The organism is Citrobacter sp. Cpo074 (assembly GCF_030332745.1).
In the GTDB taxonomy this organism is placed as follows: Bacteria; Pseudomonadota; Gammaproteobacteria; order Enterobacterales; family Enterobacteriaceae; genus Citrobacter; species Citrobacter portucalensis.
On record NZ_JAOWHG010000038.1, the window covers coordinates 1 to 115,343 of the forward strand.

A 115,343-nucleotide genomic window follows, 5' to 3' on the forward strand; every position below is an offset into this window, starting at 1 on the left:
TCATACACGCGGCATGGCTGCATCAGGCTTGCGCCCATTGTGCAATATTCCCCACTGCTGCCTCCCGTAGGAGTCTGGACCGTGTCTCAGTTCCAGTGTGGCTGGTCATCCTCTCAGACCAGCTAGGGATCGTCGCCTAGGTGAGCCGTTACCCCACCTACTAGCTAATCCCATCTGGGCACATCCGATGGCAAGAGGCCCGAAGGTCCCCCTCTTTGGTCTTGCGACGTTATGCGGTATTAGCTACCGTTTCCAGTAGTTATCCCCCTCCATCGGGCAGTTTCCCAGACATTACTCACCCGTCCGCCACTCGTCACCCAAGGAGCAAGCTCCTCTGTGCTACCGTTCGACTTGCATGTGTTAGGCCTGCCGCCAGCGTTCAATCTGAGCCATGATCAAACTCTTCAATTTAAAAGTTTGATGCTCAATGAATTAAACTTCGTAATGAATTACGTGTTCACTCGTTGAGACTTGGTATTCATTTTTCGTCTTGCGACGTTAAGAATCCGTATCTTCGAGTGCCCACACAGATTGTCTGATAAATTGTTAAAGAGCAGTGCCGCTTCGCTTTTTCTCAGCGGCGCGGGGTGTGCATATTACGCCATCCCGCTACGAAGTCAAGCATTTAATTTCGCTTTCTTCGCCGGAGCTCTCAGTGGAACCCCGCTGACCCGGCGGCTTGTAATCCGTTGTTCCGTGTCAGTGGAGGCGCATTATAGGGAGTTATTTCAGGCTGACAAGTTAAAAATATAAAAAACTTATCAAGCGATTACTTTTCAATCAACACATCCATTTCTGCCTGGATTTTAAACAAAAACGAGCCCCGCAGGGCCCGTTTATTGTTGTTTTGTGACTTACTGCACTGCCACTATGCGATCGTCATTCACTTCCAGACGAATCGTTTTGCCTGGAATCAGTTCACCAGACAGAATTTGCTGCGCCAGCGGGTTTTCGATCTGCTGCTGGATAGCACGTTTCAATGGACGCGCGCCATACACTGGATCGTAACCATTCGCGCTCAGCAGTTTAAGCGCCTCGTCAGAAATATGGATTTCATAGCCACGCTCTTCCAGACGTTTGTACAGACGCTGCAACTGGATCTGAGCAATAGAAGCAATGTGCTGCTCACCCAGCGGATGGAATACAACAACCTCATCTATACGGTTGATGAATTCCGGGCGGAAGTTGTGGCTCACGACGCCCAGCACCATATCTTTCATGTGACCGTAATCCAACTCGCCGAAGCGTTCCTGGATCAGATCGGACCCCAGGTTCGAGGTCATGATGACAACCGTATTACGGAAGTCGACCGTTCTCCCCTGTCCGTCAGTCAAACGACCATCGTCAAGCACCTGCAGCAGAATGTTGAACACATCCGGGTGTGCTTTCTCCACTTCATCCAACAAGATGACAGAGTAAGGACGACGACGTACTGCTTCCGTCAGGTAACCCCCCTCTTCATAACCGACATATCCCGGAGGTGCCCCAACCAGACGAGACACCGAGTGTTTCTCCATAAACTCGGACATATCGATACGCACCATTGCATCGTCACTGTCGAACATAAAGTTTGCCAGCGCTTTGCACAGTTCGGTTTTACCGACACCGGTTGGACCAAGGAACAGGAATGAACCAATCGGACGATTCGGATCGGACAAGCCCGCACGGCTACGACGGATGGCGTTAGAAACGGCTTCCACCGCTTCGTTCTGACCAATCACGCGGCTGTGCAGCTCCTGCTCCATACGCAACAGTTTTTCTCGTTCGCCTTCCAGCATGCGAGCAACTGGGATCCCGGTCCAGCGCGCCAGCACCTCAGCAATTTCTGCATCCGTAACTTTATTACGCAGCAGACGCATGGTTTTGCCTTCAGACTGGGTGGCTGCTTCCAGTTGTTTTTCCAGTTCAGGAATTTTGCCGTACTGCAGTTCAGACATCCGCGCCAGGTCGCCAACGCGGCGCGCCTGTTCGATGGCGATTTTTGCCTGCTCCAGCTCAGCCTTGATAGTTTGCGTTCCCGAGAGGGAAGCTTTTTCAGCTTTCCACTCTTCCTCTAACTCAGAATACTGGCGTTCTTTGTCGTCCAGCTCTTCGTTGAGCATATCGAGACGTTTTTTACTTGCCTCATCAGACTCTTTCATTAATGCCTGCTGTTCCAGTTTGAGCTGGATAATACGGCGGTCGAGTCTGTCGAGTTCCTCCGGCTTGGAGTCAATCTGCATACGAATGCTGGATGCCGCTTCGTCAATAAGGTCGATAGCTTTATCCGGCAACTGACGATCGGCAATATATCGATGAGACAGCGTAGCAGCCGCAACAATCGCCGGGTCAGTAATCTGCACATGATGGTGCAGTTCATAACGTTCTTTCAGGCCACGCAAGATTGCGATGGTGTCTTCCACTGAAGGTTCAGCCACAAACACTTTCTGGAAACGACGTTCCAGCGCCGCATCTTTTTCGATGTACTGGCGATATTCATCAAGCGTTGTTGCGCCTACGCAGTGCAGTTCCCCGCGAGCCAGTGCTGGTTTCAGCATGTTCCCGGCGTCCATTGCGCCATCGGCTTTACCCGCCCCAACCATGGTATGCAATTCGTCGATAAACAGAATGACGTTGCCTTCCTGTTTCGAGAGATCGTTCAGCACACCTTTTAAACGTTCTTCGAACTCACCACGATATTTGGCCCCAGCAACCAGCGCGCCCATATCCAGCGCCAATACACGACGGCCTTTTAAGCCTTCCGGCACTTCACCATTGATGATGCGTTGGGCCAGCCCTTCAACGATGGCGGTTTTACCGACACCGGGTTCACCGATTAACACCGGGTTATTTTTAGTACGACGTTGCAGCACCTGAATGGTACGGCGAATTTCTTCATCACGGCCGATGACCGGATCGAGTTTGCCCTGTTCGGCACGTTCGGTCAGATCGACGGTATATTTTTTCAAGGCCTGACGTTGGTCTTCAGCCCCCTGGTCATTCACGCTTTCACCTCCACGCATTTGTTCAATTGCCTGAGTGATATTGGCGGTCGTCGCGCCTGCTGATTTTAATAAGTCGGTCAGCGTACCGCGTGACTCAAGCGCCGCCAGAACGAACAGTTCTGACGAAATAAAGTTGTCCCCACGTTTTTGCGCCAGCTTGTCGCAAAGATTCAGTACACGCACCAGTTCCTGAGAAGGCTGCACATCGCCACCGGTACCTTCTACCTGTGGCAAACGGCTCAACGCCTGGTCAATGGCTGTACGTAACTGGCCAGCATTAATGCCAGCAGACGTTAATAAAGGACGTACCGATCCCCCTTCCTGATTCAGCAAGGCGCTCATTAGATGAAGTGGTTCGATGAATTGATTGTCGTGCCCCAATGCGAGTGACTGGGCATCGGCAAGAGCAAGCTGGAATTTATTAGTAAGACGATCCAGACGCATAACTCCTCCCATAACAGGTCAAAATTGCTACTGGAGATTAAATGAGGTCATCCCTCAATTATTCAAGGTGAATGACCTGAATTATGTGAAAAGAAAATTACACGTACCGGATCGTCTTGATTCTTTAGGTTATATCAGCCAAATAAAACTTGCCATACGACCCGTGGTATTGTCGCGACGATAAGAGAAGAACGTCTCACTTTCGCTGAAGGTGCAACGGTCGCCGCCGTGGATGTTCTCTACCCCGACACTGGACAGACGCTGGCGCGCAAGCTGGTAGATATCCGCCAGATACTTGTCGCCACGCGGTACAAATGCGAGGTCCGCTTGCGGATCTTTCGTCATGAACGCCTCGCGGACTTCTGGTCCAACTTCAAACGCGTTTGGACCTATCGCCGGGCCTAGCCAGGCAATAATGTTTTCAGGTTTGTCGGCAAAACACGCCACCGTCTCTTCCAGCACGCCGGCGCATAATCCGCGCCAACCCGCATGGGCCGCAGCAACTTCGGTTCCGGCACGGTTGCAAAACAACACCGGCAAACAATCAGCGGTCATCACCGCACACACGGTACCCGGCGTGTTGCTGTACGACGCATCTGCGCGTTTGCAGGCGTAAGGCTCGCCGGTCAGTTTCAGGACATCCTTACCGTGGACCTGCTCCAGCCAGACTGGCTTTGACGGCAGATTGCCCGCAGCAAACAGTCGTTTGCGGTTCTCTTCAACATGTTCCGGGTTATCGCCGCAATGGGCGCCCAGATTCAGCGAATCGTAAGGCGGCATACTAACTCCGCCAATACGGGTAGAACTACACGCCGCGACACCTTGCGGTATCGGCCACTGCGGGACAATTAGCTTACTCATAGCCAGGCAATATCATCCTTATGTTCTTCGAAATCAGCGCGCATCACTTCAATCAACTGCACCATATCTTGTGGGATCGGCGCATGCCATTCCATTTCGATACCGGAAATCGGGTGATACAAACGCAGCATGGTCGCGTGCAGCGCTTGACGGTCGAACTTACGCAGTACGGAGATAAATTCGTCAGAAGCGCCTTTCGGTGGACGTGGACGACCGCCGTAAACCTGATCGCCCACCAGCGGATGAGTGATATGTGCCATGTGCACGCGGATCTGGTGCGTACGTCCGGTTTCCAGACGCAACCGCAGACGCGTGTGCACACGGAAGTGTTCCATAATGCGATAGTGCGTTACCGCCGGTTTCCCCATTGGGTGTACCGCCATGTGCGTACGCTTGGTCGGGTGACGGCTAATCGGTTCCTCAACGGTTCCGCCAGCAGTCATGTGACCAATTGCCACGGCTTCGTACTCACGGGTAATTTCGCGCAGCTGCAACGACTCCACCAAACGTGTTTGCGCCGGAACCGTTTTTGCCACCACCATTAATCCGGTCGTGTCTTTATCCAGACGGTGCACGATACCTGCACGAGGAACATCCGCGATTGGCGGGTAGTAATGCAGTAACGCATTCAATACCGTACCATCAGGATTCCCGGCGCCCGGATGCACTACAAGGTCACGGGGTTTGTTAATGACAAGAATATCGTCATCTTCATAAACGATATCCAGTGGGATATCCTGAGGTTCAAAACGAACCTCTTCATCAATTTCTGCATTGATGGAGACACGCTCTCCACCCAACACTTTTTCTTTCGGTTTATCGCAAAGTTGGTCATTTACCAGTACGCGCTGGTCGAGGATCCATTCTTTTATGCGCGATCGCGAATAATCAGGGAACAATTCGGCCAAAGCCTGATCTAAGCGTTGACCGAGCTGATTTTCGGAGACTGTTGCGGTGAGTTCTACTCGTTGTGCCATAAACTGCTTCTTCGTTTAACGTTGGGTTTTACGGCTTTGCCGTTTAATATAGTGTGCTATTGTAGCTGGTCTTAACCGGGAGCAGGAACAGAGAATCTCCCGTATTACATTTTGAGGAAAGTCAAAACGTCATGACGCGCATGAAATATCTGGTGGCAGCAGCCACGTTGAGCCTGTTTTTGGCGGGTTGCTCTGGTTCAAAGGAAGAGGTGCCCGATAATCCGCCAAATGAAATCTACGCGACTGCTCAGCAAAAGCTGCAGGACGGTAACTGGAAACAGGCAATAACGCAATTGGAAGCGTTGGATAACCGTTATCCATTTGGACCGTATTCTCAGCAGGTGCAATTAGATCTCATCTACGCCTACTACAAAAACGCCGATCTGCCACTTGCTCAGGCTGCCATCGATCGTTTTATCCGTCTTAACCCGACACACCCTAACATTGATTATGTCATGTATATGCGTGGCCTGACCAATATGGCGTTGGATGATAGCGCACTGCAAGGATTCTTTGGTGTTGATCGTAGCGATCGCGATCCGCAACATGCCCGAGCTGCGTTTAATGACTTTTCCAAACTGGTGCGTGGGTATCCGAATAGCCAGTACACCACTGACGCCACCAAACGTCTGGTGTTCCTGAAAGACCGCCTGGCGAAGTATGAATACTCCGTTGCAGAATACTACACTGCCCGCGGCGCATGGGTTGCCGTGGTAAACCGTGTGGAAGGCATGCTGCGCGACTACCCGGATACCCAGGCAACACGTAATGCCCTGCCGTTGATGGAAAACGCTTATCGCCAGATGCAGATGAATGCGCAGGCAGAAAAAGTCGCGAAAATCATTGCTGCCAACAGCAGCAATACCTGATTTGCCTCAGAATGCAAAACGGCAGCCCAAGGGCTGCCGTTTTTTTATCCGTTAACGCCACAACTGAAGCGGTTTAGCTCCGACGCATCCCATCAAATATGGCCTGCTTTCAGGTATTCCTCAAGTAAAAAATCGCCTGTTCCTGCGGTGCCTCACAAAAAGGTTTTCTTGACAAAAAGCGACAAAATAATGTGATTCAGATCACACATTTTGACATTAGGAACGGTATGCTGGAATCACCAAGACGGGAAAGACAAGAGGTAAAATTTATGACAATGAACATTACCAGTAAACAAATGGAAATTACTCCGGCAATTCGCCAGCATGTCGCAGACCGTCTCGCCAAACTTGAAAAATGGCAAACTCATCTGATTAATCCACATATCATTCTGTCTAAGGAGCCACAGGGTTTCATTGCTGATGCCACCATCAATACACCGAACGGACATCTGGTCGCCAGCGCAAAACACGAGGATATGTACACCGCAATTAACGATTTGATCAACAAGCTGGAACGGCAGCTCAATAAAGTGCAGCACAAAGGCGAAGCCCGTCGTGCAACAACTTCAGTCAAAGACGCCAACTTCGTCGAAGCAGAAGAAGAGTAGTCCCTTACATTGAGTGTATCGCCAACGCGCCTTCGGGCGCGTTTTTTGTTGACAGGGTGAAAACAGTACGGGTACTTTACTGACGTAGCCAAAGGAAAATTACATGAAACTTGTCCCGTTCTTCTTCGCATTCTTTTTTACCTTCCCCTGAATGGGAGGCGTTTCGTCGTGTGATAAAGAATGCGAAGACGAACAATAAGGCCTCCCACAACGGGAGGCCTTTTTTATTGATAACAAGAAAGGCAACACTATGACATCGGAAAACCCATTGCTGGCGCTGCGCGATAAGATCAGCACGCTGGATGAAAAATTACTGGCCCTGCTGGCTGAGCGACGTGGACTGGCCGTAGAAGTTGGTAAAGCCAAACTGCTTTCGCATCGTCCGGTTCGTGATATCGACCGTGAACGTGACCTTTTGGACCGACTCATTCAGCTTGGCAAAGCACATCATCTTGATGCTCACTACATTACTCGCCTGTTCCAGCTCATAATCGAAGATTCCGTCCTGACTCAACAGGCTCTGCTCCAGCAGCACCTGAACAAAATTAACCCACACTCCGCGCGCGTGGCCTTCCTTGGGCCAAAAGGGTCATATTCTCACCTCGCAGCACGTCAATACGCTGCCCGCCATTTTGAACAATTTATTGAAAGCGGGTGCGCAAAATTTGCCGATATCTTTAATCAGGTCGAAACCGGACAGGCTGACTATGCTGTGGTACCGATTGAAAACACCAGCTCCGGTGGGATTAACGACGTTTACGACCTGCTGCAGCACACCAGCCTGTCTATCGTTGGCGAGATGACCATTACGATAGACCACTGTGTACTGGTGTCTGGCACGACGGATCTTGAGACCATTGAAACGGTATATAGCCATCCGCAGCCGTTCCAGCAGTGCAGCAAGTTCCTGAATCGCTACCCGCACTGGAAGATTGAGTACACTGAAAGCACCTCTGCGGCGATGGAAAAAGTTGCGCAGGCTAACTCACCGCGCGTGGCGGCCCTGGGGAGCGAAGCCGGAGGCGTACTGTATGGATTGCAGGTTCTCGAGCATATTGAGGCTAACCAGTCGCAAAACATCACCCGCTTCGTGGTGCTGGCACGTAAAGCAATCAATGTTTCCGATCAGGTTCCGGCAAAAACAACCCTGTTGATGGCAACAGGACAACAGGCCGGTGCGCTGGTTGAGGCGCTGCTGGTACTGCGTAACCATAATCTGATTATGACTAAACTGGAGTCACGCCCGATTCACGGCAATCCGTGGGAAGAGATGTTTTATCTTGATATCCAGGCCAACCTGGAATCGCCCCAGATGCAAAAAGCATTGAAAGAGCTGGGTGAGATTACGCGTTCGATGAAAGTACTGGGATGCTATCCAAGTGAGAACGTGGTGCCAGTCGATCCGAGCTAACGTTTGACAATGCCGGATGGCGCTACGCTTATCCGGCCTACGATTCATACGATTTTTGAAGGCCGGATAAGGCAAACCCGCCATCCGGCATCTTAATTAAGGACGGCTGTCATTCGCCTGGCGTAACAAAGTACGGCTTTCACTCTGGAAGCGTTTCGCATAATCGCCAAACCAGTGCTCCACCTTACGGAAGCTGTCGATAAACGCTTGCTTATCGCCCTGCTCCAGCAAACCTATTGCCTCGCCAAAACGTTGGTAGTAGCGTTTAATCAGCGCAAGGTTGCTCTCAGACGACATAATAATATCAGCATAGAGCTGCGGATCCTGGGCAAACAGACGGCCAACCATCGCCAGTTCAAGGCGGTAAATCGGCGAAGAGAGCGCCAGCAGCTGCTCCAGTTGAACGTTCTCTTCCGCTAAATGCAGACCGTAAGCAAAGGTCGCAAAGTGACGCAGTGCCTGAATAAACGCCATGTTCTGGTCATGTTCAACGGCGCTGATCCGATGCAGTCGCGCACCCCATACCTGAATCTGTTCCAGAAACCACTGATAAGCTTCCGGCTGACGTCCGTCACACCAAACGACGACCTGCTTGGCCAGACTGCCGCTGTCCGGACCAAACATTGGGTGTAACCCCACCACCGGGCCATCATGTGCAGCCAGCATCGCCTGTAAAGGACCATTTTTCACCGAAGCCAGATCCACCAGGATGCAGTCAGACGGCAGACGCGGTAGTTTGGCGATCACCTGCTCGGTGACGTGGATCGGCACGCTGACGATCACCATGCCGGCATCAGAGACGATCTCCGGCGCGCGATCCCAGTCCTGCTGTTCCAGGATCCGCACCTGGTAACCTGACAGGGTGAGCATTTTCTCGAACAGACGCCCCATCTGACCGCCGCCGCCGACAATCACCACCGGCCGCAGAGAAGGACAAAGCGTTTTAAACCCTTTGTCGTTCTCACTGGAGTAGGACTCACGCATAACGCGGCGTAGCACATCTTCAATCAGGTCCGGCGGCACGCCAAGGGCTTCCGCTTCCGCGCGACGAGAGGCCAGCATAGAGGCTTCCCGTTCCGGCACGTAGATCGGCAGCCCAAAGCGGCTTTTTACTTCACCAACTTCGGCAACCAGCTCCAGGCGGCGTGCCAGTAAATCCAGCAGCGCCTTGTCGACTTCATCAATTTGATCGCGTAATGCGGTCAATTCAGCAACCATAACCAACCTCTTATGCTACACGCGCCGACAGCTGGCCGTTTAAATCCTGGCTAATTTCACGCAGCAGCGCATCCGTCATTTCCCAGCTAATGCAGGCGTCAGTTACGGATACGCCGTATTTCATTTCGCTGCGCGGCTGTTCGGAAGACTGGTTGCCTTCGTGAATATTACTTTCAATCATCAAGCCAATGATCGAGCGATTGCCATCTTTGATTTGTGCAATCACGGATTCAGCCACGGCAGGCTGACGGCGGTAATCTTTATTGGAGTTACCATGACTGCAATCTACCATCAGAGAAGGTCGTAGTCCCGCCTGCTCCATCTCTTTTTCGCACTGGGCGACATCTGCCGGGCTGTAGTTCGGCGCTTTACCCCCGCGCAAAATCACGTGACCGTCCGGATTCCCCTGTGTTTGCAGCAGTGCAACCTGCCCGGCCTGGTTAATACCGACAAAGCGGTGCGACTGCGCAGCCGCACGCATGGCGTTAATGGCGGTCGCCAGGCTACCGTCGGTACCATTCTTAAAGCCAACCGGCATCGAAAGACCGGAAGCCATTTCACGGTGAGTCTGCGATTCCGTAGTACGGGCACCGATTGCGGACCAGCTAAACAGATCACCCAGGTATTGCGGGCTATTTGGATCCAGCGCTTCAGTTGCCAGCGGCAGTCCCATATTTACCAGTTCAAGCAGCAGCTGACGCGCAATTTTCAGACCTGCTTCAACATCAAAAGAGCCATCCATATGAGGATCGTTAATTAACCCTTTCCAGCCGACAGTGGTACGGGGTTTTTCAAAATAGACGCGCATCACCAGGTAGAGGCTATCGCTGACCTCTGCGGCAAGGGCTTTAAATCGACGAGCATACTCAATCGCCATTTCAGGATCGTGAATGGAGCATGGGCCACATACGACCAGCAGGCGCGGATCGCGACCGGAGATAATATCTGAGATGGTTTTACGCGACTGGGCGATTTGCGCCTCTTGCTCCTGGCTCAGCGGAAATTCAGCTTTCAGCTGCTCCGGAGTCATCAGAACCTGTTCGTCGGTAATATGTACGTTGTTCAGCGCGTCTTTTTGCATGATGGTGATCCTGTTTAGCTCGTTTGCGATAGTTGATCCTCAGCGAGGAGGAAATAACGATATCACAACAGGTAAAGATTTCAATCCACAATCCGTAAATTTTAATTTACATAGTGTTATTTTAAGGCAAAAACAGCCCTTATGAATGTACATTTAAATTTACACCACCGAGTTTTCAGATCCACTATGCTTAAAAAAACGAAGGAGCACAGGCAATGAAGCAACTCATCAGCATCTTGTTTCTATTACTTCTTAGCGGATGTCAGATAGACCCCTACACCCATGCCCCTACCTGGACTGGTACCGACTGGTACGACGCCGGGATACAAGATGCCATTTCGGGTTATGCCGTTAAAGATAATGAAACGCTTGCCGACAACTACAATGACCCCGACGTCGATCGTACGGAATACCTTAAGGGTTACGCCGAGGGGCAACGTAAAACCTGCCAGCAGGATTTTGTTTATGCCAGAGGCCTGACCGGGAAAACTTTTCCGCCCAGTTGCGATACTGTCGAAAATGTTGACCAGTTACACAGCGCCTGGCAGCAAGGGGCAAACGAGGGCGCTGCCTCGATAAGGTTAAATTAAACAATGGTTTATATTTTATAAACCATTAAGATTTAACTTAAATCACCAATAGCATTATTCCAGGAATAATGACGGCTTAGGAAAATAATGTTATTTTGTTGCAAACAATCTTGAATGTATTTCGACGTTTTACAGCAAACGCTGGTAGGTAACTATTCATGAGCTATTCTTACCGACTCATACTTCTACTGGCACTGCTCCTGACCGGATTACCGCTGTATGCCCAAAGCGTTACGGAAGAAGCAAAATCGGTACGCGCTATGGTTTCCGGCATCGTCAGTTATACACGCTGGCCTGCACTTTCCGGGCCCCCAAAACTGTGTATTTTCTCTTCATCGCGTTTTTCCAGTGTCCTGAAAGATACCAGTGCAGGCGCATTACCCTATCTTCCCGTCATCATCCGTACGGAACAAGAAATATTAGTTTCGCAGTGTGACGGTTTTTATTTTGGAAAAGAATCCCCTACTTATCAGGTGGAATTAAAGAATAAATATCCGACTAAGGCATTGTTATTAATTGCTGAACAGAACCCCGAATGCGTTATTGGCAGCGCCTTTTGCCTCATAATTAAAGACGAAGATGTGAGATTTTCCGTAAATATGGATTCCCTTTCACGCAGCGGCGTAAGGGTCAGTCCAGACGTATTGATGCTTGCACGGAATAATAAGCATGGATAAGGGCCATTCTCCCATAGCACGCCCGACGTTTAAGCGAACATTACGGCGTATCAGCATAATCAGCGTTCTGGTAACCATGATGCTGATCTGGCTGCTGCTCAGCATTTCTTCCGTGCTGGCATTAAGACAGTATGCGCAAAAGAATCTGGATCTGACTGCCGCTACCATGACCCGTACGCTCGAAGCGGCATTAGTCTTTTCTGATAGTGTTGCAGCAACTGAAACGCTGGCGGCACTGGGTCAGCAGGGGCAATTTTCCGTTGCAGAAGTTCGTAATAAAAACCAGAAGGTGATCGCCACCTGGCGCTATAACGCGCAGGATACCACTGAAAAGATCAGCGGGATGATCAGCCACTGGCTGTTCCCACAACCGGTCACTCAGCCGATTTTGCACAATGGCAACGTCATCGGTGAAGTACGATTGACTGCGCGCGATAGCGTTATCAGTCATTTCATCTATTTGTCGCTGGCCGTTCTTACCGGGTGCATTCTGTTGGCATCCGGAATTGCATTAATGCTCACTCGCTATTTACACAATGGCGTTGTGGATGCACTGCAAAACATTACCGAGGTGGTACATGATGTTCGTACCAACCGTAACTTTTCACGGCGTGTATCAGAGGAACGCATTGAAGAGTTTCATCTCTTTGCCCTGGACTTTAATAGTCTGCTGGACGAGATGGAGGAGTGGCAACTTAAACTGCAGGCAAAAAACGCTCAGCTGTTGCGTACTGCACTACATGATCCTCTGACGGGTCTGGCAAATCGCGCCGCATTTCGCAGCAGCATAAATGCCCTAATGAATGATGATGCCGCCCACAGCAGCTCGGCATTGTTATTCCTTGATGGCGACAATTTTAAATTTATTAATGATACCTGGGGCCACGCAGCGGGGGATCGGGTCCTGATTGAAGTCGCAAAAAGGTTATCCGAGTTTGGGGGGAGTCGCCATTACCCATACAGACTTGGCGGCGATGAGTTCGCCATGGTGCTGTATAGCGTTCATTCTGAATATGAGGTTCAGCGGATCTGCGCGGCACTGTCACAAGAGTTTAACCGACCTTTTGACCTGCATAATGGTCATCTGGCAAGCATGACGCTCAGCATTGGGTTTGCGCTGACGTGGGAACATGCCTCTGCCGAAAAATTACAAGAACTTGCCGATCAAAATATGTATCAGGCTAAACATTTGCGTTCTGAACGCATTATTAAAAAATAAGGAATTACACACATGCTAAAACGTTTATTATCCCCGTTTCTTCTGCTTTTACTGATTCTGGCTGGCTGTCAGGCACCTCAGGGAAAATTTACCCCAGAGCAAATTGCAGCCATGAAATCATACGGATTTACTGAAGCATCAGGAGACTGGTCTCTCGGCCTGTCTGACACCATCCTGTTTGACAAAAATGACTATAAACTCCGTCCTGAAAGTGAAAAACAGATCAAGGAAATGGCATCCAAACTGGCAGCTACCGGGCTAAATCATGCTCGCCTGGATGGTCATACTGATAACTACGGTGAAGACAGCTATAACGAAGCTCTGTCACTCAAACGCGCTAATGTCGTTGCCGATGCCTGGGCGCAGGGCGCTAATATTCCCCGCACCAACCTGACTACTCAGGGACTCGGGAAGAAATATCCCATTGCCAGCAACCAGACATCAAAAGGTCGCGCTGAAAACCGCCGCGTGGCGGTCGTGATCACGACACCATAATCGTCCCCCAAATGGCTGCGCACCGCGCAGTCCTTCCATTGCCATAAAGAACAAAAGAGTAAACGTCGGGATAAAAAAAGGGCCAGCCTTTCGGCCAGCCCTTTTCTAACAGGATGTCGCTTGCGCGAATCTTAGTTAAGACGCTCTTTGATACGAGCAGACTTACCAGTGCGCTCACGCAGGTAGTACAGTTTAGCTTTACGAACAGCACCACGACGTTTAACAGCAATGCTGTCAACTACCGGAGAGTGAGTCTGGAAGACACGCTCAACGCCTTCGCCGTTGGAAATTTTACGAACAGTGAATGCAGAGTGCAGACCGCGGTTACGAATAGCGATAACCACGCCCTCGAATGCCTGCAGACGTTTTTTGGAACCTTCAACAACCCATACTTTCACTTCCACGGTATCACCCGGACGGAAGGAAGGTACGTCCTGCTTCATCTGTTCTTGTTCAAGTTGCTTAATAATGTTGCTCATAATTTAATCTCTTATCCTGGGTAAACTGATATTGGGGGCTTACGCCTGCCCATCATGTTTATGTTGCTGTTGTGCGTGTTCCTTTTTGAACTCCGCCAGCAACCTTGCTTGCTCTTCAGTCAGAGCCAGGTTTTCCAGAAGTTCAGGTCTTCTAAGCCAGGTCCGGCCCAGCGACTGCTTCAAACGCCAGCGACGTATCTCAGCGTGGTTCCCCGACAGTAACACTGCCGGTACTTCCATCTGCTCTAACACTTCAGGTCGGGTATAGTGCGGGCAATCCAGCAACCCATCAGCAAAAGAATCTTCGATTGCCGAAGCTTCATGACCCAGAACTCCCGGAATAAACCGGGAAACGGAGTCGATCAGCGTCATTGCCGGTAACTCACCACCGCTGAGTACGTAATCGCCGATTGACCATTCTTCGTCAATTTCGGTTTGAATCACGCGCTCATCTATTCCTTCATAGCGACCACATACCAGAATCAGCTTTTGATTCGTGGCCAGTTCGCTAACGCCCGCTTGATCAAGCTTGCGTCCCTGAGGTGACAGATAAATCACCTTTGCGCCTTCACCAGCCGCAGCTTTTGCTGCATGAATGGCGTCCCGTAAAGGTTGCACCATCATTAACATCCCCGGTCCGCCGCCGTAAGGACGATCGTCCACGGTACGGTGCCGGTCATGAGTAAAGTCACGAGGACTCCAACTCTGGATGTTCAGCAGGCCATTTTTTACTGCCCGGCCAGTTACCCCGTAATCGGTAATTGCGCGGAACATTTCTGGAAACAGGCTAACGATACCTATAAACACAAGCCAATCCCCATAACGCCGACTTTTACCGTTTATCCGGTGGTTTAAAAACCAGGATCCCAATCTACTTCGATAGTACGAGTAGCGAGATCGACTTTCTTGATAACCTGCCCATCGAGGAACGGCACAAGACGTTCCTTGATACCAAACGCATCTTTCAGGTTTGCTTTGATGACGATGACGTCATTCGAACCGGTTTCCATCATATCGACGACTTTACCGAGATCGTAGCCTTCAGTAGTCACTACCTGGCAGCCCATAAGGTCTTTCCAGTAGTAGGAACCATCTTCCAGCGCTGGCAACTGCGAGGAATCCACGACAATTTCGCAATTAGTCAGTAGATTCGCCGAATCACGATCGTCAACGCCTTTCAGCTTGATGATCAGATCCTGATTGTGGTGCTTCCAGCTTTCCAGCTGTACTTGCTGCCACTGACCCGCCTTCTGGATAAACCAGGGCTGATAGTCAAAAATGCTTTCGGCGTCTTCAGTGGAAGAAAACACTCTGAGCCAACCACGGATACCGTAAGAAGACCCCATTTTCCCCAAAACGATGGGTTCCACAGGAGCCTGTGCGGCGAGTTGCTTGCTCATCATGACCACCGTGACAGATTAAGCTGCTTTGTTTGCTGCTTTGATCAGCGTAGCTACGCGATCAGAAATAGTCGCGCCCTGGCCAACCCAGTGAGCGATGCGATCCAGATCCAGGCGAGTGCCTTCTTCTTTTTCGCTAGCGATTGGGTTAAAGAAGCCAACGCGCTCGATGAAGCGACCGTTGCGTGCATTACGGCTGTCGGTAACAACAACCTGGTAGAACGGACGCTTTTTAGCGCCGTGACGAGCTAAACGAATAGTAACCATAACATCCTCTTGTGTGAATAAAACACCCAGGCCCCATCGAGGAACGGAGCCCGGGTGTCATATTAAAAGCCCGAAAATTTTACTGATTTCTGGGGAAAATGCAATCAGCAGTTGATAACTCTGCTATAAAAGGCCGTTGGCGGTGCCGTCAGTTCGGTGCCGGCGTGTGCGCAGCCACCGGAGCGTACACGCAGTACGTGAGGATGGCGAGCACACCCCCGGTGCCGAAATGGCAAACAAGCCAGGCCGATTAGCGGCCTGGGAATCCTGGGGGCATCATCCCCTTCATACCACGCATCATCTTCGCCATTCCGCCCTTCTTCATTTTCTTCATCATGCGCTGCATGTCGTCGAACTGTTTCAGAAGGCGGTTTACGTCTTGTACCTGCATACCGCAACCGGCAGCGATACGGCGTTTGCGGGAACCTTTGATAATTTCCGGCTTAGCGCGTTCTTTCATCGTCATCGAGTTGATGATGGCTTCCATACGCACCAGCACTTTATCGTCCATCTGCGATTTCACATTGTCAGGGATCTGACCCATGCCCGGCAGCTTGCCCATCAGGCTTGCCATACCGCCCATGTTTTTCATCTGGTTGAGCTGTTCAAGGAAATCGTTGAGATCGAAGCCATCGCCTTTTTTCAGCTTGCTGGCTAATTTTTCTGCCTGCGCACGGTCAACCTTGCTTTCGATATCTTCGATCAGCGACAGCACGTCACCCATGCCGAGAATGCGCGAAGCAATCCTGTCCGGATGGAACGGCTCCAGTGCTTCGGTTTTCTCGCCGACGCCGAGGAATTTAATCGGCTTACCGGTAATATGACGAATAGAGAGCGCCGCACCGCCACGGGCATCACCATCAACTTTTGTCAGCACTACGCCGGTTAACGGCAGCGCTTCGTTAAAGGCTTTTGCGGTATTTGCGGCATCCTGACCGGTCATGGCATCGACCACAAACAGCGTTTCTACCGGCTTGATAGAAGCGTGGACCTGTTTGATTTCGTCCATCATGGCTTCGTCAACGTGCAGACGACCGGCGGTATCCACCAGCAGCACGTCGTAGAATTTGAGTTTGGCTTCTTTCAGCGCGGCGTTAACGATATCGACCGGCTTCTGGCCGACATCCGACGGGAAGAAGTCAACACCGACCTGCTCGGCCAGCGTTTCCAGCTGTTTGATCGCCGCCGGGCGATAAACGTCCGCAGAGACTACCAGCACTTTCTTCTTGTGCTTCTCGCGCAGGAATTTACCCAACTTACCGACGCTGGTCGTTTTACCCGCACCCTGCAGGCCCGCCATCAGCACCACGGCTGGCGGCTGTGCAGCCAGATTCAGGGTCTGGTTTTCTTCGCCCATTGCCGCAACCAGTTCGTTACGGACAATCTTGACGAACTCCTGACCCGGCGTCAGGCTTTTGTTAACTTCATGACCAACCGCTTTCTCTTTTACGCGATTGATAAACTCACGCACTACCGGCAGCGCTACGTCAGCCTCCAGCAGCGCCATGCGCACTTCGCGCAGCGTCTCTTTAACGTTGTCTTCAGTAAGGCGTCCACGGCCACTGATATTGCGCAGCGTGCGCGACAAACGATCGGTTAAATTATCAAACATTGTCTCTCGCCTGGGGTGGAAACGGTCGGTCGCGACAGCGACACATCAACAGAAATTTGTCGCAGTATAACATGAAGCCGCCTTTGTTGTTATGCAACGGTTGGAGCAGCGGTCACGTAACGCTATACTGCTTTTCTTTATCACTGGCCAACTGTCGACACCTATATGCCCGTTTTTGCTCTGCTCGCCCTTGTCGCCTACTCAGTCAGCCTCGCGCTGATTATTCCCGCTCTGCTGCAAAAAAACAGCGGCTGGCGGCGTATGGCTATTCTCTCTGCGGTCGTTGCGCTGGTAAGCCATGCTATCGCCCTGGAAGCGCGTATCCTACCCGGCGGTGAAAGCGGACAAAACCTGAGTCTGTTGAACGTCGGCTCGCTGGTAAGCCTGATGATCTGTACGGTAATGACCATCGTCGCGTCCCGCAATCGTGGCTGGCTATTGCTGCCCATTGTCTACGCCTTTGCGCTGATAAACCTGGCCTTCGCCACGTTTATGCCTAACGAGTTCATCACTCATCTCGAAGCTACGCCAGGCATGATGATCCATATCGGGCTTTCGCTTTTCGCTTACGCCACGCTGATTATCGCCGCACTCTATGCGCTACAACTTGCGTGGATTGACTACCAGCTGAAAAACAAGAAACTGGCCTTCAGCAATGAGATGCCGCCACTGATGAGTATTGAGCGGAAAATGTTTCATATCACCCAAATTGGCGTGGTTCTGCTGACACTCACCCTGTGCACTGGCCTGTTTTACATGCATAACCTGTTCAGTACCGAGAACATTGATAAAGCCGTTCTCTCTATCGTGGCATGGTTTGTCTATATCGTTCTGTTGTGGGGGCATTACCATGAAGGTTGGCGCGGACGTCGCGTCGTATGGTTTAACGTCGCAGGCGCTGGCATTCTGACGCTGGCCTATTTCGGCAGCCGTATCCTGCAGCAGTTCGTGAGTTAAATCTTTAAGGAACCCTACGTGGAACACATCTCCACCACCACGCTCATTATCACGCTCCTCATCATGGTGGTCATTTCCGCCTATTTTTCCGGTTCTGAAACCGGAATGATGACCCTGAATCGCTACCGCCTACGCCATCGGGCCAAACAGGGAAATCGCCAGGCAAAACGCGTTGAAAAGTTACTTCGCAAGCCGGATCGCCTGATAAGCCTGGTGCTCATCGGTAATAATCTGGTGAATATCCTGGCCTCAGCACTCGGCACCATTGTCGGTATGCGCCTGTATGGCGATGCTGGCGTCGCCATTGCCACCGGGGTACTGACGTTTGTGGTGCTGGTTTTTGCCGAAGTACTGCCAAAGACGATTGCCGCGCTATATCCGGAAAAAGTTGCCTATCCGAGCAGCGTCCTGCTGGCTCCGCTACAGATTCTGATGATGCCGTTAGTATGGCTACTCAACACCATTACGCGGCTTCTGATGCGCATGATGGGCATCAAAACGGATATCGTAGTGAGCGGTTCGCTGAGTAAAGATGAACTGCGAACGCTGGTGAATGAATCGCGCTCGCAAATCTCACGCCGTAACCAGGATATGCTGTTGTCAGTGCTGGACCTGGAAAAAGTCAGCGTCGATGACATCATGATCCCGCGTAATGAAATCATCGGCATTGATATTAACGATGACTGGAAATCAATCGTGCGTCAGCTTTCGCACTCCCCGCACGGTCGTATTGTGCTGTATCGCGACTCGCTCGACGATGCCATCAGTATGCTGCGCGTACGTGAAGCCTGGCGATTGATGGCCGAGAAAAAAGAGTTCACCAAAGAGACCATGCTACGCGCCGCCGACGAAATTTATTACGTTCCGGAAGGCACACCACTCAGCACCCAGCTCATTAAATTTCAGCGCAATAAGAAGAAAGTGGGCCTGGTCGTTAATGAATATGGCGATATTCAAGGACTGGTTACGGTCGAGGATATTCTGGAAGAGATTGTTGGTGACTTCACGACCTCAATGTCACCGACGCTTGCCGAAGAAGTCACGCCGCAGAATGACGGTTCGGTGATCATTGACGGTAGCGCCAACGTTCGTGAAATCAATAAGGCGTTTAACTGGCACCTGCCGGAAGATGACGCTCGTACCGTGAACGGTATTATTCTTGAAGCGCTGGAAGAGATCCCGGTTGCTGGCACACGTGTGCGTATTGGGCAGTACGATATCGATATTCTCGACGTGCAGGATAATATGATTAAACAGGTGCAGGTGTTGCCCGTCAAACCGCTGCGGGAAAGCGTATCGGACCAGTGAGAGTAATCCAGACCGGGTAGCGCATCAGCATTACCCGGTCTGAGGCTGATTAGCCTTTGGCTTTCGCCACAGAGACCATCGCCGCACGGATGGTACGTCCGTTCAGGGTATAGCCTTTCTGCATAACCATCAGCACATTACCGGCAGCAACGTCGTCAGACTCTACCATTGCAATCGCCTGGTGCACGTTCGGGTCCATCGGCACGTCGATATCTGCAACCACCTGTACGCCAAACTTCGCCACAACATCCAGCATTGACTTACGAGTCAGCTCAATACCTTCGACCATAGCCGCCATAGCGTCATTGTCTTTGTCCGCAACTTCCAGCGCACGGTCCAGGCTATCCAGCACCGGCAGCAGTTCGTTGACGAATTTTTCCAGTGCAAACTTATGCGCTTTTTCTACGTCCAGTTCGGTACGACGACGCAGGTTTTCCATTTCCGCTTTGATACGCAACACGCTGTCGCGCTCGCGCGTTTCGGCTTCAGCAAGCTGAGCTTCCAGATTCGCAATTTTTTCATCGCGCGGATCCACCTGCTCAGCAGAAGCGTCTGGTTCAACCGCCTCAACTTCTTCGTGCTGATCCATGATAATTTCTTCCGGGGCTTGCCCCTCAGGCGTTTTCTGTTCTTTACTACTCATGAATTTCTCCGCGTTTTTTTCGCATTCATCTCGCTAACTTGGCTTATTATGGGGATCAGATTCAGGGATTCAAGGGAAGTACTCACATTGTCACTAATCTTCGTTACAAGGACCTCGAGAAAATGAACAAACATTTCAAGTGTATTGGCATTGTGGGGCATCCACGTCACCCCACTGCATTGACCACACATGAAATGCTCTACCGTTGGCTGTGCGCCAAAGGTTATGAGGTTATCGTTGAGCAACAAATCGCCCACGAGCTGCAGCTGAAAAATGTGAAAACCGGTACGCTCGCAGAGATTGGCCAGCAGGCAGACCTCGCCGTGGTAGTCGGCGGCGACGGCAATATGCTGGGCGCCGCACGCACCCTGGCACGTTATGACATCAAGGTTATTGGCATTAACCGCGGTAATCTCGGTTTTCTGACCGACCTTGACCCAGACAATGCTCAACAACAGTTAGCTGACGTGCTGGAAGGCCACTACATCAGCGAAAAGCGCTTTTTACTTGAAGCCCAGGTGTGCCAACAGGATTGCCAGAAGCGTATTAGCACTGCGATCAATGAAGTTGTGTTGCACCCCGGAAAAGTGGCGCACATGATTGAATTTGAAGTCTATATCGATGAAATTTTTGCCTTCTCCCAGCGTTCGGACGGCTTGATTATTTCCACACCGACCGGCTCTACCGCCTATTCGCTCTCTGCCGGAGGTCCGATCCTGACGCCTTCGCTGGATGCTATTACGCTGGTCCCGATGTTCCCGCATACACTTTCCGCACGACCGCTGGTGATCAACAGTAGCAGCACCATTCGCCTGCGCTTCTCTCATCGCCGTAACGATCTGGAAATCAGTTGCGACAGCCAGATCGCCCTGCCTATACAGGAAGGTGAAGACGTATTAATTCGCCGCTGTGATTATCATCTGAACCTGATACACCCAAAAGATTACAGCTATTTCAACACATTAAGCACTAAACTAGGCTGGTCAAAAAAATTATTCTAATTTAACGCCAACCTCTTTACTGTATAAAAAACCAGTTTATACTGTATGTAATTACAGTTATGGTTTTTCATACAGGAAAACAGCTATGTTGGCACAACTGACCATCAGCAATTTTGCTATCGTTCGTGAACTTGAGATCGATTTCCAGAACGGAATGACCGTTATTACCGGTGAAACCGGTGCGGGTAAGTCCATTGCCATTGATGCTCTCGGTTTGTGCCTGGGCGGACGCGCAGACGCCGACATGGTACGTGCAGGCGCTACGCGAGCCGACCTCTGCGCGCGATTCGCCTTAAAAGACACCCCCGCGGCTCTGCGCTGGCTGGAAGAAAACCAGCTTGAGGAAGGCCGTGAATGTTTGCTGCGTCGTGTTATCAGCAGCGATGGACGTTCACGCGGCTTCATTAACGGCACTGCCGTACCGTTGTCACAGCTGCGCGAGCTGGGCCAGTTGCTTATTCAAATCCACGGTCAGCATGCGCATCAGCTCCTGACAAAATCAGAACACCAAAAGTCTCTGCTGGATGGTTACGCCAATGAAGCGTCCCTGACTCAGGAAATGGCTGCGCGCTACCAGCTGTGGCACCAAAGCTGCCGTGACCTGGCGCATCATCAACAACAGAGTCAGGAACGCGCAGCCCGGGCGGAACTGTTACAATACCAGTTAAAAGAACTGAACGAATTCAACCCGCAGCCGGGTGAATTTGAGCAAATTGATGAAGAGTACAAGCGTCTGGCTAACAGCGGGCAATTGCTCACCACCAGCCAACAGGCGCTGGCTATCCTGGCGGATGGCGAAGACATCAACCTGCAAAGCCAGCTGTACACTGCAAAGCAACTGGTCACTGAACTGGCAGGCATGGACGGCAAACTTTCCGGTATCCTGGATATGCTGGAAGAGGCCACGATCCAACTCAGCGAAGCCAGCGACGAGCTGCGCCACTATTGCGATCGTCTGGATTTGGACCCTAACCGTTTGTTCGAACTTGAACAGCGTATTTCCAAACAAATCTCATTGGCCCGCAAGCATCATGTTGCCCCTGAAGCGCTGCCACAGTTCTATCAGTCATTGCTGGATGAACAACAGCAGTTAGACGATCAGGCCGACTCGCTCGAAACCTTAACCCTGGCGGTGAACAATCACCACCAGCAGGCTCTGGAAACGGCAAAAATGCTGCACAAACAGCGCCAGCATTATGCTCAGGAGCTGGGACAACTGATTACAGAGAGCATGCATACTCTCTCAATGCCGCACGGTGTCTTTTGCATTGATGTGAAATTTGAGGAACATCATTTGAGCGCAGACGGTGCCGATCGCGTAGAGTTTAAAGTGACCACTAACCCAGGCCAGCCGTTGCAGCCGATTGCGAAAGTGGCTTCAGGTGGGGAACTGTCGCGCATTGCGCTGGCTATTCAGGTTATTACCGCACGCAAAATGGAAACACCGGCGCTGATTTTCGATGAAGTGGATGTCGGTATCAGCGGCCCGACTGCTGCGGTAGTGGGAAAAATGCTGCGTCAGTTGGGCGAGTCAACTCAGGTAATGTGCGTTACTCACTTGCCGCAGGTTGCTGGCTGTGGTCATCAACACTTCTACGTCAGCAAAGAAACGGATGGCGCGATGACCGAGACACACATGCAGCCGCTTGATAAACGCGCTCGCCTGCAGGAATTAGCCCGCCTGCTTGGCGGTAGCGAAGTGACGCGCAATACCCTCGCAAATGCAAAAGAACTGCTGGCGGCATAAACTTTTTTACCTTGTTAAGGTCTGAGTTCAACATAAAATCGCCGATCGACCCGACAGCAAAAGGTTTTAAAGTGGTGAAAGGTCTATTATCATCGGCATATTACATATGAGCCGCGTACTGCTCGGGCCCGAAAAGGAATCAAATCACTATGCGCTGTAAAACGCTGACTGCTGCTGCAGCAGTACTACTGATGTTGACTGCAGGCTGTTCCACTCTGGAGCGAGTGGTTTACCGCCCTGACATCAACCAGGGAAATTATCTGACACCTACCGATGTCGCCAAAGTGCGCACGGGTATGACGCAACAGCAGGTTGCTTATGCTCTGGGTACACCAATGATGTCCGATCCTTTTGGCACTAACACCTGGTTTTATGTGTTCCGTCAGCAACCTGGTCATGAAGGCGTAACCCAGCAAACACTGACGCTGACCTTTAACAGCAGCGGCATTTTGACGAACATTGATAACAAACCTGCTTTGACCGACAACAAGTAGGATTAACAGATCAAAAAAAGGTGCTCAATGAGCACCTTTTTTATTGTCTGCTATTTTTTAGCAGATTTCTCTGCTCGCTGTCTGCGCAGCTCTTTCGGATCGGCAATCAGTGGCCGGTAAATTTCCACCCTATCACCGTCCTGGAGAACATCAGCAAGCTTTACCGGACGGCTGTAAATGCCCACTTTATTTTTGCTGAGATCGATATCGGTACGTAATTCCAGCAGCCCGGAAGCGCGGATAGCCTCTTCCACCGTAGCGCCCTGTTGCAGCGTCACACGCTGTAGATACTGTTTCTCGGGTAGCGCATACGCCACTTCAACGACAATCTTAGCTGACGCTGACACTGTAAACCTCTTTCGCGCGGACCGTGAAGGCCTGCACCATGTTCGAAGCCAGCTCTTTAAAGATACGACCAAATGCCAGCTCGATTAACTTATTGGTAAACTCAAAATCGAGATGAAATTCAATGCGGCACGCTTCATGACTCAGTGGCGTAAACTTCCATCCGCCAATGAGTTTCTTGAACGGTCCGTCGACCAGATGCATCAGGATGCTCTGGTTACTGGTCAATTGATTGCGCGTGGTGAACGTTTTGCTAATCCCTGCTTTCGAGACATCCACCGCCGCGGTCATCTGTCCCGGAGTCGACTCCAGCACACGGCTACCGGTGCATCCCGGTAAAAACTGGGGATAGGATTTAACATCATTCACTAGCTGATACATCTGTTCCGCACTGTAAGGTACTAAAGCGGTCCGGCTAATCTGAGGCATAACAATTTCCATCAATATCAATCACACAAATAATACCATTTATCCCCCGCTAAAAAAAACGCTATAGCCTAACTCGTGCTAAGATAGCGCCTTGCGCCCCGCTGGATGAAATGGGGTGTTTTTCGATTCCAGATTACCTATACTGAGCGGCATTATGACGAAGAAAAAAGCACACAAACCTGGCTCAGCCACAATCGCGCTTAACAAGCGCGCACGACACGAATACTTTATTGAAGAAGAGTTCGAAGCAGGACTCGCTCTGCAAGGTTGGGAAGTCAAATCCCTGCGGGCGGGTAAAGCTAACATCGGCGACAGCTACGTCATCCTTAAAGACGGCGAAGCGTTCCTGTTTGGCGCCAACTTCACGCCAATGGCTGTTGCCTCAACGCATGTGGTATGTGATCCCACCCGTACCCGTAAGCTGTTGTTAAACCAACGTGAGCTCGACTCCCTGTATGGTCGAATGAATCGTGACGGTTATACCGTTGTTGCGCTTTCACTGTACTGGAAAAATGCCTGGTGCAAAGTGAAAATTGGCGTCGCGAAAGGTAAGAAACAGCACGACAAGCGCTCCGATGTGAAAGAACGCGAATGGCAGTTAGATAAAGCGCGTATTATGAAAAATGCTGGTCGCTAAACGCTATTCTCCTGTGACCAGTCTCTCATCCTGAGACTGGTTCTTATTTTTTAGTTATTGAAACCCACTCAATACATTCATCAGGTTTATGGTTTATTTGTGCTGAATCGTTCAGGTATGAAATAAACTCCCCTGGCATTACCGTAGCGCCCCATAGTCTAATAAAATAAAACTTCAAGACCATGTCACCTATATTCAAACTTATTCAATAACACTATTATTACTGTTGTTTATTATATCACCTCTCATTTCAATTAAAATACAAAACCTTTAAATACAATAAGTTAACTAAAAATAAATCATTAAATACACACCGGAAAGTATACTTTTCAATTAGCCAAATATATTTTTAATATGGATAAGTTGCAGAATACATTCTTTCTGACTATATCATCTAATACGAAAGAACTATTCAGCTAACAGGGCCCGAACGTATTTGATAAGTAAATGAACCTCTGCATGACCTAATCAATGTAATTACATGTGTAAATTCATCTTTATGGTGAACGGGGCCCCTGTCTGCTCATTTTCCCAGCGCGCTGTTGCGGATTAATACTCCCGACATGCCATCAGGAGTGAACATATGCGTCTACTCGCCGTTGTATCAAAATTAACTGGCGTTTCCACAAATGTTGAATCCTCTGAAGTTACGCTCAGTTCGCCTTCTATCGTGAAACTGTCGGTGTCACGTGAGGAGGTAAGTCAACTGACTCGCGTGAATCAGGATCTGGTTGTCACTCTCCGCTCAGGTGAAACCATCACCATTAAGAACTTCTATGTCGGAAAAGGTGATGCACAAAACCAGCTTGTTCTGGAAGACAGTAATGGCGCGCTGTGGTGGGTTCAGGATACTGATGGGGCATTCCATTTCCAGCATCTGGACGATCTCACTCCGCTAATGACTGCCGAGGGAAGCCATGAAGGCGGCGCCGTCTGGCCGTGGGTTCTTGGTGGGATCGCGGTCGCAGGCGGAATTGGCCTCGCGGCGGGTGGTGGAGGTGGCGGCGGTGGTGGCGGCGGGAGTGATAATAACGCCGGCAACGGAAATGGCGGAAATGGCGGAAATGGCAACGGTAATGGCAACGGTGGTAATGGGGATGGTGGTTCACCGCCAACAACAACCCCTAACATGCCTGACGTACCCGTTATCACCAGCGTAATCGATAACCAGGAGCTGATTACTGGCCCTGTTAATCAGCAGGAATCCACCAACGATAATACGCCTACTCTCCAGGGCACCGGTCCCGCAAATGCCACATTGCATATTTTTGATAACGGCGTCGAAATAGGCCAGGTCACTATCGATGCCAACGGCAACTGGTCGTTTACGCCATCCTCTCCACTCGCAGACGGTACCCACAAGTTTACCGTCAGTGCATCAGACGGTACGGGCAGCAGCGACATGTCGGACAGTTGGGTGATTATTGTCGATACGCTTGCCCCCGACGCCCCTGTGGTCACAGAAGTAACTGACGATTCAGGCTCCATTAAAGGCTTGATAGGTAATAACGGTGTAACCGACGATGCCACGCCAACCCTCACAGGCACTGGTGAAGCGGGCTCTTACATCAGCATTTCTGATAATGGCATTCTGATTGGCATGGTTCAGGTGGATGACAATGGTAACTGGACGTTTACACCTGACACGCCGCTTAGCGACGGTGTTCATAATCTGACGCTGACGCAAACTGACGATGCGGGTAACGTGAGCGCGGAAACGAGTGTACCGACATTCACCGTCGATACTACCCCGCCTGAAGGCGCGGTCATTTCCTCCGTAAACTTGCAAGGCACCGAGGTAACCGGTAGTGCTGAGGTAGGAAGCCAGGTCATTATCATCGGTAGTAATAATCAGGTTTTGGGGTCAACTACCGTTGATCAAACCGGCAATTTCGTCATCGCGATTTCACCTTCACAGACGCACGGTGAAGCGCTGATCGCGAAGATTCAGGACCAGGCAGGCAACGTCGGGCCAGACACGTCCTTCAATGCCACCAACTCTGGCTACCCGGGCGTGCCTGTTATCATCAGCATTGTGGATGATGTTACCCCCTCAACTGGGCCATTGAACAATAATCAGGCCACCAACGACCCAACGCCTACGATCTCGGGTACCGCAGACGCCAACAGCACGGTTAACATTTATAACAACGGCGCGCTTGTTGTAAGCGTGCTTGCCGATTCCAGCGGCAACTGGACCTGGACCTCCAACACCAACTTGCAGGACGACTCATACTCCTTCACCACCACAGCAACCAACCACCTGGGCACGGGAGGAACGTCAGCGGCATTCAATATCACTATCGATACTCAGCCACCGTCAGCTCCGGACGATCTGAACGTATCTGCCGACGGCTCTGTCGTCACCGGTACAGCCGAACCAGGAAGTACCGTGACCATCAATAATAATAACGGTCTTCAGATCGGCAGCGGCGTCGCCGGAACGGATGGCTCATTTACCATCACCATTAACCCGCCTCAGACCAATGGTGAAACCATTACCGCTATCGCCACCGATCCTGCCGGGAACCCAAGCCTACCGGAAACCGCGCTCGCGCCAGACATCACGGCCCCGCTGCCGCCAGCTAATCTGGTGATTAATCCTACAGGCGATCAGGTTACCGGCATGGCGGAACCCAACAGTACGGTACATATTCTGGATCCTGGTGGCGCGATAATTGGAACAGTAACCGCCGGCTCGAACGGAGAATTCACCGCCACGCTGGTTCCGCCGCAGACCAACGGAGAACATCTTGTCGCCAACGCGACGGATGCTGCTGGCAATACCAGCGGCAACAGCGCGATTACCGCCCCGGATACCACGGCGCCTGACGCGCCAACCGGCGTCACCGTCGCCGGGGACGGTGGTTCTGTAAGCGGACATGCTGAAGCGGGAAGCACCGTCACTGTAAAAGACAGCAATGGTATTCAGATCGGCACAGGCCAGGCCGACAGCGGCGGCAACTTCACGGTGTCGATTACGCCGTCGAAAATGAACGGCGAAACGGTAAAAGTTACCGCAACGGACAGTAGCAATAACGAGAGTCAGCCAACTTCCGCGGTGGCTCCGGATATTACCGCCCCCGGAACACCCATCATCACCGCCGTGACGGATGACCAGCCCATGTACCAGGGCCCTCTCAATAACGGCGATGTCACCAACGATAGCAAACCTAAGCTGGAAGGCACCGCCGAAGCAGGTTCTCAGGTCAAAATTTACGATAACGGCACCCTGCTGACGACCGTTGTCGCTGATATCAACGGTAACTGGAACTATACGCCAGTCTCGGCGCTAAGCGAGGGCGCTCACATCTTCACGGTGACCTCCACAGACGCCGCGAATAACACCAGCAGCGCGGCAAGCTGGAAAATAATTGTCGATACAATTGCGCCAACTGTTCCAGTGATAACGTTGGTTAACGATGACGTTGGCAGCATTACGGGCAGCGTTGCAAATAACGGTTGGGTCACCAACGACAATACGCCAACCATCTCGGGTACCGGTGAGCCAGGTTCACTGGTAAACCTGTACGATGGCATTCAGTTATTGACGGTTATTCTTGTCGACAGCTCGGGTACCTGGAGTTATACCGTTCCGGGGAATCAGGTGCTCAGCGATCGCACCCATCAGTTTACGGTATCGGCAACTGATGCCGCCGGTAATGTCATCACCTCACCCACAGTGGTCAGCGTTACCGTAGATACCCAACCGCCAGGCGCTCCTGTCATTTTGGCTGCTACCGACGACGTTGGGAATGCACCGATCGATCTGCCTACCGGAAGCCGTTCAAACGATACCTTGCCAGAGCTGAAAGGAACCGGAACAGACGGTTCTAAGATCACTCTTTATGATGGAGCTACGCCAATTGGAAGCACGACTGTTTTGCCCGGAGGCACCTGGAGTATTCAACTCGACCAACCGCTCAGTGAAGGCACACACAATTTATCCGCTATTGCCACGGACGTTGCAGGCAACGCCAGCAATGCCGGGACCTTTACGCTAACGATTGATACCACCCCACCAGCAGCCCCGGTTATCAGCTCCGCAGAAGGTCTGATTGGCACAAATCTACAAACGCTGAGTAACGGCAGCAGTACCAAGAGCTTGAATCCCGAACTCTCCGGAACCGGCGAGCCCGGCGCGAAGATTACGATTTATGATAATGGCGGTTCCATTGGTACCGTCACCGTACAGCCAGACGGCACCTGGACATTTACCCCAACCTCACTCGCCGACGGGCCGCATAAGTTCACCGCTACAGCGACTGACGTTGCAGGCAACACGGGGATCCCATCGGCCAGCTTTACCTTGACGGTAGACAACACACCTCCCGCACAACCAGCCGCGCCAATCATTACCGACGATGTGGCTCCAGTAACGGGTGTGGTCACTAACGGCAACACCAACGATACCACGCCAACCTTTAGCGGCACGGGGAACGTCGGAGATTTGATTACCGTTTATCTGAACGGCACTCCCCCTTTGCAGGGAACGACAACAGTAGGTGCAGACGGAACCTGGAGCTTTACTCCGCCAGCACCGGTTACTCCAGGTACTTACCAGGTAACCCTCACCGCAACCGATCCTGCAGGCAACGTCAGCCAGCCATCAACAGCTATAACACTGAACATCGACACGACGCCGTCTGCGCCGCCGGTGATTATCGCCGCCAATGATAACGTCGGCGATATCATGGGTGACCTTGCACCCAACGCCGTGACCGATGACACCACGCCAACCATTCGTGGTACAGGTGTCAATGGAGACATCATCACTCTGTATAACGGCGGTACGGTGATCGGTACTGCAACGGTGGCAGGCGGTACCTGGAGTATTACCCCCGGGACTGCGCTGGCAAACGGGAGCTACACATTAAGCGCTACCGCAACAGACCCCGCAGGTAACGTCAGCGACAATTCAAACAGCATTTCGTTTACGGTTAACAACACGAAGTTAACGTTGCCGCAGGTCACGGATATCCAGGATAACGTTGGCGTCTTTACCGGTTCGCTAACCAGCGGCAGCGTCACGGACGATACAACGCCAACCATTAGCGGTACCGGCACACCGGGCAGTACGGTTTTGATTTTCGATGGTAACAATCCCATCGCCATTGCGACAGCTACCGTTGCTGCTAACGGCAGTTGGAGTGTGGATGTCCCCCTCACGCCCAATATCACTCACAAACTGACTTTCGGCGCCGTGGATGACGCAGGTAACTCACTGGCAGCAGATAACCCGCTGACGTTGATTGTCGATACCCTGCCGCCTGCAACGCCTACGGTTACCAGCGTAGACCCGAACGGTACGCTGGTTAGCGGCTCTGCCGATCCAGGCAGTACCGTCATCATTCGCAGCGGTACTTCGATCCTCGGCCAAGGGATCGCTGACGATTCAGGTAACTTCGCTGTCACAATTTCGCCAGCGCAAACAACCGGTCAGGCGCTCAACGCCATCGCTCAGGATCCCGCCGGAAATCAAAGCGACCCGACAACGTTTAGCGCTGCTACCTCCAGCGTTCCTCATCCACCAACGCTTGAGATCGTTGATGACATCGCGCCCATCATGGGGGTGATTGGCAACGGTAAAACCACCAATGACACCTTACCACTGCTGCAAGGGACTGCCACTGCAGGAGCGACTGTTAATATTTATGTAAATGGTGTTTTGCAAGTTCCATCGGTAATAGCCGACGTTGTTTCTGGCGCATGGAGTTATCAGTTACCCGCCCCACTAACTAACGGTGCAACCTATAACTTCACTGTGTCGCAAACCGTCGGTGGCATACCCAGCGGTCAGTCCCCCAACTACGCTATCACCATCGACACGACGGCACCGCAAGCGCCAACGATCACCAGCATTATCGACGATGTTGCCCCCGGCACTGGATCGTTGGATAAAGGGCAAATTACAAATGATTCACGTCCGACGCTCAACGGAACTGGCGAACCCGGGGCAACCATTACCCTCTACGATAACGGTGTCGCTTATGCCACAACGACCGTAAACAGTAACGGATTCTGGAGCTTTACCCCGACAGCACCGCTGGGAGAAGGCGATCATCTCTTTACCGCCCGCGCGTCGGACGCCGCTGGCAACCTGGGAGATCCATCCAGTGATTTCCGGATCATTGTCGATACCCTGGTACCGAATGCGCCATCTATTGTGACGGTCACGGACAACCTTGGTACGATCCAGCCCCTGACCTCAGGGCAGTTGACCAATGATAATACCCCAACGCTTGCTGGCGTTACCGAGGCGGATTCGGTTGTTACCATCCGCGATAATGGCACGGTAATCGGCACAACCACCAGCGACGAAAATGGCAACTGGAGCTTTACGCCTGCCCCTGCTCTCGGAGAAGGAAGCCACTCGCTGACTGCCAGCGTTACAGATAACGCGGGTAACATTAGCCCGACAACGCCACCATTTGTGGTCGTCGTCGACACGCTGGCGCCAGTTGCACCGAGCATTACCTCAGTAATTGACAATCAGCCCGGCAATACCGCGCTGACCAACGGACAGCTTACAAACGATGCGCAGCCTACCCTGAACGGCAAAGGCGAGATTGGCGCCATCATCACGATCCGTGATAACGGCGCTGAAATAGGTACAACTCAGGTGGACGAGTCAGGTAACTGGAGCTTCACTCCGGATGCTCCGCTGGGACAGGGGCAACATAATTTCACCGTCGTTGCCACAGATCAGGCGGGAAACACAGGCGGAGTATCATCATCGTTTACTATTGAGCTGGACTCTATTGCCCCGTCAATACCGGTCATCAGTTCGGTGCAGGACAATACTGCGCCGACAACCGGGCCTATCTCCAACGGGCAAATCAGCAACGAAAGTCGCCCGGCGCTCAGCGGTACCGGTGAAATTGGCGCGACCATTACCGTGCTGAGCGATGGTCAGCCGATTGGCACCACCATCGTCGGCGCAGGCGGAAGCTGGAGTTTTACACCCTCCGCGGCATTGGGTAACGGCCAGCATACTCTGACCGTCACGGCTACAGATAGCGCAGGCAATACCAGTCTGCCTTCTGGTGGCTTTACCTACACCGTCGATACTATGGCACCGACAGCACCAGTGATTACTCAGGTTGCGGATGATGTCGGCCCGCTGATCGGTAATCTGAACAACGGTCAGGCCACGAACGATCCACTCCCGACGCTTAGCGGTACGGCTGAAGCCAATTCCACGGTGAGAATTTACGATAACGGATCGTTTATCGGCTTTACCACAGCGGATGGTACGGGCGCCTGGACCTTCACACCGGGAACCCAACTTGGCAATGGTAACCACGCGCTGACGGTAACAGCCACCGACGCGGCCGGAAACATCAGCCCGACATCTGCAGGATTTAACATCGTTGTTGATACCGTCGCCCCGCTTGCGCCAACGATTATCCAGGCGTTTGATGACGTGCAGCCGGGAACCGGAACGCTATCGAACGGAGCCTCTACCAACGACACCCGTCCCGTACTCAGCGGTTCAGCGGAAGCCGGTGCCCGGGTAGCTATCTACGATAATGGCGCGCTGCTGGCAACGGTGACTGCGACGATAGACGGCACCTGGGAATATCTGACCACCACACTTGGCAACGGTCAGCATGTGTTTACCGCCATCGCCACCGACGCCGCAGGGAACGTGAGTCCTGTCTCAGGTGGGTTTACGATTAATGTCGACACCATTGCACCATCCGTCCCGCTGCTGGTCTCTGTGGTGGATGATATCGCAGGCGGCGTATTCAATGCAGCGCTCAGCAACGGACAGCTGACCAACGATGCGCGCCCGACGCTGAACGGCACCGCCGAGGCAGGCAGTACCGTCAGCATCTATGACGGAAGCACCCTGTTGGGTACCGCGCTGGTACAAAGCAATAACAGTTGGTCGTTTACCCCAACCACACCGCTGGCGAATGGATCGCACACCTTCACTGTCACCGCCACTGATGCGGCGGGCAACACCAGCGGCGCGACGGCAGGCTTTAGCGTGGTAGTTGACACCACGGCACCGACGCAGCCTTCAATCAGCAGCATTATTGATGATATTGGGCCAAATACCGGGCCGATTGGCAGCAATCAGCCGACCAACGACGCGCGCCCAACGTTAAACGGCAGCACGGAAGCCAACGCGCGAGTTGATATTTATGATAACGGCAGCTTTGTCACCAGCGTAACGGCGGATGGCAGCGGCAACTGGAGCTACACCCCGACTACCGCGCTGGCACAAGGTACCCACTCGTTTACCATCACCGCAACGGACAGCGCGGGTAATACCAGTGGTATATCGTCTGCGGCAGCGATCGTGGTCGATACCGTTGCCCCAGGTATCCCAACCGGGCTGGCGGTAAACGCCAACGGCACCGCGCTCACCGGCGTTGCCGAGCCAAACAGCACGGTCATTATTACCTCCAGCGGCGGAACGGTGCTCGGCACGGCAACCGCCAACGCCTCCGGTAATTTCACCTTCACTCTGAACCCACCGCAAATCAGTGGGCAAACTCTGATGGTCAGCGCACAGGATGCCGCAGGCAACATCGGTACGGCGGGTAACGTGCTGGCACCGTTTACCGGCGTACCACCTGCGCCTGTTATTGCCAGCGTGCTCGATGACGTCGGCACTATCATGGGACCCGTCGCTCCCGGTAAAACCACCAATGACACCCTGCCAACGCTCAGCGGAACGGCGCAAGCTAACGCCGTCATCAATCTGTACAACAACGGCGTGCTAATGGGCTTCACGACCGCAGACGGTAACGGGATCTGGAGCTTTACCCCATCCGGTGCACTCAGCGAAGGTAACCATGCGTTTACCGCCACGGCAACCAACGCCAACGGCGCAAGTGGGTTGTCCGGTTCGTTCAGCGTGATCGTGGACACCACGCCACCGACCGCGCCAACGATCCTGATCAGCGCCGATGGCGGTACCGTCAGCGGCGTCGCCGAAGCGGGAAGCACAGTCACCATTTCTCTGCCCGGCGGCACCAGCGTGACGGCAATCGCCAACAGCAGCGGTGTCTACAGCGTCAACCTGCCGGTTCGCCAGATTGAAGGGCAGTCGCTGTCCGCCACGGCGACCGATGCGGCGGGAAATACCTCATCGCCGACAAACGCTCTCGCACCAGTATTGCCGCTGCTGGCTGAAGACAATGTCACCAGCCTGCCACTACAAACCGATGTCACCGTCAGCACCGAGCATCAAAGCGATTATGGTTTCCTGTTGGTCAATGCGCTGGGAAATGTCGCCAACGTGCTGGGGAACGATACGGCAAGCGTGAATTTCAGCATCGCTTCTGGCGGCAGCGGATCCATTACAATCAATGCCGCAGCGACCGGCGTGGTGCTGTCGCTGTTAAACACACTTGAAGTCGTCATCCAGCGCTTTGACACCGCGCTGAATGCCTGGGTGACGGTGGTGGATACCGGAAAACCAGACTTTGCCAGCCTCCTCACTCTGGGCGCCTCAGGCGTAACGCTCAATTACAGCGGACTGACTGGCGGTGATTACCGCGTGGTCAGCTACAACACCAACCTGCTGGCGACCGGGGCATACACCAGCCTTGATGTCTCAGTGGTAAAAGCCAGCGCAGGAACCATCACCGGCGGTACTACCGAGTCTGGCAATATCATCACCGATACCGATCCCGCCAACGGGCAGGATAATGCACCTTCCGGCACGCTGGTCACCGCCATCACCGACGGTAACGGCAACGTCGTGAACATCCCGGTGGGCGGCATTGATGTGCAGGGGAAATACGGCATCCTGCATATCAATCAGAACGGTAGTTACACCTATACCCTGACCAATACGTCAATCTCGGTGTATGGCCGTTCCGAAAGTTTCACCTACACGCTGACGCATGGCAGCGATCACTCCTCGGCAAAACTGGTGGTAACGCTCGGTCAGGCGCCCACCACCAGTACGGTAACCGCGGCAGACGATGTGGCTGCGCTGACTTACGGGACGCAGGTCATCGCGGTTGATCATGGCACATCACAGCAAACCGGCTTCACCCTCGCCAACGTCGGACTGGGCAATGTGCTGGATGTCAGTCTGGTTAACGGTTTAACCAATCCGATCAAATTTAATGTGGATGATGGCGCAACCCGCACGCTGACCGTCAAGGCCAGCGTTCTCGGCGTCACGGTTGGCGGTTTTGATCTCTATGTTTATCGCTTCAACGAGTCCATTCAGCAGTATGAGCAGTTCCGCGTGAAGCCCAACTGGGTCACGGCGCTGCTAGGAGGTAGCTCAACGGATTACACCATCACCCTGCCTGGCGGTGACTATCTGTTCCTGCTTAACGCCTCCGGCGGTCTGACGCTGCTGACCAGCTATACCCTGAATATCCAGGCCGATCACACCTACGCCGTCGACAGCCTGAGTGCGACAACCAATGGAAACCTGCTGGTCAACGACTCGGCTCCGGCCAATACCGTTATCACCGAAGTTAACGGTGTCACCGTAAACGGAACGGGTACAACCACCATTAACGGGCAGTACGGCACGCTGACTATTGATGCGAAAGGGAACTACACCTACACGCTGAGAAGCGGACTGGGCGCAGACGGTATCAATACGCCGGACAGTTTCGTGTATAAGGTCAAAGCGCCAAACGGCGATACCGGCAGTGCATCGCTGAATATCAAACCAACCCCACAGGCGCTGGATGCAGTAAATGACGTCAGCAGCACGATGGCGGTTAGTACCCAGGCGGATACTTCCCGGTCGTTTACCGACGACAGCGTCGGGAACGCCAGCTGGAGTGCCCAACTCCTTTCACCCACCTCAAAAAGTGGTACTGGCGTCATTGAAATCGCTACGGGAACGGCGGTGCAAAACGCCATACTGCATTTTAACGTCGCGTCAGGTCTGACGCTGGGCGGGCTGACCGTCACCTGGGCGCTGTATGACAGCAACAACATCAAGATTGCCGGTAACTCTTTCAATGGCGGATTGCTGGTTGGTGGCAATATCGATATAGCCTTGAGCGGGATCGTACTGCACCCCGGCAACTATCGCCTCGACTATACCGGAAGCGTCGGGGGGCTGGGGCTGGGGAATATCACCATCACCCCCAGCGTGAAAGGTACGATAATCGACCTGCAAAACTTCGAGACTTCCATAGCGAACAGCGTCACCGGCAATATTTATGACGGAGACCATATTGCCAGCGTGCATACCTTGCTGACGGTGAACGGCACGGGCGGCAGTACCGCCACGCTTGATCCGCTGAGTAGCACGACCAGCGCCATCATTAACGGGTTGTACGGCAAACTGACCATTGGCATTGATGGTCATTACACCTATGCCCTCAACAGCGATGTCTCGCTCTCCACCATCGTCACCAAAGAGACATTTACCTACACCCTTAACGACCAGAATGGCCATACCGATACCGCTACGCTGACCATCAATATGAATCCGCAAGTGGTGAGTACCGTCGATGCCGATCGCCTGACTGGCAGCGCCTACGGCGATACGCTGATTTATCACCTGCTCAACGCCAACGACGCTACCGGCGGCAACATTAGCAATGGTGCTACCGACACCTGGACCAACTTCTCACTGGCCCAGGGTGACAAAATCGATATCGGCGACCTGCTGGTGGGCTGGAACGGGCAGAACGCTACGCTCGGCAACTACCTCACCGTAACCACCAGCGGTAACAACACGGTGATTGCCATCGACCGCGACGGTACGGGCAACACATATCACTCAACCAATCTCATAACGCTGGAGAACGTACACACCACGCTCGATGAGCTGGTGCAACAAAATCACATCGTGCCCTGACGTTAACGCAATGCGTTAAAGCGCCATAACTACAGCCCCGGATGCCATGACGTCCGGGGCAATAACAGTCGTCGCTGCCGTATTTTGTAAGGGATAAACTATGAGAAATGTCGCGCCTGTTGCATTACTTCTGGCATTAACGCTCTGTACCCTGCGGGTGAATGCCGAAGATGAACCGCAAATTATTACGCCGGAAGGACTGGCCACCAGCCAGATGCTTCCCTCGCTGGACGGCGCGGTTGCCGATCTGCCGCTGAGCGCTGCCGCCCCCGGCAACCTGATGCTCAACGACGCGGTAAGTCGTGCCGTGAGCTGGCATCCTTCTATTCGTGAATCGATCGGCAAACTGCTTTCGCAAAACGAACAGATCGACGTGGCGAAATCGAAATATTACCCGCAGGTTTCTGCCGGAATGAATAACGGTTACAGCAATACCTATACCGACCACGGCTTTAGCCCGGCGCTGGTTATTTCGGTGTCACAAATGCTGTACGACTTCGGCAAAGTGGCAAGCCAGGTCCGCGCCGAGACCGCCGGAGCCGCACAACAGCAGGCGAATGTGTTACTCAGTATTGATACCATCGCCCACGCAACCGCCAACGCGATAGTCCAGGTGCAGACGTGGCAGCAAATGGTGGATGCCGCCGAAGAACAGCTCACCGCCTTAAACGACATTGGTCGACTGACCCGACAACGCAATGATGAAGGGGCAACCTCGCTGTCCGACGTGGTGCAAACCGATGCGCGTATCGAGTCTGCGCGTTCTCAGCTGGCGCAGTATCAGGCCAATCTCGACAGTAGTAAGGCCACATTGATGAGTTACCTCGGCTGGAACTCACTTAACGGCATCAGCAACGAATTCCCGGCCAAACTGGACAGCAGCTGCGATGTGGTCAAACCGGAAGATAAACTGGTTCCCGCGGTTCTGGCGGCCTGGGCACAAGCGAATGTGGCACAGGCAAATCTCGATTACGCCAACGCGCAGATGACGCCCACCATCTCTTTGGAACCGTCGGTGCAGCATTATCTCAACGACAAATACCCCAGCCATGAGGTGCTCGACAAAACCCAGTACTCCACGTGGGTAAAAGTTGAGATGCCGCTGTATCAGGGGGGCGGACTCACCGCCAGGCGCAACGCCGCCAGCCATGCGGTAGAGTCTGCACAATACTCCATCCAGCGCACCCGACTCGAAGTACGACAAAAATTACTGGAGTCCCGCAGCCAGGCAATGAGCCTCGCCACCGCCCTGCAGATTCTGCGCCGCCAGCAGCGACTGAGTGAACAAACACGCGAGCTTTATCAACAGCAGTATCTGGACCTCGGTTCGCGCCCGCTGCTCGACGTGCTTAACGCCGAGCAAGAGGTGTATCAGGCCCGTTTTGCGGAACTCCAGACTCAAAACCAGCTGCGCCAGCTCCAGCTGAACTGCCTCTATAACACTGGCTCGCTTCGCCAGGCGTTCGCCTTAAATAATCGCAGCATTCAATCGGTGGAGATCAAGCTATGAGCGACCTCGATTCACATGCAAAAGATGCGATTAGCGAACACGCTCTTAGCCAGTGGGCGCAGGCGATGACGCATATTGCCAATCACTATCGCGTGGCCTGTTCTCCCGGCGCAATCCAGGCCAACGCCCCGTGGTTTGCGGGAAAAAGCCGGGCCACAGCCCTGTCGCAACTGGCGCGTCAGGCGGGACTGTCATTTCATGCGCTGGATACCGCCACGCAGGCGTTCGGTCAGTGGCGTCTGCCGGTGGTGGTGGAACTGCGCGACGGCCAGCTAATGGTGATAGAACATTTCAACGGCGAAGATGCACTGGATGTATTTATCATCGCCGAAGAGGGCCAGCGTAACCGGCTCACGGTCGCAGAGCTTCTGCCGGAGATCGTGAGTATTACCGCGATGCGCCCGCTGTCGGCGCTGAAGGACAGTCGGGTAGACCGCTATATTTCGCGCTTCAAGCCCGACTGGATGCGCGAACTGGTGTTAAAAGACATTAGTCCTTATCTGCCGGTCATGATTGCCGCCTTTCTGATTAACGTTCTGTCGCTCGCCGGGATTATCTTTTCCATGCAGGTTTATGACCGGGTGATCCCCGCCCAGTCTTATCCAACGCTGTATGTTCTCTCCACTGGCGTTCTGGTGGCGGTGCTGTTTGGCTTTTTGCTGCGCGAAGCGCGTACCCACATAATGGACCTGCTCGGCAAACGCGCCGATATGCGCATTTCCGATCGCGTGTTCAGCCATGCATTGCGCCTGCGCAACAGCGCCGTCCCCCGCTCGACGGGGAGCTTCATTTCTCAACTGCGCGAGCTGGAACAGGTTCGCGAGATGATCACCTCCTCGACCATGTCGACCATTGTCGATCTGCCGTTTTTCTTTTTGTTTATCGTAGTGCTGGCTTTTATCGCCCCGCCGCTGGCATGGATAGCGCCCGTCGCGGCCCTGCTGATGATCCTGCCCGGTTTGCTGTTACAGAAGAAGCTGGCGGTGCTCGCCAACCAGGCTGCCCATGAATCCACCCTGCGCAACGCGGTGCTGGTCGAGAGCGTTCAGGGGCTGGAAGACATCAAGCTGATGCAGGCGGAAAACCGCTTTTTACAGCAGTGGAACAGCTACATCCGCATTACCGGAGAGTCCGGGCTGCGCACGCGCAGGCTGACTCAGGGGCTGATTGGCTGGGGCATGTCGGTACAAAGCCTGGTCTACGCCGCGATCATTATGTTCGGCGCGCCGATGGTCATTGAAGGCACGATGACCACCGGCGCCGTGGTGGCCGCTTCGATGCTCGGTTCCAGAATGATTGCCCCAATGGCAAATCTGTGCGGCGTGCTGGCCCGCTGGCAACAGGTCAAGGCGGCGAAGATGGGGTTAGACAGCATCATGCAGCTTCCCACCGAAACGCAGTACGACGAAGACCGGGTGCATCAGGAGATTTTTCACGGCCATTATCTGTTTGAGAACGCACACTTTCGCTACCACAGCGACGATCAGCGCGTTCCGCTGCGCATCTCGCGCCTGGAGGTCATGCCCGGCGAGCGCGTGGCAATCCTCGGGCGTAACGGTGCCGGGAAATCAACCCTGCTGCAGGCCATGGCGGGCGGTGTGGAGATTATCCAGGGCGATGTCCGGCTCGACAACCTGAGTTTGTCGCAGATCGATATGGCTGATTTACGCCGCAACATCGGTTTTCTTAGCCAGAACGCGCGGCTGTTTTTCGGCACCCTGCGCGAGAATCTGACCCTCGGCGCACCGCACGCCAGCGACGCGCAGATCTTCGAAGCACTGGAGGTCAGCGGCGCGGCGGCTTTCGTTAAACAACTCGCCAAAGGGCTGGCACATCCCATTATGGAGGGCGGCAACGGTTTGTCCGGTGGACAACGGCAGTCGATCCTGCTGGCAAGAATGCTGCTGCGATCGCCCAATATCGTGCTGCTCGACGAACCCAGCGCCTCGCTGGATGAACATACCGAGCGGGAGTTTATTCAGCGCCTGAACCAGTGGCTGGGCAACCGCACATTGATTGTCGCCACTCATCGCGTACCGGTTCTGGAGCTGGTCGAACGCGTGGTGGTATTAAAAGAAGGCCAACTGGTTATGGATGCCCCGAAAGCGCAGGCATTAAATGCGAGCCGGGCACCCGCCCCAACTCACGGTCGGGAGTGGAAAAATGAAAACCAATCCGCATGATGCCGCCATGGACGACCTCGATATCCGCCGCGAGCACCGTTTTTCCGGGGCCAGCCGTATTATTCTGCTCAGCACGCTGCTGTTTGCCGTCCTGGGTATCTGGGCATATTTCGGCAAGCTGGATGAAGTCTCAACCGGCAGCGGAAAAGTGATCCCCAGCTCGCGAGAGCAAGTCTTGCAGTCGCTGGATGGCGGCATTCTCGCCGAGCTTACGGTACGCGAGGGAGATAAAGTGCAGGCCAATCAAATAGTCGCCCGCCTCGACCCCACCCGTTCTGAGTCCAATGTTGGGGAGAGCGCCGCCCGTTATCGCGCCTCATTGGCTTCCAGCGCAAGGCTTAATGCCGAAGTTAACGATCTGCCGCTGGTCTTTCCCGATTCACTGCGCGCCTGGCCGGATCTCATCGCCTCCGAAACTCGTCTGTATAAAAGCCGTCGCGCGCAGCTTGCGGATTCAATGGCAGAACTTCAGGATGCACTGGTCTCAGTAAATAAAGAACTGGCCATCACCCAACGGCTGGAGAAAAGCGGTGCCGCCAGCCACGTAGAAGTGCTGCGCCTGCAACGACAAAAAAGCGATCTGGGATTAAAAATCACCGACCTGCGCTCACAATATTTCGTGCAGGCGCGGGAAGCGCTGTCAAAAGCTAACGCCGAAGTGGATATGCTGGCGGCTATTTTAAAAGGACGTGAGGATTCCGTCACCCGCCTGACCGTACGCGCGCCGATGCGCGGTATTGTGAAAAACATCCAGGTCACCACCATCGGCGGCGTTATCCCGCCCAACGGCGAGATGATGGAGATTGTGCCGCTGGACGATCATCTACTAATAGAAACCCGCCTGTCGCCGCGTGATATTGCGTTCATCCATCCCGGCCAGCGGGCGCTGGTGAAGATAACCGCCTATGACTACGCCATTTACGGCGGGCTGGAAGGCGTAGTCGAAACCATCTCCCCGGACACCATTCAGGACAAAGTGAAACCTGAAATCTTCTATTACCGCGTGTTTATCCGCACCCATCAGGACTTCTTACAGAACAAACTGGGACGCCATTTCTCCATCGTACCTGGCATGATTGCCACAGTGGATATAAAAACAGGTGAAAAAACCATCGTCGACTATTTAATCAAACCGTTTAATCGCGCAAAAGAAGCGCTGCGCGAGCGCTAAATCCTTGAGGATTAGGGGTTGCGGGGGCTGGTCACGCGTGTCACAAGTCTGTTATACTTGCTCTAACACATTGGGGCTGATTCTGGATTCGACGGGATTCGCGAAACCCAAGGTGCATGCCGAGGGGCGGTTGGCCTCGTAAAAAGCCGCAAAAAAATAGTCGCAAACGACGAAAACTACGCTTTAGCAGCTTAATAACCTGCTCTGAGCCCTCTCTCCCTAGCTTCCGCTCTTAAGACGGGGATCAAAGAGAGGTCAAACCCAAAAGAGATCGCGTGGAGGCCCTGCCTGGGGTTGAAGCGTTAAAACTAATCAGGCTAGTCTGGTAGTGGCGTGTCTGTCCGCAGGTGCCAGGCGAATGTAAAGACTGACTAAGCATGTAGTGCCGAGGATGTAGGAATTTCGGACGCGGGTTCAACTCCCGCCAGCTCCACCAAACACCGGTGAAAGCCCTCAGCGCAAGCTGAGGGCTTTTTTGTGTCTATTGACCCGTCCTGAAAGTGTTGACACGTTCCAGACTTAGATCCGGAGAACGTGATGATAGCTGAATACGAACAGGCAGATTAATTTCCTGATAACTCTTTTTATTTAACAGTGAACGACCATGGTTAAATAATATCCCTACAGGCTTAAAATCATCACGATAAAAAGAAACGTATTTTTTAAATACATTCGTCATTTAAACGTTCGACATCGTTAAACAGCCCACAATGCCGCATAGTGTAAAAATATCCAGTTAACTTCTCCATGAACAACTCTTGAATTTTCCTACTAAATACATATATTACGCATCCCGTTCAGTACATGAAATAACCTTTGATTTTTTTAATTGATATTGGAGTTACAAATGTCAAATAAGAAAATTTCGCGGAGCAATGGGGCAACAGGCCCCGTTAATAAGGTTGTCGCATGGTCAACAATCGCTTTGCAGGCTCTGTATCCTGCCCTTCTTAGCTTCACGCCAACCATCAGCCATGCGTCAGCCGTTAAGGCATCGCAGGCCACCGCAGAACAGCAAGAACTGCGCGGTCTGTCTTCTCTCGCCGCGCAGGCTGGCAGAAGCATTGAAAACGGCCATGCGGGCAGTTTTGCTGCCAATACCGTCTCAGCACAGGCAACGAAGGAGGTGGTAGAGTGGCTACAGAAGTACGGTAATGCGCGTATTCAACTCAACGTCGATGACGCTTTCTCGTTGAAAGATTCGGCGTTCGATTTCCTTTATCCGTGGGTTGATACAAAGCAGCATGTTTTATTTAGCCAGACATCGCTTCACCGTACCGATGACAGAACCCAAACTAATATCGGTATGGGTTATCGCTACTTCACGGCGGATAATTCAATGCTTGGCGCAAACTTATTTTATGACTACGATTTAAGTCGTCATCACGCACGTATGGGTGCAGGCGTTGAGTATTGGCGAGATTATTTACGCGCAGGCGCAAATGCTTATTTAAGATTATCAAAATGGAAGGATTCCCACGATCTGGATGATTATCAGGAACGTCCGGCGGATGGATGGGATATCTATACCCAAGGTTGGTTGCCATCGTATCCGCAACTGGGCGCATCGCTTAAATATGAAAAGTATTACGGCAAGAATGTCGGCCTCTTTGGCAGCAATCATCTTCAGGAAAATCCGTACGCCTTTACAGGCGGGATCAGCTATACGCCGGTTCCGCTAGTTACGCTTTCCGCTGAACACAAGCAGGGGCAGAGCAATACTCATGATTCACGCTTCGGCATAGAGATTAACTATCGCCCCGGCATCCCGCTGGCGAAGCAGTTGGACAGCGACAATGTTGCGTTAATGCGCGAAGTTCAGCACGGACGCTACGATTTTGTCGAACGAAATAACAATATTGTTCTGGAATACCGCAAAAAATCGGTTCTGAAAATCCGCCTGCCTGAAAGCGTACAGGGGGAAGGTGGCGCCGTTATTCCGGTGACTATTTCGCTGGATAAATCCCACTGGGGCATTCAGTCGGTAGAGTGGAACGATAGCGCATTTACCGCCGCTGGCGGACGCATTTCCGGTAGCGGCACATCATGGCAACTGACGTTACCCGCTTATACACCAGGCGGCACTAATCACTGGCAAATCGGTGCAATGGCGCGAGATGTTAAAGGAAACGCCTCTAACTATGCGGTGATGGACGTGACGGTGACGAGGAGTTCGGCCTCTGTCGGCACAATGGATTTTACATTGAACGGCGAGCAGCAACCGATCATCGCTGCTGACGGGAAGTCACAGCATCCGGTTACGCTGGTGCTTAAAGATACCAATGGTAATCCGTTAACAGGACTTGCACATGACATTGAGTTGTCTTTAGCGTTTACACCTGACGCACAGAGAAATCGTGAGCGTTCGGCACAGGCTCCAAAGCTTGGTGAAGTGCAGGAAACCCGCTCCGGGGTGTATACCGCCACGCTGACGCCGGGTTTAACGGCGGGGACGGCACGCATAACCGCTAAAGTTCTGGGTAAAACAGAAACCCTGACGGTGAAACTAAAAGCGGTTTCCGCAGAGGCGGCAAAATCGACATTCACGGTAATGCCCATGGAGCAGGTCGTTGGACACCCGATTAGCCTGGCGTTAGAAGCAAAAGATAAAGACGGGAATGCCATCACCGGCGACGACAGCTTACGTTTTTATGCAGTTTCAGCCAGCGGCGAGGTCCGTTTTACTGCCGTAGAAGAGAAAGACGGCGTGTACAGCGCTAAGGCAACGTCTGAACTGGCTCAGGCGACACGCATTGGTGTGACGTCACAAAAACATGATTTCTCCGGACTGGAAAAACAAGCCAACTGGATTGCCGACAAAACGCAGCCGGTGGTGCAGGCTTTTAACCTGACCAGGGACAATGCGCTGGCGGATGGCAAACAGAGTAATGTCGCGGTCGTTACCCTGACCGACCGTTATGGGAACCCGCTGTCCGGATACACGGTCACTCTGGCATTACCGCCACAGGTTAAGATCGCGAATGGGGAGAACGTTGTGAAGACCGATGCCAAAGGTGAAGCAAGATTCTCACTGACCAGTTCAACGCCGGGAACTTATGATATTACGCTAAGCGTGGGGAACATCAGCTCATCGCTAAGCGTAACATTTGCCTCTGCAATGGAGGGGGCAACATTGTCTCTGACGGCCAAAGACAATGGCGCAATCACCAATATTGCAGCAAACGGTCGCGATGGTGCCACGCTTGAGATCATGCTCAACAATACCGCCGCGTCGGTTGAAGGACAGAAAGTGGAGCTTATCGTAACGCCACAAGGGCTCGTGTACCCGGAGAAAATCACCACCAATAAAGACGGTTACGCGACGGTAACGTTAACTACGGTTAAGGCAGGTCATTACACCGTTAATGCCAGGGTTACAGATGGGCAGCACAGCGTTGAGTCCTCAAGCGTTGACCTGGAATTCGTACCTGACATTAACAGCGCAGTGCTGAATTTGACCGCACCGTCTGAGAGCATTGTGGCAAACGCATCAGCGGCACATGAAATTCAGGTACAGGTTGTCGACGGTGAAAACAACCCATTTAGTGGTGACGTGCACCTGACCAGTTCCCCTACCAGTGGATTAAAACTGGGCCAGTCCGAACTGACATTGGATGAGAAAGGAATGGCATCAACAACCTTTATTGCCGCAGAAGCTGGGCACTATCAATTGCAGGCAACCTTCATCAAAGAGGGTAAACGCGTTACGGCGAGTAAGGCGATTGAGGTGGTATCGGATCTGCAAAATGCCGCGTTGACGATCGAACCGTCAACGACATCCGCCGTAGTCAGTGATGTGGATAACGTGGCGTTTACCCTGCATCTGACCGATACATCAGGGAACAGCGTCAGCAACCGTAAGCTGAAAATTACGGCTACAGGCCCATCGCCACGCGATCCTCTGGTGATTGACAATACGCTTGTCACCACCAATGGTTCCGGTACTGCGACTGTAAATGTCCACGGTAATAAGGCGGGTCGTTACACGCTGACCGCCACATTGGCTGAACACGGTAGCAATGTCTCGGCAAATGCTTCGCTAACGCTGAATGCCGATGCCCAGAATCCAGTACTCACTCTGGAGCAGGATCCTGGCTATGCCGTTGCCAACCTTGAGCCAGTAGGCTTTATGGCCCGGTTGCAGGATAAATTCGGTAACCCGTTAAACGGCAGTGTCGAATTTAGCGCAGGCAGCAAAGCCAAACCCGGCAGCGGAACCTTTACGATGACGCCGGATAAAACCAACTTTAAGTTAGGGAATGCTTACTCTGAACTGAGAACGGATACGGCCGGTGTAAGTTGGGTGAGAGCGAAGGCGACGACGGGAGATAAAACATTGGAAAAAGTACTCACCGTCTGGGTAGTTGAGAACCATCAACCAAATTCCTGATCGGGATATAAACAGGAGATAGCCGCAGCGTGGCGGCTATCTCCCTTTCTATATATTGTCCACGCGTCCTCTACCCACTAAGACTCAGAACTGTAATAGCTTTAGCAAAGCTAAGTTCACTCTCGATGATTCCCCTTCCCCCGTTGATTTGAAAACAAGCAGCAATATAATAAAGGGGCTGGAAATATCGACAAAACCTCAGGTAAAATATTTCCAACCAGATGGCTATATTATCAAAATTAATTTATCACGTAACAAACTACGCAGGGAGACTTGAATCGAGTATCCGGTATCGATGTTTACATCACATTAATGACACGTGACATATATCATCAATTCGGAGATCTACATTTTCACTCTCAAAAATGTATCCCGATAAATATTTCACCCCAAAAGTGTTAAATTTTTATTATGATTATTTTGCGGAGAGTTTATGAACAAAATATATCAAATAAAATGGAGTAAAGTCCGTAATTGCTGGTGTGTGTGCTCCGAACTGGGAAGGAAGAACACGAAAAAAAAGTCCAGGGCGTTATTAGCCGGTGCTGTAGCGCTATGCTCATCAATGGCTTTTGCTGATGATATTGATGTCATCACAGATAACACCATTGATTTTGGCCAAAACAGTCACTCCATTAATTACCATATCAATGTAAAAGATAACGCCAACCTGGTGATTAATGCGCCGGACTCTCGCCCCCGCCTGACCTTCACATCAGGTGGTGGGCTGGATATTACCCAAGGAACAGTGCGTATCAATGGTGAGCTAAACGTTCTGCTGAGAGGTACGGGTTACCTTAACGTGTCCAATGCAGGCAGCGAACTCTATGCTGACGACTTATATGACAGCGCATCAGACAACTGGCGAACTGGCGGTTATTTTAACGTGTCTGATGGCGGTAAGATTCATGTTAAAGGGACCAGTCGTCTTACCTATGAAAGGGGAAACATTAGCGGCGAAGGTAGCCAGGTAAATACTCAAACATTCTTCATGGGTGTTTTCAAGAGCTACGGTGGCGATCAATTCCTGTCGGTTAATAACAGGGGAGAAATTAACGCGAGTGAGAAATTAAGCTTGGGGTATTATAATCAAGATTCAAATACCACATTAGTGGTATCAGACATGGGGAAAATCTCTGCCCCAGAAATTAGTTTGAGTACGAACTCAGAATTAGCATTAGGCGCTCAAGAAGGAGAGAAAGCTAAAGCTGCTGGGGTCATTGACGCCAAGAAAATAGAGTTTGTCTGGGCTAGTACGGACAATAAAAAAATCACACTGAACCACACCAGTGATAACGCCAATATAACAGCTGATATATCAAGCGGCAGTGAGGGGCTGGGTAATATCAATGCGCTTAATGGCACAACGTTTTTGTCCGGAGATAACTCAAAATTTAGCGGCAAAGTAAAAATTGCCAAGAATGCCACCCTTGGGGTTACGCAGAACCTGGGAACCGCTGATATTAGCAATAGCGGCAAACTCTTGCTGAACGCTCAAGATGACATGGAGTTCACCAATAAGATTACGGGGAACGGTATTATCTCCGTCGGCGCCGGAAATGTGGCGTTAATGGGTGATAACAGCGCCTTTAAAGGCAAGATCAATGTTGAATCGGGTGCCGTTGCGACCGTGTCCGATCAGAAAAACCTGGGCTCTGCCGGGTTATCCGTTGCCGGGAAACTGCAGCTCAATAGCACCAGCGACTGGTTGTTTAACCACAAGATTTCTGGGTCCGGCATCCTGAGTGTCGATACGGGAAATCACGCTTTCTCTTTTAAAAATAGCACAGCGACCTCTGGGTTCACCGGTGCACTGGCGTTACAGAATACGACATTCAACCTGCAGGGAACCAACACCGATGCTCTTGCAAAAGCAGGGCTGATTGCAGGAAAAGGAAGTGAAATTTCACTGGGCACTGGCACACAGTCCATTGGAAGCCTGGCCTTTTCTGGCGGTACCATTGAGTTTGGTAACATTACCCCCGGCATACACCAAACCGACAAAATGGTGAATGTTAAAGATCAGTTAGACCTGACTGGGTCTGGTGCTGTGCAGGTGAATCCTGTGGGCGTAGTGGACGCCATATCTCAGGGTATTGATACCGGTCTCTCCTTAATGGAGCAGGAAGACGCCAATGCGGAAATTAAGCTGGTTTCCACCAATTCAGCAACCGTTGTAACAGGAGATGCCGGAAACCTGCAACTGCAGGATCTGAACGGTAACGCGATAACAGATGCTGTTCAGCATGACATCAGCCAGGACGGACAGGTTGTAGCAAAAGGAACGTATGACTATCGCCTGACCAGTGGGCAAAATCATGACGGCCTTTATGTGGGCTACGGTCTGACACAGATTGAATTACAAGGACAGGGTCAGAATGCATTGATCCTGAATGCCAACGGAAAAACCGGAGCGGCTGCGGAATTGAGTTCCCGCCTGACCGGCTCCGGGGATCTGGCGCTCGACAGCCAGAAAGGCCACACAGTTTCACTGTCAGGTTTGAATAATGATTACACCGGTCTGACCGATTTGCGCAGCGGTAATCTACTGATGCTCAATGATAATGTACTGGGCCATACAGCAGGTCTGCAGATGGCAGAAGAGACCGTTTTGGATATGAATGGGCATAGCCAGACGATTGGGCAGCTAACCAGCGCGGTGGGATCAGTTCTGAATATTAATGGCGGTAGCCTGACGATTTCTAACGGCGGAACATCCGCAGGAGCATTGGTCGGCAGCGGTAATCTGAATATAGATAACGGTGTCTTTAGCGTGAAGGGCAATAATGCGTCCATAAGCGCAACAACGACCATCGCTTCCGGCGCAGAGGTCACTCTGGATAATGTTCAGGGATTGGGGACCGGGGAGATTATTTCCGATGGCCACCTCAATCTCAATGCCGTTGAGGGACACTTGTCCAACAACCTTAGCGGTAAGGGTGAAGTTTCATTCAGCGAATCTAACGTCGCTCTTGAGGGGGATAACAGTGGATTTAGCGGCCAGCTTAACCTGGATAAAAACACACAATTAGTGGCGTCAGCCGCCGAACATCTGGGGGAGGCGACCATTCATAATCAGGGTGACATGATCCTTAACAGCTTGGATGACTGGACCATGCAAAACCAGGTCGATGGCAGCGGTAATGTCATCAAGCAGGGTCAGGGCACTATCACTCTGACTGCAGATTCCACCTATACCGGCACCACTGATATTCAACAAGGGGGTCTGATGCTGGGTCAGGAGGATGCACCTGTTACCTTAGCGAGCCAGCAGGTCAATATATCTTCTGCCGGTATGCTTTCAGGCGCGGGAACGGTACTAGGCAGTATCCATAATGCCGGACTGTTTGTTGCCGGAAATGAAGCATCAGGGCACTTTACTGTTGGCGGAGATCTCACCAACCAGGGTGTGATATCTTTAGGGAATATTGGACAGTCCGCAGGCAATCAGCTGATTGTTGAAGGAAATTACCACGGCGACAATGGTGTTATTAATTTTGATACGGCTCTGGGGGACGACCGTTCAGCCACCGATAAGCTTATTGTAAAAGGTGATACCACTGGTAATACTCAAGTCAGTGTCACCAATGCAGGAGGCCAGGGTTCACAAACTCTGGAGGGGATTGAGCTTATTCATGTTGATGGCCGTTCTGATGGTGATTTTACTCAGAGCGGGCGTATCACTGCGGGCGCGTATGATTATTCATTGGTTCGAGGTCAGGGGGCTAACAATAATCACTGGTATCTGACCAGTCAGTTGAATAAGCCTGAAAAACCCGAAAAACCGGTTTCGCCCACAGAGCATATGCTTCGCCCGGAAGGAGGGACCTATACCGCGAACCATGCTGCCGTAAACACCATGTTTAACATGCAGTTACACGATCGCTCGGGCAAAGCTCAGTACACAGATGTGTCAACCGGAGAGATGAAAACCACCGGTATGTGGATGCGTCAGGCAGGTGGCCACCAAAGTTGGTATGACGGTAGCAGCCAGTTGCGTACTCAAAGTAATCGCTATGTGATGCAGCTCGGCAGCGATATCGCGCAGGGCTCAACCAACGGGCATGATAGCTGGCGTTTCGGGATCATAGCCGGGTATGGTCATGACAATAATCAGACCCGCTCATCAGCAACGGGTTACACCTCGCGAGGTAGCGTCAATGGCTATAGCACTGGCCTTTATGCTACATGGTTTGCCGATAACACCGACCATAAAGGCCTGTACCTCGACGGTTGGGCACAATATGGATGGTTTGACAACCATGTCAAAGGTGAAGGACTGCCTTCTGAGTCCTATAAATCCAAAGGTCTGACAGCTTCTGTTGAAACGGGATATACCTTTAAAGTTGGCGAATTCTCTGGCAGCAAAGGAACCGTTAATGAGTGGTATGTTCAACCGCAGGCGCAGGTTACCTGGATGGGGGGCAAATCTGATGACCATCGGGAAGCTAACGGAACGCGTATCGAGATGAATGGTAACGGTAATATTCAAACCCGTCTTGGAGCCAGAGCCTACCTGAAAAGCTTTAATAAAATGGATGAGGGCAAAGGCCGCGAATTCCAGCCATTTATTGAAGCTAACTGGCTCCATAATACACGCAGTTTTAGCACTAAAATGGACGACGTTAGCGTCAGCCAGGAAGGTGCACGCAATCTGGGAGAGATTAAACTGGGTGTCGAAGGCCAGATTACACCAGATTTAAATCTGTGGGGTAATGTGGGCGTCCAGATGGGAGACAACGGTTATAACAACAGCTCGGCAACGTTAGGACTGAAGTATCATTTCTAATTAGCCCTCAACAAAAGATAGCCGGGGTGTTTTCGAGAGCACCCCGGCTACTGCCATAACCTCAAATATATCGACGCTTGCATTATTCTCATGGCCAGGCGAGCTATGAGAATAATGAGCACTTAAATAGCGCCAACCGTCATCCCATTCCTCCCCCTTTTACTCATCAAAAGGAGGGAAAAAAACGACTCACTTTTAACAAAGCCATTCATGACCTTACTTATCAACCGGATAATCCCTGTTAATCCACGCATGTTCATCTTCCCAGGTAAACATCCATTTGCGAACCGGGCCGGCCATCACGTTAAGGTAGTAACTGTCATATCCCGCCAGGGTTGCCACCGGGTGATACCCTTTCGGCACCATCACCACGTCGCGGTTATAGACTGCCATACACTCGTCAAGCGATCGGTCGTCGGTGTACACCCGTTGCATACAGAATCCCTGCGGCGGGTTGAGGCGATGGTAGTAAGTCTCCTCCAGATAGGTTTCCTGCGGGGGATTATCGGTGTCATGCTTATGGCTTGGGTAAGAACTGGTACAACCTTCGTTGGTCCACACCTCCACCACCAGCAGGCTATCTGCGGGTTTATCTTCCGGTAAGATGTTGTGCACGTAGCGCTGGTTGTGACCTTTGCCGCGCGCTTCCCCGTCGATATCCTTAGGTGCGATCAGCCGTGTTGGGTGCGTGCCTTTCCCCGGTGCAGCGCAGACCGCCAGCTCCAGTCTGGTCACCGCCTGAACCTGTATTGTTTCACCAGCAGTGACATAAACCGCCCACGGTTTGATGCGTTCAAACGGGCTCATCCGCTCACCGATATCCGTAAAAGTTGCGCCCGGCGTGGTGACGGTCGCGCGTCCGGCAACCAATACCAGACAACGTTCTTCGCTGGCGGCGGGCAGCGTAAGCTGCTGCCCTTCCTCCAGTTCATACGCTCTAAAGCCAACATATCCCCAACCGGCGCTTTCCGGCGTCACTGACTGCGTACACCCTTGCGCGTCCGGCTGCTGCCAGCGTGATAATAAACGTGACATATCACCTCCTCAGATAAGCCCGGCATCCCGTGCCAGACGGCTAAGGTTGTTATAGCCCAGACGCGCATACGTCAGCGGATGCGCGATGGCTGGATCCTGCTCCGCCTCCACCACCAGCCACCCCTGATACTGGTTCGCCTTCAGCAAGGCCATGATCGGCGGATAGTCAACGCAACCATCTCCCGGCACGGTAAAGACACCGCTCAGCACCGCATCGAGGAAGCTGGTTTTGCGGTTTTTGACATCCGCCAGCACGTCGGCACGTACGTCTTTGCAGTGAACATGGTTGATACGTGATGCCCAGCGCTGCGCCACAGCCAACGGATCGGCACCCGCAAAGGTCAAATGCCCGGTATCGAGCAACAAGCCAACTTCATCACCGGTATTCGTCATCAGATTATCCACATCTTCAGCAGATTCAATCACCGTTCCCATGTGGTGGTGATAGGCAATCTGTACCCCCTGCTGCTGGGTGTAGCGCGCAAACTCGGTGAGTTTTTCACCGTACTCTTGCCAGCGCTCTTGCGGGAAGCGCGGACGCAGATGTACCGGCGTCTGCTGCTCGCCGTGAATGCAGCCACTGACTTCGGCAAAGACCAGCACCTTCGCTCCCAGTTCGCGCAGTAACGTCAGATGTGACTGCACGGCGGCAATCTCCTCCTCCACGCTGCGTTCCAGCAGACGTCCGGAGTACCAGCCGGAAACCAGTTGCAGGTCGTGGTGCTGCAAAATGGGGCCGAGCAGTCGCGCCTCACGCGGGAATTTGTTGCCCAGTTCGAAACCAGCAAATCCAGCCTCTTTGCCCTCGCTCAGACAGGTATCAAGCGACGTCTCAGCGCCCAGTGAAGGAAGATCGTCATTCGTCCATGTCAGTGGATTAATACCTAATTGTACCGTCATCATCTTCTCCTGAATTATGCTTGTCCGCGCTCGCGCCACCAGGCGATAAGCTGCAGGTAGTTATCTTTAATGCGCGTCACCAGCTGCGCATCGTCAATATCGTGTTTCAACCACGCGCGGGAAGCGTCGCCGAACAGCGTGCGTCCCACGGCAAAACCTTTCACCACCCCATGACCCGCAGCCGCTTTAAAATCAGCACGCAGTTGCTCTGCCGGAGCGTCCAGACCCAGGATCACCACGCCACGGCAGTGCGGATCGCGCCGTTCGATAATGTCACTCAACGCCGTCCAGCCAGCAGAAGTCAGCGGTGGGAGTTTCCACCAGTCGGGGTAGATCCCTAAGTTGTAGAAGCGGGAAATGGCGCGCAAATACAGTTCATCACTGCGCGGCATACTGGCCGGTAAAATCACCTCCAGCAGCAGCTCATGCCCGGACTGGCAACAGGCGCGGTACACCTCAGCGATTTTTTGTTCTTGTTCCAGACGCAACGCGTGGGCATCTTCCGGATGGAAAAAGACCAGACACTTCACCACATGTTCCTGCGGCCAACTAATGAGCTGCGAGCCTATATTGCCGTGTTCCATCTCCAGCGGGCGCGACCCCGGCAGTTCGATAGGGCGACCTATCCACCAGCCCTCTCCGGTTATCGCATTCAGCGCATCCTGACCAAACGTACCATCGCACAGCAGCCCGGCCTTGCCCTCCAGCCCGGCGCTGTGGGCCGCTTCACGGCTGGCCTGCAAAATAAGCTGTTTCAATGCAGGAATACGCTTCAAAGACGCGCCGCACTGCAATGCCATATCTTCCAGTTGGCTACGGTGATCGAAGGCCATCACGCACAGTTCCGGCCATGTGCGGCGGCGAGTCGTCACGCGATGCAAATGGTTGAGATGCGGATCGAGATCCGGACGTGGAACCTCTGCGGCGCGAGAAAGATAATCATCAAGCTCCACTTTGCTCGGCATCGCCGGCGCACAGCCGTGACGCGACACCACCAGTGCGCCGCAGGCATTTGCATAGCGGCACGCCTGTTCCCACCCTTCATCGTTAAGATAGCCGCGCAGCAGACCAGACATAAACGCATCCCCCGCCCCCAGCACGTTCAGCACCTCTACGCGCACGCCGGTGACCGTCAGACCATCGTCCAGCCGGGCCGGGATCGCGTCGGTATACACCGAGCAACCGAGCGCACCACGCTTGCAAACCAGCGTCGCGTGACTCACGCCGCGAACCTGCGACAGCGCCTGCAGCGTATCGGTACTGCCGCCCGCGATATGAAACTCCTCCTCGGTGCCGACAATTACATCAAAAAGATGCAGCACCTCCTGCAACTGGCGGGTGACCTGTTCGGCGGCGATAAAGCGCGTTTCGCCGTCGCCTAAGGAAGTAAGCCCCCACAGCACCGGGCGATAGTCGATATCCAGCGCCGTACGCACGCCGTGACGCCGGGCGTAAGCGAGCGCCGTCAACACCGCCTCGCGGGTTTGCGGATGAGAAAGATGCGTCCCGGTGATGGCAAGACAACGAGCAGAAGCGATGTACTGTTCATCAACATCGCTGGCGGTAATCGCCATATCCGCGCAGTTATCACGGTAAAAAATCAGTGGGAAGGTGTCCCGGTCTTTAATGCCGAGTAGCACCAGCGCCGTCAGGCGGTCTTTATCAGTGATCAGATGGCTGGTATCGCAGCCTACCTGGTTTAATTCTTCACGCAGGAAACGCCCCATATGTTCGTCGCCAACCCGCGCCAGCATTGAGGAACGCAGCCCCTGGCGTGCCGTGCCGTAAGCCACGTTGCCGGACGAACCACCAAGATATTTGGCAAAGCTCGACACATCTTCCAGGCGCGCGCCAATTTGCTGACTGTAGAGGTCAACCGCCACGCGGCCCATGCATATCACATCAAACTGCTTTTCCACGTTGATACCTCTTCAGACAATGTCGTTCACGTTCAGCCAGCGGCCTTCCTGGTGCGAGAGTGCGATAGCGTCAAGCACGCGCGACACCTTCCAGCCCTCTTCAAAGTCCGGCCACATCGGTGCATCGGCGGCAATGCCGTCCACCAGGTCGCGTACTTCCACAGTTTTCTGGTCGTTAAAGCCGATACCATGCCCGGCTCCCATGCAAAACGCGCCGTAGTCCGGGTGCGCCGGGCCAACCAGTAAAGTGCGAAACCCCTGGCGGTTGACCGGATCGTCATGCAGATAGAGCTTCAGCTCAGCCATGCGCTCCTGAGTAAAACTGATGGTTCCTTTGGTCCCGGTAATCACATACGACAACCCCATCTTGCGGCCACAGGCAACGCGCGAGGTTTCAATCACCCCTTGCGCACCGCCCGCAAAGCGCACCATCGCGTGGGCCTGATCTTCGTTCTCTACCGTCACCATTTGCGAGGAACCGACCTGCGCCGGACGCTGTGGCACAACGATCTTCAGGTCGCCGCAGACCTGCTGAATATCCCCAACAAGGTACTGCGCCATATTGACGATATGCGCCGCCAGATCGCCAAGCGCCCCAAGTCCGGCGGTCTCTTTAAAACAATGCCAGTGGATCGGCGCAAGCGGATCGGCCATGTAGTCTTCGTTGTGGGTGCCGTAGAAATGGATCACCTCACCAATTTCTCCGCGCTCAATGATCTCTTTCGCCAGCTGCGCCGTCGGGTTCTTCATATAGTTGAACCCCACCAGCGTTTTCACTCCTGCCCGCTGTGCAGCCTCAACCATTTCACGTGCGTCGTGGGCGTTCAGCGCCAACGGCTTTTCTGAATACACATGCTTGCCATGGCGAATCGCTTCCAGCGCCATCTCTTTGTGCAGATGATTAGGAGAACAGATATCCACGACATCAATGGCCGGGTCAGCCACCAGCGCACGCCAGTCTCCGGTTGAGCGATTGAAGCCAAACGCCTGCGCCCGCTCGGCGGCCAGCTCTGGAGAGACTTCCGCCACCATTTCGCGCACCAGCTTGCCGCGCAGGTTAAACACCGTCGGGGCCTGGGCATAGGCGATGGCATGCGCCTTGCCGATATACCCGGTGCCAATCAATCCAATACGAACTTCTTTCATCATGATCCTCACAATGCGCCGCGACGGCTCTTGGCGTAGGTATCGAACGCCACCGCCAGAACGATAATTAAGCCGGTAATAATTTGTTGGTAGTAAGCCGAGACGTTCATCAGCACCAGACCGTTAATCAGGATGCCCATGATGATCGAGCCGATAATGGTGCCGCCAATACGCCCGTAGCCGCCCATCAGTGAGGTACCGCCAATGACCACCGAGGCGATAACGCGCAGCTCAAACGAGATCCCGGCGACCGCTTCTGCACTGCCCAACCGCGCGCTGAGAATGAAGCCCGCCAGCCCTGCCAGACAGCCAATTAACACGTAGACGCTCACCAGCACGCGCTTCACGTTAACCCCTGCCAGACGCGCCGCCTCCGGGTTGCCGCCGATGGCGTACACGAAGCGCCCCCAGCGGGTTTTATGTAGCGCCAGATAACCGCCTACCGCCACCAGCGCGAATATCCAGATTGGAATGGAGATACCAAGCAGTTCGCCGCGTCCCCACCAGCGGTATCCCGCGTCGAAACCGGCAATTGGTGCGCCGTCGTTAATCACCAGCGTCAGGCCGCGCCAGATCGTCATCCCGCCGAGGGTGACGATAAACGGCGGCAGACGCAGGCGGGTCACGCCGAGGCCATGCAGAAAACCAATCGCGGTGCCCATCGCCATACAGATACCAAGGCCAATCAGCCAGCTCATGCCACCCCAGGCGTTCGGGTCGACGGTGGTGAAGTTGTCGCCCTTAATCACATACGCGGCGGTCATGGCGCAGACCGCCAGGATGGAGCCCACCGACAGATCGATCCCGGCGGTCAGAATGACAAACGTCATCCCCACCGCCATGATCCCGTAGATGGAGACTTCGGTCAGAATGTTGAAAATATTGCGTTCAGAAAGAAAATTGCTGTTCTGCAACTGAAAGAAAATCAGCAGCAGGATCATGAAAATCAGTACCCCAAAACGCTCAAAAAAGGCAATGGGATCAAGACGTCCGCCGCGTTTGGCAGGAACCTGCGTTTTAGAAATAATCTGCGTCATGAATCACTCCGTTATGCCGCATTCAGGGCGTTGTGGTTGATGGCCATCATCGTCATTAGCCGCTCTTCATTAGCGTCGTCGCCGTGGATCTCGCCAGTCACCCGGCCTTCACTCAACGTGATGATCCGATCGGAAACCGCCATGACTTCCGGCAGATCGGAGGAGATCACGATCACCGCCACGCCCTTTTTCGCCATATCAAACAGCACCTGATGGACTTCTGATTTGGTGCCAACATCGATGCCGCGCGTTGGTTCATCCACGATCAACACCCGAGGATTAAGCGCCATGCAGCGCGCGAGGATTACTTTCTGCTGGTTCCCGCCGGAGAGCTTGCGCACCTCCTGAGCGCTGTTGACCATTTTGATCTGCAGCGCCTGGCGGTATGACTCGATAAGGGCATCCTCTTTGCGGGTATTCACAAACCAGCGCCAGTGCAGCAGTGACGAGAGGCTGGAGAGCGACAGGTTGTCGCGGATCGACAGCCCAAGCACCGCGCCCTCTTTTTTACGATCTTCCGGTACCAACGCCAGCCCCTGATCCAGCGCAAACAGCGGATCGCGCGGCTGATATGGCACGCCATCAAGTTCAAAGCTGCCGGAAGTAAAACCATCGGCGCCAAACAGGCAGCGGGCCACTTCGGTGCGCCCGGCTCCCACCAGTCCGGCAATGCCTAACACTTCGCCAGCATGCACGTGGAAGCTAATGTCGTGCAGCGCGATACCGTGCGGATCCAGCGGCGGTTTTTCGCGGCTAAGCCCCTTCACCGCCAGACGCACAGGTTTATCTTCATGGTGAGTTTCGCTGGCCGGACGGCGATTAAAGGCCACATCGCGCCCCACCATCAGGCGGATCAGCTGTTCTACGGTGGTCTGTGCAACCGCGCCATTCCCGGTGAATCGTCCATCCTGGAAAACGGTGAACTGGTCGCAGAGTTGAAAAACTTCATGCAGGCGATGGGTGACGTAGATAATGCTCACGCCACGCCCTTTAAGTTCCCGCACCACACGATGCAGGCTTTCTACTTCGCTGTCGCTCAGCGCGGCGGAAGGTTCATCCATAATGATCAGCTTTGCGTTCAGCGTCAGCGCCCGCGCAATTTCCACCATTTGCTGCTGCGCCACGCTCAGTCGGGCCACGGCCGTGGTTGGCGCAACGTTCAGTTGCAGGTAATCCAGAATCACCTGTGCTTCCTGATTTACCGCCTTTTCGTCAACAATCAGATTACGTTTACGCGGTTCGCGTCCGAGAAACATATTCTCGGCGACGGTCATATTGGGCAGCAGATTAAATTCCTGATAAATCGTGATAATGCCCTTGTTCTGCCGCTCAACCGGAGAGTCTTCTACCGGCAATGTTTCGCCGTTGAACCAAATATCCCCGCGTGTTTGCGGCTGTGCGCCCGCCAGCGCTTTCAGCAGGGTCGATTTTCCGGCACCGTTTTCACCTAACAGCGCATGAATTTCGCCTGCTCCGACGGTCAGCTGTGCGCTGCTCAGCGCCCAAACGCCGGAAAAGCTTTTCGCCAGGTCGGTCACTTTCAGTAAGGGTTGCGACATCGGTCTGCTCCTCCTCATAGAGAGCCGCCACTTGCGCGGCGGCTGCGGACATATCAGTTACCGGCCTCACTAATACGCTCGGCCTGCTGCAGGTTCTCTTTGGTGATAAGCGTTGGCGGGTAGTCAGCCCCGGTGATCGCAGTCTTCTCACGGACGTTATTCACCAACTGGCTCATGGCCGTTTTCACCGCAAAGCCAGGACGCTGATCCGCCGTCACTGCCAGCCAGCCGTCGCGCACACGCGCCAGTGCTTCCGGCACGGCATCGAAGCCCGTGACCAGAACTTCACCCGGTTTCAGTCCTTGTCCCTGTAACGCTTCAATCGCGCCCAACGCCATATCGTCGTTAGCGGAGAGGATCACCTGCGGACGCTTCGGCAACGAAGGCAGAACGCTTTCGACAATGCGCATCCCTTCAGAACGCATCCAGTTACCGGTCTGATCGGCAACGATCTTGTACTTTTCACCACCCGTCTTCAGGCTGTCGCGAATGCCTTTAGTACGTTCAATGTTGGAGGAGGAGCCTGGCTGGCCGGTCAGCAGAATAATGTCTGCCCCGTCAGGGAATTTGGTTTTGACAAAGTCGCCAATCGCCTGACCGCCCTTGTAGTTGTTCGCGCCGAAGTGCGGCACTTTTTTCTGGCTGTCAACGGAGCGGTCGAGGGTAACAACGGGCAGTTTCGCATCCTGAATTTCATCTACCGCGCTGGACACCGCGTTGACATCGTTCGGTGAAACAATAAAGCCCTGTGCGCCACGAGTTATGGCGTTTTCCAGGTCAGCGACCTGTTTTGGCGAGCTACCCTGCCCGTCCAGGACCTGTAAATTCACGCCCATCTCTTTTGCGGCTTTCACCGCCGTGCGCTGCATGTGAACTTCAAATGGCATCGCCAGGTTTGGCGTACTGAAAACAATTTGCTCGTTTTCAGCAATGGCTGCCCCGGATGTCATGGCGATGAGGACAGCTAAGATCAGTTTTTTCATTATTATGTCTCTCTGTGTAGGGTAGGTTGTGGTGACAATCAGAGGAGAACTTCACGCTGGCTATGCAGTGACTCCAGCGCTTTATCCGCCAGATACAGCGCACGCTCGCCATCATCCCCGCTGCAATCAGGGGCCGCTTCGCCGCGCAGTACCGCAACAAAGTGTTCCCATTCCGCGGCATAGGCCGATTTATAACGCTGCAGGAAGAAATGTTCAGGTAACGCGCTGGTGCAGCCGGTCTTCGCGTAGTGCTGCACCTGATTTTCGAGAATGTTGCCCGCGCACAGCAGCCCTTCAGAGCCGTGCAGCTCAAGGCGCTGATCGTATCCGTAAGAAGAACGGCGGCTGTTGACGATGGTCGCCATCGCGCCGGAGGCATATTTCAGTACGATGAACGCGGTATCGATATCGCCCGCTTCACCAATCGCCGGATCCACCAGATTGCTGCCCTGGGCATACACCGAAACCGGCTCTTCGCCCATGATAAAGCGCGCCATATCAAAATCGTGGATGGTCATATCACGGAACATACCGCCGGACACACGCACGTATTCCGCAGGCGGCGGCGACGGGTCGCGGGAGATGATCAGCAGCGATTCCGGCTTTCCGATACGCCCGGCCAGTGCGTCAGTTTTCACACGGCGAAACTGTGGATCGAAGCGGCGGTTGAAACCGATAAACAACGGTACGTCGTACTCTTTGACCACTTTCAGGCAGTCGCGTACACGGGCCAGATCCAGGTGGACCGGCTTTTCACAGAAGATGGCTTTGCCGTGGCGGGCGGCCATTTCAATCAGATCCGCATGGGTATCGGTCGCGGAGGCAATCAGCACGGCGTGAACGTTAGGGTCCGTCATCGCCTCATCCAGGCTTTGCAAACGAGCCTGGTACTGTGTGGCAAGACGGGTGGCAAATTCCTGATTCGGGTCGACGACGGACCAGAGGGTAGTGGCACTGTGACTGGCAATGTTAGCTGCATGTACCTGGCCAATTCGGCCAGCGCCCAGTAAAGCAATGTTAAACATAACGGCTCCCGGTGTTGGTGAATGCGATGAACTAACGACCCTTTAAATAAAACATTTATTTCATTTTTATAAATAGTGAAAATTATGTTTTTGGGTGCAAGTTAACACTTTTGAGATGAGTGAGATAAAATTTGTTATCAATATCACAACATAACAACAGGGAAGATGCAGGAATTGGCCCCCTTCCGTTCTGGAAGGAGGCGATGGATGAAGAGAAAGGAAAAATGAAATGAAAATTTCGTTGTCGCAGGTTACCGGATGACAGCGCTAACGACTTATCCGGCCTGGGGGTAGAATCCGCTGTAGGCCGGATAAGCGCGGCGCCATCCGGCATTAATCGCTTTTAGTACTGACGTGCGTTTTTCATCTGCTCAAACGTCTGCTCAGCCGCTTTTCGCACCGACGGAGATTCTGCCACCTGCGCATCGCCAGTGCGCCACCAGGAGGCATAGTCGTGGGTCATGGTTTTCGGCAGAACTTTGATATCCAGCAGCACAGGTCCCGAATGCGCACGCGAGGCTTCCAGCGCCGCCAGCAGGCTTTGCTCGTCATGTACACGCCATGCCCGACAGCCGTAGCTTTCAGCGTTTTTAGCAAAATCGACCTTCACCAATGGCCCATCCAACCGTCCGGTTTGCGGGTTGCGGTGACGGTTTTCCGTACCGAAGCTCCCCATCCCATGCCCCATCTGCAGGTTGTTAATACACCCGAAGCTGGCGTTATCAAACAGCAGGATAGTGACTTTTATCCCCTCCTGGACGGCGGTTTGTAGCTCGGAATGCAGCATCATGTACGAGCCATCCCCCACCATGGCATATACCGGCTGCTGCGGCTTCGCCAGCCTGGCTCCAATAGCAGCCGCAATCTCATAGCCCATACAGGAGTAACCGTATTCCAGGTGATAGCTGTCCGGGGTTTTGACCTGCCAGATACGCTGTAAATCGCCAGGCAGCGATCCGGCGGCCCCCACGACGATAGCGTTATCTTCAATGTGCTGATTGATAAGCCCCAGCACCTTCGTCTGGGTCAACCGGGTGTTTAGCGTGTCGCCATATTCCGCCAGCTGAGCGTCAAGATGCCCAGCCACTTCGGGTTCGTCATCGGGACGCCAGTCGCGCTCCCATAAACGTTGGCACTCATCGCGCCAGGCCTCTTGCGCCTTAGCGACCTCCTTCCCCCAATCGCTGCGGTAGTCTTTCAGTGTTTCAGTTAATGCCGTAAGCCCGGTACGGGCGTCGGCGATAAGCGCAGTAGCATCAAGCTTCAGTGCGTCAAACTCCGCCACGTTCAGCAGCAGGAACTCAACCTCCGGATGAGAAAACAGCGCTTTCGAACCGGTGGTAAAGTCTGTGAGGCGCGTACCAATGCCGATCACCAGATCGGCTTGCGGTGCGAGCTGATTCGCTGCCATCCCTCCAGTTACCCCAATGCCTCCGAGGTTAAGTGGGTGGTCACTAACCAGCGCTCCCTTTCCGGCCTGAGTTTCGGCAAACGGCAGTTGCAGCGTTTCAACAAACGTACGAAACGCCTCATGCGCGCCGGAATATCGTACCCCGCCGCCGCATACCACCAGCGGACGGCGTTTGCGGGCAATCAGCGCCCGCGCCATCGCCAGACGCTGCGGGTCGGGTGGTCGACGTTCGATCAAATGAACGCGGCGCGCAAAGAAGCTCTGCGGATAGTCCCAGGCTTCCCCCTGCACATCCTGTGGCAGGCAAATAGTTACGGCACCAGTATCTGCGGGGTCAGTAAGCGTTCGCATCGCGTTTAGCATCGCGCTCATTAACTGCTCCGGGCGGTTAATCCGGTCCCAGTAACGCGAGACCGGGCGGAAGCAGTCGTTGGTACTGATGCCAAGGTCATGGTATTGCTCAATTTGCTGCAATACCGGGTCCGGCTGACGACTGGCGTAGACATCGCCAGGCAACAGCAGCAGCGGAATACGGTTCGCCGTCGCGGTTGCCGCGGCGGTGACCATGTTTGCCGCTCCCGGCCCAACCGATGACGTCACGGCAAAAATACGCTGGCGCCGATGCTGTTTGGCGAATCCGGTCGCCATGTGCGCAATTCCCTGCTCATTACATCCCTGCATCACCTGCAAATGACCGGGTGCCTGCTCCAGCGCCTGGCCAATGCCAAGCACGTTACCGTGACCAAAGATGGTGGCGACGCCCTCGACAAAGGGCGTTTCCACGCCATCGACACAGATATATTGTTGATTAAGGAATTTGACCAGCGCCTGAGCCATGGTCATACGTTCGGTTTGCATAAACCCTCCTGTCAGCCCAGCGTTGGCATGGAGAACGCGGCCCCTGTGTCCTGCAGCATCTCCGGCCAGCGTGCGGTGACGGTTTTCATCCGGGTGTAGAAGCGCACACCATCGTTACCATGAACGTTCAGCGCACCAAAAATGGACCGCTTCCAGCCGCCAAAACTGTGGAACGCCATCGGCACCGGAATTGGAACGTTTACGCCCACCATGCCCGCCTGCACTTCTTCGCAGAAGCGACGCGCACAGCCGCCGTCACGTGTGAAAATTGCCGTGCCATTACCATATTCATGACGGTTAATCAGTTCCACCGCGCTGCTGTAATCTGCTACGCGCACCACAGAAAGCACCGGTCCAAAAATCTCTTCTTTATAGATGGTCATCTCCGGCGTGACGTTATCAAACAGGGTCGGCCCGACAAAATAACCCTGCTCATGGCCTTTAACGCTAAAACGTCGACCATCCACGCGCAGGCTGGCCCCCTGCGATTCCCCACTGTCGATATAACCGAGCACTTTATTACGGTGTACCGAGGAGATAAGCGGCCCCATTTCATTTTCCGGTGTCTGGTCAAGACCAGGCCCGACACGCAGCGCCGCAATCTGTTTTTCCAGTCTCGAGCACAGCTCATCTGCCGTTTTATTCCCTACCGCCAGCACGACCGAAAGCGCCATGCAGCGTTCACCCGCCGCGCCGTAAGCGGCCCCCATAATGGCGTTGGTTGCCATATCCATGTCGGCATCCGGCATTAAAATGCAGTGATTTTTAGCGCCACCTAACGCCTGGCAACGCTTACCGTGGGCCGATGCCGTCTGATAAATGTATTCCGCAATCGGCGTAGAGCCGACAAAGCTCACGGCCTGCACACGCGGGTCAGTTAACAGCACGTCAACGGACTCTTTGTCCCCCTGCACGACGTTGAACACGCCGTCCGGCAATCCGGCTTCTTGCAGCAGTTTGGCCAGAGCCAGGGCGAGAGAAGGGTCTTTTTCTGAGGGTTTCAGCACGAAGGTATTCCCGGTTGCCAGCGCGATGGGGAACATCCACATCGGTACCATTGCCGGAAAGTTAAACGGCGTGATCCCGACGCAAACCCCGAGCGGTTGCATCAGCGAATGGCTATCGACGCCGGTCCCTACGTTGGCTGAGTGTTCGCCCTTTTGCAGATGTGGGATGCCACAGGCAAACTCCACCACTTCCAGGCCGCGGGTCAGCTCACCAACTGCGTCAGAGAATACCTTGCCATGCTCTTCGCTGATGATGCGAGCCAGCCTCTCCATGTTTTCTTCCAACAGCGCCTTAAAGCGGAACATCACTCGCGCACGTTTTAACGGAGAATGGCGCGCCCACCCGGGGAATGCGTCGTGCGCTGCCGCAATGGCCTGCTCGGTTTCCTGTGTAGTACTCATCACCACCTGGCGGATCTGTTCGCCGGTGGCCGGGTTGAAGATTGCCTGAACGCGCTGGCCTGAACCGGTGACACATTCGCCGTGGATAAAATTCGCTACTGTCTCCATCCTTAACCTCTCGCTGTTGATACGTGACTGTTACCTGAACACTGTTATCTGTGTACTATATATGAAACAAACATTCCATTTTAAGTTGAAATAAAATAAATAATGATTAATGTGATCAAGGATGGGTTTTTATGTTAACAAGCGGAATCGCATGATTAGCGTGCACTGGCATAACGTTTCAGCGGACGACAAGCCTGAAGCTTTTGTTTCGTTTTTACAGCCAGATGAATGAGTGACATTTCAAAGACGCGGTTTTGCGTTTAGAATCATAAAACTATGTACCAGGAGGTAAAATGACAACAGCAACCAGCCTGAACGAGCTGCAGCAGCAAATCCGCGATCGCTACGATAGCCTGAGTAAGAGGCTGCAGCAGGTGTCCCGCTATGTGCTGGATAATACCAATAGCGTGGCCTTTGATACGGTTGCCGTCATTGCTGAACGTGCCGGAGTGCCACCCTCTACGCTGATCCGCTTCGCCAACGCCTTTGACTTCACCGGCTTCAACGAAATGAAACAGCTGTTTCGTATGAACCTGGTAGAGGAAACCGCCAGCTACAGCGACCGCGCGCGCATGTTCCGTGAGATGGAAAGCGAAGCCGTACCGGAAACCCCGCTCGATATCCTGCAGGAGTTCGCCCGTTCGAATACCCAGGCGCTCCAGCAGCTGGCAGCCCGTGCCGAACCTGAAATGCTGGAACGCGCCGTACAATTGCTGGCAGAAGCCGACACCATTTACATTGCAGGTCTACGTCGTTCGTTTAGCGTAGCGGCCTATCTCACCTACGCCCTGAGCCATCTTGAGTGTCGTCCTATTTTGCTCGACGGAATGGGCGGAATGCTGCGCGAGCAGATTAACCGCATCAAAGCGCACGATATCGTGGTGTCGATTAGCTTCTCGCCTTATGCGGAAGAAACGCTGATGGTCAGCGAAACTGCGGCCAATGCCGGCGCGCGCCAGATCGTGATTACCGACAGCCAGATAAGCCCGCTGGCCACGTTCAGCGATCTCTGCTTTGTGGTGAAAGAGGCGCAGGTTGACGCGTTTCGATCCCAGTCTGCGACGCTGTGCCTGGTGCAGTCGCTAGTGGTGGCGCTGGCTTACCGTCTGGGTGACGGGAGTAATGAAAACGGTCATTCTGTCGGGTGATGAGCACCGCAAAAATTGACGATCCGCTTTATTACATTCCCGCCAGCGTGACGTGAAACCGTGATGCCAGCCGTTACTTTTATGGTCGTTGAAAATATCGCCCTCATTCAGCGACCAGATAAAATACAATCCGTTATTACCATAAGCTACAATTATATTAATATTAGATAATCAACAATGCGCATGCTGACAATAATACGCAAAGGTTTACTATAGACCTGTCTTTTTTAAGCAGGAAAGTAAAATGAAAAATACAAAAGGGTTGATGATTATTGCCCTTGCTTTCACCCTGGCATCATGTGCTTCCATTCCTGAGAATATCAAAGGTAATAATCAACCCGATATCCAAAAAAACTTTATCTCCGTGCATAACCAGCCCGGTTTATATACCGGTCAACAGGCTCGCTTTGGTGGTAAAGTCATCAATGTGATTAACACCAAAAATGATACGTTGCTGGAAATCGCCGTTTTGCCACTGAACGACTCTGCTAAGCCACAAATAGACGCGAGCTATCAGGGACGTATTCTTGCCCAGCAGAAAGGTTTCCTCGATCCGGTAAACTACAGAAACCATTTCGTGACCATTTTGGGAACAATTCAAGGAGATGAGTCAGGATTCATCAACAAAGTCCCGTACAACTTTGTTAAAGTTGATTTACAAGGAATCCAGGTTTGGCATTTAACTGAGTCTGTCAACACCACCTATAACATGTGGGATTATGGTTACGGCGCATTCTGGCCTGAGCCGATGTGGGGAGCGCCTTACTACGCCAATACAGTCACTCAGGTAACTCCGGAACTAGTGAAATAATCCCAGAGGTAAGATGGCGCGACTATATTCCGGAGTCAAGTGTTGGCAAACAACCCTTCTCATCACCCCGCGTTTATCTTATTGCGCCATCCTGCTTCATGAGATCCTTCGCTTAACATGCATTCTTCCTGTTACATATAATTTTTAACCGCTAATTTGTTAGCGAAGAAATGGGCTTTACCCTTCTCATGCCTGACCATCTTTTGTTATTTACCGACAACTCCCCCACCCTGCATGCAATAAAAGAACATTTGTGTTTATACATTATTCAGGGATTACTATGAACAGAAAATGCTTACTGTTGATACCATTATTCTTTAGTAGCGTCATCATCACCGCCTGCGATAATAAACCTGCAGTAAAAACCGCCATGGAGCCCGAGGTCGGCGTTGTTACCTTAGCGCCCTCCTCAGTAAATATTAAAAGTGAACTTCCGGGTCGCGCGCTTGCGTTCGAGATCGCCGAAATCCGTCCTCAGGTTGGTGGGATCATCATAAAACGCAACTTTGTTGAAGGCGATAAAGTCAGCAAAGGAGAATCACTGTATCAAATTGATCCTGCCCCGCTGCAGGCACGACTGGACTCAGCCAAAGGCGCGTTGGCAAAGGCACAGGCTACCGCCAATAATGTTCGTCTGACACTCAATCGGCAGTCAGCGTTAATAAAATCTAATTACGTCAGCCGCCAGGACTATGACACGACGCGTTCACAGCTTAATGAAGCACAAGCCAATGTTGCCGTCGCTAAAGCGGATCTTGAACAAGCCACCATCAATCTTCGATACGCCAATGTTACCTCGCCCATTGATGGCATTAGCGGCAAATCTTCCGTGACCGTGGGTGCCCTGGTTACTGCCAATCAGGAAAACGCGCTGGTCACCGTTCAGAGATTAGATCCGATTTATGTTGATTTAACCCAGTCAGTACAGGACTTCTTACGCCTGAAAGAAGAGAAAGCCAACGGCCAAATCGCCCAGCAACAAGGCAAAATTCCGGTTGAGCTAATGCTGGAAAACGGCAAGCCCTATCGCCATACCGGTACGCTTGAGTTTTCCGATCCCGCTGTTGATGAGACCACCGGTTCGGTAACCCTGCGCGCCGTATTTCCCAATCCTGAAGGTGAAATTTTACCCGGTATGTATGTCACGGCGTTGCTGGATGAAGGTAGTCAACAAAACGTGTTGATGGTCCCCCAGCAAGGAATTACGCATAACGAGCAAGGAAAAGCCACCGCGCTGATCCTTGACCAGGAAAACGTAGTGCAACTGCGTGAAATAAACGCAGTGAAGGCCGTTGGTAATCAATGGTTAGTGACCGCGGGATTACATCCTGGCGATCGGGTCATTGTGTCCGGATTACAAAGAATTCGTCCGGGAATCAAAGCCCGGGTCCTCCCTTCAAAACTGAACACACCTGACACGGTAGCTGAACAGTAATATTTCAGGCATTAAGGACACTTTCTTCATGGCCAACTTTTTTATTGAGCGCCCGGTTTTCGCCTGGGTGCTCGCTATTATCATGATGTTTACGGGCGGTATCGCGATAATGAACCTGCCTGTCGCCCAATATCCACAAATTGCGCCCCCAACCATTACCATCAGCGCTGCCTACCCAGGGGCTGACGCAAAGACCGTTGAAGACTCCGTCACCCAGGTGATTGAACAGAATATGAATGGTCTTGATGGCCTGATGTATATGTCATCCACCAGCGATGCGGCAGGTAATGCCTCGATTATCCTGACCTTCAAAACGGGTACGTCACCCGATATTGCGCAGGTTCAGGTACAGAATAAACTACAGCTGGCGATGCCTTCCTTGCCACAGGAAGTACAACAGCAAGGGATCAGCGTTGATAAATCCAGCAGCAATATCTTAATGGTTGCCGGTTTTATCTCTGATAATAACAGCCTGAGCCAATATGATATTGCCGACTATGTAGCCTCGAACATTAAAGATCCGCTAAGCCGCACTGCCGGGGTGGGGAGCGTACAGTTATTCGGTTCGCAATACGCCATGCGCATCTGGTTGGATCCACAAAAGCTCGACAAGTATAACCTCACTCCCGAGGACGTCATTACCCAGCTCAAAGTGCAGAATAATCAGATATCTGGCGGGCAGTTGGGGGGTATGCCTCAGTCAGCCGATCAGCAGTTAAATGCGTCGATAATCGTCCAGACGCGTCTGCAAACGACCGATGAATTTGGCAAGATCTTCCTTAAAGTTCAGCAAGATGGTTCTCAGGTTCTGCTGCGCGATGTCGCGCGCATTGAGCTGGGTGCGGAAAATTATGCAACGGTTGCACGTTACAACGGCAAACCCGCCGCCGGGATTGCGATTAAACTTGCCGCTGGTGCCAATGCCCTGGCAACGTCCCAGGCGGTCAAACAAGAGCTGAACAGATTATCGGCCTGGTTTCCGGCCAGTATGAAAACCGTTTATCCCTATGACACCACGCCGTTTATCGAGATTTCGATTCAGGGTGTTTTTCATACTTTGATCGAGGCAATCATTCTGGTATTCCTCGTCATGTATCTGTTTTTGCAGAGTTTCCGTGCGACGCTTATCCCCACTATCGCCGTTCCGGTGGTTATCCTCGGAACCTTTGCAATACTCGACGTCGCCGGTTTTTCGATTAACACGCTCACGATGTTTGGCATGGTGCTGGCGATAGGGCTGTTGGTCGATGATGCCATCGTGGTGGTTGAGAACGTAGAACGTATTATTGCTGAAGAGCACTTGTCTCCAAAAGCGGCAACGCATAAAGCAATGGGCCAGCTCCAGAGGGCGCTGGTTGGTATTGCCGTCGTGTTATCCGCCGTATTTATGCCGATGGCGTTTATGAGCGGGGCAACGGGTGAAATTTTCCGTCAGTTTTCCATCACCTTAATCTCCTCCATGCTGCTGTCGGTATTTGTGGCAATGAGCCTGACGCCTGCACTTTGCGCTATGTTGTTGAAATCCCACGAAGGAGAAAAGGAAAACACACATTTTCTGTTTACCCGTTTCAATCACTTCATGGAGAAATGCACTCAGCACTACACGGACAGCACCCGTAGACTGCTACGTCGCACAGGCCGTTATATGGTCGTCTATTTAGTCATTGGCGCGGGCATGATTGTGTTGTTTTTACGCACTCCGACCTCGTTTCTGCCTGAAGAAGATCAAGGGGTATTCATGACCACGGCACAATTGCCTTCGGGTTCAACGATGGTGAACACCAGTAAAGTGCTCGGGGAAATAACCGACTACTACCTGACGAAAGAGCAGAAAAACGTTGCTTCAGTTTTCACCGTCGGCGGATTTGGTTTCAGCGGCCAGGGACAAAACAACGGTCTGGCGTTTATCAGCCTGAAGCCCTGGTCAGAACGCGTTGGCGAAGAAAACTCGGTTACCGCCATTATTCGACGGGCCATGATGGCCTTAAGCACCATCAATAATGCCGTCGTTTATCCGTTCAATTTACCGGCGGTCGCAGAATTGGGCACTGCATCAGGGTTTGATATGGAGCTGCTGGATAACGGTAATCTTGGGCATGAAAAAATGATGCAGGCGCGGAACCAGCTTCTGGCTTTGGCCAACCAGTCATCCGGTGAGGTCGACGGGGTGCGTCCGAACGGTCTGGAAGATACACCGATGTTCCGCATTCACGTCAACGCCAAAAAGGCTGAAGCTATGGGCGTTGCGTTATCGGATATTAATCAGACCATCTCCACCGCGTTTGGTAGTCGCTATGTCAATGATTTCCTGAACCAGGGGCGCGTAAAAAAAGTATATGTCCAGGCCGATACGCCTTTCCGTATGTTGCCGGACAATATCAACCACTGGTACGTACGTAACGCCTCCGGTTCCATGACGCCGCTCTCCGCCTACTCATCCACCGAGTGGACCTACGGTTCTCCTCGCCTTGAACGCTACAACGGTCAACCAGCAATGGAAATTCTGGGCCAGCCGGTTGAAGGGAAAAGCAGCGGTGATGCGATGAAATTTATGGCATCGCTGATTAATAAACTGCCCGCAGGCGTCGGCTATGCCTGGACCGGTCTGTCTTATCAGGAGGCGCTATCCACAAACCAGGCACCAATGCTGTACGGCATTTCGCTGATCGTCGTGTTTCTGGCGCTGGCGGCACTGTATGAAAGCTGGTCGATCCCGTTCTCGGTGATGCTGGTTGTGCCAATCGGGGTGGTCGGCGCTTTACTGGCTACCGATCTGCGTGGCCTGAGCAATGATGTTTATTTCCAGGTCGGCCTGCTCACCACCATGGGGCTGTCGGCTAAAAACGCCATTCTGATCGTCGAGTTTGCCGTCGAGATTATGCAGAAAGAAGGGAAAACGCCGCTTGAGGCTGCGGTGGAAGCCGCGCAAATGCGCTTACGTCCAATTCTGATGACCTCACTGGCCTTCATCCTGGGGGTTATTCCACTGGCAATAAGCAACGGCGCGGGCTCTGGTGCGCAAAATGCCGTCGGTACGGGGGTTATCGGTGGGATGCTGGCCGCGACGGTACTGGCAATCTATTTTGTTCCAGTGTTCTTTGTCCTCGTTGAAAATACGTTAGCGCGATTTAAAGCTCGACGCTGATCCCCTGCCCTATCCCTGGGTTTAGATTATTAAATTCCCAGGGATGGGGCTTCGTTTGTCAGGTCTACGGTTATTAGCGGGCACGGCTATCCAGCGAGTTTCTCGTGGATAGCAGGGTAAGCATTACGCGGATTTTTTATAAGGAACGACTGAGGGTAGGAACAGAGGTTGTCAATTCTAACTAAAGCCAGGCTATCAAAACGGTTAATCAATAGTGCAGACCGGAACCTTTCAGATTCACAGCCAGTTCACCCAGTTTTGTATTCGGATGCTGATGGCACATTTTAACCATTTTCGGTACAGCTTCCGTTTCCACCTCATGCAGGGGAACATAATCATCGCCTTTAAAGTCAGAATTTTTATTAACAATCACAAAGGCAATTGCCGTCTTGTATTGCTGACTCATATCAACAAATTCTTTACAGGTCATATCTTGTGGCGCAGCTTCCGTTGCCTGAGTAGCAAAAGCACGGGTCATTGGTGCCATAACAGAGGTCACAAGAATAGCTGCAGAAACCATCATCTTAATATTCACTATGCGCTCCAGAGTTAGCATTAATTTTTATCGGCGAACTTATCAGTTTTAACCAGCGTCGCATTTCTACGCAGACTGATAAAAGCTAAAGAACTAAAGATCATCTCGACACCAATAAAAATTGAGGTAAATACATACGATCTGTCGGGATCCATATTCAGCCATACGCCGGCAATAAGCAGGTCAAAAATACCAATAAAAATGTTCCATCCATAACCCGGGCTACGAAACAGTTTGACCCCAGAGGCGATACGAAAAATACCACCCAGAATAAACAGGCAGCAAAATACCATTGCCAGTGAATTCATGCCTATCACAGGATTCACGAGGAAACAGTAACCCAGCAGTAACCACGCGATAGCAAAAAAGGCATAGGTAAATTTGGCTTTCAATTGCTTTTTACCTGAACTAAACAGGCTATAAATAGAATAGAAACCACATACCAGGAACATAAAACCGGTTGCATAGCTTAAATAAACACCTGCAGCAATCGGATAAATCAAGCAGCAGATGCCACAAATCAACATCAACACCGCCATAATCGTCGCGTGCTTTTTATAATGAACGAGTGTTTTTTCATTAAACGCTCTCAGGCTACGCTGATTAAAAACAAACATACATCCTCCGTTATATATAAACGCAATGTAACCTGTTGACACAAGAATTATTACTCACTCAACATATGTTACTTACAGTGGAATGATAAGACTTCCACTAAGGAAGCGTATATAAGAACAAGAGAATGTCGCTATGCGTATATTCCTACACATGTCAGACATCTGACACTTGTAGGATTAAACGGTCATTATTCTATCTTGGCTCTGATTCCTCTCTTTAACATTATTTAATATGCTTATTGCGTTTGGTGACATATACCAAATTTATTCAGGAGAAAGTAATGAAAAAGATTATTCTTGCGGGTGTGCTTGCAACCATGATGGGTTCAGCACCAGTGATGGCTGCTACTGCTACCACAACCACTCCGGCGCAAGCTGCTACCGCAAATGTACAAAAAGAAGCTGCCGATGTTATGCAGGTCGCAGTGCAAGGCGCAAATGCGATGCGTGATATTCAGCTTGCTCGTCTGGCCCTGTTTCATGGACAGCCTGACAGCGCTAAAAAATTAACCGATGACGCGGCTTCCCTGCTGGCAGGCGACAGCAAAGATTGGGCGAAATTTGTAAAAGCTGCGCCTAAAGCCAAGATGATTGACGATCAGTACGTGGTTATTAACGCTACGGTCGCGCTGTCAGAAGACTATATTGCGACTCCGGCCAAAGAATCCGCTATCAAAACAGCGAATGGCAAAATGGCCAAAGGCGACTGGAAAGGTGCAGTGGATACTCTGCAACTGGCTGGTATCAGCGTGCTTCAGACCCAATACCTGATGCCTCTGAATCAGACTCGTAAAGCCGTTGCCAGCGCGCAAAAACTGCTGACTTCCGGTAAATACTATGAAGCAAACCTTGTGTTAAAAGGTGCTGAAGATGGCATTGTGGTCGATAGCGAGATGATCGGCGCAGGCCAGTAGTACTCAGCACTACGGAGTGTTGAACCAGGACTTTCTCTCCTGATCGGGCAGCTACAGCTACCCGATCAGGGGGATTAATGGCTAATCAGACTGTCTATCTCAATCTCAATTTCCCGCATAACAGCAATAATCTTCTGCAATGCCTCCTCGCGTTCTGACAGAGAAAGATCGTCATGTCGTCTGGATTCGAAAGGTTCGCACAGGTTCTGTAGCGCAGTGATACCCAGAATTTGCGCCGAGCCATGCAACCGGTGAAGAGCTCGCAAAAACAGCTGAGGTTCATCTTGCAGAACGGCTTTCTCAGCCGCTTGTATATCATTCAGCGTTGCCTCGCGAAATGTCTCGAGAATCTCGTTCATCAGTGCGCGATCGCCGCCGGTATTTTCCGTCAACACATTGAATTTCAAATGCCGGATTGTACAAGGAGACGCATAACCGGTTTCGATTTTACTCAATTCATGGGTCAGTGTCTGAATCGACACAGGCTTGAACAGGCACAAGTTCATACCATTTTGCAGGCATCGATCGCGTGACTGTGGAAGTGCGCTGGCCGTCAGTCCCCATATTTGTAAATTCGGCTGTTGACGACGTAGCGAAGCCGCGAGATCAAACCCGTCTTTTTTCGGCATATTTACATCAGTTATCAGCAGATCGTACGATTTCTTCGCCAGTTTGGCTTCTGCTTCCTCCCCATCACACGCTTCATCCACGCTGTAGCCAATGGCATTCAACTGTCGCTTGAGCAGCAGGCGATTGGTTGGATTATCGTCAGCTATCAAAATAGACAGACACGGAAGCGGTAACAGAGTACCGGGCGCATCGCCATCCGATACAATCGACTGACGAGCCGTTTCAACCGGCAGCGTTATGGTAAACGTGGTTCCTTGCAACGGGACGCTCATCAACTCCAGCGTGCCGCCCATCAACGTCACCAGTTCTTTGCAGATAAATAACCCAAGACCGGAACCGGTTTGTTGACGCCCGCAGCGTCCCTGAGCGTAACGCTGAAACAGCCCCGCCTGCTCCTCTTCACTAATACCGCAACCGGTGTCGCTAATGGCGATGGTCAGGGTACCGTGATTCTCCCCCTCAGGCGTCAAGCGGGCCGTCACATGAATGCTGCCCTGCTCGGTAAACTTCAACGCATTACCCACCAGGTTGGTGAGAATTTGCCGCAAAGCCTGCTGATCGACAAATACCCGCTCGTTCGCCGGCAATTGACTAACGCAGGCAAGCGTAATGCCTTTCTGTCTGGCTAAGGCATCGAAAGAGTGGCACTGCAATTCAATGAGCTGCGAGAGATCCGTCCATTGAGGAACAACCTGGTATTTACCAGACTCAATCTTATCCACATCCAGTATCTTACCGATCAGCCCAAGCAATGACTGGGCCGTCGCCCCGGTAAGGGCAATCGCCTCTTTTCGCTGTGCCGGGCTGAGTTCTGAACTCGACAGTAATTCCACAAAGCCAACAATCGAACTTACCGGAGTACGTAACTCATGGCTCATACTCGCCAGAAAGCGACTTTTGGCCTTGGTTGCTTCAATCGCTTTATTCTTTTCGTTTTCCAGTTCTTGAGATAATGCTTCTTTGAGATGAAGCTGCTCTTCCAGTAGCCGCTGCGATTGTTTCCTTTTATTTACCTCACGGGAGAGTGAGATCCCCCAGATCAGGCTAATTGCTATCAGCAGCAGCGCGAATATCCCCAGTTGATAGAACTGTTTGCTATATCGACTCCAGAAATCGACCTGCGTATTGGAAATTTTCGACCACCTCTCCGTCATCTGCAAAATTTCACGTGGCGGTATGGCCTGAAGCGCTTTATCCATAACAGACTTCAACACCGGCTCGCGGGGAGAGATTGCAAAACTTACCGAGGCACCAGGCATATCTGGAAGCCTAAAAAAGTGCATATTTTTCTGGTAGTAATGATCGACCATAAATCTTGCCGACAATTCGGTAGCGATTGCCGCATCAACGCTGCCCTCCTTGACCATGGCCATCGCAACACTGCCAGTATCCGCATTCACCCAGGTGGCCTGCGGATAGCGTTGCTTAAGCTCACTTTCCAGCACATGCCCGGCAGGCAAAGCAATGCGTATCGGCTTCTCCAGTAGCGATTCGGCGGTTTCCTCACGGGAAGTGATCATCACAAATGCCACATTCATCAGCGGATCGCTAAAGGCCGAATTGGGCGGGTTTTGATGAGTTAGCGTGATAGTGGGATACATATCCCACTGTTCGCCGCTTATTTGCTTTGTCTGCTCACTTTTGGAGCTAGCTAAAATGGGTTCAAAATCGAGCCCCGTTTGCAGATGAATAATATTCAGCAAATCACCAATAATACCGCGTAACTCACCACTGCGATCGACCAGCGTATAGGGCGAGTAATCTGGGTTGATTAAAATACGGATAACATGCTTTTTCTTCAACCACGCTTTTTCCTGATCAGTGAAAGGAATAGGCGCATTCAGATAGGCAAGGTTGCCGCGGTTCAGCCAGTTCTGCATGACTTGCATATGAATTTCATTACTGATTGACGTAATGAAACCATCAAGAATATTTCTTAATACAGGCTGATCTTCGTTAACGACAAAATAATTATATTGTTCTTGCTTATCAAAGTAGTGCGTAATAACCAGTGATTGTGAGAAGTATCGAGAGATACAATGACTGCTGGTGATATTGTTACCAATATAATATTGGTTATCGCCATTCACTACCGACGCCATAGCCTGATACTCGTCGTCATAAAATGAGACTTTAGCCTCAGGAAAAGCCCCCTGGATAACATCGAGAAAAGGACAATCCCGCACACACGCGACGCTAACCTGATGGTTCGAGGTCAGCGGCAGCATAGTGTTTTTTAGCGATGTTACAAGCGTCGGCCACGTGGTCAGCAATGCCGAAGTGCGCAACAGATTTCCACCAACATCCTGGCGTCGGGACAGTTGGGTTATCAGCGTATCAACATCGTTATTGGCGAGCGCGGCCAGCGCCTCTTGCTCATTATCATACTGCTTTATAATGATTTTTAGATTGAGGTTCTTTTGCATTAACGCAAGGTAATCCGCGTTGACGCCCCGATAATATTCACCGCTATTTTGATAAACAATGGGGGAGACTTCCGGTAACCAGGTGCCAACAACCAAGGTTTTTTTATGCGCTAACCAGTTTGTTTCTTCCCTGTTCAAGCCGATATTTTGCACTGAGGTATTATAGTTACTTTTTAGCTCAACTTGCCGAGCTGAGCTTACACCCGTAGACAACCCGATGGTAAAGATGACCATCAAAAAAATAAAAAAGCGTTCCAGCATTACTCTATCCTATTTTATTTCTCTGCGCATAATCATAAATTTCCATTAATGATGAACAATCTAATTTTTCCATCAACCGGCTTTTATAGGTACTTACCGTTTTATTACTGATATTCATTTTGCTGGCAATTGTGCTGTAATCCATGCCATTAAGGATATAACGCAATACTCTCATTTCCTGGTTCGACAACGTATCAAGCTTATCCTGCTCGCTGACGGATGAACCAGTAAAATGCTCAAGGGAAAAGGGAAAATAGCTATAGCCATTTTTTGCTGCTTCAATTGCGGCAAGAATATTATTCATACCTTCTTTTTTACTCACAAATCCGTTAGCACCGTATTCGGCGCTACGTTTGCCGTAAAAAAATTCATTTTTGGCTGAAATGATAATGATTACACCAGCATAGTGCCGCTTTCTCAGTTGCTCCAGCACTTCGATGCCACTGATACCCGGAATATCCACATCGATAATCAACAGTTCCGGTTTAGTTTTTTCAACGGTTTGAACCACTTGATCCCCACTGTCGAGTTCGGTGGTCACAGCGATACCATTGGTATCGAGTAAGTTGCGGATGGCAATGCGAGCCAATGGGTGATCGTCAACGATTATCGCGTTCATTGCGTATAAGAATCCCGATAAATAAAGAGAGGCGATGGCTATAGAGCAGATGAGTCTTCAATATTATGTTTTATAAACGCAAGACTTTAAGAGGAAAATTCTAGCATAGCCACGCGTATATTTTATTATTTTTTCATAATTCGAATGAATAAATCATAAAAGTAACATTTTAATTTACAAAAATTAAACTTTGAACCTTTGTAAATATCAAATCATTAACACAACGTAAAGGAAAATTCCTACATATGTAGGACAGGTCTTTCATTTATTAGGGTTCATTCTTAACAAAGTTATTAATATCAATAGCGTAGTAAGCATTAGAACCGTAAAAATACGGAAAATGCCCCTCATCTGACGAACCTCCCGTTAGGATGGCATGGTGGAAAGCCGCCATCAAATAGCCGTTTACGTTGGACATTCCTATGCACATTTCTATGCCAGCAACTTTACATTAAAAACAAATATTATTTTCAATACGTTGCCTACGATAGTTCTTTGTTAATTTTATTTCTATATGAAATTATCCTACACTTGTCTTTATGCTTAAATAAAGCAGAAACAGCGTATTTTCAAATTTCCAGGTTACATCGATGCGCTGATAAAAAATAAGATAGAGCATTTTTTCATACTTTCGGGTGATAACAATTTTACTAACCTGAATTTTGGAGAAACTGTAAATCCAGAAGGATCGTACACTGGCACAACCTGGCGGGAAGAAAAACCGGCCAACGTTAAAAGCACCACTTTCACATTCTAAGGAGAAAAATAGGTTACCAGAACAGCAAGTTACGCTTCTCTTCTGGTAGTAAGCAAAGCAATTGATTGATGGCGTATAGCAAAATGAATCAAATACGAGAATCATTAAACAATGTTGTATTCCCTGACACAATGCCTGACGCATGGCCTTATCAATCCTGGTGTTCACCTGAAAATATTGATACCGATATTACATGGTATTCATTTACTGAGCTGGATTTGATGATCGAAGCCTGGCTGGGTAAAGACTCACTCATCCCGGTGAACAAAACCGTATGGGGTTTTGTGAACGAAAATGAACCATTAATCCAGATAGTTATCCACGAAGATATTGCATATATTGCAATTAATCACAGATTCTATTCATGGGTAATTATTGTTGCAGGAACATACAACTTAAACATCAGTCTCGATCTTGCCTCCATATTTAAACACACAGCCTTAGCCGATACAGCGCTATGTATTATAGCCAATCGCGTTGACATACATTCAGTAGAGGTATCTCTTAACACCGCCCGCTCTTTTATGAACTTCGTTTTCTTTCATGAATTGGTTCATTTGATGTGTTGCCAGCATCAATACATCAAGATGAATGGCAACCAACTTCCGTATATCAGGACCATGGAGTTTATTGCCGACTTTCTAGCGTACGAACATTCACTCATGCCTGTAACTTACGAATATACCGTACAAAAAGACAACTGGGATCTGCAGATGAGTACCGCTCGATGCCTTGGCTTTGTCATCGCGTCCTATTTCATCATTAAGACGAAACAGAACAACAATTTAAATCTATATCCATCCATAAATGAAAGAACCACCTTATTGCTGAGTTATATATTATCGCCATCTTTAACGCGGAGTGAACGGGAGGGATTACTGCTAAAATATGAAGCCAGTGGAATAATGGATGCTTATATCCGGCGAGGAAAGCTAGGATTTAACATTGGCAATAATGATTCCCTCATCTCGACTGACTATTCTGCATGTCGTTGTAATTGCAGCAAATGCAGCGCATTCGCCAACGAGATATGTAACAAGGCCAAACCATTGAACAGCGAAGTATTAAACCATATGAGCATTTATACAGAATGCTTCCCTAAAAATAAGGTTTTTTACCCCTTTCCTGTTATAGATAAAAGAGATAACAAAACATCTCATTTTTGTAGTTTACAAAATCCTATACTGTTTTCCTTAGAGAAAACAATTAAAAGATCCTCTGCATTTCTTTCAAACCGATTCCTGAGTTTCCACTAAGAGCCTAATGGGATAGGCTCTTAATCACTTATTTCCGTCATCCTTAATGTGGCTCTGGAACAGCAGAGCCACAAGAGAGAGAGACATTAATCAGGCTTTACTGGGCAACGCTCCCACTGCGTGCGAGCTTTTGACTGTCAGCGTAACGACAGCTGAGCACAACAGTGCAGCAATCATAAAGATAAAGGCGCTATTATAGCTTCCGCCGCTGCTTTGGATAAGCCAGCCGATAATAGGCGCTGATACAACCCCAGCCATCTGGCCGCCAAAGTTAACAATACCGGATGCCCGCCCCATGATGTTGCTCGGGATCGTATCCATCAGAATGCCCCAGAACGTCGCCATGGCAAAGAACATGAACAGGGCTGAGACACACTGATAAACCACCGCCATATCTGCACTACTCACGCTGAAAGTCAGATACAGGAATCCCGCGGCAATAACAGAGGTTACGACATACAGCGTTTTACGCTGGGGTTTGAATTTGTCTGAGCAATAACCGCCTAACAATGTTCCGCCTGCCCCGAACAGGAAGGGAATGGCTGCCATGACGCCGGTCTTTGCCAGAGAAAACTCTCGTACGGTAATCAGGTAGCTTGGTAGCCAGGTTGAAAAACCCCAGAAGGTGATATCAAACAAAAACCAGATACTGGCCATTTGCCAGAGCACCGGCATTTTGAGTACGTCTTTAAACGCGATAGCACTGGTGTTTTGCAGGCTCCCCTGATCGTCAGCAGCCAACTCAGCCAGGTCTTGCTGCGTAATGGCAGGGTGATCTTTCGGGTTGTCACGCGTAAATAAGTAGATACCTGCCGCGATAAACAGACCGGGAATACCTAGCACGATAAAAACCATGTGCCAGCCAAATGCCCCGATGATGCTTGCCGCCACAACTACCGCCAGCGCTGGGCCTAAGGTGTTAACCGTTGACTGAATCGCCGTGGCGCGACCACGCTCTTTCGACGGGAAATAGGTTGATATCATCTTCCATGAGGCCGACGGGAAACATCCCTCACCGATACCAAAGAAGAATCGTACTGCTAACATCAGCGGCAGCGTCAGCACAGCGCCGGTTAAGCTGGTGAACACAGACCACCATGCAATACCAATGGCCATGATTTTGCGCGAGCCAAATTTATCCGCCAGTAATCCACCGGGAATTTGAAACGCAGCATAACCAATAAAAAAGGCGCTAATAATTAAACCTTGTTGAGTCGTATCAAGATTTAAATCTTTGCCAATATAAGGGAGCGAAACGCTCATCACCATTCTGTCGAGAAAAGAGAGCAGCCACGCCAGCCAGATCAGGGTCAGGACGGTATATCTTGCTTTCCAGGTCTTGGGTTTACCTGAAGGTAAAGACGTTTGTAGGTTCATTGTGATGTCCTTAGGGTGTAGTGATCTACCGCGGCCATAAATAGTCGCGATAGATCCATGCGTGTTTAGCGTTATTTTTTAATATTGTTTTCTAATAACCGTACCGCTACAGGCATAACTTTCCGTGCCATTGATTAAGGCAATGCGCCCATTAACCATGACAATTTCAATCCCTTCCGGGTACTGATTGGGTTCCACAAAAGTGCCTTTATCCGTAATTGTGTTCGGATCGAACATCACAATATCCGCTGCATAACCCACCTTCAGCAGTCCGCGATCCTGCAAACCCAATACTTCAGCAGGTTTTCCCGTCATCTTGCGGATTGCCGCTTCCCAGCTCAGACATCCCTCTTCACGGACATATTTACCGAGTACGCGAGGGAATGCGCCAAACACGCGCGGGTGCGGTTTGCCAGCCCCCATTAAGCCGTCGGTACAGACGTTTTGCTCAGGTCGACAGAGAAACTTAATCACGTGCTCTTCGGTACCGTAGAAGTCGACCATCCCCACGGCGTTTTCCTCTTCAAAGAGCAGATCGAAGGTGGCGTTGTACGGATCTTTTCCGCGCAGCTCGCCCAACTGGACGAGGTTCAAACCGACAGCATCCTGATTTTTTGCCGTTTTCACGCTGGTGACAAAAATCTGGTCCAAGCCGGCAAAATCGATAAAGTTATCCCAGCCAGGAATACCCTGCTGAATATCATCAATCATTTTGGCGCGCAGTTCGGGCGAGGCGAGACGCTCAAGTAATTTGTCCGTACCACCGGAGTGAACCCAGGGCGGCAGGATCACGCCAAGCATCGTACTGCCCGCCACATACGGATACTGGTCGAAAGAGATACGAATTCCCTCTTCCTGCGCCTGTTCCAGCATGCCCAGCATCTGGTCGATCAGCCCCCAGTTTTTCTTGCCGCAAACTTTCATATGCGAAATATGTAGCCAGACGCCAGTGGCTTTGGCGATATCAATCAGTTCCTGGGTTGAGTTGATAATATCGTCAGCTTCACTGCGCTGATGCACCACAAAGATCCCGTCATATTTCGCCGTGACCTTACACAGTTCAATCATTTCGGCAGTATCACCAAAGGCGCAAGGCATATAGATAAGTCCTGTGGAAAGTCCAAATGCCCCAGCCTTTAGCTCTCGCTCAAGGACTTCACACATCTTCGCCACATCTTCACGGGTCGAAGGACGACCATCCAGACCCATCGCTTCCATGCGCACGTTGCCATGAGGAACTAAATACGCGAGGTTTGTCGCCGGATGACGTGATGCCAGCAGATTGAGATAACCGTCTGTATTTTTATACTTCCAGTCAATTTTGTCGGTGTCACCGTCCAGTCCGGCGATATTTTTACGCCAGGCTGGAATATATTCTTCAGGTAGCGGTGCTAAGGCGACGCCGTCCTGGCCCAACAGTTCGGTGGTGATACCCTGACGAATTTTTGCTGACAGCGCGGGGTTAATAATGGCCGACAGGTCAGAGTGCGTATGGGTATCAATAAAGCCAGGGCAAATAATTTTTCCTGTTGCATCAATTACCTGTTCATTGATGCCAACTTCAATTTGACCGATTTCGACAATACGTCCTTCATCAACCATCACATCGGCAATTCTGCCTTCACTGCCTGTCCCATCGATTACATTTCCGTTTTTGAAAATGGTTTTCATCGTTATTCTCCATGGCGGTGCTGCTGAGCGACATCGCCTGTAAGGTAAGAGGTGGTTATCTTTATTTTTATTGGCGATAGAGTGTCTGGATGATGCTGTAATAGCCGCTGGCCGAGCCGGTTAACTGATCGATCTCGATATACTCATCAATGGTGTGTGCCAGGTTTTCTCGTGAAGGACCGAAGCCGATGGTTTTGATTCCCGCTTCGCCCGCATAGTGGCTACCGTTGGTACAAAATGAGTACTGCGTAATGGTTGGATTAAAGCCAGCCTCGCGAACGCCCGCCAACGCTGCCTGCACGAATTCGTCTGACTCGTCGTACACCCAGCCAGGGAAGAAACGCTCTCCCTCAATCGTGGCGCCGGTATAGCAAGACTCCTGACCCACCGCGTAGGACACTCGGGCCTTAAACTGCGGATCCTGAGCAATAAGTTCGGCAAGCGCATTTTCCAGCGGAGCAATCACGCTTTCTTTGGTTTCACCCACCAGCAAACGGCGATCGTAGGTTGCGCGACAGTAATCCGGTACCACCGAGGCTCCCGGGTACGGCGAAGATTTAATGTCGGTCAGTTCCAGAATGCCAGGCCCCAGAACCGGATGCGTCGGCGGCGTGATCGTGCGAATTTTGTCGATCAATTGCGCCATTTTGTACACCGCGTTAATCCCCGCCTGTGGGTTAGCGGAGTGCGCGGGCTTACCAAAGGTTTCGACCACAATCTCAGCACGGCCACGCTGACCAATTTTCAGGTTTAACTCGGAAGCTTCACCGATGATCACGTAGTCTGGCTTATAGCGCTCGCTGACCAGGCGGGCAGCAATACCTTCAAAACACTCTTCATGCACGATGCACGCAACGTAGATTTTCCCGGCAAAATTTCGCTGATTGTCCTGACCGAAAAAGCCCACGGCGGAGATCATCGCCGCCACGGCGCCTTTCATGTCTGTTGTGCCGCGACCATAAATTTTGCCATCTTCAATATCGCCGCCGTATGGGTTGCGGGACCACTTCTCTTCATTCACCGGCACGGTATCGATATGTCCATCGAGAACCAGCGTTTTCCCCGGCTGGTTGCCGACAATGCCGCCAACAATGTTGCCGTACTTATCAACGTGGATGTCATCGAATTGGTAATGCTGCATCATTGTTTTTATGGCATTAACCACTTCCCCTTCCTGACCGGAATAACTTTTTTGTTGGATCAGCGCCTGACAGTTTTTAATGACTTCTTCAATGCGGTTTGCAGATAACATGGGTTTCTCCGTTATATCTCTCAATCAGGGAATTATTTGTTGATGCCCGGGTACTGACCGCCCCAGACAATATCCAGATATTGTTGCGGGTCGGTATCCCCTTCGGTGCTGACTAACAGCACACGAGAGTGCGCATCCAGCCCCAGTTGCTCACGCGTTTGCGCCAGTTCAGGCGAGGTCATCAGCAGCGCCAGCAGACCGGTAGTAACCGCACCTGACTCACCCGAAATAATCTGTGGATCGCCTGCCAGCGGGTTGCCCAACATGCGCATGCCCAACGCTGCAACTTCATCAGGACAGGAGGCAAATGCGTTGGCATAATCGCGCAGCAGTTTCCAGCCGATACTGTTCGCCTCACCGCAGGCGAGACCGGCCATCACGGTTTGTAAATCACCGCCCACCGCAATGGCATCTCCCTCTTTCGAACGGGCTGAGCGGTAGAGGCAATCGGCAATTAACGCTTCGGCGACGATCACTTTCGGGCGATTCTCCCCCCAGGCTGCCGTCACCATTCCCTGAACCATTCCGGCAAACGAGCCGACGCCTGCCTGCACAAAAATGTGCGTCGGCGCAACCTGATGCAGCTGATCTATCGCCTCCAGCATTAGCGTGCCGTAGCCCTGCATAATCCACTGCGGGATCTTTTCGTATCCTTCCCACGCGGTATCCTGCACCACAATCCAGCCATACTTTTCGGCCTGTTCTGCGGTCATACGAACCGCATCGTCATAGTTCATATCGACGATCTCAGCGGTAGCGCCTTCGTTACGGATAGAGGTCAGACGTTGCTGCGAAGAGCCCTTCGGCATATACACCACGGCGTTTTGCTTCAGTTGGCGCGCCATCCATGCCACGCCGCGACCGTGGTTGCCATCAGTAGTGGTGGCAAATGTGACGGTTTGCAGATCGTGGCGTACCTCTTCGTTGGTCATCACGTCAAACGGCAGTTCGCTGATATCCTTACCAACTAATTCAGCGATATGGCACGCCATCGCATAGGAGCCACCCAGCGCTTTAAAGGCTTTCAGGCCAAAACGCTGAGATTCATCTTTGAGGTAGATATTTTTTACGCCCAGTTTTTGTGAAAGCGCCGGTAGCGTATACAGCGGCGTCGGCGCGTAACCCGGAATAGACCGATGAAAATTCAACGCTTTTACCAGTTCCTGGCGGCTAAACGGTGCCAACGGCGCGTTCGGATGTTCGGTAAACGGTGTCTGGTTAATAAAAAATGATAAGTTTTCCTGCATCATAAAACCTCATTGTCCTGGTATTTCATTCCCTGTAATCGGTGCAATACAGAGATATTTCCGTTATCGGTATTGGCAATAGAGCAAAATGCTTACCAGCTTTTTATTAACCGAGTAAATTCTTATAAACATTTTAATAAAGGCTTTAATTTCAATAATTTAAATAGAAATAAAAATTGACACCAAAAAATATCACTGCGTCAGTTTATCGCCTCATTTTGATAAATTCTCATTATTGATAAATAGTGTGATCGCTGAAGATAAAATAAGAAAAACATCCAAAAACAGCGTGATAGATTGATTTTTCGCAAATCATTTTTGCATTGCTTCGCCTATTTATCATTTTCCTTGAGAAATGCGACACACTGCCGGAGAAGTACCATGATTTCAGTACTCAGCAATATTCAGGATGATATATGCAATTATGCCGACGCTATTTCTGGCATAACGGGCACGGACGTTGAAATCATTGATGAATCTTTAATGCGCATCGCGGGTACCGGGAAATATCGGCATATGCTCAATGAGAACGTGGCCAAAAATGGCTACATCTATCGTCACGTTTTGCAGGTGCGAGAAACGGTACTGATCAAAAATCCCGGCGAGCATCCGCTGTGCCAGTTATGTGAAAAACACCACTACTGTTCTGAAATGCTGGATTTGAACGCACCAATTTTTCTCAATAATCGTGTGATTGGCGTGATCGGGATTATTTGCTCAACCCAGGCACAGCGTGACACGTTACTGAGCCAGATTGATAAATTTGTCACCTTTATTGAGCAAATCGCCGTAATGATCTCCAGTAAGGTCTTTGAATGCCTGGAGCGTTTACGCGCGCAGGAAACGCTTGGCGCATTTCGGCGTCTGATCGATGCTATGGACCGCGGCGTGGTGGCAATTGATGGCAAGGGGCTTATCTGGCATGCCAATCATTCAGCCGATCGCATCCTCAACCGTGAGGTTCAGGGATTACCACTGACCATTGAAACAACCGGAGACAGCCTGTATGGCGATGAAGAAGCGTGGCTGACGCTTGAAGGTCAGAAACATCATGTACTGTGCAAACAAATTTCGCTCTCCTCGCAGGATAACGATCGCTTAACCATGGTTATCTTTCGTGATGCACACGACTACCTGAGTAACCTTACTCCATCCCCTTATGAGTCCGACATGCAGGTGCGACTGATTGGTCACTCTCCCTCAATGGAGCAACTCAGAAGCACCATCGGTAAAATCGCCAACAGTTACGCCAGCGTGCTCATCACCGGGGAAAGTGGCTCGGGGAAAGAGGTCGTGGCTTTTGCCATTCACCAAAGCAGTCCACGTAAAGCCGCGCCTTTCGTGACAATCAACTGCGCGGCTATCCCCGAACAACTGCTGGAAAGCGAACTGTTTGGTTATGTTCGCGGCGCATTCAGCGGGGCCGATCCCAAAGGACGAATGGGAAAATTTGAACTGGCCAACGGCGGCAGCCTGTTTCTGGATGAGATTGGCGATATGCCGTTGCACCTGCAGGCCAAGCTGCTCAGGGTCTTGCAGGAAAAGGCGATCACCCGCGTTGGCTCTAATAACACCATCAATATTGATGTGCGCATTATTGCCGCGACCAACAAAAACATTAATGCGATGGTGGAGAATAATCAGTTTCGCGAAGATCTTTTCTATCGCCTGAACGTGGTCCCTCTGGTACTTCCTTCCCTGCGTGAACGCCGGGCTGATATCGCGGTCCTCGCACAGTATTTTGCCGATGAGTTCTCGGTCAGTTACCAGCGACCACCGCAAAAACTGCCTGATGACGTTATTAACCGCCTTTATGCCTGGCACTGGCCGGGCAACATTCGTGAATTACGCAACGTGATCGAATACATTTTTGTGATGCGCGGAGAAGCCGCCGGGATCAACGCCAGCCATCTTCCCCCTTACCTGCTCAGCGCCGCTGACGGTAGGAAAACGACGATAACCGCGCAACCCCGTCAGCTTGCCAGCAAAGGAAAACAGGCGGAAAGGGAAGCTATCGAAAACGTCATCCAGCGATTCGGCTCAAGCGTTGAGGGGAAAAAACAAGCCGCGACAGAACTGGGGATCAGCATTGCCACGCTCTATAGAAAAATAAAACTGTACGGTTTGTGAGCCTCCCCCTCTTAACGAAGAGGCTCACGTAAAACCATACTGTGCAACCGAGCGCGTTACAGGGCCGATTGATTTCGATGCTGCTCGAAATAGCGTCTGGCCTTGTCGTCAGCTTCTTTCAGGGCTGTCGGATTCAGGTTCTTCTGCGCGATATCCAGTCCATTTTGTGCATCAGAATTCCCATTAGCAAAGGCCACCGCACTCCAGATATACGCCTGAGCATAATCCTGAGTTACCCCTTTGCCTTCAAGGTACATGGTTCCCAGCATCCCCTGAGCTTCCGCATTTCCCTTTCTTGCGGCCTGTTCAAACCACTCAGCGGCTTTTTTATCATCCTGGGCAACGCCATTACCTTCTAAATACATCAAGCCAAGATCTTTTTGCGAGCCTGCATCTCCCTGGGCCGCGGCTTTCTCCAGCCACTCCACCGCTTTTTTATTGTCCTGGGCCGTTCCCTCTCCTTTTGCGTACATCATGCCAAGCATGCCCTCGGCCAGCATATCCCCTTGAAGAGCAGCCTGATTAAACAGCTCAAACGCTTTTTTGTGGTCCTGAGCCACACCAACGCCCTCGCCAAGGTAATACATCGCGCCGAGCATGCTCTGGCCCAGCGCGTCCCCTTTGCTGGCGGACTGTTTAAACAGCGCGAAAGCTTTGTCAGTATCCAGACCGACACCATCACCTTCAAAGTACTTTCTGCCCAGTAATCCCTGCGCTTTGGCATCCCCTCGTTCAGCCGCTTTACTCAATGACTTAACGGTGTTGTAGCCCTCGAATAGCGACGCCTTACTTTCAAGGAAACGCTTTGCGTCAGGATTGCCCTTCTCAACCGCACGATGGAGCCACTCAATGGCATGATAGTTTCCGCGCTCGGCAGCAATGCTTAACCACTCGACGGCCTGCTTATTGCCTTTTCCGACTTCGTTGTCAAACCACTCAATGACCTTACCGTCATACCAGCGCGCGCCCTCACCATCAAAGTAGACTAAGGCGAGCAGATAACGCGCATCGAGATTGCCCTGCTCAGCCGCACGGGTCAGCCATTCAACAGCGTTCTTGTCATTCTGCTGCACGCCCTTACCTTCGAAATACAGCACACCGAGATAGTATTGGGCATCGACATTCCCCTGGGCCGCCGCTTTGCTAAACCATTCGGCCGCTTTCTTGTCATCTTTCAGGCCGCCTTTGCCCTCGTAGTACATCAGTGCAAGCAGATGCTGGGCACTCGCATTACCCTGCTCAGCCGATTTGGTCAGCCACTCGCTGCCTTTACTGAAATTCTGCTCTACCTCTTTACCTTTTAAGTACACGGTTGCAAGCACAAACTGCGCCTGCGCATTTCCCGCCTCAGCACCCTGCTGTAAAACAGCCACAGGTTCTTTATTCCACTCTTTTGCTTGTCCCTGTGAAGATCCCGCACCCCACAATATTCCGATGAAAGTGAAGGCGAGGAGAGGCCGAATGTTCATAAAACGTAATCCTTGTTAAGAAAAGGCACATAATGGAGATGCTCCAACTGCAAGCCAACTCATTTAACTGCGATTGTGATCCATGTCGGAACTATCAGATATTAACTGGGAAATGTGCAAAATATAATTCTTTGACTATGCAGGTGATCCTTAGTGAATAATGCACAACAAAAAGGCCATGTTAATAACATGGCCTTTCGTCTGGACATGGTGTTGAAACTTAATCAAACACACCATTAATAACAGCGGTGACAATCGCCGTGCTCAGTGCAATCAGCACCAAATTATCGCCAATAACCTGCCATTCATAGCCCGGGTAATACGGAAGTTGATTCAACATTGATGGCGGAACGCTCTTCCTGGCGATCCCCGGAGGAAGCGGTTTTCCTCGCGCCAGATTTTTGGCAATACCTGGAGGCAGTGACTTATAGCCCGTTAGACCGTATCTGACAGCATACTGCCTGGCCACGTTATAGCTGATGTCACTATCAACATGGTCCGGCTTACCATAATTTTTACGCTGTTCTGATTGTGCGTTATTTTTTTGGTCCGCGTGTCCTTTCTGGCTATGACCACTATTCACCTTGTTCCCGCTATTACCATGGTTGCCACTGTTACCATTTCCGTTGCCATTGCCGGGGTTAGCCAACACAGGAGTGGCACACATCGTCATCGCAGCAACGGCAACTACCGCCGCGGCCAAAGTACGGAGCCTGGACATGATGATTCCTTAAGCTGTGGATACAAATAAAAATGTACGGTATTCGCTGAATACTGGCTATCGCTTCAACTCCGATTTATGGGCAAATAAACGATGTTGCTTTGCCATGGGCTCCCCAGATTGAGCGTTTTTGAGATTACAGCTCGCCATTCCCGCTATCTCAGATCGGCAAGCGACAGGCACAGGATCTGAGTTTTTGGGAATAACTTCGCGAAAATGGAGAGAAAACGACGTTTTTTTTCGGTTAAGCTATGTTCATGCTTTGGCGTTACCCCATGGCCGGAATCACTATCCAGGAACCCAACCATAATGGCAAAAAGTACCCCGCAGCTGCCGCTCGACCCCCATATGTGTCGCAGCTATGAGAAAAAGTCGCGAAGTCCGCTGGCGCTCTATTCCGAGTATCAGCGTATGGATGTCGAACTGCGGGCGCCGCTGGCCATGACCTACAGCCACTGGCATGGCCAGGTTGAGGTGAACGTACCATTTGATGGTGATGTGGAGTATCTCTTTAATGACGAAGTGGTGAAGAGCAAACAGGGTTTTATCACCTTGTTCTGGGCCTGTACTCCCCATCAACTCACGGATGCCGGACACTGTAAACAGATGGCCATCTTCAACTTACCGATGCATCTGTTTTTATCCTGGCCGCTGGACAGGGAACTGATTAATCACGTGACCCACGGGATGGTGATTACTTCGTTGGCTTCACAGCAGCTGAGCGCGTTTGAAGTACAGCGTTGGCAGAATGAACTCAATAGCGATAACGAACAAATTCGCCAGTTAGCCATTGATGAAATCGCGCTAATGCTCAAGCGCTTTAGCCTCGCTGGCTGGCGGCCAGTACTGGGTAACAAAACGTCGCGCACCCAGAAAAACAGTATTTCACGGCATTCACAGTTTTACGTCAGCCAGATGCTGGAGTTTATTGCCGCCAACTGCGACAAACAGCTTACGGTTGATGCTATTGCCGAACACGTTAAGCTCAATCCCAATTATGCGATGGGTATTTTTCACCGGGTGATGCAACTGACGATGAAACAGTATATTACCGCGATGCGCATTAACCATGTGCGGGCTTTACTCAGCGATACGGATAAAACAATTCTGGATATCGCTACAATTGCAGGATTTCGCTCCAGCAGTCGATTTTACAGCTCGTTCCATAAATACGTTGGCATGCCGCCACAGCAGTATCGAAAATTGAGTCAACAACGCCGACATCATTCACCTTATGCCGAGGGGTAATTTATTCACCAAACGTTCTCTTACCTTACTACTAAAATATAAGCACCAGAATAGCAGGTCAAAAAAGATAATCTGCAGCAGTTAATAAAATAGGGTTCAGCCATGAGCTCTGGCAACTATGTTACTCAGACATGAGTGACCTGTAGCAGGTATTTATTTGACGTGTTCAACCATTAATGATTGGGATGGAATTATGGAATTAAATAACTGCACCGCCAATAACAGAAAGCCATTGTCTTTCTTTTGGTCAGTTTTACCCATGGTAGTCATGCTGGGCGGGATTAGCATCGGATATTTTATCTTCAATATTCGTGCTGAACCCATGATCCTGATGGGAACGGCAACCGCCTCGTTTATCGCCATCGCTCACGGCTACACGTGGGATGACATTCTACAATCTATTTGCAATAAAATATCTGAAGCGCTGCCGGTCATATTAATTGTCGCCAGTATCGGTTTCTTAATTGGCGCATGGATGGTGTCAGGCACTATTCCAATGATGATTTATTATGGTTTGAAGTGGATTAACCCGCAGTATTTCTATATTTCGGCATTTATGCTGGGAGCACTGATCTCAGTATGCACCGGTACCTCCTGGGGTTCTATCGGGACCGTTGGTATTGCCATGATTGGTGTAGCGATTGGTCTGAATGTCTCGCTGCCCATTGCCGCTGGTGCCATTGTTTCAGGCTGCTGGTTTGGTGATAAGCTCTCACCGGTTTCTGATTCAACCAACATGGCTGCACTGGCTGCCGGGGTAAACCTGTACTCGCATATCGGCCACCTGCTGTGGACTACCGGCCCGGGTTTTATTATTTGCTGCGTCGTTTACAGCTATATGGGCATGGGCATTGATGCCTCGTCCAGCGCGCCAGAAAACATTACCAACTTGATGAATTCTATTGGTCAGATTTATCACTTTAATATTCTGCTGCTACTCCCGCCGATCATCGTTTTATATGGCTCACTGTCAAAAAGGCCGCCCATTCCGATGCTCTTTTTATCTACGATAGTCTCAATGATTTTGGCGTTAGTCTTTCAGCAATTTACGGCATCCTCTGTCGGCGAATCCGTGGTCAGTGGCTTTAAGCTCGCAATGCTTACCGGAGATAATCTGCCGACACTGTCTTCCGATGTTTCCCGCTTACTGGAGCGAGGCGGCGCTATTTCAATGTTTAGCAGCTTCGTTACCGTTTTCAGCGCCTTCAGCTTTGCCGGGGCAATGAGTGCAACGGGCTCTTTGCACACCGTGATAAACGCGCTGACAAAAGGCGTTAAATCCACATTCCGCCTGGTGGCTACCACGATTGTGACGACATTTACCATCTGTGCCTGCACGGCAAATGGAACCTTACCGTTGCTGCTGTGCGGTGATGCCTTTAAAGAGGAGTACAAAAAACGAGGTCTTGCGGCAAAAAACCTCTCGCGAACCACTGAAGATGCCGGAACCGTTGTCGAACCGATTATCCCCTGGTCTGCCTCAGGCGTTTATTGCGCCACTATGCTGGGCGTTGCCACGCTTGATTACTTGCCCTGGGCAATCCTCTGTTACAGCGGTGTCATCTTTGCCCTACTGTGGGCGGCAACCGGTATTGGCATTGCTAAATATGAGCCCAATGAAGCCACTGAGAATATGGTTGAGCAAAAATCATAAACGACTAAATAGTTAAATATTCGCTATCACCAGGGTAAATTAAATATATCCATTAGATATACATAAACATTCTTCGCTTTTGCGTTGCTTACACTATTTTCAGAGACTTTCCAGGAGTCAACAATGTCTTTGTTTGATGATATTGTCACAAGGGATGTTAATTGTCGTAAATACGGGCAATTACAACAGATGTACGGTACCACCGATGTATTACCGCTGTGGATTGCAGATATGGATTTTGCGACACCAGAGCCAATCATGAGCACGCTGCGTTCGGTGGTGTCGCAGCCTGTGCAAGGCTATAACCTGGATTATCCACAATGGAAAGAATCTGTTATTCATTGGTATGCACAACAGTATGATGCCGATATCAAGGCACACTGGTTACATTTTATTCCCGGTGTTATAAAAACTATCGTACTCTCTTTAATGGCGCTTACCCGTCCAGGCGATAATATTTTAACCTGTACGCCAATCTATGATCCCTATCCTAATCTGGTAAACACCAGCGGTAGGAATTTGATTCAGACGCGCCTCATTGAGAAAAACGGGCACTATGAATTTGACTGGCATGATTTCAGCGAGAAACTCAAGCAGTGCAAAATGTTTTTGTTCCCTTCACCGCATAATCCAGGTGGAATGGTGTGGTCGCGGGAAACGTTGGAAAAAATAAGCCACTATTGCCAGCAGGCAGGCGTCATCATTCTGTCTGATGAAGTGCATAGTGATTTAACCCTGCCAGGAAAGCGCCATTTGCCGTTTTTTACTGTTGATGAAGCGCCAGATAGTCGGTCAATCGTGCTTACTTCCATCAGCAAGACCTTCAATACGGCGGCGATCCAGGGCGGAATCGCCATTATTAAGAATGATGAATTACGCCATCAGTTCTACCACTTTCTGGATAACTGCTACCTTGCCGAGACGCATTCATTACAGCAGGCGGCCATTTATAGCGCTTTTACCCATTGCGCCGACTGGCACCAGAAATTATTGGCCTATCTGGCCGACAATGTAGCGTTTGTGAGAAGTGAAATTGAAAAGCACTGTCCTTTGATCTCAATAGTGTATGGCGGCGCGTCGTATCTGTTATTTCTGAATGCGGAAAAAATGGATCTCAGCGATGAGCAGCTAAGCGCTTTTTTTGTGCATGACGCCAGGCTTGGCCTGTCACCTGGGGCGCAATACGGTCCCGGTGGAGAGGGGCATATGAGACTCAACGTTGGCTGCCCACGCCCGGTACTGGTAGACGCGATGAACAGGCTAAAAGCGGCATACCAGAAATGGCAGAACGCATAGCGTACATCACACGATTTGCCCTGCCACGGTGGGGCAAAATTATCCAAAGATGTTGCTGAACTGCTATAAAGTCTTTCCCTTCTGTCGGCTGGTGTTAAACTGGAAAGTGTGATCTTCATCATAACCTGCTTAAACAGAGACAAGAGACACTGCTATGCAACATATCATCGAGGGCTTCCTCAACTTCCAAAAAGAGATTTTCCCTCAACGCAAGGAACTCTTCCGCAGCCTGGCATCCAGCCAGAATCCTAAGGCACTTTTCATCTCCTGTTCCGATAGCCGCCTGGTTCCAGAACTCGTTACTCAGCAAGATCCAGGACAGCTTTTCGTTATCCGCAACGCCGGTAATATCGTACCGTCATTTGGTCCGGAACCAGGTGGTGTATCCGCAACCATCGAATACGCGGTTGTCGCACTTGGCGTAACGGATATCGTCATCTGCGGTCACTCCAATTGTGGCGCGATGAAAGCCATTGCCGATAGCCAGCCCCTGGATCCGATGCCCGCTGTCGCTCACTGGCTGCACTATGCCGATGCCGCGAAAGCCGTGGTCGATAAAAAAACCTGGGATAACCCAATCGATAAAGTTAACGCCATGGTGGAAGAGAACGTTATCGCACAGCTTAACAACATTAAAACGCATCCTTGTGTCGCGGTTGGGCTGCGCAATAATGCGCTTCGTCTGCACGGTTGGGTGTATGACATCGAAAGCGGTGAAATCCGTACCCTGGATAAAAACAGCAAAACCTACGTTTCCCTTGCAGATAACCCGCAGGTGCATTTCGAGTAATTCCCCCACTGGAGCAAGGATGCTCTGGACATCTCCTCTCCCTATTTCTGTTAGTGGACAAAAAACGGGCTCGCGACTAGTTTTAAAGTAGCCACTGGTGTTCCACATCGGTTTTCGCACATTTATACAACATTGCGACAGGCTCATTCACTGAGTCGCAAACAGCTGTTCATACATGGTGCAGGCGATAAAAAGGAGCAGGTGCAGATGCAAACAAAAATAAAAAGAATAATGGATAAGTTATTTTATCATGAGTCGTGGGACATCATGCTTATTAAGCATAATGGTACACACTCATTCCCCGACAACACTCTGGAGATATTAAGCAAATCCACTGCGCAGCAGTTAAAAAAGAAATATACATTTCAGGCCGATCCTTTTCTGATTGAAAAAGACGATAAACTGTATGTTTTCTATGAAGCTCTTAGCTTTCGCAACTCAAAAGGCACGCTACGATGTCGCGTTCTTGACCGTGAACTGGTTGAACTTGAAGATATTAGGCTTGAAGGCTTTGACGACTTAAAGTGTCATTTGTCATTCCCTTATCTGATACATATCAACGATCAACTGTTCATGATCCCCGAGTCTTCAGAAAGAAAAGAGGTAATACTGTTTCAGTCAATTGAGTTCCCTGCACGCTGGAAGCAAGTTAAAGTTTTAATCTCTGATACCAAATTAACCGACAACGTATTTATCTCAATTAATGAAACCTGTTATCTGTTGTCCACCACGATGGATAACGAAATAATTATTCATTCAGCAGATCATATTTATGGACAATGGCAGCGGATTACCCCCTCATTGAAGGTGAGCAATCCTCATCATCGAGGCGCAGGAGCCTCCTATCATGTCGAAAATAAAATGTACTTCCTTACTCAGGAGTGCACGCCGGAAACTTATGGTAAATCAATCTATATCAAAGAATTAGTGACACTAAACGACGCTAATTTTGCTGAGAATCTGATCGAACAAATCAATTCGTCGATCAACCACAGTGACGGCGTCCACACGCTGAACTTCTCAAATAACTATATTGTTTATGATACAAAAATAAACAAATTCAGCTTTTTATCTATACTTAAAAAAATATCTTATAAATGCATGGTGAGGTATCGCAACTATTACCTTACCAAACGTAACCAATAACGCGTTCTCTATGGTACTGGCGTGAATCAATCCCCGTTTATCTGGAGTCTGTATGGCAATTCTTGTCACTGGTGGTGCAGGTTATATTGGTTCACATACTGTGTTAACGCTACTGGAAAGAGGCGATGATGTCGTAGTCATCGATAATCTGGCGAACGCCAGCAGAATCTCGCTGGACAGGGTCGCAGAACTCACCGGAAGAGAGCCCATTGTCTATATCGCCGATGTTCTCGACAGGCAGGCATTAAAAAACATTTTCGCCGACCATAACATCACCGATGTCATTCATTTTGCGGGACTCAAATCGGTTTCAGAGTCGATAAAAGAGCCCCTCGCCTACTATGAAAACAACGTTACCGGAACGCTGGTTTTACTGGATGAGATGCTGGCCGCTGGCGTTAATCGTTTCATTTTTAGCTCATCTGCCACGGTATATGGTAATCCAGAAAGCGTGCCGCTGAGCGAGCAATCACCTACGGGCGGCACCACCAATCCGTACGGCACGTCTAAGTTGATGGTCGAACAAATTCTGGCCGATTTGTCACGTGCACAACCCGATTTTCGCATTACCTGCCTGCGCTATTTCAACCCGGTTGGCGCCCATCCATCAGGTCGGATTGGTGAAGATCCTAACGGTATCCCTAATAACCTGGTTCCGTATATCTCCCAGGTCGCGATTGGTAAGCTGGAAACCGTGTCGGTGTACGGTAATGATTATCCAACCCCTGATGGTACCGGTGTGCGTGATTATATTCACGTCATGGATCTGGCGACCGGTCATTTAGCCGCGCTGGATTGCCAGAACAAAGGCGCGGCTTACAAAGTGATTAATCTCGGTACCGGTGTTGGTTATTCCGTGATTAATCTGATTGAGGCGTTTGAAAAAGCGGCGCAGACAAAAATAAACTATCAGTTTGTCGCCAGAAGACCCGGAGATATTGCCGAATGTTGGTCTGACCCATCGCTGGCATACAAAGAGCTAGGTTGGAAGGCCATCTACAACCTTGATGAAATGATGCGTGACACCTGGAACTGGCAAAAAAATAACCCGAATGGGTATCAAATTTAATGTTCTCAGCAGCGAGCCTGACCGTCAGGCTCGCTGCTGTGTCTGACTAGCGTACCGTTATTGTTGACACCCGGTACCAGCCGCTGCTCTGTTTCCCTTCATTGGCAAAGTTAATTCTCGCCGCACCCGACTTATCCAGCATCGCAACCTCAATCGCGTATTGCCCTTTCGCCAGTCGGCCTGGCATAGATAACGCATAACTGACCTGATACTTACCGGGGAGCCAGCGGCGAATATCCTCCGCGGAATTCCCCTGTGCCACCACCTTATTGGCGCTGTCTACGACCCGGAATGCCAGCATGTATGGCAGATAAATCGGTGCGATACCCTCATTGTACCAGGTACTGTTTAATGTCAGCGTTTGTCCGCTGTCCCACACAGACTCATGGCTCAGGGACGCAAGGCGAAATCGATAGCCCAATTTGGTCAGCGCATTGTCGACAATCGGTCGATAGTCGCTGGGTATCGTTCTCGATTTCAGGTTAATGGTACTGGCGTGCTGCTTGACCGCCCAGTCAAAAATCCCCTGCACTTCAGCACGTGTATAGTGAAAGGTGTTCTTCCAGTCCTGCATATACGAGCAGATCTCCAGACTCACCGGCGCACGTTTCCAGGCATCGTTAAACCCTGAATAACTCTGCGGCGCAGCCAGCAATCGCTGGGGGTAATCATCAGCCATATGGTTCCAGGAGTCCGAAAATACGCGCAGGTCCCCCCAACAGTCCGCACGCCACCCAGCCCCACGCGCCACCGCATTCGCCAGACTTTGACCGCCGCTTATCAGCATGGTTTTTGGCGTCACCGGAAAAGCAGAAAAGTGCATCGCGACGTAGCGATCCAGTTGCGCCGTGGTGTATCGCTCCAGTAATGGCTTCAGGTTCGGGAAGTTGCTGTTATGCCATTCTCCCCACGATCCCACCATGCCAATATCAACAAACGCGAGATTCTCATTACCATCGTAGCGCTTACCAAATGCGTTCAACAGACGCTGGCTGTATTCAATAAACAGAGGATCGTCTAAATCCGGGGCAAATGTCTTTTTATCCGGCGTCCAGGTTCCTTTCACGCCTTTTTTAATCAGCCAGTCAGGTATTTGCGAACCGCTTTCCGGCTCTGCCAGAGCCATAAATCGTAGCCCGACATTCATCGCAGGGCGATGTGCCGCCGCGTATTTGAAGGCATCATCCACCAACGCAAAATTGTACTGGCCTTCGACTGGCTCCAGGTCCCGCCAGTAAAAACGCTCGTATTCAAATCCGGTATTGGGATAGTCCGCCAGCCCCAGCGTTTCACCGTATCCCTGATGAAAACTTGCCACGCCAATCCCCGGATTGGTTAACGGGCCCGTCAATGCTTTGGGGGTAACGGTCGTCAATGCGGCCATAACCGTTAGCGGGAAAAACATGCACAACAACGCACAAACCCATTTACGCTTCATCGCAATGACGTCCTCCACCAATTTGTTAACGCTAGCGGTCTTTCAGGCTTAACCACCAGTCCCAGATACCTACGTGAAAATTTTGGAACACATCAATACCTAACGCGGATTTGATCATATACAGCGTCAGCAATATGCAGCAGGTGACGAATAGCACGGCAATCAGCAGCAAAAAAGTGAGCAACATTCTCGACAGGGTTGATTCCTGGCGATGCTGGCGGCGTAAATCTCTGCCAAACAAAAAAACCAGATAATAGCGCTTACTGAAAAAAGGAAAGCTTCTGCGAATATCGATCTGATGCCGCGAAGTCAGGGTTGTAGCAAGGAGCGCTTTTTCCACCCCTTCTTTTTGTTCAGGGGTCAATTCCTCCGCTATCCGCTCATCAAGGTGAGCGTAAAACCGTTCGATGGCAGGAGGACGATTTTGAGGACTGGTCAAAATTAACCTATATCTTTATCAATGGAGTGGTAGACGTTAACCGTCTTTTTGGCGATTTCATGCCAATTGTAGTTTTGCAAATATACACCATAGTCCACGCTATTTGCTGTTGCCCCTTGGCCTAATTTTTCAGCCAGACCGGTTACATCTCCCACCTTAAAATAGGCCTCGGCGGGCAGTTGAACTTCAAGGTTAGCCGGAATATCACTGACGACGGCCGGAAGAGAAAATGACATTGCCTCCAGCAGCGCAATAGGCAATCCTTCATGGTATGAGGGCATCACAAACAATTTAGCCTGCGAAAACACCGCCTGAAGTTCGTCACCACGTAAAAAACCAGTCATCACAACACCTGGCGTGTCGGCGGCAAGCTTTTTGAGGCGCACGCTGTATTCGGTCGGATGATCCGCATCGCCAATTAACACTAACGGTATGGTCAAACCGCTGTGTTGATAAGCGGCGATGGCATCATGCATTCCTTTTTCTTCCACAAACCGCCCAACCACCACGAGGTAGTTTTTCGGCTGCAGCCCAAAGCGGGAGAGCGTATTGTCGATGGTGAGCTGTGATAATAACCGCGGCTCGTTCACGCCATTGTGAATTAAATGCGCATCATAGCGACCGTGTTTTTTCTGGATCAGTTGATTAATAACGTCAGAAATCACAATCACCTCGTTGGCATATCTCACCGCCCAACGCTCACCCAGCAACAATATTTTTTTGGCTACAAATCCCCATTTCTGGCGATCGTAATCGGGCCCGTGGTGGGTAAAAACCACCTTCTTACCCATCACGCGTAAGAGTGGGATCACAAGGCCAGGGCCGATAGCATGGACATGCACAATATCCGAATGGTCGATACGTGTCCTAAACGCCGCTATAACGGAATGGACAATAGCTTCCAGCGAGCGCTTTTTGGGTGCCCACAGCGCGTAGGTTTCGACTTTTTTATATACCGATCGTTTGTAATTTACATATGGCGAGCGAGCAATCACGCAAATATCCACGTCGAACTGCTGTTTAATGGCAGGATAAAGATTCTGACAGTGTGTCTCCACACCGCCCAATACATCGGGAATACCACGCGTTCCAAAAACCGTTATTTTTTTACTCATACTATGGCCTGCTCAGCAGTTCTTTATACAGCGCCTGGAGGGTATCCATATGTTTACTCAGCGCATATTTTTCACTCAACCGCGCACGACCAAGTAAGCCCATGACCCGCGCTTTCTCTGGCGAGTCGGCCAGGGCATCCATCGCATTGGCTAACTCCTGCGCATTGCCCGGTTCGAATAAAATCCCTTCGATACTGTCACGAATTTGTTCCGGTATACCGCCAATGCGCGACCCGATAACTGGCTTGCCTAAGGACATCGCCTCTAATATCGCCATTGAACAGTTTTCATAGCATTCTGAAGGCAGGATCACCGCTCGCGCATGCTTAATAAGCTTATCGAGCGCCTCCCCTTGTTGCACATAACCTAAAAACTCAACATCAGTGTATTTGGCGGCTAATTCATCATGCAACGGACCGTGCCCTACAACTTTCAGCGGCGCTTTGTTCTGCATTTTTTTATGCGCTGCCAACAACGTTGCCACGCCCTTTTCACGGCTCAGACGGCCAAAGTACAGCATATAGCCCTCATCGCTCACTTCAGCCAGGGGACGGCTGTCATCAACGCCATTGACGATGACATCAATGCGCGAATTTGGCAGCGTGCGCAGCAAGACACCGCGTAAAAAAACGCTTGGTGAAACAATCACATCCAGTGCCTGATAGTTTTGTGCAATGTACTGCCAGGTTGCCTCCAGGGAGAGCAGTAAACTTTTTGAGGCTGAACCTTCCTGACAACGATACCTGAAGGCATTAAAAACCGTTCCGGTGATACAGGAATCACACACCTTGCCGTCGCGCAGCATGGAATAGGCGGGACAGACTATCTTATAGTCATGCGCAGTCAGCACCGTTTTGCAGCCAAAATTGCGCGCAACTTTAATCAACGCTGGTGTTAACTGATGGTAGATGTTGTGAAAATGGACGATATCCGGGCGCTCTATTTCTAATAGCGCCAGCATTTTTTTGCAGGCCTGCGAATTATGAATAAAGTTAACCGCCGTTTTGATACCACCCAGCAGATTGCTCGCTTTGTGGTAGTCCACATTACTGACGAAATAATCCGTATAGTCCGAGGGGAAATTATTCTCATGCCGCATAGAGAAATCAATAACCTGCACTCCGGCCTGTTTCAGCATATCGCGCTCTTGAAAATAAACCGTTTCCGCGCCGCCTTTGATGAAAAAAAACTTGTTAACCAATAATACTTTCATGGCGCCTGCCCCGGTTATTCATGAATGATTTTACTGTTAGGCGGAGTCAGCGGATCGCGTACCGGATAAAAAATACCTTTGATCAGCCCCGCTGAGCGTACGATTAAATTAATAACGCTTTGCAGCCCATCTGTTAACGAGCGGTTTTGCACAATCTTCAACAAAGCAAACGCCAGTAATGGTAGAAGCGCAACGGCAAACACATTGATATTTAAACTGAGCATCGCCACAAATAAGAGAATAAGGTAGAGCGCAAATACCGCCTCATTCTTCACGATGTTGAATGACTGGGAAAACCAGGGTTTCCCCCAACTACAACGCAAAAGCTCACCTGGCGCCTGGTAATAACCACTGGTCCAGCGCCGCGCCAGCATCTTAAACGTCGGCAGCGTATGTGACGTATGGCTGAAGTAAGGAATATCCAGACGCCGCAGTTTATAGCCTGCTTCGATTAAACGCAGGCCCAGTTCAGCCTCTTCATACGCGTGCAAATTACGGTTAGTCAGATAACCAATTTTTTCAATTGCCGACCGACGATACAGCCCACCGCCACCCAGATGATCGCTATCCCCGAGTGGATAGATTTTATTAATGCGTTGCTTACGCGATTTAAATTCATAGTTTACGGCATCATCCATTTCAACGGTTCCCGCAACGCCTGCATATTCTGGTTCGGCCTGCAAAAACGCGACGGCCTGATCCACAAAGCCCTCCTCCAGCTCCATATCGCCGTCCATCAACAACAGATATTCCCCTTCACTATACAGATAACCTAACTGGTGCCCGACGCCACAGCAGCGATCGCCAGGGTCAGTTAAGGACACTACGGTCACCCCTTTATCGATCGCAAGCTGTTGGGTGTTATCCGTTGACAGACTATCTGCCACAATAATTTTGTGTGGATAATCAATAAGCTGCTTACGGATACTGTCAATCGTCTTCTCAATACATTTAGATTCATTGAGTGTTTTAATACTCACTGAAATAAACGGTTTTTGGTCCATACAATTACCCTACGCAGCGAAGGACGGTTCGACGAATCACTAAACTTGATCCTAGTGATAAATAGAACAGGAATTGTAACATCGGTGTAATCATCAGTATCTGGCTGTAAGGTAAGCTAATTAAGCAACTGATAGCAAAAGCGTTAAACGCCGGTGCAAAGCTCAATAACTGGAGATCCTGCTGGTCCAGTTGTTCAAGCGTCAGTAATGGCTTTGGCTGACAAACTTTCAGGATATAAATGAATAAGCTAATAAAGAGCAACGTGCCGATCACCCCCACTTCCCACAGCAGCATACTTAGGGAAGTCGAGTCGAGAATTAAGTTGTAGATAATATTCAAAAAGCCCGGCGACACCGTACTACCACTGTTAGTGGCATTGAGTCCGTAGCCAAATAACGTTCCTGAAAGCCCCCACAGATCGTTATTTTTCAACCAGAACAGGAACGTCGTAAAGCGCCCTAACTCACCGGTAGACATAATGTAGTTCGGATCAAAGATATAGCTTAAGGAGTCGATAAAAATACTTAACGAGCTTTTCGACGGATCGCCGCCGAACGCCGTAGAATAATAGTATGCGAGGATCACAATCGACAGGCTAATAAGCAACAGCATTCCCGCCACAATAACTAACAACGTCTTCAGATTGACCTTACTAACGTCTTTGACGTAGCTCGGTGAAAGCCACACCCACGCCAGGAATATAGGCGATAGCAGGATGACAAACTTCACTTCACCAATGATGCATAACCCGATACCGAGAACAATATGCAGCGCCATGGACTTGAACGTGGTGAGCCCATGCTTATATTCGGAGACTTTTAACAACATAATTAACAGGCAAAACAGGCCCATTGCGGCAGTATTCCCGCCCCCCATTGGGTCACCGCCAAACGTGCCAACCACGGAGTCCCATTTCTCATCTTCGCCGCGCACCGCAACGCGCTGGGGAACGACCAGTAAAACCTGATAAATCATTACCGGAATCTGCGCGTAAAACACCCAATACAGATAGCGCGTTGCGCGGTAAATCTGTGATTCCCTGCAAAAGCCCAGCAGCAAACAGATCATCACCAGCGACAGCGCAATTTCGTTTTTAAATGCCACAATCGCGACTGTGATCCCGCCCTGAATCAGCGTCGATGCTCCAGCCAGCACCAGAAACGAAAAGTACAACGCCAGGACAATCGTCTCCTGGGCATCCAGATGTAAGGAGCCATCACGCGTCTGCATCACCAATAATCCCACCATCAACAGGGTCAGGAAAAAAGGTATCCACAGCACTGACTGCATGCCGGTAAAGTATTGCACCAGGCCACACAGGATCAGCGTGACAAAGGTATAAACCTGTAAATAGTATCCGGTATTCAGCGTCATAGTATCACCGGCTTGTCTTTCAGGAGATTGGCTCGCTTATTCATTTTCAGATAAATGAAGGCGTAGCGAATAAATGTCAGTGAAGAAAACAAGATGACCGACGTTGCATAATCTTTATAAAAATAGGGCGTCACAACAAAAGCGAAGAGTACAATCGCCAGCTGTTCCAGTTGGATACGCAGAAAATAGCGATGGGAACCAAAAATAAGCTCTATCACCGTCAGAGGGCTTATCGCCAGCGCCGGGAATAAATAGGGCAACATGTAGCGTGACGTCTCAATGGAGTTTATCCAGTCTTCGCTAAAGCCGAGGCGCATCACAATCGGATAGAAAATAAAAACCCCAAGGGTACAGATAACCCCTAGTACCAGCAATAGCATACGTACCCTGGTATACTCCTGATAGTTGAAGGTATTATTTCTGAAGTCGATAGACCATTTGGAAAAAATAGTATTGCGCACCGCATTCCCGATGATCACCACCGGCGCCAGGCAAAAGCGGCTAACCACGGAAAAATAACCCGCCGTCAGCGCCGAGAACCAAAAGTTAATCAGCATAATAGGCAAATTGCTGCTGGCCATCGCCAGCACTTCCGCGCTGCCCACTTTGGTAATGTGATGAATATTCTGTTTGAAAAAATGCCAATTACTGGCGGGTCGCAGATGTCTGGCCGCCACCGAACGAATATCAAACGAATGCAAAATACAGCTTATGGTCAGCACCATCGTCGCGCAGGCCCACGACCAATAAAACAGCTGTACATGGTGCGTAACCAGAACCGAAAGTAATACCACCACAGAGACAGAAATACGCTGGAAAATCAGAAAACGAAAGTTGGCCGTGCGTAGCGACAGGTTTTCCGAGATTAAAACCCACGCCGTTGCCAGCGTCAGTAAATAGAGGAACAGAATGTTCTGGTGAAACAGCCACGCGGTCAGCACTGCGTACGGTAAGGCAATGATCGTGCTTTGTATTAAGCAAAACACGACATTCTGCACCAGTTCGTCATCCTGCTGTTTAGGAATTAACAGCTGTGATGCAAAGGTACACACCTGAGCGCCCACCACGGCGATGCTGTAGTTGAGCGCATAAAGCCCCACTTCAGCCATATCGTACTTGTGTGAAATAAACCAAATAGACAGTGCACCAATCAACTGCGAGATGACTGATGAACCGGCTATTGTGGAAGCGCTCTTCAGTAGACTCATACGCGGCCTGGCGTTGCCATCAGTTGATCGGTACTGAAATTCAGTGAACGCAGGCCCTCTTGCGTCTCAAGATCCTTTTCTTCAACTGCATTGAGCACCGCACCAATCACCACGCCGTTATTTTCCTCGATCTTATCCAGCGCGTTGGCGATTTGTCCCGCCGACCCCGCCCCGGCTTTCACAATGAAAATAACGCCATCGACGGCACGTTTGATCAGTTGAACATCCTGGCTCTGATTCACGGCAGCAACATCAATAATGATGCGCTGATAATGCGATTTCAACTCGCGCATTAAGAGTTCAACATGCTCCGAAGACAGCATCAGTAAAGATGAGATGGTGTTCTTGCCGTGTGGAATAAAGTCGAGATTATCACTGAGTTTGATCCTCGCCTGTTCAAGCTCTGTCTCCCCGCGCAGCAGTTCCGCTAAGCCTGCGGATGTAGCTGACGCCAGCTCGGATGTGAGCCCACCAGTGTTAAAGAAATCTGCATCAATAAGCAGTGTTTTCTGGTCGAAACTGAAAGAGTTCGCTAACAGATTCGCCAACAAAGAACGCCCATCGCCGTGCTCCGCCGACGCCAAAGCGAGCGTCTGTAAAGGTCGATTATCCAGCATAATCCGGGTACGGATACCGTGCACAATATCGGCATTAAGCGGGTTCTTCATGATCATATCCCGCACCTGTGCGCGCCCTGAGGTTCCGCTAAAACGACGAATTTCACCCAGCGGAACAACATTGAGCCGTTTTTTCATGCGAGTAAGGGTACCGATTGAGTTATCCATTGCCGCTTTGACAATGAAATACATGATGCTGAACACCACCACCAGCATGACCACCATCAGCAACAATAAAGATTTATTCGGTTTCGCCGGTTTTAACGCGGGTACCGCAGGGTCGTATAACACCGCATCGGCATTCACGCCGGACAGCGACAGCTCCTGAGTACGTTGATAAAGCGATTTATACAGGTCTTCCATTTTATCTAACGACAGCTTTTGACTGTTCCAGGCATCCCGTTTTGACGCCATTTTCTGGAAGATCTCTTTCTGCTCAATCACTTGCTGTTGATAGTTTTTTTCGTCCGCCAGCGCCGCCAGATATTGCTGACGTAAACCGACTTTCAGCTCGCCCAATACCCGCCCGGTCTGGCTTTGGATCGACTGAACATCGGCTTCTGCTTTTAAAATGGCGGGATTTTTTGGCCCATAGACTTTACGCTGTTCGGACAACGTTCGTTGCGCCTGAATCAACGCGATGCGCAAATCCTGGATCTGAGCGTGGTTAGAGACCGAAGGCAGCGAGATAACGCTCTCAAGGGACTTACCTCCCCCGTTCACCTCGTTATAGACGGATTCAGCGGCAACCCGACGCTGGGTCGCATCGGCCAGGCGATTAGTTACGATACTTAACTGCTCGGTTTCAAAACCATCGATACCGCGGAAGGTCAGCAGCCCGGCATTTTTCAGATAGCTGTCCATCTCGTCTTTTTGCTTAGCTATCGACTTCTGAATCTCTTCCATTTTTTCAAAATTCAGTTCGCGAGCTTTCTCCACCTTCAGACGTTTCTGCTCCACCGTATAGTTGATGAAAGCCTGCGCGACGCCGTTGGCAATATCAGCCGCAACCTGAGGCGAAGTTGATTCATAGGTAATGGAAGCCAGGTTCGTCGTGCGAATACCGATGACATTCAGGTTTTTCGATAACGTTTTCAGCGCTTGCTCCATTCTCAGTTGCCGACTTTCATTGCTATCAGCCCCCTGAGCACCGGCTTTTTCCCCGGTAAACTCCGGGTTTTCATCCAGCTTCATATCACGTACGGCTTGCTCCAGCACAATACGTGAATGCATCAACGCATATTGTGTTTCGTAGTAACCACTGCGCGTTGAATCGAAACCATCAACCTGTGGAAACGGAGAAACGTTATCAGCCTGCGCCTTAATCAGCACCGTCGCCGTTGAAACATACTTTGAAGACATCATGCTGATTAACGGATACGCGACGACCCCGGCAACGATACCGGCCAGCGCGATTTTCCAGGCGTTCTTTTTCAGCTCTTTGGCAAAGCGGGAGAATTCGACACTGCTTTCTCGTTTTTTGCCGTTTTCCACTATTGATAGTTTCATCGTCAGAAGAACCCCATGCCAATAATCACGACATCCCCAGGATGAACAGAGTGCGTTAAATCGACATTCTCAAGCAACTGATTGCTCCCTGACAGGCGAATGTTGATATCTTTTCGGTCAGCACGATCTGTAAATCCACCCGCCTGCGCAATAGATTTCTCGACGGTAAGCCCTGGCTCATAAGCGAAGCCATTTGGACTTTTTACCTCACCTGAAACATAGTATTTGCGGAACTCGGCAATACTCACCGTCACCATTGGAGATGTAAAATAATCTCCGGTCAGGCGTTGAGTTAATTCTTTAGTCACTTGATCAACGGTTTTATCTTGTAATTTAAGAGCACCAACAAACGGGAAATTAATTTCCCCGCTCTTATCCAAAATAAACCGCATCGTCATATCGGGTTGACCATGAACAGCGATATTGACCGTATCCCCCGCCCCAAGCCGGTAATCCTGCTGAACAGTAGCAGGATCGTCCATTAATCGCGGGCTGGACGCTGTGCATCCGACCAACAGGATACTGAATAGCAAAACCGCGCACAGTTCTATTATTTTCATTTTAGATCTGAACCTTAGCTTTAAGCATAATCATAGAATTATCATAACCCAACGTTCTAATGACTTCCTGATTGTCGTTGGGACCGATATAAAACGAGTCAGTATCCTTATTCGAATTTAATGTATCTATCTGATATTTAATCTCAAAATTAACCGACGGCGTGTAGTCATAGCTCATGGTGACGCTAAACACGCCATCTTTATCATGCCGATCCTTGTTCTGTTTTTTATAGTCTTCCGAAGTGAATGAGTAGTCCAATAAAGTAGAAAAACGAGTGCCTAACCAGAAATGCTGGTAAGAAAGGCCATACTGGGTCACTAAAATATATCCCCCAACTTCCGATGGGTCTTTAATGCTTTGCGCAGAGTGGGCCGTGAAAACAGACTGTTGTAACGGCTTCCACTCCGCTTTTATGTCCCAGTTTAGACCATTAAAATCATGCGAGTTTGCGTTGTTTTCAAATGTTTTATACAACCATGAAATATTCATGTCGACATTGGTTTTCCCCGTCAACTGCGACTTCAGGCCATACAGTAAATAATACTCATTAGTGTCTTTTTCTGAGTTGTTATCATAGCGACGCTGGTTAGTAATAAAGCTATAGCGAAAGCGCGTTCTGGATGAGTATTGGTCAAAAACTTCCGCTATCAAGCTATTTTCATGCCATTCCTGTTCCTGAATATAATTGTAGAAGTCCTCACTGCTGTCCCGAACATCAGAGGTGTTACCGAAAGTCAGTTTTTTGTATAACAACGCCAGTTCCGCTTTGCCGCGACCATCAGGCGCACCGTAGCTGTAGCGTAATTCACTATTGATAAAATTCGTCGTCAGCGGAGATTTAATCCCATACAGCTCGAACTGACTAGGTAAAAAACCCTCGGTGATGTCACGACCGCGGGATTCATGCCCAAGCGAATCCTCCAGATTGAGGGTTAAGCCATGCTTGAGCCCATACCGCCAGGTACCGTTAAAACGGAAAAAATGATCGTTGTAGTTATCAGCAGAATCGCTTGAGTAGTTACGATAATCCCCGGAGTACATCAGCAAATACTTATCCTGACCACGCTCTCCAATCATACTCAGAACGGGCGCCGCACTCTGAAACGAGGAACCGATAGCATCACTGCTATGTGGCTGATAAGACACGTTATCATTATAACCGTAGTCCACAGCGACCTTGCCCTGGAAGTCTATCCCCGCAAAGCCAATGTGTGATTTCGGTGTTAAATCAGCCCATGCGGACTGCGATATCACGATTCCGGTAATAACGAGTAATTTAGTATGCATTCTTACCGACAAATCCTTTGAAAATAGTTTTAATAATAATTTTTATATCCAGCCATAACGACCAGTTTTGAATGTACTCAATATCGTACTGAACCCTTTTTTCCATCTTATAAAGCGCATCGATCTCCCCGCGGAATCCGTTGATCTGCGCAAGCCCAGTGATCCCTGGCTTAACTTTATGGCGAATCATGTAATTTTCGACCTGTTTGCGGTACTGCTCATTATGCGTAACCGCATGAGGTCTGGGACCGACAATCGACATACTTCCCTGTAAAACGTTAATAAATTGAGGAAGTTCATCCAGCGAAGTGCGGCGCAAAAAGCTCCCGAATTTGGTTACCCGCGGATCGTTTTTAGTGGCCTGAATAACCGTATCGGAATTCTCCATGACGCGCATAGAACGAAACTTCCAGACCTTAATTTTTTGCCCACTCAAGCCATAGCGGTCCTGTTTGAAAAAAACCGGCCCACGGGACGTGAGTTTGATACCAATGGCAATAGCCAGCATCAGGGAGGAAATCATCACCATAATGATGCTGCCAAGAACCAAATCTTCCGCCCGCTTAATAAACGAGCCCGCCCCCTCAAAAGGTGAACTAAAGATACCGATAGTTTGCAGATTGTGGATGGAGCGTAACTTGGACATGTTGTTACTGTAGGTATAAAAGTCAGGGACAATATAGGTATCTACGGTGGTGTCTGACATCATGGCCAAAAAGTGACGAATGCGATGTAAAGCAACCATCGGTAAAGCAATATAGATTTCGTCTATGTTTCCCTTCTTGGCTTCCTCGACCAGATTGATCACCGGACCACGAAAGGGGCTTTTAACCTTATCAACGACATCGCCACAGCGAGATAAGGCGCGCTCATCATAAAAGGCCAGATCTAATGTGATATTGGCGTATTCATTCATTAGCGCGGTTTCTGCGGCCAGACCATTGTCGGTCAGACCAATAATCGCCACGCGTATACTCTTTTTCGTTGAATACTTAAAAATAAAAAAACGAATGTAGTAAAGAAAAGGTAATGGAATGAAGTACCAGTAAATAATGGCTGAATAAAAAGGGGAAGGCAGTCTGTCTAAGTAGCCCAGTGACTCAGGTTCAGCCACCGTCATACTGACCAGTTCGTTAAAAAAAATCGCCAGCAGCGTACAAAAAACCAAGCGCTTTTGATTACGTAAACCGATCGTCTTAATCTTTTGCTGGTACATTTTAATGTATTCAGCAAACAGCAAGAAAAAGATTGAGAAGAGAAGACTCAAAATGGCAATGGTGTTAAAGGGCACCAAACCCAGCAGATGGGCGCTAAAAATTAACGTCACATTGATAACAATGAAATCGACCAGTTTTAAAAAGACTGGATATCCTTGGCTGCTAATCTTTAGCGATTTTTTAAGCATATCTCAGCCCATTATTTATTGATCTTTAATTGTTTTTTTCTCATTTCATGTTGCTAATTATATCACAAGTCTAAAAAACGCAATGGTACATTGTCAGTAAATGTAAAAAATAATACTCATTACTGTGACAACACTCCCCAGTGAAATCGTATCTATATGATTTTAATGCAGATGACATCAATAGTAGTTTTATCTACCTCAGCAAAAAAGATAACCTTTAACAACATTTTCGCTATTGACAGATAACATCTCATGGTCTATGAAAAAGTGTTTTATGTATGATAAATTGCACAAAAATATTGTTTCAGTGACGTTGAATCACCTTAGAGTTGCTGTTTAATACCGTAATTAAAATAAAAACAGCTGCCTTACGACAACATTTTAAATGATATTAATAATACAATTAATTACTTTTTATTATAATTAAACAACAAATATCATCATCATGAATACCTCATACGGTAACGCTTAAAAAGCGTACCCGAACCCTCAGCCCACCTAATGTCTCACTACGCGTTAGCTGAGGATGCGTGCGATGCAGACGAGCAATATCATTGACCAGCGCCAGGCCGATCCCGGCGCCTGGGACATTGCCTACGTTATCAAGACGATGAAACGGTAGCAGAGCCTGATGAACCATCTGCTCATCTATGCCCGGCCCGCTATCTTCGACTACCAGCACCACGGCCTCTCCTTCTCGTTGCAGCCGGGCGGTCACCATCCCCTGCGACGGCGTGTATTTCAGTGCGTTATCCAGCAGATTCCCACACAGTTCACCGAGCAGCACTTCATCTCCCTCGACCCACACCGCGTCCTGTTCCCCTTCATAGCCCAGATCGATCCCTTTACTACGCGACTGCGCCAGTCGGGTAAAACAGCTGGTTTGCACCACCTCATACAGATTAACCGGCGAGAAATGCCTTTCCCCCTGCTCTTTGCGCTTCACCGCAGACAGCTGCAACAGCCTCTCCGTCAGTTGAATGGTATTATCGAGCGTGCTACTCATGGCTTGTAAACTCTCATACCATTGCCGCGGTTCGGCGCTGGCGAGAGCCACCGATGCCTGAGTTTTCAGTACCGCCAACGGCGTTTTGAGCTGATGGGAAGCATCCGCGCTGAAGCGCTCCTGACGAGAGATGAGACCGCGAAGTCGGTCCAGATAACGGTTGAATGCCACAATCAGCAGACGGGTTTCCGACCATGGCAGCAGCTCCGGCAGCGGCGTCAGCAGGCCTGGCTCACGACGCACCATCAGCGATGACAGCTGGCGCATCGGGCGTAGCACCCGGCGCAGCAGCCAGCCAACCAGCACCAGAGTCAGTAGCACCAGCAACCCTTGCGAAACCCACGAGGAAAACAGCAGCTGTCGCGCCAGATAACGCCGCGATTGCAGCGTTTCGGCAACATAAATCTCCGCCATGCCGACAATACCGCCTTCATTGACGGGCTGCAGAAGACGTGCCACGCGGATTGCCTCACCGCGATATTCGGTGTGATAAAACCATGCCAGCGCCGGGTAAAGACGCGTGCGCGAGGTGGCAGGCGGCATCGCCGGTAAATCGTCATAACCAGAGATAACCTTCCCCGCCGGATCAACCACTTTGTAATACAGTCGGTCGTTCATATTCAGTTCAAAGCTGTCCAGCACCACCCATGGCACGTTCACTTCCAGCTGTTTATTGCGCACCACCAGCCGCTCGGAGACGGTCCTGGCGGATGAGAGTAGTGTCCGGTCATACGCCTGGGTCGCCGCCTGTAGCGCACTGACATAGCTGTTAAATGCCGACAGGCCCCACAGCAACATTAGCGGCAGGCCCAGAAACATCAGCAGTTGCAGGTACAACGATTGGGGTTTAACCCACTTCATCGCTACGCTCCAGCACATAGCCCAGACCACGCAGCGTAGCAATACGCACATCGCTTCCCTGTAGCTTTTTACGTAAGCGATGGATATACAGCTCAATGCTTTCGGGACTAACCTCATCACTCAGGCTGAAGACCTGCTCAAACAACTGCTGACGTGAAACCGGCCGCAACCGACGGTACATCAGCACCGTCAACAGCGCCTGTTCACGTGGCGTGAGCGCCAACGGCTGCCCCTGCAACAGAAAATAGCCTTCATCGTGAAACGCCAGCTCCCCCAGTTGCTGTATGCCTTGCACCTGTCCCGCACTGCGACGCAGCAAGGCCCGCAGCCGGGCATCCAGTTCCTCGATTTCAAACGGCTTTGCCAGATAATCATCGGCTCCGACGTTCAACCCTTTCACCCTATCGGCCACCGCGCTACGCGCCGTCAGCAGCAGGACAGGAAGCGTCTGCCCGCGTTTGCGCAGCCGCTGAACGACTTCCAGGCCATCCAGACCGGGCATATTGATGTCCAGCACCGCCAGCGCATACGTTTCGCTATGTAAAAGATGGTCGGCTGCCAGGCCATCAAACACGCAGTCAACGGCAAAACCGTTTTGCACTAGCGCTTTCTCCAGCCAGTGAGCTAACTCACGGTTATCTTCCGCTAATAAGAGACGCATATCACATCCTGTAAAGTTTCTGCCGCATTGAAAGGGAATTGAAAGGTTAATGTTTTAACAATCACGCAACCGAACTGCTACACATCGGCTCACATAATCACAAAAATCTTCTTCCGTACCTGAAAATCCGGTTTTCCGGTGTGAGGATAAACAATGAAAAAACAGTTATTTCGTACCCTTACTGCAAGCATTTTACTGATGAGTACCTCTGTACTGGCGGAACAAGCGCCGTCGCGCACTGAATGTATCGCCCCTGCTAAACCCGGCGGTGGTTTCGATCTCACCTGTAAGCTGATTCAGGTGAGTTTGATGGAAACCGGCGCTATCGAAAAACCGATGCGCGTGACATACATGCCCGGCGGCGTTGGCGCTGTGGCCTATAACGCGATTGTTGCCCAACGCCCGGCTGAAGCAGGCACCGTGGTGGCCTTCTCCGGCGGCTCCTTGCTGAATCTGTCACAGGGCAAGTTTGGTCGCTACGGCGTGGATGATGTCCGCTGGCTGGCCAGTGTGGGTACCGATTACGGCATGATTGCCGTACGTCAGGACGCGCCATGGAAGACGCTGAAAGATCTGCTGACAGCCATGGAAAAAGATCCCAACAGCGTGGTCATTGGTGCTGGCGCCTCTATCGGTAGCCAGGACTGGATGAAGTCGGCGTTGCTGGCGCAAAAAGCCAATGTCGATCCGCACAAGATGCGCTACGTGGCCTTTGAAGGCGGTGGCGAACCGGTTACCGCATTGATGGGAAATCACGTACAGGTGGTTTCCGGCGATCTCAGTGAGATGGTGCCTTACCTCAGCGGCGACAAAATCCGCGTGCTCGCAGTGTTCTCTGATGAACGCCTGCCGGGCCAGTTAGCCAACGTACCAACCGCTAAAGAGCAGGGTTATGACCTCGTGTGGCCTATCATTCGTGGCTTCTACGTTGGGCCAAAAGTCAGCGACGCCGAGTATCAGTGGTGGGTTGATGCCTTTAACAAACTCCAGCAGACCGATGAGTTTAAAAAGCAGCGCGATCTGCGCGGTCTGTTTGAGTTCAACATGAGCGGTAAACAGCTCGACGACTACGTGAAAAAGCAGGTCACGGATTATCGTGAGCAGGCGAAAGCCTTCGGTCTGGCGAAGTAAACGCAGAGGCAAAGATGATGAGCGATCGTATTTTCGCAGGTATCTGGCTGTTGCTCTGCATAGCCGGGCTGTTCGTGGCCTGGCAAATCAGCAGCGAATACAGCTATGAACCCGTAGGGCCGCGTCCCTTCCCGCTTGGCATTATCAGTCTGATGCTGGTCTGCGCCGTGGCGCTGCTGTTGCGCCATCCGGACACCATCAGTTGGCCCCGTCGCCACGTGCTGCAAAAGCTGCTGACGATGGTGATTGTTCTGTTGATGTACGCCTGGGGTTTTGAGTGGCTCGGTTTTCCCATCGCCACCGCCATTCTCACCGTGGTGATTGGCATGCTGTTCGGCGCAACCATCCCGGCTGCGGGTATTTCCGGCGCGGTGCTCGGCATTCTGCTGTGGTTTGCCTTCGACCGACTGCTTGACGTCACCTTACCACTCGGCGCCTGGCTGGGTTAACGGAGAAACGATGGATACCTGGATTTATCTTTCTCAGGGTTTCGCGGTGGCAATGACGCCGGAAAACCTGGTCATCGCCTTGATAGGCTGTTTTGTCGGCACCATTGTGGGTTTGTTGCCTGGCCTTGGGCCGATCAACGGCGTGGCGATTCTGCTGCCGTTGGCCTTTGCGCTGCATCTGCCCGCAGAATCCGCGCTGATCCTGCTGGCTACAGTCTACATAGGCTGTGAATATGGCGGGCGCATCTCCTCCATTCTGCTGAATGTTCCTGGCGATGCGGCGGCGATTATGACCGCGCTGGATGGTTACCCGATGGCGCAGCAAGGACGCGGCGGCGTGGCGCTCTCTATCTCGGCGGTCAGCTCTTTCTTTGGTTCGCTTATCGCCATCGGGGGCATCATTCTGTTTGCCCCGGCGTTAGCCCAATGGTCGCTGGCCTTCGGTCCGGCGGAATACTTTGCCTTAATGGTTTTCGCCATTGCCTGTCTCGGCAGCATGATGGCGCAAAATCCGCTGAAATCATTTCTGGCAGCGCTTATCGGTCTCGGACTTGCGACCGTCGGCGTAGACGCCAACACCGGGGTTTATCGCTTTACTTTTGACAGTGTCCATCTCTCTGACGGTGTGCAGTTTATCGTGGTGGTGATTGGGCTGTTCTCTGTCTCTGAAATATTGTTAATGCTGGAACATACCAGCAGTGGCCAGACGCTGGTGCGTAAAACGGGCCGCATGTTGTTCAACGCCAAAGAAGGTGCACAGTGCGTAGGGGCCACCCTGCGTTCATCAGTGATTGGCTTTTTCGTCGGCGTTCTGCCTGGCGCTGGCGCCACCATTGCCAGTGCCATCACCTACATGACCGAGAAAAAGCTCAGCGGCAACAGCGACAGCTTTGGCAAGGGGGATATTCGTGGCGTAGCGGCGCCAGAAGCCGCCAATAACGCCTCGGCCTGCGGCTCTTTTATTCCGATGCTGACGCTCGGCGTGCCGGGCTCCGGTACCACGGCGGTGATGATGGGCGCGCTGACGCTGTACAACATCACCCCGGGGCCAGCCATGTTTACCGAGCAGCCGGATATCGTTTGGGGGCTGATTGCGGCGCTGCTAATTGCTAACGTAATGCTGCTGGTGATGAACATTCCGCTGATCGGTCTGTTTACCCGCATGCTGACCATCCCGCTGTGGTTTTTGGTACCGGCTATCGCGGCAGTTTCCGCGGTTGGCGTGTACGCCGTTCACAGCACCACCTTCGATTTGGTATTGATGGTCGCCCTCGGCGTGCTGGGCTACATCCTGCGTAAAATGCACTTCCCAATGTCGCCATTGATTCTGGGCTTCGTTCTCGGGGAAATGCTGGAGCAGAACCTGCGCCGGGCGTTGTCTATCAGTAACGGCAGTATGGATATTCTGTGGGCCAGCGGCGTGGCGAAAGTGCTGCTGGTGATGGCGGTACTGGTTATCGTGGTCCCGCCGGTGCTGCGCATGATCCGTAAACGCAACAGCAAACCGCAGGTGGATATCGGTTAATAATATGCCGGATGGCGGCGCTATTGCGCCCTATCCGGCCTACAATTTGGCTCGGTTGTAGGCCGGATAAGTGCAACGCCATCCGGCATTTTTATTTTCCGCGCAGCCCCTGCGTTCCTTCCAGCACATGTTCAACAAACCGTGTCAGCTTAGGCAACGGACGCAAATCCTGTCGCCACAGCAAATGAATTGGCCGCGGCTGCGGCGTAAACCCTTCCAGGATCCGAATCAATTTCCCCGTAGCCAGTTCTTGCGCCAGCAGCACCTCAGGTTGCAATAACAGCCCAGCCCCCGCTACTGCCGCCATACGCAGGCCATGACCATCGTTACAGCGCAGGATCGCATCGCGCTTCCATCTGACCTCCCCCGTCACGCCAGGCAGTATCCACTCGTTTCGAGCCGTCCACACGGTATGAGACAGGCACAGATGATCCACCAGATCCGCGGGCGTCCGGGGGGTGCCATGGCGAGCAAGATAATCTGGCGAAGCACAAATTGCCATACGGTAGGGACACAGGTATTTCGCCACCACGTCAGTCTGATGGATATCGCCAATGCGGATCGCCAGATCGACACCTTCATTCACCAGATCAACCATCCGGTTGGTGAGATCCAGTTCAATACGCACCTCTGGCCAGGTCTGTAAAAACGCAGCGGCCAGCGGCGAGATCACGCAAGCGCCAAAAGAAGTGGGCGCGCTAATGCGCAGCGTCCCCGCAGGTGCCAGCCGCAGACGCTCTACCGAACGTTCGGCTATCGATACCTGCTCCAGCACGCGACGGGCTTCTTCAAAATAGACGCGTCCGGCATCGGTCAGACTCTGGCGGCGCGTATTGCGCTCCAGCAAACGCGTGCCGAGCTGCGCTTCCAGTTGGGTGATATATTTTCCCACCATCACCGCAGACATCTCGAGCCTCGTCGCCGCA

At 51.1% G+C, this 115,343-nt stretch carries 83 protein-coding genes, 1 rRNA gene, 1 other RNA gene and 1 other annotated feature (1 of these 86 running past the window's edge); of the genes, 37 read left to right on the forward strand and 48 right to left on the reverse strand.

Annotated features, from left to right (window positions below):
* The 4 genes from OGX83_RS21840 to rluD all read right to left on the reverse strand — a co-directional run.
* Positions 1–411: ribosomal RNA gene (locus OGX83_RS21840) — 16S ribosomal RNA — on the reverse strand; the annotation flags it as partial.
* A gap of 443 nt (positions 412–854) precedes the next feature.
* A complete protein-coding gene (clpB, locus tag OGX83_RS21845; RefSeq protein ID WP_020996274.1) occupies positions 855–3,428 on the reverse strand; it encodes an ATP-dependent chaperone ClpB in 2,574 nt (857 codons plus the stop codon).
* Positions 3,429–3,557: 129 nt separating this feature from the next.
* Positions 3,558–4,289 (reverse strand): purine nucleoside phosphorylase YfiH, encoded by a 732-nt coding sequence (gene yfiH / locus OGX83_RS21850; protein ID WP_008785512.1) that lies wholly within the window; start codon positions 4,287–4,289, stop codon positions 3,558–3,560.
* Positions 4,286–5,266 (reverse strand): 23S rRNA pseudouridine(1911/1915/1917) synthase RluD, encoded by a 981-nt coding sequence (gene rluD / locus OGX83_RS21855; protein WP_003826464.1) that lies wholly within the window; start codon positions 5,264–5,266, stop codon positions 4,286–4,288. Before rluD ends, yfiH begins: the two co-directional genes overlap by 4 nt.
* Before the next feature lie 131 nt (positions 5,267–5,397).
* Between rluD and bamD the strand changes: the two genes are divergently transcribed.
* The 4 genes from bamD to pheA all read left to right on the forward strand — a co-directional run bounded on the left by bamD (position 5,398) and on the right by pheA (position 8,154).
* Positions 5,398–6,135 (forward strand): outer membrane protein assembly factor BamD, encoded by a 738-nt coding sequence (gene bamD, locus OGX83_RS21860; RefSeq protein WP_003826460.1) that lies wholly within the window; start codon positions 5,398–5,400, stop codon positions 6,133–6,135.
* 269 nt (positions 6,136–6,404) lie between these two features.
* Positions 6,405–6,743 carry a ribosome-associated translation inhibitor RaiA gene (gene raiA / locus OGX83_RS21865; RefSeq protein WP_003031244.1) on the forward strand — a complete coding sequence of 113 codons (339 nt, stop codon included), beginning with the start codon at positions 6,405–6,407 and terminating at the stop codon, positions 6,741–6,743.
* Between the two features lie 102 nt (positions 6,744–6,845).
* Positions 6,846–6,971 (forward strand) — a sequence feature (Phe leader region).
* Positions 6,847–6,894 carry a pheA operon leader peptide PheL gene (pheL, locus tag OGX83_RS21870; protein ID WP_100250063.1) on the forward strand — a complete coding sequence of 16 codons (48 nt, stop codon included), beginning with the start codon at positions 6,847–6,849 and terminating at the stop codon, positions 6,892–6,894. It overlaps the preceding feature by 48 nt.
* A 22-nt stretch (positions 6,972–6,993) precedes the next feature.
* Positions 6,994–8,154, forward strand: coding sequence for a bifunctional chorismate mutase/prephenate dehydratase (gene pheA / locus OGX83_RS21875; RefSeq protein WP_003826458.1), 1,161 nt, complete (start codon positions 6,994–6,996; stop codon positions 8,152–8,154).
* A 96-nt stretch (positions 8,155–8,250) separates the two neighbouring features.
* Here pheA and tyrA read toward each other — a convergent pair whose 3' ends face one another.
* Entirely contained in the window at positions 8,251–9,372 is a 1,122-nt protein-coding gene (tyrA, locus tag OGX83_RS21880) for a bifunctional chorismate mutase/prephenate dehydrogenase (RefSeq protein ID WP_003826456.1), read from the reverse strand.
* 10 nt (positions 9,373–9,382) lie between these two features.
* On the reverse strand, positions 9,383–10,453 hold the full coding sequence (aroF, locus tag OGX83_RS21885; protein WP_003031241.1) for a 3-deoxy-7-phosphoheptulonate synthase AroF: 1,071 nt from the start codon (positions 10,451–10,453) through the stop codon (positions 9,383–9,385).
* Positions 10,454–10,668: 215 nt separating this feature from the next.
* On the opposite strand from aroF, the gene OGX83_RS21890 reads away from it, so the two are divergent.
* From OGX83_RS21890 to OGX83_RS21905, 4 genes are all read left to right on the forward strand, one after another.
* Entirely contained in the window at positions 10,669–11,043 is a 375-nt protein-coding gene (locus OGX83_RS21890) for a DUF2799 domain-containing protein (RefSeq protein WP_008785516.1), read from the forward strand.
* 158 nt (positions 11,044–11,201) lie between these two features.
* Positions 11,202–11,720, forward strand: a complete 519-nt coding sequence (gene yfiR / locus OGX83_RS21895) for a regulatory sequestration protein YfiR (RefSeq protein ID WP_003826451.1) — start codon at positions 11,202–11,204, stop codon at positions 11,718–11,720.
* Positions 11,713–12,939 carry a diguanylate cyclase DgcN/YfiN gene (gene dgcN / locus OGX83_RS21900; protein WP_003826449.1) on the forward strand — a complete coding sequence of 409 codons (1,227 nt, stop codon included), beginning with the start codon at positions 11,713–11,715 and terminating at the stop codon, positions 12,937–12,939. Before yfiR ends, dgcN begins: the two co-directional genes overlap by 8 nt.
* A gap of 12 nt (positions 12,940–12,951) precedes the next feature.
* Positions 12,952–13,434, forward strand: a complete 483-nt coding sequence (locus OGX83_RS21905; RefSeq protein ID WP_003826447.1) for an OmpA family protein — start codon at positions 12,952–12,954, stop codon at positions 13,432–13,434.
* 131 nt (positions 13,435–13,565) lie between these two features.
* On the opposite strand, the gene rplS is transcribed toward OGX83_RS21905, so the two are convergent.
* The 5 genes from rplS to ffh all read right to left on the reverse strand — a co-directional run bounded on the left by rplS (position 13,566) and on the right by ffh (position 17,192).
* Positions 13,566–13,913 carry a 50S ribosomal protein L19 gene (gene rplS / locus OGX83_RS21910; protein WP_002914145.1) on the reverse strand — a complete coding sequence of 116 codons (348 nt, stop codon included), beginning with the start codon at positions 13,911–13,913 and terminating at the stop codon, positions 13,566–13,568.
* 39 nt (positions 13,914–13,952) lie between these two features.
* Complete coding sequence (gene trmD, locus OGX83_RS21915; protein ID WP_003031232.1) at positions 13,953–14,720, reverse strand: tRNA (guanosine(37)-N1)-methyltransferase TrmD; 768 nt, start codon at positions 14,718–14,720, stop codon at positions 13,953–13,955.
* Positions 14,721–14,764: 44 nt separating this feature from the next.
* On the reverse strand, positions 14,765–15,313 hold the full coding sequence (gene rimM, locus OGX83_RS21920; RefSeq protein WP_003031230.1) for a ribosome maturation factor RimM: 549 nt from the start codon (positions 15,311–15,313) through the stop codon (positions 14,765–14,767).
* Positions 15,314–15,331: 18 nt separating this feature from the next.
* Complete coding sequence (gene rpsP, locus OGX83_RS21925; protein ID WP_003031228.1) at positions 15,332–15,580, reverse strand: 30S ribosomal protein S16; 249 nt, start codon at positions 15,578–15,580, stop codon at positions 15,332–15,334.
* A 250-nt stretch (positions 15,581–15,830) separates the two neighbouring features.
* Positions 15,831–17,192, reverse strand: a complete 1,362-nt coding sequence (gene ffh, locus OGX83_RS21930; protein WP_003031226.1) for a signal recognition particle protein — start codon at positions 17,190–17,192, stop codon at positions 15,831–15,833.
* Positions 17,193–17,357: 165 nt separating this feature from the next.
* Here ffh and OGX83_RS21935 point away from each other — a divergent pair, with 165 nt between their 5' ends.
* Together OGX83_RS21935 and OGX83_RS21940 are read left to right on the forward strand one after the other, a co-directional pair.
* Entirely contained in the window at positions 17,358–18,149 is a 792-nt protein-coding gene (locus OGX83_RS21935) for a cytochrome C assembly family protein (RefSeq protein WP_003031224.1), read from the forward strand.
* 18 nt (positions 18,150–18,167) lie between these two features.
* On the forward strand, positions 18,168–19,457 hold the full coding sequence (locus OGX83_RS21940; RefSeq protein ID WP_008785520.1) for an HlyC/CorC family transporter: 1,290 nt from the start codon (positions 18,168–18,170) through the stop codon (positions 19,455–19,457).
* 49 nt (positions 19,458–19,506) lie between these two features.
* Here the strand turns inward: OGX83_RS21940 and grpE are convergent, their stop codons facing one another.
* Positions 19,507–20,100 carry a nucleotide exchange factor GrpE gene (grpE, locus tag OGX83_RS21945; protein WP_003826408.1) on the reverse strand — a complete coding sequence of 198 codons (594 nt, stop codon included), beginning with the start codon at positions 20,098–20,100 and terminating at the stop codon, positions 19,507–19,509.
* 122 nt (positions 20,101–20,222) lie between these two features.
* Here grpE and nadK point away from each other — a divergent pair, with 122 nt between their 5' ends.
* The 3 genes from nadK (at position 20,223) to bamE (ending at position 23,342) form a co-directional block, all read left to right on the forward strand.
* Positions 20,223–21,101, forward strand: coding sequence for an NAD(+) kinase (nadK, locus tag OGX83_RS21950; protein WP_032944608.1), 879 nt, complete (start codon positions 20,223–20,225; stop codon positions 21,099–21,101).
* Between the two features lie 85 nt (positions 21,102–21,186).
* Positions 21,187–22,848 carry a DNA repair protein RecN gene (recN, locus tag OGX83_RS21955; RefSeq protein WP_008785523.1) on the forward strand — a complete coding sequence of 554 codons (1,662 nt, stop codon included), beginning with the start codon at positions 21,187–21,189 and terminating at the stop codon, positions 22,846–22,848.
* 149 nt (positions 22,849–22,997) lie between these two features.
* Positions 22,998–23,342 carry an outer membrane protein assembly factor BamE gene (gene bamE, locus OGX83_RS21960; RefSeq protein WP_008785524.1) on the forward strand — a complete coding sequence of 115 codons (345 nt, stop codon included), beginning with the start codon at positions 22,998–23,000 and terminating at the stop codon, positions 23,340–23,342.
* A 50-nt stretch (positions 23,343–23,392) separates the two neighbouring features.
* Here bamE and OGX83_RS21965 read toward each other — a convergent pair whose 3' ends face one another.
* Complete coding sequence (locus tag OGX83_RS21965; RefSeq protein ID WP_008785525.1) at positions 23,393–23,689, reverse strand: RnfH family protein; 297 nt, start codon at positions 23,687–23,689, stop codon at positions 23,393–23,395.
* On the reverse strand, positions 23,673–24,116 hold the full coding sequence (gene ratA, locus OGX83_RS21970) for a type II toxin-antitoxin system toxin RatA (RefSeq protein WP_003826396.1): 444 nt from the start codon (positions 24,114–24,116) through the stop codon (positions 23,673–23,675). The genes OGX83_RS21965 and ratA overlap by 17 nt, the downstream gene beginning before the upstream one ends.
* 154 nt (positions 24,117–24,270) lie before the next feature.
* Between ratA and smpB the strand changes: the two genes are divergently transcribed.
* The 8 genes from smpB to OGX83_RS22010 all read left to right on the forward strand — a co-directional run bounded on the left by smpB (position 24,271) and on the right by OGX83_RS22010 (position 50,599).
* Positions 24,271–24,753 carry an SsrA-binding protein SmpB gene (smpB, locus tag OGX83_RS21975; protein ID WP_003031211.1) on the forward strand — a complete coding sequence of 161 codons (483 nt, stop codon included), beginning with the start codon at positions 24,271–24,273 and terminating at the stop codon, positions 24,751–24,753.
* Positions 24,754–25,336: 583 nt separating this feature from the next.
* Positions 25,337–36,556 carry a BapA/Bap/LapF family large adhesin gene (locus tag OGX83_RS21980; RefSeq protein WP_286589174.1) on the forward strand — a complete coding sequence of 3,740 codons (11,220 nt, stop codon included), beginning with the start codon at positions 25,337–25,339 and terminating at the stop codon, positions 36,554–36,556.
* A 100-nt stretch (positions 36,557–36,656) separates the two neighbouring features.
* The gene (locus tag OGX83_RS21985) at positions 36,657–38,066 is read left to right on the forward strand and encodes a TolC family outer membrane protein (protein ID WP_008785529.1); all 1,410 of its coding nucleotides are present in this window, start codon (positions 36,657–36,659) and stop codon (positions 38,064–38,066) included.
* Complete coding sequence (locus OGX83_RS21990) at positions 38,063–40,249, forward strand: type I secretion system permease/ATPase (protein WP_174771179.1); 2,187 nt, start codon at positions 38,063–38,065, stop codon at positions 40,247–40,249. Before OGX83_RS21985 ends, OGX83_RS21990 begins: the two co-directional genes overlap by 4 nt.
* A gap of 7 nt (positions 40,250–40,256) precedes the next feature.
* Positions 40,257–41,420, forward strand: coding sequence for a beta-barrel domain-containing protein (locus OGX83_RS21995; RefSeq protein WP_085951585.1), 1,164 nt, complete (start codon positions 40,257–40,259; stop codon positions 41,418–41,420).
* A 72-nt stretch (positions 41,421–41,492) separates the two neighbouring features.
* Positions 41,493–41,856: a transfer-messenger RNA gene (ssrA, locus tag OGX83_RS22000) on the forward strand.
* Positions 41,857–42,267: 411 nt separating this feature from the next.
* The gene (locus OGX83_RS22005) at positions 42,268–45,810 is read left to right on the forward strand and encodes an inverse autotransporter beta domain-containing protein (protein WP_174771166.1); all 3,543 of its coding nucleotides are present in this window, start codon (positions 42,268–42,270) and stop codon (positions 45,808–45,810) included.
* A 433-nt stretch (positions 45,811–46,243) separates the two neighbouring features.
* On the forward strand, positions 46,244–50,599 hold the full coding sequence (locus OGX83_RS22010) for an autotransporter outer membrane beta-barrel domain-containing protein (RefSeq protein WP_286589178.1): 4,356 nt from the start codon (positions 46,244–46,246) through the stop codon (positions 50,597–50,599).
* A 216-nt stretch (positions 50,600–50,815) separates the two neighbouring features.
* Here the strand turns inward: OGX83_RS22010 and iolB are convergent, their stop codons facing one another.
* The 10 genes from iolB to OGX83_RS22060 form a co-directional block, all read right to left on the reverse strand.
* Positions 50,816–51,634: a 5-deoxy-glucuronate isomerase gene (gene iolB / locus OGX83_RS22015; RefSeq protein ID WP_174771164.1), complete on the reverse strand. Its 819-nt coding sequence runs from the start codon at positions 51,632–51,634 to the stop codon at positions 50,816–50,818.
* Positions 51,635–51,643: 9 nt separating this feature from the next.
* A complete protein-coding gene (gene iolE / locus OGX83_RS22020; protein WP_020996280.1) occupies positions 51,644–52,534 on the reverse strand; it encodes a myo-inosose-2 dehydratase in 891 nt (296 codons plus the stop codon).
* A gap of 14 nt (positions 52,535–52,548) precedes the next feature.
* The gene (locus OGX83_RS22025) at positions 52,549–54,453 is read right to left on the reverse strand and encodes a bifunctional 5-dehydro-2-deoxygluconokinase/5-dehydro-2-deoxyphosphogluconate aldolase (RefSeq protein ID WP_286589180.1); all 1,905 of its coding nucleotides are present in this window, start codon (positions 54,451–54,453) and stop codon (positions 52,549–52,551) included.
* 12 nt (positions 54,454–54,465) lie between these two features.
* The gene (locus OGX83_RS22030; RefSeq protein WP_071444943.1) at positions 54,466–55,599 is read right to left on the reverse strand and encodes a Gfo/Idh/MocA family protein; all 1,134 of its coding nucleotides are present in this window, start codon (positions 55,597–55,599) and stop codon (positions 54,466–54,468) included.
* Positions 55,600–55,607: 8 nt separating this feature from the next.
* The gene (locus OGX83_RS22035) at positions 55,608–56,636 is read right to left on the reverse strand and encodes an ABC transporter permease (RefSeq protein WP_003826102.1); all 1,029 of its coding nucleotides are present in this window, start codon (positions 56,634–56,636) and stop codon (positions 55,608–55,610) included.
* Positions 56,637–56,647: 11 nt separating this feature from the next.
* The gene (locus OGX83_RS22040; RefSeq protein WP_003839789.1) at positions 56,648–58,195 is read right to left on the reverse strand and encodes a sugar ABC transporter ATP-binding protein; all 1,548 of its coding nucleotides are present in this window, start codon (positions 58,193–58,195) and stop codon (positions 56,648–56,650) included.
* A gap of 53 nt (positions 58,196–58,248) precedes the next feature.
* Positions 58,249–59,178 (reverse strand): substrate-binding domain-containing protein, encoded by a 930-nt coding sequence (locus OGX83_RS22045; RefSeq protein WP_121540386.1) that lies wholly within the window; start codon positions 59,176–59,178, stop codon positions 58,249–58,251.
* A gap of 38 nt (positions 59,179–59,216) precedes the next feature.
* Positions 59,217–60,203 (reverse strand): inositol 2-dehydrogenase, encoded by a 987-nt coding sequence (iolG, locus tag OGX83_RS22050; protein ID WP_284884430.1) that lies wholly within the window; start codon positions 60,201–60,203, stop codon positions 59,217–59,219.
* 343 nt (positions 60,204–60,546) lie between these two features.
* Positions 60,547–62,472, reverse strand: coding sequence for a 3D-(3,5/4)-trihydroxycyclohexane-1,2-dione acylhydrolase (decyclizing) (iolD, locus tag OGX83_RS22055; RefSeq protein ID WP_048236589.1), 1,926 nt, complete (start codon positions 62,470–62,472; stop codon positions 60,547–60,549).
* A gap of 11 nt (positions 62,473–62,483) precedes the next feature.
* Positions 62,484–63,989 carry a CoA-acylating methylmalonate-semialdehyde dehydrogenase gene (locus OGX83_RS22060; protein ID WP_071444945.1) on the reverse strand — a complete coding sequence of 502 codons (1,506 nt, stop codon included), beginning with the start codon at positions 63,987–63,989 and terminating at the stop codon, positions 62,484–62,486.
* A 293-nt stretch (positions 63,990–64,282) separates the two neighbouring features.
* Between OGX83_RS22060 and OGX83_RS22065 the strand changes: the two genes are divergently transcribed.
* The 4 genes from OGX83_RS22065 to OGX83_RS22080 all read left to right on the forward strand — a co-directional run bounded on the left by OGX83_RS22065 (position 64,283) and on the right by OGX83_RS22080 (position 70,528).
* The gene (locus tag OGX83_RS22065; RefSeq protein WP_008785563.1) at positions 64,283–65,137 is read left to right on the forward strand and encodes a MurR/RpiR family transcriptional regulator; all 855 of its coding nucleotides are present in this window, start codon (positions 64,283–64,285) and stop codon (positions 65,135–65,137) included.
* 244 nt (positions 65,138–65,381) lie between these two features.
* Positions 65,382–65,948, forward strand: coding sequence for a Slp family lipoprotein (locus tag OGX83_RS22070; RefSeq protein ID WP_003826090.1), 567 nt, complete (start codon positions 65,382–65,384; stop codon positions 65,946–65,948).
* Positions 65,949–66,228: 280 nt separating this feature from the next.
* A complete protein-coding gene (locus OGX83_RS22075; protein WP_008785564.1) occupies positions 66,229–67,383 on the forward strand; it encodes an efflux RND transporter periplasmic adaptor subunit in 1,155 nt (384 codons plus the stop codon).
* A gap of 28 nt (positions 67,384–67,411) precedes the next feature.
* The gene (locus tag OGX83_RS22080; RefSeq protein ID WP_048236596.1) at positions 67,412–70,528 is read left to right on the forward strand and encodes an efflux RND transporter permease subunit; all 3,117 of its coding nucleotides are present in this window, start codon (positions 67,412–67,414) and stop codon (positions 70,526–70,528) included.
* A 208-nt stretch (positions 70,529–70,736) separates the two neighbouring features.
* On the opposite strand, the gene OGX83_RS22085 is transcribed toward OGX83_RS22080, so the two are convergent.
* Both OGX83_RS22085 and OGX83_RS22090 read right to left on the reverse strand, forming a co-directional pair.
* Positions 70,737–71,084 (reverse strand): HdeA/HdeB family chaperone, encoded by a 348-nt coding sequence (locus OGX83_RS22085; protein WP_057068467.1) that lies wholly within the window; start codon positions 71,082–71,084, stop codon positions 70,737–70,739.
* On the reverse strand, positions 71,084–71,680 hold the full coding sequence (locus OGX83_RS22090; protein ID WP_079939251.1) for a DUF308 domain-containing protein: 597 nt from the start codon (positions 71,678–71,680) through the stop codon (positions 71,084–71,086). Before OGX83_RS22090 ends, OGX83_RS22085 begins: the two co-directional genes overlap by 1 nt.
* A gap of 281 nt (positions 71,681–71,961) precedes the next feature.
* Between OGX83_RS22090 and OGX83_RS22095 the strand changes: the two genes are divergently transcribed.
* Entirely contained in the window at positions 71,962–72,594 is a 633-nt protein-coding gene (locus OGX83_RS22095) for a YfdX family protein (protein ID WP_003826081.1), read from the forward strand.
* 74 nt (positions 72,595–72,668) lie between these two features.
* Here the strand turns inward: OGX83_RS22095 and OGX83_RS22100 are convergent, their stop codons facing one another.
* Positions 72,669–75,911 (reverse strand): ATP-binding protein, encoded by a 3,243-nt coding sequence (locus OGX83_RS22100; protein WP_250671813.1) that lies wholly within the window; start codon positions 75,909–75,911, stop codon positions 72,669–72,671.
* 4 nt (positions 75,912–75,915) lie between these two features.
* Positions 75,916–76,530, reverse strand: coding sequence for an acid-sensing system DNA-binding response regulator EvgA (gene evgA, locus OGX83_RS22105; protein WP_008785570.1), 615 nt, complete (start codon positions 76,528–76,530; stop codon positions 75,916–75,918).
* A gap of 840 nt (positions 76,531–77,370) precedes the next feature.
* Here evgA and OGX83_RS22110 point away from each other — a divergent pair.
* Complete coding sequence (locus OGX83_RS22110; RefSeq protein ID WP_213752832.1) at positions 77,371–78,543, forward strand: hypothetical protein; 1,173 nt, start codon at positions 77,371–77,373, stop codon at positions 78,541–78,543.
* A 90-nt stretch (positions 78,544–78,633) separates the two neighbouring features.
* On the opposite strand, the gene OGX83_RS22115 is transcribed toward OGX83_RS22110, so the two are convergent.
* From OGX83_RS22115 to dpaL, 4 genes are all read right to left on the reverse strand, one after another.
* The gene (locus tag OGX83_RS22115; protein WP_003826074.1) at positions 78,634–79,920 is read right to left on the reverse strand and encodes an MFS transporter; all 1,287 of its coding nucleotides are present in this window, start codon (positions 79,918–79,920) and stop codon (positions 78,634–78,636) included.
* A gap of 78 nt (positions 79,921–79,998) precedes the next feature.
* Positions 79,999–81,591: an N-acyl-D-amino-acid deacylase family protein gene (locus tag OGX83_RS22120; RefSeq protein WP_008785573.1), complete on the reverse strand. Its 1,593-nt coding sequence runs from the start codon at positions 81,589–81,591 to the stop codon at positions 79,999–80,001.
* 67 nt (positions 81,592–81,658) lie between these two features.
* Positions 81,659–82,843 carry a YgeY family selenium metabolism-linked hydrolase gene (locus OGX83_RS22125; protein ID WP_071445418.1) on the reverse strand — a complete coding sequence of 395 codons (1,185 nt, stop codon included), beginning with the start codon at positions 82,841–82,843 and terminating at the stop codon, positions 81,659–81,661.
* A gap of 32 nt (positions 82,844–82,875) precedes the next feature.
* Complete coding sequence (gene dpaL, locus OGX83_RS22130) at positions 82,876–84,090, reverse strand: diaminopropionate ammonia-lyase (RefSeq protein ID WP_258884166.1); 1,215 nt, start codon at positions 84,088–84,090, stop codon at positions 82,876–82,878.
* Between the two features lie 381 nt (positions 84,091–84,471).
* Between dpaL and OGX83_RS22135 the strand changes: the two genes are divergently transcribed.
* On the forward strand, positions 84,472–86,220 hold the full coding sequence (locus tag OGX83_RS22135; protein ID WP_111465190.1) for a sigma-54 interaction domain-containing protein: 1,749 nt from the start codon (positions 84,472–84,474) through the stop codon (positions 86,218–86,220).
* 56 nt (positions 86,221–86,276) lie between these two features.
* On the opposite strand, the gene OGX83_RS22140 is transcribed toward OGX83_RS22135, so the two are convergent.
* Both OGX83_RS22140 and OGX83_RS22145 read right to left on the reverse strand, forming a co-directional pair.
* Positions 86,277–87,689 (reverse strand): tetratricopeptide repeat protein, encoded by a 1,413-nt coding sequence (locus OGX83_RS22140; RefSeq protein ID WP_286589184.1) that lies wholly within the window; start codon positions 87,687–87,689, stop codon positions 86,277–86,279.
* A 220-nt stretch (positions 87,690–87,909) separates the two neighbouring features.
* Positions 87,910–88,410 carry an anti-virulence regulator CigR family protein gene (locus OGX83_RS22145; protein WP_286589186.1) on the reverse strand — a complete coding sequence of 167 codons (501 nt, stop codon included), beginning with the start codon at positions 88,408–88,410 and terminating at the stop codon, positions 87,910–87,912.
* A 309-nt stretch (positions 88,411–88,719) separates the two neighbouring features.
* Here OGX83_RS22145 and melR point away from each other — a divergent pair, with 309 nt between their 5' ends.
* The 6 genes from melR (at position 88,720) to galE (ending at position 95,613) form a co-directional block, all read left to right on the forward strand.
* Positions 88,720–89,658 (forward strand): transcriptional regulator MelR, encoded by a 939-nt coding sequence (gene melR, locus OGX83_RS22150; RefSeq protein WP_003826064.1) that lies wholly within the window; start codon positions 88,720–88,722, stop codon positions 89,656–89,658.
* 193 nt (positions 89,659–89,851) lie between these two features.
* Entirely contained in the window at positions 89,852–91,312 is a 1,461-nt protein-coding gene (gene nhaC / locus OGX83_RS22155) for a Na+/H+ antiporter NhaC (protein WP_032944663.1), read from the forward strand.
* A 123-nt stretch (positions 91,313–91,435) separates the two neighbouring features.
* Positions 91,436–92,608, forward strand: a complete 1,173-nt coding sequence (locus OGX83_RS22160) for a MalY/PatB family protein (RefSeq protein ID WP_286589188.1) — start codon at positions 91,436–91,438, stop codon at positions 92,606–92,608.
* Between the two features lie 154 nt (positions 92,609–92,762).
* Positions 92,763–93,398 carry a carbonic anhydrase gene (locus tag OGX83_RS22165; RefSeq protein WP_003826059.1) on the forward strand — a complete coding sequence of 212 codons (636 nt, stop codon included), beginning with the start codon at positions 92,763–92,765 and terminating at the stop codon, positions 93,396–93,398.
* Between the two features lie 207 nt (positions 93,399–93,605).
* Positions 93,606–94,544, forward strand: coding sequence for a glucosamine inositolphosphorylceramide transferase family protein (locus tag OGX83_RS22170; RefSeq protein ID WP_286589189.1), 939 nt, complete (start codon positions 93,606–93,608; stop codon positions 94,542–94,544).
* A 52-nt stretch (positions 94,545–94,596) separates the two neighbouring features.
* On the forward strand, positions 94,597–95,613 hold the full coding sequence (gene galE / locus OGX83_RS22175; protein ID WP_286589191.1) for a UDP-glucose 4-epimerase GalE: 1,017 nt from the start codon (positions 94,597–94,599) through the stop codon (positions 95,611–95,613).
* Between the two features lie 46 nt (positions 95,614–95,659).
* On the opposite strand, the gene OGX83_RS22180 is transcribed toward galE, so the two are convergent.
* The 13 genes from OGX83_RS22180 to tctD all read right to left on the reverse strand — a co-directional run bounded on the left by OGX83_RS22180 (position 95,660) and on the right by tctD (position 111,312).
* Positions 95,660–97,051, reverse strand: coding sequence for a DUF4832 domain-containing protein (locus tag OGX83_RS22180; protein ID WP_286589193.1), 1,392 nt, complete (start codon positions 97,049–97,051; stop codon positions 95,660–95,662).
* Positions 97,052–97,082: 31 nt separating this feature from the next.
* Positions 97,083–97,490, reverse strand: a complete 408-nt coding sequence (locus OGX83_RS22185) for a hypothetical protein (RefSeq protein ID WP_003826052.1) — start codon at positions 97,488–97,490, stop codon at positions 97,083–97,085.
* A 2-nt stretch (positions 97,491–97,492) separates the two neighbouring features.
* Positions 97,493–98,605 carry a glycosyltransferase family 4 protein gene (locus tag OGX83_RS22190; RefSeq protein ID WP_048215718.1) on the reverse strand — a complete coding sequence of 371 codons (1,113 nt, stop codon included), beginning with the start codon at positions 98,603–98,605 and terminating at the stop codon, positions 97,493–97,495.
* Position 98,606: 1 nt separating this feature from the next.
* Positions 98,607–99,818: a glycosyltransferase family 4 protein gene (locus OGX83_RS22195; protein ID WP_286589195.1), complete on the reverse strand. Its 1,212-nt coding sequence runs from the start codon at positions 99,816–99,818 to the stop codon at positions 98,607–98,609.
* Between the two features lie 14 nt (positions 99,819–99,832).
* Positions 99,833–100,822, reverse strand: a complete 990-nt coding sequence (locus OGX83_RS22200; protein WP_008785586.1) for a glycosyltransferase family 2 protein — start codon at positions 100,820–100,822, stop codon at positions 99,833–99,835.
* Between the two features lie 4 nt (positions 100,823–100,826).
* Positions 100,827–102,197 (reverse strand): hypothetical protein, encoded by a 1,371-nt coding sequence (locus tag OGX83_RS22205; protein WP_008785587.1) that lies wholly within the window; start codon positions 102,195–102,197, stop codon positions 100,827–100,829.
* A complete protein-coding gene (locus OGX83_RS22210; protein ID WP_286589197.1) occupies positions 102,194–103,405 on the reverse strand; it encodes a lipopolysaccharide biosynthesis protein in 1,212 nt (403 codons plus the stop codon). Before OGX83_RS22210 ends, OGX83_RS22205 begins: the two co-directional genes overlap by 4 nt.
* Complete coding sequence (locus OGX83_RS22215; RefSeq protein WP_286589199.1) at positions 103,402–105,531, reverse strand: GumC family protein; 2,130 nt, start codon at positions 105,529–105,531, stop codon at positions 103,402–103,404. Before OGX83_RS22215 ends, OGX83_RS22210 begins: the two co-directional genes overlap by 4 nt.
* A gap of 2 nt (positions 105,532–105,533) precedes the next feature.
* Positions 105,534–106,091: a polysaccharide biosynthesis/export family protein gene (locus OGX83_RS22220; RefSeq protein ID WP_003826038.1), complete on the reverse strand. Its 558-nt coding sequence runs from the start codon at positions 106,089–106,091 to the stop codon at positions 105,534–105,536.
* A 1-nt stretch (position 106,092) separates the two neighbouring features.
* Entirely contained in the window at positions 106,093–107,379 is a 1,287-nt protein-coding gene (locus OGX83_RS22225; RefSeq protein ID WP_286589201.1) for an outer membrane beta-barrel protein, read from the reverse strand.
* Positions 107,369–108,784: an undecaprenyl-phosphate glucose phosphotransferase gene (locus tag OGX83_RS22230; protein ID WP_008785590.1), complete on the reverse strand. Its 1,416-nt coding sequence runs from the start codon at positions 108,782–108,784 to the stop codon at positions 107,369–107,371. The genes OGX83_RS22225 and OGX83_RS22230 overlap by 11 nt, the downstream gene beginning before the upstream one ends.
* A gap of 454 nt (positions 108,785–109,238) precedes the next feature.
* Entirely contained in the window at positions 109,239–110,651 is a 1,413-nt protein-coding gene (locus OGX83_RS22235) for a sensor histidine kinase (RefSeq protein ID WP_032944678.1), read from the reverse strand.
* Positions 110,638–111,312 carry a transcriptional regulator TctD gene (gene tctD, locus OGX83_RS22240; RefSeq protein WP_003826032.1) on the reverse strand — a complete coding sequence of 225 codons (675 nt, stop codon included), beginning with the start codon at positions 111,310–111,312 and terminating at the stop codon, positions 110,638–110,640. Before tctD ends, OGX83_RS22235 begins: the two co-directional genes overlap by 14 nt.
* A gap of 153 nt (positions 111,313–111,465) precedes the next feature.
* Between tctD and OGX83_RS22245 the strand changes: the two genes are divergently transcribed.
* From OGX83_RS22245 to OGX83_RS22255, 3 genes are read left to right on the forward strand one after another with little or no spacing between them, the layout of a single operon-like run.
* Positions 111,466–112,443 (forward strand): Bug family tripartite tricarboxylate transporter substrate binding protein, encoded by a 978-nt coding sequence (locus OGX83_RS22245; RefSeq protein ID WP_008785593.1) that lies wholly within the window; start codon positions 111,466–111,468, stop codon positions 112,441–112,443.
* A gap of 14 nt (positions 112,444–112,457) precedes the next feature.
* Positions 112,458–112,892, forward strand: coding sequence for a tripartite tricarboxylate transporter TctB family protein (locus tag OGX83_RS22250; RefSeq protein ID WP_095533105.1), 435 nt, complete (start codon positions 112,458–112,460; stop codon positions 112,890–112,892).
* A gap of 10 nt (positions 112,893–112,902) precedes the next feature.
* Entirely contained in the window at positions 112,903–114,417 is a 1,515-nt protein-coding gene (locus tag OGX83_RS22255; RefSeq protein ID WP_003826025.1) for a tripartite tricarboxylate transporter permease, read from the forward strand.
* 91 nt (positions 114,418–114,508) lie between these two features.
* Here the strand turns inward: OGX83_RS22255 and OGX83_RS22260 are convergent, their stop codons facing one another.
* Positions 114,509–115,343 carry the 3' portion of a LysR substrate-binding domain-containing protein gene (locus OGX83_RS22260; protein ID WP_032944682.1) on the reverse strand. Its footprint extends 62 nt past the window's final position, so 835 of the gene's 897 nt are visible here — the last part of the coding sequence; its start codon lies off the right edge, out of view; its stop codon occupies positions 114,509–114,511.

Coding starts and splice junctions, on each gene's coding strand:
- OGX83_RS21995 (WP_085951585.1), top strand. CDS start 40,257: ATGGACGACCTCGATATCCGCCGCGAGCACCGTTTTTCCGGGGCCAGC.
- OGX83_RS21890 (WP_008785516.1), top strand. CDS start 10,669: ATGAAGCAACTCATCAGCATCTTGTTTCTATTACTTCTTAGCGGATGT.
- OGX83_RS21905 (WP_003826447.1), top strand. CDS start 12,952: ATGCTAAAACGTTTATTATCCCCGTTTCTTCTGCTTTTACTGATTCTG.
- OGX83_RS22090 (WP_079939251.1), bottom strand. CDS start 71,680: ATGTTTGTTTTTAATCAGCGTAGCCTGAGAGCGTTTAATGAAAAAACA.
- melR (WP_003826064.1), top strand. CDS start 88,720: ATGGCAAAAAGTACCCCGCAGCTGCCGCTCGACCCCCATATGTGTCGC.
- OGX83_RS22060 (WP_071444945.1), bottom strand. CDS start 63,989: ATGGAGACAGTAGCGAATTTTATCCACGGCGAATGTGTCACCGGTTCA.
- OGX83_RS21990 (WP_174771179.1), top strand. CDS start 38,063: ATGAGCGACCTCGATTCACATGCAAAAGATGCGATTAGCGAACACGCT.
- smpB (WP_003031211.1), top strand. CDS start 24,271: ATGACGAAGAAAAAAGCACACAAACCTGGCTCAGCCACAATCGCGCTT.
- clpB (WP_020996274.1), bottom strand. CDS start 3,428: ATGCGTCTGGATCGTCTTACTAATAAATTCCAGCTTGCTCTTGCCGAT.
- tyrA (WP_003826456.1), bottom strand. CDS start 9,372: ATGGTTGCTGAATTGACCGCATTACGCGATCAAATTGATGAAGTCGAC.
- bamE (WP_008785524.1), top strand. CDS start 22,998: ATGCGCTGTAAAACGCTGACTGCTGCTGCAGCAGTACTACTGATGTTG.
- dgcN (WP_003826449.1), top strand. CDS start 11,713: ATGGATAAGGGCCATTCTCCCATAGCACGCCCGACGTTTAAGCGAACA.
- bamD (WP_003826460.1), top strand. CDS start 5,398: ATGACGCGCATGAAATATCTGGTGGCAGCAGCCACGTTGAGCCTGTTT.
- rpsP (WP_003031228.1), bottom strand. CDS start 15,580: ATGGTTACTATTCGTTTAGCTCGTCACGGCGCTAAAAAGCGTCCGTTC.
- evgA (WP_008785570.1), bottom strand. CDS start 76,530: ATGAACGCGATAATCGTTGACGATCACCCATTGGCTCGCATTGCCATC.
- OGX83_RS22010 (WP_286589178.1), top strand. CDS start 46,244: ATGAACAAAATATATCAAATAAAATGGAGTAAAGTCCGTAATTGCTGG.
- OGX83_RS22040 (WP_003839789.1), bottom strand. CDS start 58,195: ATGTCGCAACCCTTACTGAAAGTGACCGACCTGGCGAAAAGCTTTTCC.
- yfiH (WP_008785512.1), bottom strand. CDS start 4,289: ATGAGTAAGCTAATTGTCCCGCAGTGGCCGATACCGCAAGGTGTCGCG.
- ratA (WP_003826396.1), bottom strand. CDS start 24,116: ATGCCTCAGATTAGCCGGACCGCTTTAGTACCTTACAGTGCGGAACAG.
- OGX83_RS22075 (WP_008785564.1), top strand. CDS start 66,229: ATGAACAGAAAATGCTTACTGTTGATACCATTATTCTTTAGTAGCGTC.
- OGX83_RS21985 (WP_008785529.1), top strand. CDS start 36,657: ATGAGAAATGTCGCGCCTGTTGCATTACTTCTGGCATTAACGCTCTGT.
- OGX83_RS22005 (WP_174771166.1), top strand. CDS start 42,268: ATGTCAAATAAGAAAATTTCGCGGAGCAATGGGGCAACAGGCCCCGTT.
- recN (WP_008785523.1), top strand. CDS start 21,187: ATGTTGGCACAACTGACCATCAGCAATTTTGCTATCGTTCGTGAACTT.
- grpE (WP_003826408.1), bottom strand. CDS start 20,100: ATGAGTAGTAAAGAACAGAAAACGCCTGAGGGGCAAGCCCCGGAAGAA.
- iolB (WP_174771164.1), bottom strand. CDS start 51,634: ATGTCACGTTTATTATCACGCTGGCAGCAGCCGGACGCGCAAGGGTGT.
- ffh (WP_003031226.1), bottom strand. CDS start 17,192: ATGTTTGATAATTTAACCGATCGTTTGTCGCGCACGCTGCGCAATATC.
- pheA (WP_003826458.1), top strand. CDS start 6,994: ATGACATCGGAAAACCCATTGCTGGCGCTGCGCGATAAGATCAGCACG.
- OGX83_RS22030 (WP_071444943.1), bottom strand. CDS start 55,599: ATGAAAGAAGTTCGTATTGGATTGATTGGCACCGGGTATATCGGCAAG.
- OGX83_RS22250 (WP_095533105.1), top strand. CDS start 112,458: ATGATGAGCGATCGTATTTTCGCAGGTATCTGGCTGTTGCTCTGCATA.
- aroF (WP_003031241.1), bottom strand. CDS start 10,453: ATGCAAAAAGACGCGCTGAACAACGTACATATTACCGACGAACAGGTT.
- OGX83_RS22160 (WP_286589188.1), top strand. CDS start 91,436: ATGTCTTTGTTTGATGATATTGTCACAAGGGATGTTAATTGTCGTAAA.
- OGX83_RS22140 (WP_286589184.1), bottom strand. CDS start 87,689: ATGAACATTCGGCCTCTCCTCGCCTTCACTTTCATCGGAATATTGTGG.
- rluD (WP_003826464.1), bottom strand. CDS start 5,266: ATGGCACAACGAGTAGAACTCACCGCAACAGTCTCCGAAAATCAGCTC.
- OGX83_RS22210 (WP_286589197.1), bottom strand. CDS start 103,405: ATGAGTCTACTGAAGAGCGCTTCCACAATAGCCGGTTCATCAGTCATC.
- OGX83_RS22085 (WP_057068467.1), bottom strand. CDS start 71,084: ATGCTAACTCTGGAGCGCATAGTGAATATTAAGATGATGGTTTCTGCA.
- nhaC (WP_032944663.1), top strand. CDS start 89,852: ATGGAATTAAATAACTGCACCGCCAATAACAGAAAGCCATTGTCTTTC.
- rplS (WP_002914145.1), bottom strand. CDS start 13,913: ATGAGCAACATTATTAAGCAACTTGAACAAGAACAGATGAAGCAGGAC.
- nadK (WP_032944608.1), top strand. CDS start 20,223: ATGAACAAACATTTCAAGTGTATTGGCATTGTGGGGCATCCACGTCAC.
- OGX83_RS22170 (WP_286589189.1), top strand. CDS start 93,606: ATGCAAACAAAAATAAAAAGAATAATGGATAAGTTATTTTATCATGAG.
- OGX83_RS22165 (WP_003826059.1), top strand. CDS start 92,763: ATGCAACATATCATCGAGGGCTTCCTCAACTTCCAAAAAGAGATTTTC.
- dpaL (WP_258884166.1), bottom strand. CDS start 84,090: ATGCAGGAAAACTTATCATTTTTTATTAACCAGACACCGTTTACCGAA.
- rimM (WP_003031230.1), bottom strand. CDS start 15,313: ATGAGCAAGCAACTCGCCGCACAGGCTCCTGTGGAACCCATCGTTTTG.
- OGX83_RS22205 (WP_008785587.1), bottom strand. CDS start 102,197: ATGACGCTGAATACCGGATACTATTTACAGGTTTATACCTTTGTCACG.
- OGX83_RS22220 (WP_003826038.1), bottom strand. CDS start 106,091: ATGAAAATAATAGAACTGTGCGCGGTTTTGCTATTCAGTATCCTGTTG.
- iolE (WP_020996280.1), bottom strand. CDS start 52,534: ATGACGGTACAATTAGGTATTAATCCACTGACATGGACGAATGACGAT.
- OGX83_RS22100 (WP_250671813.1), bottom strand. CDS start 75,911: ATGCTGGAACGCTTTTTTATTTTTTTGATGGTCATCTTTACCATCGGG.
- OGX83_RS22190 (WP_048215718.1), bottom strand. CDS start 98,605: ATGAGTAAAAAAATAACGGTTTTTGGAACGCGTGGTATTCCCGATGTA.
- OGX83_RS21980 (WP_286589174.1), top strand. CDS start 25,337: ATGCGTCTACTCGCCGTTGTATCAAAATTAACTGGCGTTTCCACAAAT.
- OGX83_RS22110 (WP_213752832.1), top strand. CDS start 77,371: ATGAATCAAATACGAGAATCATTAAACAATGTTGTATTCCCTGACACA.
- OGX83_RS22045 (WP_121540386.1), bottom strand. CDS start 59,178: ATGAAAAAACTGATCTTAGCTGTCCTCATCGCCATGACATCCGGGGCA.
- OGX83_RS22135 (WP_111465190.1), top strand. CDS start 84,472: ATGATTTCAGTACTCAGCAATATTCAGGATGATATATGCAATTATGCC.
- OGX83_RS21935 (WP_003031224.1), top strand. CDS start 17,358: ATGCCCGTTTTTGCTCTGCTCGCCCTTGTCGCCTACTCAGTCAGCCTC.
- OGX83_RS22145 (WP_286589186.1), bottom strand. CDS start 88,410: ATGTCCAGGCTCCGTACTTTGGCCGCGGCGGTAGTTGCCGTTGCTGCG.
- OGX83_RS22070 (WP_003826090.1), top strand. CDS start 65,382: ATGAAAAATACAAAAGGGTTGATGATTATTGCCCTTGCTTTCACCCTG.
- OGX83_RS22095 (WP_003826081.1), top strand. CDS start 71,962: ATGAAAAAGATTATTCTTGCGGGTGTGCTTGCAACCATGATGGGTTCA.
- raiA (WP_003031244.1), top strand. CDS start 6,405: ATGACAATGAACATTACCAGTAAACAAATGGAAATTACTCCGGCAATT.
- OGX83_RS22180 (WP_286589193.1), bottom strand. CDS start 97,051: ATGAAGCGTAAATGGGTTTGTGCGTTGTTGTGCATGTTTTTCCCGCTA.
- OGX83_RS22235 (WP_032944678.1), bottom strand. CDS start 110,651: ATGAAGTGGGTTAAACCCCAATCGTTGTACCTGCAACTGCTGATGTTT.
- yfiR (WP_003826451.1), top strand. CDS start 11,202: ATGAGCTATTCTTACCGACTCATACTTCTACTGGCACTGCTCCTGACC.
- OGX83_RS22200 (WP_008785586.1), bottom strand. CDS start 100,822: ATGGACCAAAAACCGTTTATTTCAGTGAGTATTAAAACACTCAATGAA.
- OGX83_RS22115 (WP_003826074.1), bottom strand. CDS start 79,920: ATGAACCTACAAACGTCTTTACCTTCAGGTAAACCCAAGACCTGGAAA.
- OGX83_RS22245 (WP_008785593.1), top strand. CDS start 111,466: ATGAAAAAACAGTTATTTCGTACCCTTACTGCAAGCATTTTACTGATG.
- OGX83_RS22215 (WP_286589199.1), bottom strand. CDS start 105,531: ATGAAACTATCAATAGTGGAAAACGGCAAAAAACGAGAAAGCAGTGTC.
- OGX83_RS22065 (WP_008785563.1), top strand. CDS start 64,283: ATGACAACAGCAACCAGCCTGAACGAGCTGCAGCAGCAAATCCGCGAT.
- OGX83_RS22125 (WP_071445418.1), bottom strand. CDS start 82,843: ATGTTATCTGCAAACCGCATTGAAGAAGTCATTAAAAACTGTCAGGCG.
- OGX83_RS22035 (WP_003826102.1), bottom strand. CDS start 56,636: ATGACGCAGATTATTTCTAAAACGCAGGTTCCTGCCAAACGCGGCGGA.
- tctD (WP_003826032.1), bottom strand. CDS start 111,312: ATGCGTCTCTTATTAGCGGAAGATAACCGTGAGTTAGCTCACTGGCTG.
- OGX83_RS22225 (WP_286589201.1), bottom strand. CDS start 107,379: ATGCATACTAAATTACTCGTTATTACCGGAATCGTGATATCGCAGTCC.
- OGX83_RS22230 (WP_008785590.1), bottom strand. CDS start 108,784: ATGCTTAAAAAATCGCTAAAGATTAGCAGCCAAGGATATCCAGTCTTT.
- iolD (WP_048236589.1), bottom strand. CDS start 62,472: ATGCAAACCGAACGTATGACCATGGCTCAGGCGCTGGTCAAATTCCTT.
- OGX83_RS22080 (WP_048236596.1), top strand. CDS start 67,412: ATGGCCAACTTTTTTATTGAGCGCCCGGTTTTCGCCTGGGTGCTCGCT.
- OGX83_RS22255 (WP_003826025.1), top strand. CDS start 112,903: ATGGATACCTGGATTTATCTTTCTCAGGGTTTCGCGGTGGCAATGACG.
- OGX83_RS22195 (WP_286589195.1), bottom strand. CDS start 99,818: ATGAAAGTATTATTGGTTAACAAGTTTTTTTTCATCAAAGGCGGCGCG.
- galE (WP_286589191.1), top strand. CDS start 94,597: ATGGCAATTCTTGTCACTGGTGGTGCAGGTTATATTGGTTCACATACT.
- iolG (WP_284884430.1), bottom strand. CDS start 60,203: ATGTTTAACATTGCTTTACTGGGCGCTGGCCGAATTGGCCAGGTACAT.
- OGX83_RS22120 (WP_008785573.1), bottom strand. CDS start 81,591: ATGAAAACCATTTTCAAAAACGGAAATGTAATCGATGGGACAGGCAGT.